Source organism: Streptomyces sp. NPDC028305 (assembly GCF_055569495.1).
In genome coordinates, this window is sequence record NZ_JBVHTN010000002.1 from 227,015 (window position 1) to 342,357 (window position 115,343).

The following is a 115,343-nucleotide window of genomic DNA, read 5'->3' on the forward strand; positions in this document are numbered from 1 at the left end:
GCGGCGGTGCGGAGCCGGCCGTCCAGCTGACGCACCAGGTCTCGCTGGAGCAGGACGACGACCAGGGCGTTGCTGCCGAGCAGGGCGACCACGAGCAGCAGCAGGGAGATCGCCAGCAGCCGCCCGCGCAGCGAGAGCCGACCCCGTAAACCGCGCATGTGCGCGGGGCTTCCGCTCACCGCCGGGGCCTGCGCAGCACATAACCGGTGCCGCGCACCGTATGGATCAGCTTCGGCTCGTCCAGGTCCACCTTGCGCCGCAGATAGCTGATGTACGAGGCGACGATGCTGTCGTCGCCCCCGAAGTCGTACTGCCAGACCAGCTCCAGGAGCTGGGACTTCGACAGCACCTGCCCGGCGTTCTCCATCAGCACGCGCAGCAGGCTGAACTCGGTCGGGGAGAGCTGCACGGGGCGGCCGCCCAGGGTCACCTGATGGCTGTCCGGGTCCAGCTCAAGTGGGCCGACGACCAGCCGGCCGTCGGCCTGCCGGCCGCTGGTGCGGCGCAGGATGGCCCGGATGCGCAGGACCAGCTCCTCCAGGTTGAACGGCTTGGTGACGTAGTCGTCACCGCCCGCTCTGAGCCCGCTGATCCTGTCCTCGGCCGCATCGCGGGCGGTGAGGAACAGCACCGGCGGATGCCCCGCCGCCGCGGCGGGATGCTGCCCGCGCAGCCGGCGGACGACCTCGAAGCCGTCGAAGTCGGGCAGCATCACATCCAGCACGATCAAGTCGGGACGCCGCTCCCGCACCGCGGCCAGCGCCTGGGCGCCGGTCGCGACCGGGACCACCGCGAATCCGGCCAGCCGCAGGCTCGCGGACAGCAACTCGCGCAGCGTCGGCTCGTCTTCCACCACCAGTAGCCGTTCCGATGCCGTCATCCGTCCCGTCCCCACCCGATCGTCCGCCGACGGTCAGTCTTCCGCTCTTCCGGGGCGGATCCGCACGAGTCTGGGTGCGCCATGTGAACCGGGAGGCCCGGCCGACGGAAACCGGCAGGTCATGGCGGCCGTCCGGCCGGAGACTCACAGAAACTCACAGAAAGCGGTGCCCGGCTCAGCAGCGGCTCGATGAACCGGGCGGCGTCCGTGACGCCTTAGGCGGCGTCCTGCACTGGGGGGCCGGGGCCGCCCGGCGGGACGGGGAGGGGTCCGCCGGGCGGCTCGGGGTCAGGCGCAGTTGGCGGGGGTCGCCCGCGACGCGTCGTCGATCAGCGCCTCGTGGGCCTCCTTGAGCCGCCGTGCATCGGGCTTGACGACCTTGCGGTCGTAGGTGAGCAGCCCGTTGAGCTCGCCCTCGACGTCCGAGATCTGGGTGTACACCGCGCCGTTGCCGCCCTTGCAGGCCAGGGCGTGCACCTCGGCCAGCTTGGCCAGGTAGTCATCGGTGTAGGTGGCCGGGTCGACGTCGACGTAGGACTGCTGTACCGACCAGGCGTGTCCGGGTACGGCCAGGCCGAGGCCGCCGTACTCGCCGCTGACCTGGGCGCGCTTGCCGTCCGGGTGCGGGGGCAGCGCGGGGCTCGGGTAGCCGTGCTCGTCCATGATGTCGCCGGTGCCGCCGTCCGCGCCGAGGTTGAGGCCCGACATGCTGTTGACCAGCCGGGTCGGGTCCCAGGCCTTGGCCTGGTCGGCGATGCGGGCCATGTCGTACTGGCCCCAGCCCTCGTTGAAGGTGACCCACATGACGACCGACGGGCTGCTGATGTGCTCGTCGATCATCTGCTTCATCTCGCGCTCGTACTCGGCGCGGGACGCCGAGTCCGGGTTGACCCCCGCGGTCATCGCGGGCATGTCCTGCCACACCAGCAGGCCCAGCCGGTCCGCCCAGTAGAACCAGCGGTCCGGTTCGACCTTGATGTGCTTGCGGACCGAGTTGAAGCCCATGTCCTTGTGCGCCCGCAGGTCGTAGGCCAGGGCCTCGTCGCTGGGCGCGGTGTGCAGGCCGTCCGGCCAGAAGCCCTGGTCGAGGGTGGCCATCATGAACACCGGCTTGCCGTTGAGGACCGTGCGCGGGGTGCCGTTCACGTTCTCGACCGCGATGGAGCGCATGCCGAAGTAGCTGCGGACGCGGTCGGAGCCGACACTCACCTTCAGGTCGTAGAGGAACGGATCGTCGGGCGACCACAGGCGCGCGTTGTGGATCTTCAGGGTGAGCGGGGCGCCGCTGCGCCCGCTGACGGTGGCGACGGCTTGCTTGCCGTCGTAGGCCGTCGCCGTGACCGGAAGACCGTCCCGCACGCCCCGCGGCTCGACCGTCACGGTGCCCGCGTCCACATCCGGGGTGAGCTTGAGCGAATCGACATGGTCGGCCGCGACCGGCTCCAGCCACACCGTCTGCCAGATGCCCGAGGACGGCGTGTACCAGATGCCGCTGGGGTCGAGGCGCTGCTTGCCGAGGGGCGGGTTCTCACCGCTCGCGGCGTCGGTCGGGTCGTAGACGCCGACGATCAGCTCCTGGGTGCGGCCCGGCTTGAGGGCATCGGTGATGTCGGCGCTGAACTTGTCGTAGCCGCCCTGGTGGTCGGCGACCTTGGCGCCGTTGACATAGACCTCCGTCCGCCAGTCGACCGCGCCGAAGTTCAGCCGCAGCTGCTTGCCGGAGCCGATCTTCCAGTCAGCCGGGACGGTGAAGGTGCGCCGGTACCACATGCGGTCCTCGTGCCGCTCGATCCCCGACAGCTGGGACTCCACGGGGTACGGGACGAGGATCCTCTCGGCGAGGTTCCTGCCCACCGGCGGCCGTTCGCCCGCCTTGGCCGCGGCGAACTGCCAGGTGCCGTTGAGGTTCCTCCAGTCGCCGCGGGTCAGCTGCGGTCTCGGGTACTCGCGGTGGGCGTTGGCCGGGGTGACGTCATCGGCCCACCGGGTGCGCAGTTCGTACGTCGAGTGGTTGGCGCCGCTGCTCCAGAAGGGCTTGACAACGTTGCCGGTCGTGCCGGTGAGGCCGCCCGTTCCGTCGTAGCGCACGTCGGCGGTGCCGCGTGCGGTGCCGGTCTTGTTGCCGACGACGGGCTCCTCGAGCGCGACCAGCAGCGACTTGGGGTCGGCCTGGTCCAGCCGGGCCTTGCCGAGCGGCCAGGTGGCGCCGCCGATCACCGCGGTCAGGTGGTCGGTGAGCCCGGCCGGGGGCGTCTGGAGCTTCTGGGTGAAGTCGAGCTTGAGCGTCCGGCCGTCCCCCAGGACCGTGGTGGCGATGGCGCCGTCGTAGTCGTAGCCCTCGGGCAGCAGGAAGGCGGACTGCGGGACGCGTGTCTTCGTGCCGCCGGGCGGTGTCCAGCGCACATGAAGGTTGGAGCCTCCGTAGTGCTCGAAGTACTCGACCTTGATGTCGTACGCCGTGTCCGCCGTCAACTCCACCGGCGCGCTGGTCTGTTCGCGGTCCCAGTCGTCGACCCAGTGGTCGATGACGAGCTTGTCGCCGACCCAGAGGCGGAAGCCGTTGTCCCCGGTGATCGAGAAGGTGGTGGGGCCGGTCTTCTCCGGCACGATCCGGCCGGTCCAGCGGACGCTGACGTCGTCCGAACGGCCGGTGGCGGAACTCAGCCGGGACTCCAGGGAGTCGAAGTCGAGCTGCGGGTCGAACCCGGTGGCCTTGAGCTCGTGGAAGTCGAAGGCGCCGGGGGCGGACTGGGTGTAGTACTCGCCCTTGAGGCCGTGAATCTCGGCGGGATCGTCCGCGGCCGTCGCGGCGGGCGCGGCGGCCAGTCCCGCGGCACCCAGCACCGCCGCGAGGAGCGGGGCGAGTCGGTTTCTCAGCGGTCTGAACGGACTTAACGATCTGATGCGCACGAATCCTCCTTGACTGAGGAAGGGTGGCGGCTCGGTGCTTCAGTCTGTACAACGTTGTCATCAGGAGCAGTTGGCATGAGAGCACGGCTTCCGGTTGTAAGTCCAGACCATGCACAGGCTCCCGGTTCAGGAGCACCCGTCGATGCCACTCGCCGGACCCCTGCCCCGAGCGGAGGCGTCCACGAACACCGGCAGGGCGAAGTTCGGCGATGTATCGGTGACGGCCCGTCCCGGCCGCCGGACGTGACCGTTTACCTCTCATTGAGAGGTAAAGTGGAGGCGTGGTCACAGAGAACTTCCCGGACTCGTTCGCCGATGTGCTGGGCGGCGTCCAGCGGCTGATCCGGCGGCGGCTGCGGGCCGGGATGACGGAGCCGCGGCTGCGGGGTGCGCAGGTGGAGCTGTTGTGGTTGGTCATGGCCCGTCCCGGGATCCGGGTGTCGGCCGCGGCCAAGGAGCTGTACCTCGCGGGCAACTCGGTCTCCACCCTGGTGAACCAGCTGGTGAAGGCGGGCTATCTGCACCGCGAGACCGATCCCGGGGACCGGCGCTCCGGACTGCTGACGGCCACCCCCGCCGCCGAGGCCCGGCTGCGGGAGTGGCGGGCGCGGCGCGGGGCGCTGGTCCGCGAGCAGGTGGCGCGGCTGTCCGAGGACGAGCGGGCGGCGCTGGCCGCGGCCGTTCCGGCGCTGCGCAAACTGGCCGAGAACCTTCATGAGGAGGTGGACGGGCTATGACCGACATCTCGGAGCGGGCCGCTCCGGTCGCGCTCGTCTGCGAGGGGCTGCGGTACGCGTTCGGGGCGACCAAGGCGGTCGACGGCCTGGAGCTGTCGGTCCGGACCGGCGAGGTCTTCGGGCTGCTCGGCCCCAACGGAGCGGGCAAGACCACCGCGATCCGCTGCATCACCACCCTGCTGCCGGTCCCGTCCGGCATGGTGCGGGTGTTCGGGCACGACGCGGCGAAGGAGCGGATGGCGGTCCGCAGGCTGCTGGGCTATGTACCGCAGCAGCTGTCCGCCGACGCCGGGCTCACCGGCCGGGAGAACGTGGAGCTGTTCGCCCGTGTCTTCGACGTCACCCGCCGGGAGCGGGCCGCCCGCGTGGCGCGGGCGCTGGAGGCGGTGGGCCTCACCTCGGCGGCCGACCGGCTCGCCAAGACGTACTCCGGTGGCATGGTCCGCCGCCTCGAACTGGCGCAGGCGCTGGTCAGCGCGCCCCGGCTGCTGATGCTGGACGAGCCGACGATCGGCCTGGACCCGATCGCCCGGACCAGCGTGTGGGAGCACATCAACGCGGTACGGGCGGCCACCGGGATGACCGTGCTGGTCACCACGCACCACATGGACGAGGCCGACCAGTACTGCGACCGCGTCGCGCTGATGCACCGCGGCCGGATCCACGCCCTCGGAACGCCCGACGAGCTCCGCTCCGCGCTGGCCGACCGCCGCCGGGCGGAGGGCGAGGCCGATCCGAGGCCGACGCTCGAGGACGTCTTCCGGGACGTCGCCGGCAGCGGCCTCGATGAGCAGGGAGGAGACTTCCGCGATGTCCGGAGCACCCGTCGCACCGCGTCCCGGGTCGGCTGAGGCCCCCGGGTTCGTACCGCACGCCCGGTCCGATCCGCTGCTGACCCCGCCGCGCCCCCGCACCGGCTGGCGGATGGTGCCCGCGCGGGTCGGCGCGATGTGCGTGGTCGAGTTGCAGAAGCTGCGACACGACCGCACCGAGCTGTACACCCGGGCCGTCCAGCCCGCCCTCTGGCTGCTGATCTTCGGCGAGACCTTCACCCGGCTCAAGGCCATCCCGACCGGCGGCATACCGTACATCGACTATCTCGCGCCCGGCATCATCGCCCAGTCCGCGATGTTCATCGCCATCTTCTACGGGATCCAGATCATCTGGGAGCGGGACGCCGGGATCCTCACCAAACTGCTGGTCACCCCGACCCCGCGAGCCGCCCTGATCACCGGCAAGGCCTTCGCCGCCGGGGTGAAGGCGCTGATCCAGGCGGTCGTGGTGATCGTCATCGCGGCACTGCTCGGGGTGGGGCTGACCTGGAATCCGCTGCGGCTGCTCGGGGTGGCCGTCGCGGTGATCCTCGGCTCGGCCTTCTTCTCCTGTCTGTCGATGACCATCGCGGGGATCGTGCTGACCCGCGACCGGCTGATGGGCATCGGGCAGGCCATCACCATGCCGCTGTTCTTCGGCTCCAACGCGCTGTATCCGCTGGCGCTCATGCCCGGCTGGCTCCAGGCCGTCAGCACCGCCAATCCGCTGAGCTATCAGGTCGACGCGTTGCGCGGACTGCTGCTCGGCACCCCGGACCATCTCGTACTCGACTTCGTCGTCCTGGTGCTGGCGGCGGGGGCCGGGATCGCGGCGGCCTCCTCGCTGCTGGGGCGGCTGGCGCGCTGACCCGATCGGCCGGCGCCGAGCAGCAGCTCCGCGGCCACCGTCGTCCCGTCGGTGCGGACCGCGCCGGCCACGGCGGTCGCTCGGGCCCGGGTCTCGGGGGCCAGGGCCGTCCTGAGCGCGGCCGACAGGGACTCGGCGGTCGGAGTCGGGCCCTCGTGCGCCGCGCCGATGCCCAGTTCGGCCACCCGGCCGGCCCAGTACGGCTGGTCCACCATCTGGGGTACGACCACCTGGGGCGCGCCCGCCCGGGCGGCCGCCGTGGTCGTGCCCGCGCCGCCGTGGTGCACAACGGCGGCCACCCGGCCGAACAGCGCCTGGAGGTTGGCCTCGCCGACGACGAAGCAGTCGTCCCGGTCGTCGACCGGGGCCAGCTCGGCCCAGCCGTGGGAGACGACCACGCGGCGGCCCTGCGCGCGGATCGCCTCGACGGCCACCCGGGCGGCGTCCTCCGGTGCGCGCATGCTGCCGAAGCCCACGTACACCGGTGGTGTGCCGGCGTCCAGGAACGCCTCCAACCCGGCCGGGAGCGGGCGTTCCTTGGGCAGGATCCACGCGCCGGTCTGCACCACATCGAGGTCCGGGGTCTCCTGCCACGGGCTCAGAGTCGGATCCGTCGCCAGCCACGGGCGGTCGGTGAAGACGTGGTCCCGGACGTTGTCCACCGGTGGCAGGCCGATCGACGCCCGGCGGGTGTTGAGCGCCGCGCCGAACAGCTCCTGGATGGCCTGGGCGTCCAGGTCCCACAGCGCCCGGTTGTCGGTCACGTCCGCCGGGAACGGCAGGCCCTCCCGCGGTGGCGGGGGGTAGTGCGGTGACGGAAGGGCGACCGGAAAGTAGCTCGCGTACACGTAGCGGATGCCCCGTTTCTCCGCCACCGACCGCGCGGCGACCTGGCTCAGACCGGCCGCCACCAGCGCATCACATCCCTCCGCCGCCGCGCCGACCACATCGAACTGCTGGGCGACCAACTCGACGCGCCGCCGGGCCAGTTCCGCCGCCGACGGGGGCGTCGCCCCGTGCATCAGCGGGCGGACCGGCCGGCCGAGCGGCACCATCGGCACGCCGACACCGGCCAGCAGCCGGGCGAACTCCTGGTCCGGGGGCGCGCACATCCGCACCTCCGCGCCGAGCGCCCGCAACCGCACCGCCAGTCCCACCATCGGTTCGACGTCCCCGCGCGATCCGTACGTCGACAGCAACACACGCATGCGGACTCCCGTCTCCTTGGGTATCCGGGCTCGGGTATCCGGGCTCGGCCCCGGCTCAGCCCTTGAGCGGGCCGCCGTTGATGGCCACCCGGCGGCCGTAGCGGGTGTGCGGGTAGTAGTCGTACGTCGCGTGGTGCTGGACGCAGCGGTTGTCCCAGAACACCAGGGTGCCGGGCGCCCAGCGCACCCGACAGGAGAGCAACGGGCGTTCCGCGACCACCTTGAAGAGCAGGTCCAGCACCGCCCGGCTCTCGTCGGCCGACAGCTGCGGGATGCGGTCGGTGTAGGCGGGGTTGACGTAGAGGACCCGGCGGTCGGTCTCCGGGTGCCGGACCACCAGCGGGTGCTCGGACTTCGGCACCACGTAGTCCGGTGGCAAGGGGTACCCCCTGAGCGACAGCCCGCCGTCGTGCACGGCGGTCAGCCCGTCCAGCAGCCCGCGCAGCGCGGGGGAGAGCATGTCGTAGGCCAGGTACATGTTGGCGAACAGAGTGTCGCCGCCGCAGCCCGGCTCGGGTGTCCGGGTGATGTGCAGCATCGAGCCGAGCGACGGCTCCGCGTCCGCGGTGCCGTCGGCGTGCCAGCCGTTTCCCGCCACGTTGCTCGCCTCGGCGCTGGTGCGGATCTCCAGCACGTACGGGTCGCCCTCCGGCGGCGGCGGGTTGACCGGACGGGGTTCGCCGAAGTGGCCGGCGAACCGCTTGTGGTCGTCCACGCCGATGTCCTGCCTGCGGAAGACCAGCACATGGTGGTCGAGGAAGGCGCGGCGGACCTCGGCCAGCTGTTCCTCGGTCAGCTCCTGGGTGAGGTCAAGACCGGAGACCTCGGCGCCGATGACCGGGGTGATCGGCGCGACCTCGATGGTCCGGTACTCGGCCCGTGGCCGGGTGGTGATCCGCTTGATGGCGTCCAGTTCGTAGTCTTCCATGGCTCTCCCTGCCGGTATGGGGCGGATGGTTCCGGGCGGCCGGTGCCGGTCGTCAGCGCCGACCGGCCACCTCGCGGTGGACGTCGTTGACCGCGGTTGTCACCGCCGCCACATGGGGTGGCCGGACCAGGCCGTAGTGGGTGGTCTCCAGCTCCTCCCAGGCGCCCGGCGCGGTCAGATGGGCCCGCCACAGCTCCCGCTGCTCGGCGGGCGAGCCGAGGGGCGGCAGGCCCTGCTCCGGGAGCCGGGCCAGCCACATCCGGGCCGGGGTGGCGGCCAGCCGCGGCAGCCGGTGCCCGGCCATGGCACGGAGGTTGGCCAGGCAGCGCCGGGTGAGGCGGTCGGCGTACTCCCGGGCCGCCTCGCCGTCCCGGCCATCGCCGCCGAGCCCCAGCTCGTGCGCGAAAAGCGCCTGCAACTCCGCCTCGCCGTACGTCCGGTAGAGCGGGCCGGAGCCGGGTGGCGGCGGGTCCAGCAGGTGGAGTGTGTCCACGGGCCGGCCGGCCGCTTCCGCTTCGGCGGCCATGCCGAGGGCCACCCAGGCGCCGAACGACCACCCGGCGAGCTGCCGGTGCCGGCCGGCGGCCGGGAAGCGCGCTTCCAGCGCCGCGTGGTAGTGGCGGGCCCGCTCGGCGATGGTCCACTCCGGGCCGCCGGGCCGGCGCAGCGCCGGGTCGGCGATCAATGCCACGGTCAGCCGCGGGTCGAGGCCCGCGACCAGCGCGCGGTACGCCTGGATGTCCCCGCCGACCGGGTGCACCAGGCACAGCACCCCGGTTCCGGTGCCCTGCTGCCACACCTCGAGCGCCACCTGCGATCCGGCCACCGGGACGGCATCGGCCGCCCCGGCCGTACCGTCGGTGTCGCGCGCCGCGGTGCGGGCCCGGTCCAGCAGGGTCAGCACCTCGTTCAGCGAGACCTGGTGGCTCAGCTCGGCCAGGTCGAGCTCCACGTCGAAATGGCGCTTCATCTCGCCGATGAGGTCCAGCAGGGTCAGCGAGTCGGCGCCCAGGTCGTAGAGCGAGGTGTCCGGGTCGAGGGCGTCAAGACCCAGCCACTCGCACAGCCGGTCGCCCAGCAGCCCGGCCGGTTCGCTCCCGCTCTCCGCGGGGCCGGGCCGCGAACCCCCGGCGTCCCGTGTGGCGGTCGTGGTGGCCGGGGCGGGGGCGGGTCCGGCGTAGAAGGCGCGGGACGCCTCCAGCTCGGTGGTGGAGACCAGCACCTGCGGCAGTTGCGCGGCCAGCGCCCGCGCGAAGGTCCGGCGGCCCTCCGCCACCGTCAACCCGACCGCCAGATGGGCCTGGTGGCGGGCGTCCGAGGCCGGGGCACGCAGCGCCATCCCGGCCTCGCGCCACACGTCCCAGCCGATGGCCAGCCGGAGCGTCGCCCCACCGCCCTCCGGCTCGTGGTGGGCGAAGGCGTCCAGCACCCCGGCCGCCGCAGCGTAGTCGAGCTGGCCGACCCCACCCAGCGTCCCGGCCATGGAGGAGCAGTAGACGGCCAGCCGCGGCCGGAACCGCTCCACCAGGCGCTCCACCAGCAGCGCACCGTGCAGCTTGGCGAGCGAACCGGCCCGCGCCACGGCGGGGTCGCGGCGCGCGATCAGCCCTCCCGCCCCCGCGCCGGCCGCGTGCACCACGGTGTCCAGCCGCCGGGTGCGGTCGGCGACGAGAGCAACGAGAGCGGCGAGTTGCTCCAGGGAGCCGGCGGCGGAATCCGCGGCCAAGTCGGCCTCGACCAGCTCGATCCGGTCGGCCCATGGCGCCAGCGCGCCCGGCAGCTCCGGCCGCCGGGCCAGCAGCAGCACCCGGCCGGCGGTCCGCTCCAGCAGCCAGCCGGCGATCGTGGCGCCGATTCCGCCGGTGCCGCCCAGCACCAGGTGGGCCGTGTCCGCCCCGGTCGGCAACACCGGTTCGACGGCGGGCGATGGCGTCGCCACCGGCACCGTGGCCCGCCGCCACCAGTAGCCGTGGCGCAGCGCCAGGTGCGCCGGCAGGGGCTCGTCGGCGCTGTCGGCGGCCAGCAGCGCCGCCAGTGGCGCCGCCCAGCCGGGCGGCGCGGCGGCCGGGAGGTCGACCCAGTGCCCGGCGGCGGCGCCCTCCTGCGGCGCCACCTCGGTGACCCCGGCGAGCAGCGCCGACTCGGGCCGCTCCACCGGACCGCCCACCGGCCGGGCCCGGTACGACAGCCACACCGGGCGCGGCGTGATGCCGGTCCGCCCGGCCGCCGCCCGGACCAGCGCGGCCGGAGCGTCCAGGCAGGCCCAGCGGGCCCGGCGCAGCCGGTCGGTGTCGACCGGGCCCGCCACGCTCAGCGGCAGCGCGTGCAGCCAGTCCACGGCGCCCAGGCCGCCCAGCGCGTCCAGCAGCGCGCCGAGCGACGCCGGGTCTGCCGGGTCCACCAGGTAGGAGTCGTCGTCGAGCCGGGCGAACCCGTCCGCGGCGGCCACCAGCACCACCCGCGGACGGACCGAGCGCAGCTCCCGTACCTGCTCCGGGTCGGCCGGGCCGTCCGTGACCAGGACCAGCGGGCGGGAAGCGGCAGCCGGGGCGGTGGCGCCCGCCCGGCGGAACCGGACCCAGTGCGGCTGGTGCAGCCACCGCTCCTCGGCCAGCCGGGCCGGCCGGCCGGCACCGGTCGGCGCCGGCCCGGCCGCCGCCCGCTCGATGTCGTACTCCGCCCGGTCGAAGGAAGGCGGGGGGAAGTCCCACGGCGGCTGCGCCGGCCCCGCCGGCCAGCCGATCCGCCGGCCGGCCAGCCAGTCGGCGACCAGCCGCGGCGCGCCGCGGTCCGCCGCCGGGACCGGCCCCGTGTCCGGACGGTCCGGCTGTACCTCGGTGGCGGTGGTGGCGGCGGTGCGCAGCCACCGCACCGCCGAGGCCGGGTCCGGGCAGACCGCCGCCATCCGCCAGCGGCGGGCCGGTCGGCCGGCCTGGAGATGGCGCAGCACCGCCGGGTACTCCTGCCGGCGCTCCGCGAGGTACGCGGCGATCCGGTCCGCGTCGGCGCGCAGCGCCGCCTCGCTGGAGGCGGAGAGCAGCAGACAGGGCGGTGGCGCGTCGGCCGGCCGCCCCGGCTCGCCCGCTTCGATCACCGCGTGCGCGTTGGCGCCCCCGATGCCGAAGCTGCTGACCGCCGCCACCCGCGGCCGGTCGGCCGGCCAGGGCAGCGCCTCGGTCGGCACATAGAACGGTGTCGGGTCGGGGCCGAGCCGCGGGTTGAGGGCGCGGAAGTCCAGCGTGGGCGGGATCAGGCCGTGGTGGACACACAGCGCCGCCCGGACCAGCCCGACCACGCCGGCCGCCGCGCCCAGGTGGCCGATCTGGCTCTTGACCGAGCTCAGCGCGGTACGGCCGGACTCCGGCACCTCGAACGCCTGGCGCAGCGCGCCGACCTCGACCGGATCGCCGAGCCGGGTGCCGGTGCCGTGCGCCTCGACATAGCCGAGGTCGGCGCCGGTACGCCCGCTGCGGCGCAGCGCGGTACGGATCACCTCGCGCTGGCCGGCGAGCGAGGGGGCGCTGTAACCGAGTTTGTCCGAACCGTCGTTGTTCACCGCCGACCCGGTGATCAGCGCGTAGACCGTGTCACCGGCGCTGCGGGCCAGCCGCAGCGGCTTGAGCACCAGCATGCCGACCCCGCTGGAGCCGACGGTGCCGGTGGCGTCGTCGCTGAAGGACCGGCAGTGGCCGTCCACCGAGTAGATGTGCTGCGGCCGGTAGCGGTAGCCGTCGCTCAGCCCGGTGTCCACCAGCACCCCGCCGGCCACCATCACATCGGCGTCGCCCTGCCGCAGCAGCCCGGCGGCCACATGCACCGCGAAGAGCGAACTGGCGCACGCCGCCTGGACGGTGAAGGCGGGGCCGGTCAGGCCGAGGTGGTAGGCGGCCTTGGTGGCCAGAAAGTCCTTCTCGTGGTGGAGCGCGAGCTGGAACCCGTCCGGCAGCCGGTCCGGGTCGGTCTCACGCAGCATGGCCTGGAAGTAGGTGTTCTCGCCCGCACCGGCCACCAGCCCGACCCGCACCGCCGAGGTGTCGGCGATGCCGGCGTGCGCCAGCGCTTCGACGCAGGTCATCAGCGTGTGCCGCTGCTGTGGGTCCATCAGCCGGGCCTCCTGCCGGCTGATGCCGAAGTGTTCCGGGTCGAAGTCGAGCAGCCCGTCCATCTGGCTGCGCGCCCCGACCAGCCCGTCCGGCGCGTCGAAGTACTCGATGCCACGGCCACCGTCGCGGATCAGCTCCCAGAAGGCCCGCAGGTCCGGGGCGCCGGCCAGCCGTACGGCCATCCCGACCACCGCGATCGGCTCCTGGTCCGCCGCGCCGGCCGAACGCGCGGCGGGGGCCGAGGGCTGGTCCGCGGCGCCCCCGCCGGAGCGGTCCGGCCCCGTGCCGTCCAGGAAACGGGCCAGCGCACGTACCGTCACCTGCTCGAACAGGTCGGTGATCTCGAACCGCAGGCCGAGCGTGGTGGTGCACCGCAGGTGGAACCGCATCAGCCCCAGGCTGGACGCACCGGCCTCGAAGAACGTCTGGTCCGGGCCGATGGGCGCACCGGTCACCGCCTCGAACGCGGCGGACAGTTCGGCCTCCCGCGCCGACAGCCGCTGTCCGTCGGCCGGGGCGCGCCGCAGCTCCCGGCCCGGGGCGCGCAGCGCCGCCCGGCGGTCCAGTTTGCCGCTCGGGGTGCGCGGCAGCGATTCCAGACGACGGAACCGGTCGATCCGTACGTGCGGCGGGAGCAGCGGCAGCAGGTGGTCGGCCAGCTCCCGGGCCGAAGGGGGTTCGTCGCGGCACTCCAGGCAGGCGGTCAGCCCGCCACTCTCCGGGACCACCACCGCGCCCGTCACCCCCGGGTGGCGCAGCAGCGCGGCCTCCACCTGGCCCAGCTCAAGACGGTGGCCGCTCAGCTTGATCTGCTGGTCGACCCGGCCGTGGTAGTGCAGCAGCCCGTCGTGGCCAAAGGCGGCCCGGTCGCCGCTGCGGTAGCACAGGCCCGCTCCGGGCAGTTCGACGAAACGCTCCCGATTCAGCGCGCCGTCGCCCGGATAGCAGCGGGACACCATGGTGCCGCCGATCAGCAGATCGCCGACGCGACCCGGTGGCAGCGGCTCGCCGGCCGGGTCCACCACCCGCAGCAGCGCTCCGGCCACCGGCACGCCGATGGCCGGCCGCTCCGGCCAGTGCGCCGGGTCGCCGTCCAGACACAGCGCGCTGACCACGTGTGTCTCGGTCGGCCCGTAGTGGTTGAACAACCGGGCGCCCGGCAGGCCGGCGAACCAGCGGCGGATGGCGTCGGTGCACACCAGTTGCTCGCCCGCGGTGACCACCTCGCGCAGCCGGGACGGGTAGCGGCCCAGATGGACGGCGTGTTCGGCCAGCAGTTGCAGCGCCACGTACGGCATGAAGATCCGCTCCACGCCGGCCGCCTCCAGCTGGTCGAGCAGCGCGGGGGCGTCCTGCCGCCAGCCGGGGCGTACGAGGTGCAGACAGCCACCGGCGCACAGGGTGGTGAAGATCTCCTGGAACGAGACGTCGAAGGACAGCATGGAGTACTGCTGGGTCACGGCCGGTGCGCCGAGCCCGCCCTCGGCCGCCTGCCAGTGCAGCAGGTTGGCCAGCGTGTGGTCGAAGACCTGGACGCCCTTGGGCACCCCGGTGGAGCCGGAGGTGAACAGCGTGTACAGCGGACGTCCGGCGTGCTGCGGCAGCGGTACGGCGGGCGGCTCGCCGTCCGCCAGGGTGACCGTCCGGCGTGCCGTGCCGCCCGGGTCCACCGCGTCGAACGCCGGCCCGCCGCCCGGCGCGAGGAGCACGCACACCGGGTCGACCTGGCGCAGGATCTGCCGCAGCAACTCGGTCGGATAGGCCGGGTCGAGCGGCACCGCCGTCCAGTTGAGCCGGGCCAGCGCCAGCAGTGCCACCACGTGCTCCACCGACGGCTCCATGAACAGCGCCACCTGCCGTGGCCGCTCGTCACCGGCGGCCAGGGGGTGACCGGCCCGCAGCTCTCCGGCGAGCGCCGCCGCCCACCGGTCAAGACGCGCGTAGCCGACCGGTCCGTCCGCGGCCACCAGGGCCGGCGCGTCCGGGGTCCGGGCCACCTGGGCGGTGATCCCCTCGGCCACCGTGGTCCAGCCGCCGGTCGGCTCGGGGCCGCGCCCGAACTCCGGCAGCCCGCGCCGGTACGGGGCCGCCAGCTCGACGGGGGTGCCGGACCGGCCGGTGGCGAGCAGGTCGAGGGCGGCCCGGAACAGCCGGTCCATGGCCTCGACCTCGGCGGCCGCGAAGTGGTCGGCCGCGTACTCCCACAGGCAGTCGAATCCGTCCGGGTGTTCCACCAGCGAGACGGTCAGCGCCACCTTGGCCTCGGCCGGTGCCCGCCACTCCGGCCGGGCGGCGATCCCCGGCAGCTCCAGCGCGCCGAAGTCGGTGTTCTCCAGGACGAACAGAATGTCGAAGGGGGACTCGTCGGCCAGGTGGCCACGGTCCTCCAGCACGTCCGCGAGCGACACGTCCTGCCACTCCAGGGTCTCGCGCACCGCCGCGCCCAGCCGTAGCAGTTCGGCGCGCAGCTCGCCGCGTGGCGCCACCGACACGGGCAACAGCACGGTGTTGGCGAACATCCCGACACTCGACTCGAACTCCTGCACAGGACGGCCCGTGACCGGCGTGGCGATCCGCGGCCGGGTCCGGCCGGTCACCGCGTACAGGCTCCAGGCGCACACGCCGAGCAGCAACTCGAAGCGGCTCAGCTCCAGTTCGCCGCAGAGCCGGTCCACCGCGGCACGGCGGTCCGCGCCCAGCGCGGTGTGCCACAGCCGGCCCTCGGGTCGGGGCCGGTGGCGGGCCGGGCGCAGCGGCTCGTCGGGCTCCTCCTCGGCGGCCCACCGCTCGCGCAGCCCGGCGCGCAGCGCCTGGTACCCCGCCCCGGCGAACCAGTCGGCCTGCCAGGCCGCGTGGTCCAGCGGGGTGGGCGCCCCGGAGACCTCCGGCAGCGCGGTGTCCGGCGACCCCAGCGCCCGGGCGTAGCAGGCCGACAGGTCGCCGAAGAGCACGGTCAACGACCAGCCGTCCACCGCGATGTGGTGCAGACGCAGCAGCAGCGTGCCGCCGTTCCGCCGCGGCAGCCAGCAGGCGGCCAGCATCCGGGGGCGCGCCAGCTCGTGCGGCTCGGCGAAGAACCGGTCGGCGAAGGCGGACATGGCCTCCTCATCGGCGAGAGCCGTGGCCTCCGGCTCGGTCCACGGGTCGTACGGCTCGCCCACCACTTGCAGCAGACCGTCCGGCGACGCCTCGAACCCGGTACGCAGGGCCGGATGCCGGGCCACCAGGCCGCACAGAGCCCGGCGCAGCGCGGCCCGGTCCACCGGCCCGTCCAGCCGCAGCGCCTGGCCCACCGTGTAGCCACGGGAGCCGGGGAAGCGCTGGTGGTGCAGCCAGAGCCGCTGCTGCTCGCTGGTGGCCGGACCGCGGGTGGCACCGGACGGCGGGGCCGGCACCGGGTGGCGCGGTCCGGCCGCCGAGCCTGCCTGATCGATCGCCTCGGCGATGGTGGCGAAGTCGGCGTGCAGCACCGCCGCTTGGCTCAGCTCGTGCCCCCAGCGGCGGCGGATCTCGAACCGAAGCCGCAGAGCCCGCAGCGAGTCGCCCCCGCTGGAGATCCATCGGTCGGTGGGGCGCAGCCCCGACGTGGCGAGCACCGCCTCGGCCAGCTCCAGCACCTCGCGCTGCCGGGCGGTGACCGGGGCGACCGGGCCCGTGTCGGCCGAGCGCTGCCACGGGCGGTCCGTACGGCGCAACAGCGCGGCCCGGTCCACCTTGCCGTTGCCGGTCAGCGGCAGCGCGTCCACCCGGTGCACCCGGTGCGGCCTCATATAGGCCGGTACGGCGGACGTCAGATGCCGGTCGAACTCCTCGAACTCCAGCTCCGGGCCGGCCACCAGATAGGCCAGCAGCTCGTGTCCGGCGGCCTCCGGATCCTCCCGGGTGCAGACATACGCCTGCCGGACCGCCGGGTGCGCCGCGATCCGCCGTTCCACCTCGGCCGGCTCGATCCGGAAGCCACGCACCTTCACCTGCCGGTCCATCCGGCCCAGATAGCTGATCACGCCGTCGGGGTCGGCCCGCACCAGGTCACCGGTGCGGTAGTGGCGCTCCCGGCCGCCGTCGTGCCAGGGCAGCCGGACGAACCGCTGGGCGGTCTCCTCGGGCAGGTTGCGGTAGCCGGTCGCCACGCCCGGCCCGGACAGCAGCAGCTCGGCCACCTCGCCCGGTTCGGCGACGCGTTCGGAGCCCGGCACCACCAGCAGCGCGCCGGTCTCCGGGATCGGCAGGCCGACCGGCACCACGTCCGCGTCGAAGTCCCGGGGGATCGGGTGAATGAGCGCGAAGGTGCATACCTCGGTGGGGCCGTAGATGTTGTGCAGCACCGTGGTGCCGCCGGCGTTGTGCTCGTACCAGCGCCGTACCACGGCCGGGTTGAGCTGCTCGCCGCCGACCATTACCTGCCGGGCACCGGCGAAGCAGGAGGGCACGGTGTCCACCACGGCGTGGAAGAGCGCGGTGGTGACGAACAGCGTGTCGATCCGCTCACGCAGCAGCGCGGCGGCGAGCCGGTGCGGCGACTGCACGTCCTCGTCCCGCAGCACCACACAGCAACCGCCGGTCAGCAGCGGTGTCCATATCTCGAAGTCGATCGCGTCGAAGGCCGGGTTGGACAGGCAGGAGAACCGTGCCCCCGCCACCGGCCGCAGCCAGCCGGGCAGCGCCATCCGCATGACGCCGGTCTCCGGCAGCTCCACGCCCTTGGGGCGGCCGGTGGTGCCGGAGGTGTAGAGGACCAGCCCGGCCGGCCGCTCCGGAAACCCGTCGAATTCTCCCGGCCCGGCCCGGTGGTCCGATACGGCGCTCAGCAGCCGGGCCGCCGACAGCGGACGCACCGTGGCCGGCGGGTCCTCGGGCCCTGTGGTGCCGTGCACCAGCACCACGCTGCCCGAGTCCGTGAGGATGTGCGCCTGTCGCTCCGGCGGGCTCTGGGTGTCCAGCGGCACCACCCGGGCGCCCAGCCGCAGCGCTCCGAGCACCACCACGACCAGTTGCCAGGAGCGGGGCAGGCCGACCGCGACCGCATCGCCGGGGCGCACTCCATGGCCGCGCAGCGCCGCGGCCACGTGAGCGCCCGCGGCGTCCAGCGCCGCGTAACTGAACCGGCGGCCCTGGTCCACGAGCGCGATCGCGTCGGGGGTGAGCCGCGTCTGGAGGTGGACGCCGTGTGCCAGACCGGTCGCCACCCTGGCCGGTATGCCGCTCGAGGTCGTCATCAGAGCCCCAGCGCCACAGTCGGCACGGACGGCACGCCCGGCACGGCCGGGCGCCCCGCCTCCGCGGCGTCCAGCCGGGCCAGTTCCGCGACGACCACCTCGGCCACCGCCGGCACCTGCGAGGCCTCCAGCAGCTCCCAGTGGCCGCAGTCGAGCGGCACCACCGCGAACCCCGCCCCGGCCCGCCGCCGCCAGAACTCATGGGTCGGGTGCGGGCCCGCCGCGCCCGGCCCGTCCGCGGCGGCCTCGATCAGGGTCAGCGGGGCGGTGGTCGGCCGCGGCTGGTGGCCGCGGGCGGTCATCCGGCTGTGGTTGTAGGTCGCGAAGTACCGGGTGAGCTGGTCGGCGTCGATGCCCGGGTACATGCCGTTGAACCGCACCAGCTTCTCGGTGAACTCCTCGTACTCCACCGGCTGGATCGCGGCCCGCTCGGCCGGGTCGTCGGAGGCCTGGGTGTCCAGCAGCACCACGCTCAGCCGGGAGTGTCCGGCCAGCGCCAGCCGTCGGCCCATCTCATGCGCGATCAGACCGCCGTACGACAGCCCGCACAGCACCAACGACTGGTCCGGGCGGGCGCCGATCAGCTCCAGGTACGCCTGCGCCATCGCCTCGACGGTGGGCAGCGGCGCCTCGTCCGGATTGAGGCCCGGGGCCTGGACGCCCCAGACCCCGATGTCCTCGGGGAGCGCGCCGGCCAGCGGCAGATAGCAGAAGGCGGTACCGCCGGCCGGATGGACGCAGATCAGCCGCCGCAGGCCGGCGCCGGCCCGGAACTCGATCAGGTTCGTGCCCGGCGGCCCGGAGGCGCCCCGGCGCAGCCGTTCGGCGAGTGCCTCGATGGTCGGATGCCGGATCACCTCGCGGATGGGCAGCGTCTCGCCGAACTCCTCGCCGATCGCGTGGGCCATCTTGATGGCCGAGATGGAGGTGCCGCCGACATCGAAGAAGTCGTCCGATATGCCGATGGCGGGGTGGAGCAGCAGCCGGGACCAGATCCGGTGCAGCGCCAGCTCCACATGGTCGCGCGGGGCCGAGATGTTGACCTGCGCCGGCAGCGCCGCCCGGGCCCGCTCCAGCAGGGCCGCCCGGTCCAGCTTGCCACTGCGGCCCAGCGGCAGATCGGGCAGCTCCACGAAGACCGCGGGGACCATATAGTCCGGCAGCCGCTCGGCCAGCGCCGCCCGCCACTCGTGCGGTTGCCGGGACGGCGCCCCGCCGCGTGCGATCCCCGCCACCAGCCGTGGTTCGCCGGCCGGGTCGCGGTCGACCACCACCGCGGCCTCCCGCACCCCCGGCAGCGCCAGCAGAGCCGCCTCGACCTCGCCCGGCTCGATCCGGAAGCCGCGCAGCTTGACCTGGTCGTCGCGGCGGCCGGCGTACTCGGCGTTGCCGTCCGGCAGCCGGCGGGCCAGATCGCCGGTGCGGTAGATCCGGCCGCCCGCGACGAACGGGTCGCTCCGGAACCGCTCGGCGGTCAGCTCCGGCTGGTTGAGATATCCGCGGGCCACGCCCGCCCCGCCGATGTACACCTCGCCCACCACGCCGGGCGGCACCGGCCGCATCCGCTCGTCGAGCAGGTAGAGCCGGGTGCCGGGCAGCGGCCGGCCGATCGGGCACGGCCGGTCCACCGGCCGCGGATCGAGGTAGGCGGTGCTGTACAGCGTGGTTTCGGTCGGTCCGTAGCCGAAGCAGATCCGCAGCCCGGGCAGGGCCGAGGCCATCCGGTGGAGCGCCGCCTCGGGCAGCGACTCCACACCGGTCAGCAACTGGCGAAGCGCCAGCCCGGCCAGCCGGCCTTCCGGGTCCTCGTCGATCCACCGCACATAGGCCGGCGGCAGGAAGGCCTGGACCACCCGGTGTTCGCGCAGCCAGCCCATCAGCGCGGCCGGGTCGCCGCGTAACCCCTCGGGCACCAGGTGCACTTCGGCGCCCGTGGTGAGCGGCAGCAGCAGTTCGTGCACCGAGGCGTCGAATCCGATGCTCGACCAGGCCGAGGTCGCCTCGCCCGGGGTGGCGCCGAACCGCGCGAGCCACTGGTCGAAGAGGTTGAGCACATTGCCGCGGGTCACCGCGACACCCTTGGGGCGGCCGGTGGAGCCGGAGGTGTACATCACATACGCCAGATGCGAGGGCGGAACGGCGATGCCCGGTGCGTCGTCCCGCGCGCCCTCGGCCTCGACGGCCGTCAGCGACTGCCAATTGTCCGGCGCGCCCCGCCGGTCGGTGAGCACCAGCGCCGGCCGTGCGTCGGCCACCATCGCGGCCAGCCGTTCGGCCGGCTGGCCCGGGTCGAGGGGAAGCCAGCCGGCGCCGGCCTTGAGGACGCCGAGCACCCCCACCACCAGCTCGGCCGACCGGCCGGCGTGCACCGCGACCACCTGGTCCGGGCGCACCCCGCGGGCGATCAGGGCGTGCGCCAGCCGGTTGGCCCGCCGGTCGAGGTCGGCGTAGGCCAGCCGACGCTCGCCGTCCACCACCGCTGTGGCCGCCGGGGCGGCCCGCACCCGCGCCTCGAACCGCTCGACCAGCCCGGCCGGTTCGGCGGCCCGCTCCGCTGTTCGAGCGGTGCCGGGCCCGGCGGCGTCCCAGTCGGCCAGCAGCTCGGCGATCTCCGCCTCGTCCAGCAGCGCGTACTCGGTGACCGGCCACCCGGGCTCCCGGGCCAGCTGCTCCAGCACCCGGACCAGATAGCGCACGTGGCGTTCGACGGTCTCCCGGTCGAAGAGCGCGGTGGCGTAGTCCAGATCGCCGACGATCCGCCCCTCCGCCTCCTCCAGCGCCAGGACCAGGTCGAACTTGGCCGGGGCGAACGGCATCGGCAACAGCCTCACCGCCACCCCCGGCAGCTCCAGCACCCCCTCCATGGGCGGGACCCAGGCGAGCATGGTCTGGAACAACGGGGTGTGCGCGGCGCTGCGCGGCGGGTTGACCAGCTCCACCACCTGCTCGAACGGCAGGTCGACGTTCTTCACCCCGGCCCGGACCGTGGCCCGTACCTGCCGCAGCAACGCGGAGCCGGTCGGCGCGTCCGCCAACTCGACCCTCAGCGCCAGCGTGTTGACGACGAAGCCCATGATGCCGCCGACATCGCCGCGCCGGCGATTGGCCGTAGGGGTGCCCACCACCAGGTCCCGCTGCCCGGACAGCCGGGACAGCACGATCGACCAGCCGGTCAGCAGGGTGGCGAAGAGCGAACCCCCGTGCTCCTCGGTGACCGCCTTGAGCGCCGTGGTCAACTCCGGGCCGATCTCCAGGCGCACCCGGTCGCCGGAGTGGTCCTGCTCGGCCGGGCGCGGCCGGTCGGTCGGCAACTCCAGCAGCGGTGGCACGCCGGCCAGCTTCCCGGCCCAGTACTCCTCCTGCGCGGCGGGCTCCCCGCCGGCCATCCACGTCCGCTGCCCGCGGGTGAAGTCGGCGTACTGCCACCGCGCCGGCGGGAGCGGATCCGGCTCGCCACGCAGCAGGGCCGCGTAGAGCGCGCCGGTCTCGCGCAGCATCATGCTCCGGGACCAGCCGTCGAACATCGCGTGATGCACGGTCAGCACGATCACATGGTGATCCGGGCCGAGCACCACCAGCCGTCCGCGGGCCAGCGGTTCGGCGGCCATGTCGAACGGCACGACGGTCTCCCGGCGCAGCAGGTCGGCCAGCCGGTCCTCGGCATCCGGGCGGCCGGTCAGATTGTCGACCGCCAGCGCGAAACCGGTGTCCGCCGGATCGACCTGCTGGTACGCCTCGCCCTCGAACGGCACCAGTCGGGTGCGTAACGCCTCATGACGGACGGTCAGGGCGTCCAGCGCCCGCCCCAGCACCGTCCGGTCCAGCGGTCCCCGCAGCCGGAAGGCCATCGGCTCGTTGTACGCGGCACTGGCACCGTCCCGCTGGGAAAGCACCCACAGCCGACGCTGGCCGTAGGAGAGCGGCGGCCGACTGTCAGGCCGCGGAACGGGTGCCGGGCCGGTTGAGGAGGCAGAACCGGACAACGATGTCATCGACAAGAGCAGCCCTTCTCACGTGTGGAGCCGGAACATGCGGAAGCCAGGTACTGCGGACCGACCAGCGCCCATGCGACGACGCGCCGGGAACCTGCTCACCGGCAGCGTGGGACCACGATCCAAGGTCATGGATCAGAGAATGCGAAGCGTGCCGGGAAGATTTTTCGGCAGCGTGATGACCATGTCAATGGCGGCCCGGAACGCAACCGGTGGGGACGCGTGGTGTCCCGGGCGGGCCGTGCCGGTCAGCCGCGGGTGACGCCGCTGATCGCGGTGCGGAGGTCGTTCTCCTCCGGGAGCAGGGGCGGGAGCGGGGTCGCGCCGGCGGGGTTGAGCGAGTCGAAGAGCAGGGCGATGAAGCGTGCCCGCGTGGAGGGCGTGGTGCCGGGGAGTGCGAGGCCGGCGATGCCCATGACGAGGAAGCGCGGGATGTCCTCCGCGGTGAGGTCGGTGCGGATCTCGCCCTGCTCCTGGGCGCGGAGCAGCAAGGGGTGGAGGGAGGTGGTGAAGCGCTGGAGGACGTCCACGGCGACATCGGCGAAGTTGCTGGCGAAGGTGACCAGTCCGCGCTCCTCGGTGATGAGGTCGAGCAGCCGGGTGGCGATGTCCAGGAGGGACTGGCGCGGGTGGCGGAGTGCCGCGGCGTCGGTGATCAGGGGGAGGAGGTCGGTCTCGAGGATGTCGTCCAGGACCGCCCGGACGAGGGCCTCGCGATTGGGGAAGTGCCGGTAGAGCGTGGCGATCCCCACGCCCGCCTCGGTGGCGATCTGCTCCAAGGAGCCCTCACCGGTGCCGAGAACGGTGCGTCCGGCCGCGATGATGCGCTCCACGCTGGACCGGGCGTCGACCCGGCGGGACCGGTGTGTACGGGGTGCGGCATTCGGCACCTTCGACTCCTCTCGCTCTGAACCGCAGATTACCCAACCCCTCAAGAAGTGATAGCTTCCTATCGCTTTGATAGTAGCCTCTCACTTAGTGAGGAGAGAGTTGTGTCCGTGCTGCTGTACCGGCTGGGGCGTTTCGCCTACGCCAGGCCCTGGTACGTCATCGCCGGCTGGCTGGCGGCGGTGTCCGCCGTGGTGGGTCTGCTCGCGATCAACCCCGTCAAGCTGAGCAACGAGGTGCGCATCGACGGCACCCCGGCGCAGAAGGTCATCGACGATCTGGCGAAGTCCCTGCCCGAGGCATCCGGTGGGCAGGGCATGCTGGTGTTCCGGGCGCAGCACGGGACCCGGGTCGACGGCGGGGACAGCCGCACCGCGCTCATCGCCGCAGTGGACGCGGTCTACCGCCACGACCACGTCATCGACGCGCGCGAGGCCCTCGCCGCGGAGCTGGCCAAGGGCGAGAAGAGTCCCCTGATACGGGCCCAGGCCGCGGTGGCCCGGGCCGTCGGGCAGCCGGCGGGAGGCGGTGCACCGACGCCGCTACAGGAGGACGGTCGGCCCGTGCCAGGGGTCCTCGTCTCGGCGGACGGAACCACCGCCCTGATGCAGTTCCAGTTCGACGAGCAGACCTATGAGCTGCCCTCCGGGACGATCGACAGCGCCGTCCGGGCCGCCGAGCGCCAGGCCGAGCGCGGCCACCTCGACGTTCTGCCGGCGGCATCGATGATGGAGATACCCGAGATCGTGGGTGTCGGCGAGATCGTCGGCGTCGTCGTGGCGGCCATCGTCCTGCTGGTCACCCTGGGGTCGGTCGTGGCGGCGGGCCTGCCGCTGGTCATCGCCCTGGTCGGCGTCACCCTGGGCGTGGGTGGCGCCTTCACCCTCTCCACCGTTTTCGAGATCCACTCGCTCACCGCCGTACTGGCCCTGATGCTGGGACTCGCCGTCGGCATCGACTACGCCCTGTTCATCGTCAACCGGCAGCGGCGGCTGATCCTGGACGACGGCCTGGACGCGCACGAGGCGGCCGGCCGGGCCATCGGTACCGCGGGCAGCGCGGTCCTGTTCGCCGGCAGCACCGTCATCATCGCCCTGACGGGGCTCCTGGTGGTCGGGATCGCCCTGCTCAACACCATGGCCCTGGTCGCCGCGGCCACGATCGCCATCGCCGTCCTGCTCGCCCTGACACTGCTGCCCGCCCTCCTGGGCCTGGTCGAGGAGCGCATCTGCTCGGCCAAGGCCCGCCGCAGGGCACAGCGGCAGGCCTCCACCGCCGCGCACACGCGGGCGAGCCGCTGGGGGTCACATCTGGTCCGGCACAGGTACTCCGCTCTCGCCGCGGCGTTCCTGATTCCCCTGATCCTCGCGCTGCCCGCCGCCTCCATGAAGCTCGGCCTGCCGTCCGGCGACGGCTACAACTCCGACACCGCGCAGCGCAAGAGCTACGAGGCGGTCAGCGACGCCTTCGGCCCCGGTTACAACGGACCCCTCATGGCCGTCGCCCGCTCCGCCGACGGCGGACGCCCTCTGACCCCCACCGCGCTCGCCGCGGTCGTCGCCGACCTGAAGGACACCCAGGGCGCCGCAACGGTCTCCCTGGCCGGCATGAACAGCTCCGGCACCACGGCTGTCCTCGGTCTCGTGCCCGGCGACGGACCGAACGACGACGGCACCAAAGCCCTCGTCACCTCCGTGCGGGACAAGAGCGGGCAGATGAGCCGGGAGCACGGCGTCGCCGTCGGAGTCACCGGCTTCACCGCCCTCGCGATCGACGTGTCGGACCGGCTCGCCGACGTCCTGCCCCTCTACGTCGCCACGGTGCTCGGGCTCTCGCTGGTCGTGCTGCTCCTGGTCTTCCGCTCCGTCGTCGTTCCGGTGATGGCCACCCTCGGTTTCGTGCTCAGCATCGCCGCCACCTTCGGGGTGACCACGGCCGTCTTCCAGTGGGGCTGGCTCCAGGCCCTGTTCGGGCTGGACGCGACCGCGCCAGTGGTGAGCCTGCTGCCCATCATCGTCACCGGTGTGCTCTACGGACTGGCCATGGACTACCAGATGTTCCTGGTCACCTCGATGCGCGAGGCCCGCATGCACGGGGCCGACCCGCTCGACGCGACCGTCTCCGGATTCGCCCACGCGAGTGCCGTTGTCGTCGCCGCGGCGACGATCATGGTCTCGGTCTTCGCCGGATTCATCTTCAACGCCCAACCCATGATCAAGCAGGCCGGGTTCGCGCTGGCCGTGGGCATCGTCATCGACGCGTTCGTCATCCGTATGACGTTCATTCCGGCCACCATGGCGCTCGCGCGCGAAAGAGCCTGGTGGATCCCCGCGTGGCTGGACCGCGTCCTGCCCGATCTCGATGTCGAAGGCGACAAGCTCACCCAGCGGATCCCGCTCCCCCTTCCCGACGCCTCCCGGCGGCACGACACAACGCTGAAGGCCGAAGCCACCGGCTGATGCCCGGTGTGGTGGGGCGTCAGGCCACCTGAGGCTGCCCCCGGCCCGGCCGAGCGCGTTGCGCAGTTCGGCCGGGCACCGCTCGTCGGCGTACGCCGCTGTGGTGAGCGACGGCGCCGGGACGTCGCCCAGCGGTCAGAGGCCGGCGAGCAGGCCGTCGAGCGGGGCGGGTACGCGATCGGGGTCGAGGGCCTCGATGAGGACGCGGCCGTAGTGGATCTTGCGCCCTTTCTTCGTACCGAGGAAGCGCCGCAACTGCTGCTGCGAGGTGCGGCCCCGCTGCGCGGGCTGGCGCAGGAAGGTCTTCAGGGCGCGCAGGTCGCCCTCCGCGCGGACGAGTTCCTCCACCCGAGTCACGCCCAGCGCGCGGATGAGTTCGTCCTCCAGATCCGCCGAGCAGACGAAAAACCCTTGCTGTAGGCCGCGGGCGTAGTAGGGACGCTCCGCCTCGTCGCACAGTCCCGTGAGGCGGAGGTCCAAGCCGGGAGGCCCGAGGAGACGGGCGAAGCGTCCGATGCTCATCGCTCCGCCCATCGGCAGAACGCAGACTCCGTCGGCCGCCAGGTCCCGGCCGCGGCTCGCGGCCAGCGCGCCGACCGCCGCGGCGTCGCTCGGCCCTTCGAGCAGGACGACCGCCCGGACGGGCAGCCGCGCGGCCAGCTCGCGCGCGGGGTCGCCGGGGCCACCGGCCGCCCACGCGGTGACCGCATCCCGGAACGCCCCCATGTCAGCCATGAGACGAGTCTCCGCCCCTTTCCGGCCGCCACGCCAGGGAATTTCCGCCGGTGTGCCGATCGGCGGTGAGAAGTGGCCCGACGGGGCGCACCCCGCCTCGTGGGCGGGCCCCCGGCGCACGTGCTTCGGTTGGTATGCAGGGCGCCGGTGGTGCCGATGTCCGTGCGCGTGACGCCGCCGCCGCCCTCGGACGGGACGCCGACGCCGACAGCATCGACGCCGTGGCCACTTCGCGCATCCGGCGCGCGGGTGTCGCGACGACGGTCAGCGGTTGAACAGTTCGAAGACGACGGCCGGTTTCCCGCCGAACCGTCCGCTCATCGCTCGGGTGTTGTCTGTCAGGAAACGGCGTACATGCGTCTCGGGGTCCTCGTCGGTGAGCGCCTCGAGGTAGGCGCGATGTTCGAGCAGCGAGCGCACTGCCTGCTCCAGACCGCGCTCCGCCGGCACCGCGTGTGTGGGGTTTCTGGAATTGGCGACAGCGACCCAGCGGACGCCATTCCACGGCCGCAAGCCTTGCTCAGTCAGCTCCGGAAAGATCCAGCGGTTCTCGGCATCCGCCGCCGCGTCGAGGACGGCATGCCCCACCGCCACGTGGTCCTGGGTGTTCCAGGCACCCGAATTCCATGTGGTGTGATGGTTCAGGGTGATCACCAGCTCGGGCCGGTGACGACGAACGGCGGCGGCGATGTCGCGGCGCAGCGAGACGCCGTACTCGATCACGCCGTCCCGGTGGTCGAGAAACTCCACCACGGACACGCCGACGACGGCGGCACTGGCACGCTGCTCCCGTTCCCGCAGCGGTCCGCACTCAGCCGGCACAACGCTGTCGATGCCCGCTTCGCCGCGCGTGGCGAGGACATAGGCGATCTCATGGCCGTCTTCGGTCCAGGAGGCGATGGCGGCCGAGCACCCGTATTCGAGGTCATCAGGGTGGGCCACCACGGCGAGAGCATGCTGCCAGTCCGAGGGCATCGGCAGCAGCTGAGCGGACGTCGAACCGGTCACCGTGCCTGCTCCTCAGCCTGCCGAGGGACGCGGGGCGCGCAGGTGGGCCCGACCACTGAGTCCTTGTCCGGCATTGGACCGCACCTCCATACGTACTCCGGGCTCACACCACTGTCTGGATGTGATGACCGAGTACCCGTGGTTCTGCGACAGATGCCGCCGCCCTCTGCCCGGAGCAACCCACGGTTGGCGTGCACACTCAGTCCAAGGCGGCTTTTACCACCTGCTGGATCATCGGGGTGCGGTCCAGCTCTGCTCTGATGTCGGCAAGAGTCTGGGCGGCCAGAGCCGTGCGCCACGCCTGTTCCGCACGACGCATGGCCATGTTGACGGCGCAAGCGTCTGTAGGAGGCGGTGAAAGTTCGCCGATCTTGCCACAGCAACGGATCTCTGTGCAGTGAAAGAGCTGTGTGCTCCCCTCGATGGCCTCGACGACGTCCAGCAGTGTGATGTCACGGAGAGGCCTCGCCAGGCGGAAACCTCCACGCGGCCCGGGGACGGAGGTCACGAGCCCCGCCCTGGCGAGTTGCTGGAGCTGCTTGTTCAGGTAGGAGGCGGAAAGGCCGTGGGCCTCGGCGAGCTGGTTGCTGCCCACGGGGCCGCCGCCTGTCATGTCCAGGTTGAGCAGTGTGTGCAGGGCCCACTCGACGCCCTTAGCCATTCGCATATCCCGGACATTACATGCCCGGGATCGCCCGCATCGCGACGGATGCGTCGACGAAATCTTGACACTGAATATCCAGGATATGTAATGTCCGGGATTGGAGGCGGTGGGACCGCAAAGAAGGAGAAGTACGTGAAGGATGTCCTGGTCATCGGCGCGGGTTTCGCGGGCGTGTGGAGCGCGGCGGGAGCGGTCCGTGCCGCCCGTGAGGCGGGGAGCGCGGGCGACGAACTGCGCGTGACGTTGGTCAGCGGCGGCGATGACCTGGTCATCCGCCCCCGCCTGTACGAGGAGGCCCCGGACGGGATGCGGGTGCCTCTGGACCGCGTCCTCGGCCCGATCGGCGTACGCCGCATCACGGCGACCGTCACCGGGATCGACACCGAGGCGCACACCGTACGCGCCGTCGGGCGGGCCGGCGAGGAACTGGACCTGGCCTACGACAAGCTGGTGCTTGCCACGGGCAGCCGGCTTGTGCGCCCGGACGTCCCCGGCTCGCAACACATTCTCGACATCGACACACTGCCCGCGGCGGCCGCGCTGGACGGCCACCTGGGGCGGCTGCCGGAGCGGGCGCCGTTCGAGGGCCGTTTCACCGCGGTCGTGGTCGGGGCCGGCTTCACCGGTCTGGAGATCGCCACCGCACTGCGTGAACGGCTTCACGCGATCGCCGACCGGCAGGGCGCCGCTGAAGACGTCCGCGTCGTTCTCGTCGACCGCGCCGACGTCGTCGGCCCGGAGCTCGGCCCAGGTCCACGCTCGACCATCGACGGCGCGCTTGACGAGCTGAAGATCGAACGGCGCCTGGGGCGCACCGTGGCAGCCGCGACCCAGCAGGACGTCACACTCTCGGACGGTGAAGTGATCCCCGCGGCAACCGTCATCTGGACGGCCGGCATGGTCGCTAGCTCGCTCACGGAGCAGATCCCGGGCGAACGTGATCGGCTGGGACGGCTGAGCGTGGACGCGTACCTCCAGGTGATCGGAGTCCCCGACGTCTATGCGGCCGGCGACACCGCACACGCCACCGCGGAAGAGGGGCACTCCACGACGCAGAGCTGCCAGCACGCCCTGCCGATGGGGAAGTTGGTCGGTCACAACGTGGCGGCCGAGCTTCTGGGGAACGCCCTGCTGCCCTTCACCCCGGACCCCTACACCACCTGCCTGGATCTCGGCCCCGCCGGCGCCGTGTTCACACAGGGCTGGGACCGGGAGGTCGTGTCGACCGGGGAGGAGGCCAAGACCCTCAAGAAGAACATCAACTCGCTGTGGATCTACCCGCCGACCGACGACCCGGAGCAGATCCTCGAGCAGGCAGTCCGCTTCTCCAACGGCTGACACCCGCGGCCCTGACCCCGGCCGGCCACCGCGTGTCCGGCGCACAGCGGCAGAACGCCGCTGTGCGCCGGGTAAATCCCCCGTTTTTCAAGCGCGGCCCCGCTTCTGACGCACCCGCCGGACAAGTTCGTCCGCGGCCTGCGGCCACTCGGTGTGGTCGAACGCGAACCCGGCCTCAAGGAGCCGACCCGGAACGACCCGGCGGCTCTTGAGCAGGAGTTCGGTGTCGGAACGCAGTGCGAACGCGCCGATCTCGGCCATCCACTTGGTGGCCGGCAGGCCCACCGGGACGCCCCACGCGGTGCGCAGCGCGCTCATGAAAGCTCGTTGAGGCAGGGGAGCGGGGGCGGCGAGATTGACCGGTCGGGTGATGTCGTCCCGGTCGATGAGGAAGGTGGCAGCGCGGACGAAATCATGGTCGTGTATCCAGGACACGTACTGGGCTCCGCCCGCGACCGGCCCGCCGAGACCGAGGCGGGCCAGCCACAGCAGGTAGTCGAACACGCCACCGCGATCGGGGCTCATCACCATCGCTGAGCGCAGGGCCACCTTGCGGGTGTGCGGCGTCCGGGCCCGTTGCTGTTCCCGCTCCCAGTTCTGTGCGATCTCGACGCTGAAGTCCCAGTAGCGGGGGACATCGGGTTCGCCGCCGCCGATCGTTCCGGTTGCCTCGTCGTTGGGTGCGTCGAAGCGGTGGGTATAGATGGTGGCGGTGCTCATCTGGAGCCAGACCCGGGGAGGCCGTCGGGCAGCCGCGATCGCCTCGCCCACGACACGCGCGGAGTCCACGCGCGAGTCCATCATGGCCCGGAGGTTCTCCTCGGTGTAGCGGCAACTCACGCTGCGGCCGGCCAGATTGATCACGACATCGCTGCCGTCGATGGTCTCCGCCCAGGGGCCGAGACTTCTGCCGTCCCACCGGAGTTCACCGCCGCGCGTCGGCCGTCTGGTGAGAACCACGACCTCATGGCCCGCGGCGGTCAGCGCCCGGTTCAGTATGCCGCCCACCTGCCCGGTTCCTCCGGGCAACACGATCTTCACGGTGTGGTTATCCCCGACCCCTCGCCCCGGGGCATGGTGACGATCCGACGGGCCCGGTGCGGGGTGATCAGGTCGCCGAGGACCGGGTCGGTGAGGAGGATCACCGGGGCTATGCGGTGTGGGGAGTCGGAGTGCCAGTGGGGCAGGGCGGTCTCGATGACCGTCCAGGACTCGTCGGTGTCGCCCTGCCGGGCGAGGGTACGGGCGAGGTCCAGGGCCTGCTGGAAGGCGGGGGATTCGGGGAGGACGGGCGGGACGAAGGCGGCGGCGCGGGCGATCCAGTCGGCGGTGTCGTCGCCCGAGCCGGGGGTGCCGAGGGCGGGGAGGACATCGCCGAGGGTCGAGATGTACCAGCCCGGGGCGCCGGTCCAGTCCTCCGCCGAGCGGCGCAGGAACAGCGGGGCGACCTCGGCACGTACCTGTTCGAGCCCGACCGCTTCGATGACGTGCGGACGGTGGAGGACGCCGCGCCGGATGTCGTGGTGCACACAGCTCCTGTCGAGGAAGGCGCCCAGGACGACTTTCAGATAGGCACCGGCCCCCGAGCCCTTCACCGCGGCCTCCTCGAACGTGGCCATCGCGGCCTCGACCTCGCCCCGCAGAGCCTGAGCGCGGCCCTTGGCCACGAGTTCCTCGGCGCCCTCGGGATGCACCCCGTGTCCTTCGTGGCCCTTGAGCTCCTCGAACGACGTGCGCTCCGCGGCGACCAGCTCGGCGAACGACGCGTGCCGGTCGCCCAGGCCCGGGTACCAGCTCGCCCAGATGTACGCGGCCCACTCCCCGTCCTCGGACACGTCCCCGGGATCCAGCAGCCAGTACTGGGCGTCGGCATCCCCGGAGATCAGAAGTGAGCGGTCCATCAGCGCGAACTCGGCGTCCAACTCCTCATCGTCGGCACCGTCCTTGATGTCGTCCGTGAAGCCGGGCATGGCATCGCGGAGCCAGTCGACGGTGTCGGCCGTCAGCAGCTCGTACATGAACGCGCTGAGGTGCCGCCACCCGTCGGACGCGCCGAGGAAGGCGCGGAAGCTGGGCGGGAGCCGGGTGCCCAGCCGGTCCTCCAGGGCCGCGACGCGGTCCTCACCGGCCCCCTCGTACCCCAGCCAGCCGGCGGCCCGCTGCTCTTCGCTGAACGCGGTCAGCTCGCTCTCGTCCGCCACCCGCAGGACGTCGGCGCTGTACTCGGCCAGATACGACCGCCACTGCTCTACCGTGCTGAGCCGCGCTGCCGCCGTCTCGGGCTTCGGGGAGACGGACGGCGACGCGCCCCGGTAGCCGATCGGGCCCTCGTTGACGCGCTGGTAGTAGCCGATGAAGCCGTCGCTTGCGGGAGCCGTGTCGGGGCCGCAAACGGCGGCCCGCAGCGACACCGAGCCGGAGTTCCCCGCCTGGTCGCGCCACGTCACCCGCTCCACCGGGGCTCCGCCGTCCTCGACGAGCAGCCGCAGCTCCCCGGAGGCGTGCCAGCCGCCGCCCCAGCCCTCCTCCGTACGGAACCGGTGCACCGTGCCGTCGTCCGTGCCCTCCGGGAAGGCCGAGCGTGCTTCGAGACGCCCGCGGTACTCGGCGGGAGAGCCGTCCGCCGCGCGGTAGTGCCCGTAGAAGTCCGTCATCGCCGACTGGAAACTGACCGCCGCCTCCGCGCCGTCCTGCCCGCGCCAGGCGAGCTGCCCCGGCGGCGAGTGCTCGCCGCGGTCGAGGTGGACGAGCAGCCGCGGGGCGGGCCGCCAGCTCGCGGACCCCACGGCGCGCCGCTCGGCCCGGAAGGCGAACACCGCCTCCCTCGCGGCCTCCTCCGCCATCGCGCGGCGCGCGCCGCCGATCGCGTGGCACGGGTCCAGGGTGATCCGGTACAGCCAGAGCATGCTGTGCGCGTCGGCGGAACTGCGCAGGCGGAGGGTATTGGTGCCGGGCACCAGCAGCTCGCCGGGCACGGCGAGGGCCGTGTCCTGAGGTATGGCGCCACCGGGAATGGTGAAGTCCGCGATCAGGACGCGGCCGTTGACGGTGACGTCGACCGGGGCGTGGCCGAGGGACTTCCCCAACAGGGACACCAGGGCGGTGACGGTCAGCGTGGCCTGCGCGGGCACGGCGCCGTCGTCCAGCGTGAAGTCGAGCTCGACGCTCCCGCCCGCATCGATCTCGAGGTGATCGCGGGCCGGATGGCAGCCCTCGTAGCGGGCCGTGCTGTTCCCCAGCCGGGCCGGATCGGTGGTGAAGTCCCCAAAGGTCGGTCGCACGCCAGCGCTCCTGATACATCGTCAACATCGGGTAGACGTCGGCCTGCTGTCGACCTCAGCACCCTCATGGCTCCATCGATGCTAGGGCGGCCCTCTGACAACGCAGGGCCTCTCGCCGCGTGCACCGGGCTGTCATCCGCGCTCGCGGAGATACGCCTCCAGCTCGGCGGCCCCGGCCAGCATCGCCCGCCCGCGGGCGGACAGCCGGCCGTGCCACTCGTGCAGCGCGGCCTCCAGCGGCTCCATCCCGCCGGCCGTCCGCACCTGGGCGATCAGCGGGGCGATCTGCTCCAGCAGATAGCCTCCCCGCCTGAGCTGGTGGGCCAGCCGGGCGTCCCGTACGTCGGCGGCGTCATAGACGCGGTACCCGGTCAGCGGGTCGCGGCGCGGGCGCACCAGCCCGGCGCGCTCCCATTTGCGCAGCGTCGCGGGCCGGATGCCGAGCTTGCCCGCCAGCGGTCCGATGAACGTGCCGCCGGCCTCGGACACCGCCGTGTCGGGTTCGGGCGCCGCGGTGGGCTCCAGGTCGCGGAGGGCGCTCTCCACGGCCTGGAGTGTCCGCCGGTCGTCGAGCAGCTGGGCATGGCTCTCGTCGATGAGGTGGAACGCCTCATCGACCGCGCCCTCGTTCACGGCGCGCATGATCGCCGTGGCCGTCTGGTGGCCGTGGCCGGGCACCAGGGCGAGAAACGCGCGCAGGGCCCCCGCGTGCAGCGAGGTATAGGTGCGGTAGCCGTGGGGTGTGCGACCGGCGGCCGGAAGGATGCCGGCCTCCTCGTAGTTCCTGATCGCCTGCGTGGACAGACCGTGCCCGCGCGCCAGATCAACGGGCCTGAGCCGTTCACCGTTTTGAAGGTTTGGTCCCATGGGATCGGACGATATCGCGGCGGCATCGCGCAAAAGTTTCAACCGATGGTTCAACGATACCGTGGAAGGCATGGCTACTGACATCAAGGACACCACCCATGCCGTCGCGGCAGCCGCCGTCATGGGCCTGCTCCCGGCCCGGCCGCGGTTGCTCGCCCTGGGCGAGCCCACCCACGGCGAGGACACTCTGCTCGACGTGCGCAACGACCTCTTCCGGCAACTCGTCGAACAGGAGGGGTACCGGACGATCGCGATCGAGAGCGACTGCCTGATGGGCCTGGTCGTGGACGACTACGTCACCTCGGGCCAGGGCACCCTCGATGAGGCCATGGAGCGTGGATTCAGCCACCCCGACCTGGGGTTGGGCACCTCTGCGGCCAACCGCGAACTCGTGCGCTGGATACGTGAGTACAACGACGGCCGGCCCGCGTCCGAGCAACTCCGCTTCGCCGGTGTCGACGGCCCGCTGGAGATCACCGGCGCCGCGAGCCCCCGGCAGGCCCTCACCGCACTCCACGGCCACCTCTCGGCCCGGGTGGACGCGGACCTGCTCCCCTGCACCGCGGAAACGCTCGACCGCCTGCTCGGGGCCGACGACCGGTGGACCAATCCCGCCGCGATGATGGACCCGGCCCAGTCCGTGGGGCGGTCGGCCGAGGCCACGGAGCTGCGGCTGTTCGCCGACGATCTGGTGGCGCTGTTCGACGAGCAGACACCCCATCTGCTCGCGGGGACCTCGCGGGACGACTGGGACCGGGCGCGGCTGTACGGGCGCACCGCCACCGGCCTGCTGCGCTACCACTACTGGATGGCCGACACCTCACCGGGCCGGATGACGCGGCTGCTGGGCCTGCGGGATTCGATGATGGCCGAGAACCTCCTCGCCCTCACCCGGCGGGGCCCGGTGCTGGTCTTCGCCCACAACAGCCACCTCCAGCGGGACAAGAGCTCGATGCGCATGTGGGACCAGCCGCCGCTGGAGTGGTGGAGCGCGGGCGCGCTCGTCAGCTCCCACCTGGGCGACGCGTATGCCTTCCTGGCCACCGCTCTCGGCACCCTCCGGCACCAGGGAGTGGACACCCCGCCGCCGGACACCGTCGAAGGACTCCTGTACGCGCTCCCGGAGGACCGCTGCGTCATCGACGCCCCCCGGCTGGCCACCGCCCTCGGCGACGCGCGGCCCGCGCCCCGCGTGTCCCCCTGGTTCGGCTACGCCCCGCTCGACCCGGCCCACCTGGCCGGAATCGACGGGCTCGTGTTCATCAAGGACGTCCCGCAGAGCTAGCGCCACCGTCAACAGGTTTGCACACGCGGCTCCTTGATTTGCAGTCAGGGGCGCGGGGCGCCGACACATTCAGGGGTCATATGACGCCAATAACGATCTCGTAAGACTCAACCGCTACTACCGGTAAGGGCTTGCTGCTCCTGGCCGAAAACAGCCTCAATATCTGCCGTGTCCATGGAAATTGGGGAGGGCGTGGATGAACGGCACGATCGACGGTTTCAGCTACGGACTGGTGACACCGGTGGCCGCCTATGTGATGGCCTGCCTGGGGTCGGCACTGGGCCTGCGCTGCGTCGTGCGCACGGTGCACCGTAGTCCCGGATGGAGACCGGGGTGGCTTGCTCTGGGAGCCGCGTCTCTGGGCTGTGGCATCTGGACGATGCACTTCATCGCCATGACCGGTTTCTCCGTGCGCCAGACGCCCGTCACCTACGACGTGCCGCTGACCGTGCTCAGTCTGATGGTCGCGATCGTGGTGGTCTCCGCGGGCGTGTTCATCGTCGGCTACCGCGGTGCCGCCCCGGCCACTCTCACCGTGGCCGGAACCATCACCGGGCTGGGCGTCGCGGCCATGCACTACCTCGGGATGTCCGCGATACGGCTCAACGGCGTCATCCGCTACGACGCGGTCACCGTGGCCCTCTCGGTGGTCATCGCCCTCGTCGCCGCGACGGCGGCGCTGTGGGCCGCGGTGTCCGTCCGTGGCTTCCTGCGCTCCCTCGGCGCCAGCCTCGTGATGGGCCTCGCCGTCTCAGGCATGCACTACACCGGCATGGCCGCCGTGAGTGTCCACCTCCACAGCGATACGGCACAGGCGGCCAGTGGCCCGTCCGGAGTCTCTCTGCTGCTGCCCATGCTGCTGGGCCCGGTCATCTTCCTGATCCTGGCCGGCGCCGTCGTCATGTTCGACCCGGTCCTGATCCTCGGTGACGGCGAATGGAACAGCCAGGCATCCCGGTCCGGCCCGGCCGGCTCCGGCCGGGGCGCGTATTCGCTGGACAGTACTCAGCCGAGAGGCGAGCCTTGGCGGAATGCAGCAGGAGAACATCTGGGACGCTGAGACCGCCCAGCGCTATGACACGCCCGGATCCGGCATGTTCGCCCCCGAGATCCTGGGACCGACCGTGGACCGCCTCGCCCGGCTCGCAGGGGAGGGCGAGGCGCTCGAGTTCGCCATCGGCACCGGCCGGGTGGCCATCCCGCTCGCCGAGCGCGGAGTCCCCGTCACCGGCATCGAGCTGTCGCGGCCGATGGTGGAGCGACTGCGTACCAAGGTGGACGAGGCGACGCTCCCCGTGATCATGGGTGACATGGCGACCACCGTCGCCCCGGGCGAGTACACCCTGGTCTACCTCGTCTACAACACCATCTCCAACCTGCTCACCCAGGCCGAGCAGGTCGAGTGTTTCCGCAACGCCGCCCGCCACCTCGCGCCCGGTGGCCGGTTCGTGGTCGAGCTCTGGGTACCCGAGCTGCGCAAACTCCCACCGGGCCAGACGGCCACCGTCTGGCACTCCGACCCCGGGTACATCGGTCTGGACACCTACGACGTGCTGAACCAGCAGGTCGTATCGCACCACTTCCGATTCGACGAGACCAGGCAGGCAGAGCTGTCCCGCAGCCCCCACCGCTACATCTGGCCGGCCGAGCTCGACCTCATGGCTCAGCTGGCCGGATTCGAGCTGGAGGCCAGGCATGCGGACTGGGACGGCGCCGAATTCACCGCCGAGTCGCGTTCTCATGTCTCCGTCTACCGAATCCCGCCGGCACACTGACGCCTGGTCGATGCCCGGGCCCGGCCGTCCGGCCGCGTCAGTCGTACGCCTTCAGGCACAGCAGCGTCGCGCCGTCGTCCACCTTCGTGGACCAGTACGTGTTCATGTCGTACTGCCCATGGCGGCAGACCTCGGTGCCGGTGCTCGCGTTCGCCCGGTAGATGTCCGTGACGACCAGGATCTCGTTGTACGCGACGGGGACCTTCCGGTCCGTGCAGTTCGGGGACGACAGCATCGCGATGCTGCTGATGTTGCTGCCCTCGTGCTTGGCGAGCAGGCAGTCACCCTGGCGGTACTGGCCGGTGAGGCACAGCGCGGTCCGCTCACCGCTGCTGGTGGAGTAGTACGACCAGGTGGCCTTGGCCACGCCGGACGGGCAGTCGTCGGCGGTGCCGGTGACCTTCACCCGCGTCCCGTAGCCGCAGGACGTCGTGTTCGGCTTCTCCTCGCTCCAGTCGTACTTGGTCAGGCCGCCGTAGCCGGTGTCGACGACGTCCAGGCAGTCCCCGGACGAGACGGCCTTGAAGGCCTCTTCGGTGGGGTCGGGCTCGGGCTCGGGGGAGGTGGTCTCCGGTTCGGGTTCGGGCTCGGTGTCATCGGAGCCGCCGCTCGACGAGCTCGACGAACTGGAGGAGCTTGAGGAGCTGTCGGTCTCGGTGTCGTCGCCGCCGAGGCCGCTGGTGCCGCCCCCGCTGCTGGAGAGGGTGAAACGCGGGGTGGGGCTGCTCGTCGGGGTGTCGTCGTCCTTCTTGTCCCAGGGCTGCCAGATCAGGGCTCCGATGATGAGCGCGACCACGAGCAGACCGCCCCAGCCTTCGGAGGAACCCGAATTCTTGGCGGGTTGCTTGGCCGCTGTCGCGCCGGTGCTCTTGTTCTTGGCGGCGGTCTCGGTCTTCTCGCGCGCTATGCGCTCGCGTTCCTTGCGCTGGCTCTCCTTCCGTTCGCGTTCCTTCTGCTCCCTCTGCTCCTTCTTCTTCCGCTCCTGTTCCTTGCGCTCCCGCTCCCTGCGTTCCGCCTCTTCCTTCCGCGCCTGTTCCCTGCGCCTGCGCTCCTCCTCTTCCTGGCGCGCGAGCTCCCGCGCCTCCGCCTCCGCCCGCTCCTCGGACTGCGCCCGCACCAAGGCGTCCCGCTGCTTGCGCAGGGCCTCCAGTTGCTCGCGCATCTCGCTGACCGCCTCGTGCGCCCCGTCCGGAGCGCCCTCGACCTTCACCTGAGTCGGCGCTTCGGCCGCCTCGAAGTCCAGGGCCCGGTCGCGCAGTTGGCGCCCCTGCTCCGCGTACTCCTCGATCAGCGCGGTCCACTCCCGCGGCAGCCACCGCTCGGCGCCCTGGTCCGCCGCGGCCCGGTCGAGGTCGGCGAGGACGTCCCGCAGCACGTCGGACGGAGCGGGGCGCCGCTCGGGGTCGAGCTCCAGCAGGGGGAGGATCAGCGGTTCCAGCTCCGTCGGCAGCCCGCTGGTGTCGAGCTCGGCGCGCTGGACGAGGGCGAGGACCCCGAAGGAGTGGTCGGTCTGCTCGTACGGCGGGCGGCCGACCGCGAGGAAGAAGAGCGTGGCGCCCAGGGAGTACATGTCGGACGCGGCGGTGGACTTCTTGCCGCACGCCTGTTCCGGCGATGTGAACGCGAAGGTGCCGATGGTCGTCGTCGAGCTGGTGTGGTCGTGGGCGTGCGAGATGCCGAAGTCGATGAGGCGGGGGCGGTCCTGGGGGAGCAGTATGTTCAGGGGTTTGATGTCCCGGTGGACGACGCCCAGACCGTGCAGCTCGACCAGCGCCCGCGCGGCCCCGGCCGCGACCCAGCGCACCGCGTCGGCGGGCAGTGTCCCGGCGCTCACGACGAGTTCGGCCAGGCTGGGCGCCGGAATGAACTCGATGGCGAGCCACGGGCGTTCCGCCTTCGCGTTGGCGTCGAGCACCGTGGCGGTGTACGTGCTGTCGACCCGCCCCGCCAGCTCCACCTCGCGGGCGAACCGCTCGCGGTCCGGCCGGCTCACCATCCCCTCCGCGAGGAGTGTCTTGACCGCGACGAGCCCGTGGTCCACCACGGTTCCGGTGGGCCCGGCCGGGCTCGCGGGGGTCCCGGGGGCCTCCTGCCGGGCGAGGTAGATACGGCCCATGCCGCCGGTGGCGATCCGCCGCAGCAGCCGGTAGGGGCCGAGCCGCCGCGGATCGTTGGATTCGAGTGAATAGAGCTTCATTCCGCCCATGCGATGTCACTTCCCATGTGCGTCCCCCGTCTGTGCTGTTGTCCGGATGCGATCCGTACGCCTGAGCGCTCGTCCGATTCTGTGATCAAACTTGTGTCAGGGTAAGGCAGTCATCGCCAACAGCACCTTCCCGAACTGCCGTTCCCCCCTCATGGGACCGAGCCGGATCCGGCCGCGCCTCGTCAGGGGATGGTGAACCGCAACTCCGGGCGTTCCCAGGCCACCCTCGGCAGCGACGGAGCGACCGTCCCCACCCGCGTGGCGCCCAGGCGCCGGTAGAACCCCTCGGCCGGGGGATGGGCAACCACGCGCACGCTCGGCAGACCGGCTTCCCTGGCCTGGCCGATCATGTGCTCGACCAGAAGGCGGCCGACGCCCGTTCCCTGCGCTTCATCCGCCACGAAGGCCAGGTCCAACTCCGGCGGCTCCACCATGAGGGCGTAGAAGCCCAGCAGCCGACCGGACGCGTCGACGGCCATGAAGACCCGGTGCCGGGCGATGTAGTCGGCGGTGACCCGATACCCGGAGATGATCGAGGCGTACTTCCCCCGGTAGGCGCTGGACTGCTGGATCAGCGTGGTGAGGCGCGCCGCGTCGTGCACGACGGCGCCCCTGATCGTCGTGGACTGCATCCATCGGAGTATAGGGGCGCAAGGGGGTAGTGGCTATTACAGTTCCAGTCCGAGGGCCGTGCGGAGGGCCGTCGGAGCGTGGCCGGGACGGGTGGCCAGTTCCTCGAACTCGGTGATGTCGTCGAGCTCGGTGCCCATCGAGACATTGGTGACGCGTTCGAGGATGACCTCGACGACCACCGGCACCCGGTGCTCGGCCATGAGCTTCTTGGCCTCGGCCAGAGCGGGCGCGATGCGGTCGGGTTCGAAGACGCGGATGGCCTTGCAGCCCAGCCCTTCGGCGACCTTGACGTGGTCGACGCCGTAGCCGCCCACCTCGGGGGCGTTGATGTTGTCGAAGGACAGCTGGACGCAGTAGTCCATGTCGAAGCCGCGCTGGGCCTGGCGGATCAGGCCGAGGTAGGCGTTGTTGACCACCACATGGAGGTAGGGGATCCGGAACTGGGCGCCGACCGCGAGTTCCTCGATCATGAACTGGAAGTCGTAGTCGCCGGAGAGGGCGACGACGGTGGCGTCCGGCTCGGCCGTCGCGACGCCCAGGGCGGCGGGGACGGTCCAGCCCAGCGGGCCGGCCTGGCCGGCGTTGATCCAGTGCCGGGGGCGGTGGACATGGAGCAGCTGCGCGGCCTGGATCTGGGAGAGACCGATCGTCGAGACGTAGCGCGTGTCGCGCCCGAACGCCTTGTTCATCTCCTCGTAGACCCGCTGCGGTTTGACCGGCACCTGGTCGAAGTGGGTCCTGCGGAGCAGGGTGCCCTTGCGCCGCCGACAGCTGTCGGCCCAGTCGCCGCGGTCCCTGAGGGCTCCCGCGGCCCGCAGTTCCCTCGCCGCCTGGACGAACAGTTCCAGCGCGGACCTGGCGTCGGAGACGATGCCCAGGTGCGGGGCGAAGACCCGGCCGATCTGGGTGGGTTCGATGTCGACGTGGACGAAGGTGCGGCCCCGGGTGTACGTGTCGAGGCCGCCGGTGTGGCGGTTGGCCCAGCGGTTGCCGATGCCGAGGACGAAGTCGGACGCGAGCAGGGTGGCGTTGCCGTAGCGGTGGGAGGTCTGGAGTCCGGCCATGCCGGCCATGAGCGGGTGGTCGTCGGGGATGGCGCCCCAGCCCATGAGCGTGGGCACCACCGGCACCCCGGTCAGCTGGGCGAACTCCACCAGCAGCTCGCTCGCGTCGGCGTTGATGACCCCGCCTCCGGCCACGATCAGCGGCCGGTCGGCGGCCTGGAGCAGTTCGACGGCCTTGTCGATCTGTGCTCGGGTGGCCGACGGCTTGTACACCGGCAGCGGCGCGTACGTCTCCGGGTCGAACTCGATCTCGGCCAGCTGGACGTCGATGGGCAGATCGATCAGCACCGGTCCGGGCCGGCCCGACCGCATCAGATGGAAGGCCTGCTGAAACGCGCCGGGCACCTGGGCGGGTTCGAGGACGGTCATCGCCATCTTGGTCAGCGGCGCCGCGATCGAGGCGATGTCGACGGCCTGGAAGTCCTCCTTGTGGAGCCTGGCCACCGGCGCCTGGCCGGTGATGCACAGGATCGGGATCGAATCGGCGCTCGCCGAGTACAGGCCGGTGATCATGTCGGTGCCCGCGGGGCCGCTGGTGCCCACGCAGACCCCGATGTTCCCGGCCCTGGCGCGGGTGTAGCCCTCGGCCATGTGCGAGGCGCCCTCGACATGCCGGGCGAGCACATGGGTCAGTCCACCGTTGGTGCGCATCGCGGAGTAGAAGGGGTTGATCGCCGCGCCGGGCAGGCCGAAGACATGGGTGGTGCCCTCGCGCTTGAGGATCTCCACCGCCGCCTGGGCCGCGGTCATGCGAGCCATGAGGATGCTCCTGTCGGTCGGTCCATCGAAGTCGGTCCGTCGAAAGACGTGGGTTCAGCGCGGGTCGCGGCCGGCCAGCCGCTCGACTCCGCGCAGCAGCGCGGAGTGGTCCAGGTCGCCGTCGCCGCAGGCGCGGGCCGAGGCGACCAGCTGGGCGACGAGGGCGCCCACGGGCAGGGGCGCGCCCACCGCGCGCGCGGCGTCGGTGACGATGCCCATGTCCTTGTGGTGCAGGTCGATCCGGAAGCCGGGCCTGAAGTCGCGGGTGAGCACCGTCTCCCGCTTGCGGGCCAGGACGGTGGAGCCGGCCAGGCCGCCGCCCAGCACCTCCAGTGCCGCGTTCAGGTCCACCCCGGCGTTCTCCAGGAACACCACGGCCTCGGCCAGCGCCTGGAGGTGGATGGCCACCATCAGCTGATTGGCGGCCTTGACCGTCTGCCCGGCCCCGTGCGGGCCCATGTGCACGATGGTGGTGCCCAGCGCCTCGAACACCGGCCACGCGTCGGCGAAGTCGTCCGGTTCGCCACCGACCATGATGGACAGGACGCCCTCGATGGCGCCCGCCTCCCCGCCGGACACCGGGGCGTCGAGCGTACGGACGCCTTTGTCGCGCGCGGCGGCCGCCACCTCCCGAGAGGTCTGCGGGGTGATGCTGCTCATGTCGATCAGCAAGGTGCCGGGCGTAGCGTGTTCCAGGACGCCGCCCTCGCCGAGGGCGACCTCTTTCACCTGCGGGTCGGCCGGGACCATGGTGATCACGACCTCGGCGTCGCGCACCGCCTCGGCGATGGTGTCGGCGCCCCGGCCACCGGCCGTGACCAGGGCGTCGACGGCCGCGCGGCCGCGGCTGTAGCCGGTGACGGTGTGTCCGGCCCGCACCAGGTTGGCGGCCATCGGGCCGCCCATGATGCCCAGGCCGATAAAGGCGATCTTCCGGGAAGTGGTACTCATCGTGGGTTCCTTCGTGTCATGCGTGTGGTCGGGTTCTTTGTATGGCCGGGGCTGTCCCGGTCGGTCAGGAGGGGCGGCCGCCGCCGCGCCGGTCGCGGGGGAGCCAGCCGAAGCTGTCCGCGCTCGGGCCCTCGGGCTTGTACTCCAGACCCACCCGGCCGGCGTAGCCCACGGCCTGGAGGTCGAGCAGCAGCCCGTCGAGGTCCAGCTGTCCCGTACCGGGCGCTCCCCGTCCGGGGGCGTCCGCGATCTGTACATGTCCGATGCGGTCGGCGTGGGCGGCGATGACACCGGACACGTCGTCGCCGTTGACGGCGAGGTGGTAGAGGTCGGCCAGAAGGCGGAGGTTTCCGGTGCCGGACTCGGCCGCCACCCGGTCGATCACGGCGAGCGCGTCCGCCGCGGTGCGCAGAGGGTACGCCGGGGCGCCGCTGACCGGCTCCAGCAGGACCGTGCCGCCGACGCGCTCCGCGGCCCTGGCCGCCAGCGCCAGGTTCTCCACCGCCAGGTCGTCCTGTTCCGCCGGGGCGACGCCGTCGATCCGGTTGCCGTACAGGGCGTTGAACGACCGGCACCCCAACTGCTCGCCGATCGCCACGGCGGCATCGATGTTGTCGCGGAACTCCGCCGCCCGGGCCGGCCAGGACACCAGGCCACGGTCGCCCCCGGGCATGTCCCCGGCGTAGAAGTTCAGCCCCGTCAGCCGCACACCGGCGTCACGCACCGCCCGGACGAATGCGTCGGCCTCGGCGTCCGTCGGCACGGCCGTCGCGTAGGGCCACCAGTACTCGACCGCGTCGAACCCCGCGGCCCTGGCGGCGCCCGGACGCTCCAGCAGTGGCAGCTCGGTGAACAGGATCGACAGATTGACGGTGCAGGGAAGTCGGTGCTTCATCAGTTCTCCCGGCCGAGGGTCGCTATGCAACTTCTGAGATGCGGATAGTATTTTCTGCATCGCGGAATAACAACCCCCCGTTCGTCCGGACGCGCAAAGCCTTGACAGGCCCTCGGGGCGGACCTATACATCTGCCAATCGAAAATTTGATTCCGCATGGCGAAAGACGGGCCCCGTCTGGTCAGTTGGCGAGGCCCTGATGCAGCGGTGTACGGCCCGGCTCAGGAGGTTCTCGACGTGAAACCCATCCATCTGCTCGGCGCGATCCCGTTCCTCGGGATCCTCGGGGGAATCTTCTTCGCGAACCGGGTGACGCCCTACGTCCTCGGTATGCCGTTCATCCTCTTCTGGCTGGTCATGTGGGTCGTTCTGATCTCGGTGACCATGGCCGTCATCTACCGTCTGGACCCGGCGAACCGGGAGGCGCGGAACTCATGATCGCCCTCGCCGTCATCTTCGCCTTCCTCCTCGCGGCCCTGGGCCTGGGGCTCCGCGCCCGCCGCGGCAGGGACATGGATCTCGAACAGTGGTCGGTGGGCGGCCGCGGCTTCGGGACGGTCTTCGTCTTCCTGCTGCTGGCCGGCGAGATCTACACGACCTTCACCTTCCTCGGCGCCTCGGGATGGGCCTACGGCAAGGGCGCACCCGCCTACTACATCCTCTGTTACGCCTCGCTCGCCTACGTCCTGTCGTACTGGCTGCTGCCGGCCGTGTGGCGCTACGCCAAGCAGCACCGGCTGATCTCGCAGTCCGACTTCTTCGTCGCCAAGTACGACAGCCCGTTGCTCGGCGCGCTGGTGGCCCTTGTTGGGGTCGTCGCGATGGTGCCCTACCTCGTCCTCCAGCTGAAGGGGCTGGGGATCATCGTGTCCGTCTCCTCCGACGGCCGTATCTCCTCCCATTGGGCCATCGTGATCGGCACGGTCGCGCTGACCCTCTATGTGACGGTCTCGGGCATCCACGGCTCGGCCTGGACCTCGGTGCTCAAGGACGTCGCCATCCTCGCGGTCGTCCTCATCCTGGGCATCTATCTGCCGTTGCACTACTACGGCGGCGTCGGGGAGATGTTCCGGGCGGTGGACGAGGCCCACCCCCAGCTCCTCACCCTGCCCTCCAGCGGCATGAGCACCTCGTGGTTCGCGTCCACCGTGCTGCTCTCGGCGGTCGGCTTCTACATGTGGCCGCACACCTTCAGCGCCTCCTACAGCGCCCAGAACGAACGTGTCTTCCGCCGCAACGCCATCTTCATGCCGCTCTACCAGCTCATCCTGCTCTTCGTCTTCTTCGTCGGCTTCACCGCCATCCTGGTCGTGCCCGGCCTCAAGGGCGCCGACGCGGATCTGTCCCTGCTGCGCATCACCACCGCCACCTTCCCCTCGTGGTTCGTCGGCATCGTCGGCGGCGCCGGGCTGCTCACCGCGCTGGTCCCAGGCTCGCTGCTGCTCATGAGCTCCGCGACCTGCCTGGCGAAGAACGTCTACCGCCTCGCCCGGCCCCACACCAGCGAGCGGCACATCGGCCGCCTCGCGCAACTGCTCGTGCCGGCCCTCGCCCTGATCTCCCTCTACTTCACCTTCAACGGCGGCAGCTCGATCGTCTCGCTGCTGCTCATGGGCTACGCCCTGGTCACTCAGCTCTTCCCCGCACTGCTGGCGAGCCTCGCGCCACGGCGGATCGTCACCAAACAGGGAGCGGCCGCGGGCATCGTCGTCGGGGTCACCACGGTCGCCGTCGTCACCCTCTCCGGCGTCACGGTGGGCAGCCTGCTGCCGGGGCTTCCCCAGGCGGTGAAGGACCTCAACGTGGGCGTCATCGCCCTCGCCTTCAACGCCGTGGTGATGGTGGCCGTCTCCGCCGCCACCCGCGCCCCGCGCGGTGCGGAACTCCCGCCGTTCCGGGGCCGCTTCGAGCGAACAGGCGCCGCGGCACCGCACAAGGGCGATCGCTGACCGGCAGACAGCCCAGCGGCGACGGCCAACGCGCCATGTCATGGAAATACGGGCAGGACCGCGAATTTCCCATCGGTTCACCCATGGCTGATGTCGTCGGATTCGTTGGCATCTACACCCGCCCCCCTCGGGCGTCCCAAGGAGCTGCTTCCATGCACAGACCTTCGCGTCGTCATCTCACGATCGCCACCGCCGCGGTCACCGCGACCGCCGCCGCCGTGGCCGTCACCGCCGCCGCCGGCGCCTCCGACGGCAAGACGCAGGCCGAGAACGCGATCAAGGGCGGAAAGGCGAAGAACGTCATCCTGCTGATCGGTGACGGCATGGGCGACTCGGAGATCACGCTCGCCCGTGACTACACGGTGGGCGCGAACGGCCGCCTGAACATGGACAAGTTCCCGCTCACCGGCGCCTACACCACGTACGCGGTGCACGCGGACGGCACCCCGGACTACGTCACCGACTCCGCCGCCAGCGGCACCGGCTGGGCGACCGGCGTGAAGACGGTCAACGGCCGCATCTCCAAGACGCCGGACACCGACAAGGCCGTCCCCACCATCCTGGAGCAGGCGCAGAAGAACGGCTACGCCACCGGCAGCGTCACCACCTCCGAGCTCACCGACGCCACCCCGGCCGTGCTCGCCTCCCATGTCACCGACCGCTCCTGCCAGGGCCCGGCCGACATGGCCAAGTGCCCCACCGACACCATCGCGAAGGGCGGCCCCGGCTCGATCGCCGAGCAGTCCGTCAGCCACAAGGTCGACGTCCTCATCGGCGGTGGCAAGCAGCGGTTCGACCAGAAGATCACCGACGGCGCCTACAAGGGCCAGACCGTCACCGAGCAGGCACAGAAGCTGGGCTACCAGGTGGTCACCGACTCCGCCGGCCTGAAGAGCGCGAAGGCGGGCAAGCCGGTGCTGGGCCTGCTCTCCTCCGGCAACGTGCCCACCGAATGGACCGGCAAGGCGGCCGCCGTCGGTGGCACGGGCCCGCAGCGGTGTGTGACCTCCAACCCCAACCGCCCGTCGACCACGCCGAGCCTGGCCGACTCCGCCACCAAGGCGATCGACCTGCTGGAGGCCAAGCAGAAGGGCTCGGGGAAGGGCTTCTTCCTCCAGATCGAGGGCGCCTCCATCGACAAGCAGGACCACGCGGCCGACCCGTGCGGCCAGATCGGCGAGACCGCCGCCTTCGACCGTGCGGTGAAGGTGGCCCGCGACTACGCCGCCAAGCACCCCGACACCCTCGTCGTCACCACCGCCGACCACGGCCACACCAGCCAGATCGTCCCGCTGGAGGCCACCCCGCCCGGCCTGTCCTCCACCCTGGTCACCGACGAGGGCCAGCAGCTCAAGGTCAACTACTCGACCAACACGCCGGGCCAGTCCCAGGAGCACACCGGCACCCAGGTCCGCATCGCCGCCCAGGGCCCGCTGGCCTACCGGGTGCTCGGCGTGACCAACCAGACCGATCTGTTCGGCACCCTCCGCGAGGCGCTGCGCCTGCGCTGACCGCACACGCCTGGAAGGGGAGGCCGATCACGGCCTCCCCTTCGTCGTGCGTTCGCCCGTGAGTTCGCCGTGGGTCAGGCCGCCTACGCGGCGAGTTCCTTGGCGATGCGGTCCAGCATGAACGCCGAGGACTCGCGCGCCCGCTCCTCCCAGGCGAAGACACACGCGGTGGCCACGCCGTCGAAGTCCAGCTCGCGCAGGGTGCCGAAGAAGGCGCCCCAGTCGACCTCGCCCTGCCCGATGTCCAGGTGCTGGTGGATCCGGGCCGTGGTGCCGGGCGGGTTGAGGATGTAGCGCAGGCCCGACGATCCCTTGTGGTTGAAGGAGTCGGCGATGTGGACGTGGCGGAGCCTGTCGCCCGCGTAGCGCATCATCGCCGCGATGTCCGCCGTCGGGTCGGCGCCGGACAGATGGAAGGAGTGCGGAGCGCAGTAGAGGTAGTTCACCCAGGGTTTGTCGATGGCGCGGACGAGATCGACCGCGGGGGTGTTCTCCTCGCAGAAGTCGTCCGGATGCGCCTCCAGGTTCAGGGCGATGCCCTCCCGCTCGAACAGCGGCAGCAGCTCGTCCAGGGAGCGCCAGAAGGCCGCCTCGCTCTCCGCGGCTCGCTCCGGGCGGCCGTTGAACTCCGAGTTCATCAGCGGACATTCCAGGTCCGCGGTGATCTCGATCATGCGCTTCCAGTAGCGGACGGCGGCCTGCCGCTCGGTCTCGTCGGGCGAGGACCACTTGTACAGCGGGAGCACGGAGGACAGCCGCACACCGTGGGTGCGCAGCGACCTCTTCAGCTCGGCGATCCGCTCGTCGTCCGCCCGCGGGTGCAGGAAGAACGGCATGAAGTCGTCGCGCGGCGACAGCTCGATGTACTCATAGCCGAGCTCGGCCACTGTGCGCACCATGTCGTCGATCGGCAGGGCGCGGAACATGTACGGGTCGAGGGCGATCTTCACGAGGTGCCTCCGTAGCAGGCCGGGCGGGGCTTCATGTCGACGGTGACGACCTGACCGCCACTCTCCAGCGAGCGGACGGCGGCGTCGGTGATGACGGTGGCGGCATAGCCGTCCCACGCGGAGGGCCCGGTGGGCTCGACACCGGCCGCGATGCCGGCGATCCACTCGCGGAACTCCGTGTCGAAGGCGTCCGCGAACCGGCCCTTCCAGTCCTGCGGGACCGCCGTGCCGTGCGCTCCGGCGGTACGGACCCCGACGGCGGCCGGGTCGGGCAGCCGGACCAGGCCCTTCTCACCGACGGTCTCGCACTGGATGTCATAGCCGTACTGGCAGTTGACGAAGACCTCCAGGTCGATACGGACGCCGTTCGCCGTCTCGAAGTACATGAGCTGAGGGTCCGCGAGGTGCTCGAACCGCATGCCCGTGGCGCGCGGTGTGATCACCTGGGCGGAGACGATCTCGTCGTCCAGCAGCCAGCGCAGCACGTCGATCTCGTGCACGGCCGTGTCCTGGGCGGCCATCGCCGAGGTGTACGACTCGGGGACCGTCGGGTTGCGGTGGGCGCAGTGCACGATCAGCGGTGTGCCCAACGAGCCGGCGGCGATGACCTCCTTCATCTGGCGGTAGCCGGCGTCGAAGCGGCGCATGAAGCCGACCTGGACGAGGCGGCGGCCGTGGGCGCGCTCGGCGTCGACGATGCGCAGACAGTCCTCGGCGGTGGTGGCGAGGGGCTTCTCGCAGAACACCGGCTTGCCGGCCGCGATCGCGTTCAGCACATGCTCGGCGTGGGTGGGGCCCCAGGAGGTGACGAGGACGGCGTCCACCTCGGGGGAGGCGATCAGTTCAGCGCCGGTGGCCGGTGCCACCGCGCCCACCCGGGCCGCGACCTCGGCGGCACGGGCCGGGTCGATGTCGGTCACGGCGGTGACGGTGGCGCCGGTGACGACGTCGGTGAGGCGCCTGATGTGGTCCTGGCCGATCATTCCGGCGCCGATGACGCCTACACGTACGGTCATGGTCTGTCCTTGGAGAGTGGGGTCAGGAGAAGCGCGTCCGGAGTTCGGCTTCGAGGGTTTCGAGGCTGTGGCCCCTGGTCTCGGGGACGTAGCGCTTGACGAAGACCAGGGAGAAGATCCCCGCCACCACGAAGAGGAAGAAGGTGTTGGAGATCCCGATGCCGGAGACCAGGGACGGGAAGACCAGGCCGATCACGAAGTTGGTCAGCCACAGCACCACGGCCGCCACCCCCATGCCGAAGCCGCGCATCCGCATCGGGAAGATCTCCGAGAGCATCAGCCAGGTCACCGGCGAGATCGCGCCCTGCTGGAAGGCGAGGAAGGTGATCGTCATGGCGAGCACGGCGTACGCCCTGCCGTCCCCGGCGGGCAGCACCAGGGAGAACACGCCGATGAGCAGCAGGGCCGCCGTCGTGCCGAGCTGCCCCGTCATCAGCATGGGGCGGCGGTCGACCCGGCCCAGCAGCCAGATGCCGACGAAGGTGGCCAGCACCGAGATCACGCCGTTGGCGATGTTGGCGGTCAGCGCGCTGTCGGAGGCGAAGCCGGCGTCGGTGAGGATCTGGGTGCCGTAGTACATGATCGTGTTGACGCCGGTGATCTGCTGCACGATGGCGATGCCGAAGCCGATGAACATCAGCTTGCGCACCCACGGCACCGACTTCACGTCCTGCCAGCCGCCGAGCTTCTCCCGCTCGTCCTTGACGGCGAGCGCGGACACCTCGGCGAGCTCCGCCTCGGCCCGCGCCTGCGAGCGCACCTGCTTGAGCACGTCCAGGGCGTCGTTGAAGCGGCTCTGGGAGGCCAGCCAGCGGGGGCTCTCCGGCATCACCAGCATGCCGAACCAGAGGACGACGGCCGGGGCGGTGGCGATCACCAGCATCCAGCGCCAGACACCGCCGCTCTCGCCACCGACGTTCGCGATGATCGCGTTGGAGGTGAAGGCCAGCAGCTGGCCACTGACGATCATGAGTTCATTGCGGGTGACCAGCGCGCCGCGCCGCTCCGCGGGGGAGACCTCGGCGAGATAGACGGGCACGGTCACCGACGCGCCACCGACGGCGAGGCCGAGCACGAACCGTGCCACGATCATCACCGCGGTGGTCGGTGCGAGGGTGGCGCCGAGCGCGCCGACGAAGAACAGCACGGCGAGGGTGAGGATCGTACGCCGTCTGCCACGCGCGTCCGACATCCGCCCGCCGACGACGGCGCCGAGGGCCGCGCCCAGCAGCAGGGAGCTGGTGACCATGCCCTCGGTGACCGGGGTGAGGCCCAGGTCGTCGGTCATATAGGGCAGGGCGCCGTTGATGACGCCGGTGTCATAGCCGAAGAGGAGTCCGCCGAAGGTGGCGATGACGGTGATCATCCGCAGCCGCCGGGAGATCGCGCGCGGGGGGTCGTCCGTGACGGTGGCGGGGGTGGGGGCCTGTGTCGTGTCGTCCCTGACGTCCATGGCCGCCTCCTACCGGTGGTGATTCGGGCGTCGGATTCCGGTCAGGCCGCAGTCGGCCAGATGCTCACGGGTGCGTACGGCGATGGGGAGCGGCACATCGGGAGCGCACGGGTACAGGTCCTGCTCGACGATCACGAACAGCTCGGCGTCGAGTTGCGAGAGCTCGGCGATCACGTCGGCCGGGTTCGGCACCCCGGCGGGCGGCGAGACGCACACCCCGCGCCTGACGGCCTCGCCGAAGGACAGATCCTCGGCGGCGACCTGGGCGAGGATCCCGGGGTCCATCTGCTTGATATGGACATAGCCGACGCGCTCGCCGAACCGGCGGATCAGGTCGAGGTTGTCCCCGCCACCGTACGCCACGTGCCCGGTGTCCAGACACAGATTCGTGTACCGGCCGTCCGACTCGCCCAGCAGCCGCTCGATCTCCGGCTGGGTCTGGAGGTGGCTGTCGGCGTGCGGGTGGATGACGAGGCGGACGTCGTACTCGTCGAGGAGCAGCCTGCCCAGCCGGTCGGCGGCGCGGCCGAAACCGGCCCACTGCTCGGGGGTCAGCTCGGGGGACTCGGTGAACGCGCCGGTCTTCTCGTCCCGGTACATGGGCGGGATCAGGACCAGGTGGTGGGCGCCCGCGGCGGCCGTCAGCGTGGCCACCTGGCGGACGTGGGCGAGCATCTCGTCCCATGCCTCGGGGCGGTGCAGCGCGCCGAAGGCCGTGCCGCCGGAGACCTTGAGGCCACGGGCTTCGAGTTCCTGCTTGAGGCGTTCCGGGTCGGTGGGGAGATAGCCGTAGGGGCCGAGCTCCAGCCAGGTGTAGCCGGCCTGTGCGAGTTCGTCGAGGAAGCGGGTGTACGACACCTGGTGCTCGTCCTCGGGGAACCAGACGCCCCAGGAGTCGGGGGCGGAGCCGAGGCACAGATTGCCCGCGGTGGTGCGGAGTGGGGATGGCGCCGTTGCCATGACGTGTCCTTTGGGGAGAGGGACGGGGGATCTTCCTGCGGTGTTCCTTGCGGGGGGAGAGAGGTGGCGGGGAGGTCAGCCGGCGGTCGGGAAGGTGAACCCGGCGGCGATCTGCTGTGCGGGCCGCGGCCAGCGGGTGGTGACGACCTTGGGGAGGGTGTAGAAGCGGATGCCCTCGCGGCCGTGGACGGGGGAGTCGCCGATGAGCGAGTCCTTCCAGCCGCCGAAGGAGTAGTACGACATCGGCACGGGCACCGGCACGTTGACGCCGATCATGCCGACCCTGACCCTGCGCTGGAAGCGGCGGGCGGCCTCGCCGGAGGCGGTGAACAGGGCGGTGCCGTTGCCGTACGGGTTGGCGTTGATCAGCTCGATCGCCTCGTCCAGGGTGTCCACGCGGACGATCGCCAGGACGGGGCCGAACAGCTCCTCCTGGTAGGCGTCCATCCCCGCGGTGACATGGTCGAGGAGGGACGGGCCGGTGAAGAAGCCCTGCTCGTGCCCGTCCACCTTCAGCCCGCGGCCGTCCACGACGACGGTGGCGCCCTGGGCGGCGGCAGTGGCCACGGCGTTCTCGACCCGCTCCTGGGCCGCCCTGGTGACCAGCGGGCCCATCTCGGTGCCCGGGGCGTCGCCGGGGCCGACCCTCACCTCCCGGGCCTTGCGCTCCAGCGCCGCCACCAGCCCGTCGGCCGCCGCGCCGACGGCGACCGCCACGGACAGGGCCATGCAGCGTTCGCCGGCCGAGCCGTAGGCGCCTGCGGTGATGTGGTTGGCGGCGAACTCCAGGTCGGCGTCCGGGAGGACGACGGCGTGGTTCTTGGCGCCGCCCAGCGCCTGGACGCGCTTGCCGTGCGCGGTGGCCCGCTCGTGGACGTACTTCGCGATCGGCGTGGAGCCGACGAAGGACACGGCCTGGATACCGGGGTGGGCGAGGATCGCGTCCACCGCGTCCTTGCCGCCGTGCACGACGTTGAACACGCCGTCCGGCAGCCCGGCCTGGCGGTACAGCTCGGCGACGAAGTTGGCGGCCGACGGGTCGCGCTCGCTGGGCTTGAGGACGAAGGTGTTGCCGGTCGCGATGGCGATCGGGTGCATCCACAGCGGCACCATGGCCGGGAAGTTGAAGGGGGTGATGCCCGCGACCACGCCGAGCGGCTGGCGGAAGTTGTGCACGTCCACGCCGCGGGAGACCTGGTCGGAAAAGCTGCCCTTGAGCACGTCGCCGAGGCCGCAGGCGAACTCCACGACCTCCCGGCCGCGCACGATCTCGCCGCGCGCGTCGTCGACGGTCTTGCCGTGCTCGGCCGAGATGATCCGGCCCAGCTCCTCCTCGTGCTCGACGAGCAACTGCCGGAAGGCGAACATCACCTGGGCGCGCTGGGTCAGCGACGACTCCGACCAGGTCTCGAAGGCCGCGGTGGCGGCCCGGACGGCGGCGTCCACGTCGGTGGCCCCGCCCAGCGCGACCCGGGCCTGCTTCTGGCCGGTGGCCGGGTTGAAGACGGGGGTGGTGGCGGGGGCGGTGGCGGCGGCCGGGGCGCCGCCGATCCAGTGCTCGATGGTCTTCACGGTGCGGGTTTCCTTTGCGGGGAAGGGATTACAGGTAGTGGCGCTGGGCCCGCTTGTGGGCGGCGTAGGTCTCGTACGCGGCGCGCGTGGAGTCGAGTGCGGAGGTCTGGCCGACCGGCACGTCCCACCAGCCGTGGCCGGGCGGGTTGGGCCCGTACAGGTCGGTCTCGACGTGCACCACGGTGGTGCGGCCTGCGGCCTTCGCCTTCTCCATCGCCGCACGGAACTCGTCAACCGACGCGGCGTGCAGGACGTCCGCGCCCAGGGAGGAGGCGTTGACGGCCAGGTCGACCGGCAGGACATCCCCGTCGAGGAGGCCCGAAGTGCCGTCGCGGAAGCGGTACTTGGTGCCGAAGCGCTGCGAGCCGAGGGCCTCCGACAGCGAGCCGATGGAGGCGAAACCGTGGTTCTGGACCAGCACGACGATGACTTTCAGACCCTCGGACACCATGGTCACGATCTCCTGGGCCATCATCAGATACGAGCCGTCCCCGACCAGGACCACGACCTCGCGCGAGGGGTCGGCCATCTTGACGCCGAGGCCGGCTGCGACCTCGTAGCCCATGCAGGAGTACGCGTACTCCACGTGGTAGGCCTTCGGGTCCCGGGCCCGCCACAGCTGTTGCAGATCGCCGGGCATGGAGCCCGCCGCGTTGATGACCACGTCCCGGTCGCCGAGGACATCGCGCAGCGCGCCGAGGATCTGCGTCTGCGCGGGCAGGCCGCCGGTGTCGCGGTCCGGGGCGAAACACTCCTCCTCGATCTCCCGGGTACGGGCGATGAGGTCGCGGACGCGCGCCCGGTGGACCGGCTCGACCTCCCAGCCCGCGAGCGCTTCCGCCAGGGCCTGGATACCGAGCCGGGCGTCGGCCACGAGCGGCTCCGCGGAGTGCTTGACGGCGTCCAGCCGGGCCACATTGAGGTTGACGAACGTGACGTCCGGGTTGCCGAAGACGGTGTGGCTGGCGGTGGTGAAGTCGCTGTAGCGGGTGCCGATGCCGAGTACGACATCGGCGTCCCCGGCCAGCTGGTTCGCCGCGTAGGAGCCGGTCGAGCCGATGCCACCGACCGCGCACGGATGGTCCCACGCCACCGCGCCCTTGCCGGCGTGTGTGTCCGCCACGGGGATGCCTGTGGCCTCGGCGAACGCACGCAGCTGGGTCTCGGCACCCGAGTAGACGGTGCCACCGCCGGCCACGATCAGCGGCCTCCTGGCGCTGCGCAGCAGCCGCGCGGCACGCTCCACGGCGGTCGGCTCCGGCACCGGGCGGCCCACGTGCCAGACCCGGCGGCGGAAGAAGGACACCGGCCAGTCGAAGCCTTCCGCCTGCACGTCCTGCGGCAGCGCGAGCGTGACGGCGCCGGTCTCCACCGGGTCGGTCAGCACCCGCATCGCCGCCAGGGCCGCGGGGATCAGCTGCTCGGGCCGGGAGACGCGGTCGAAGTACTTCGACACGGCCCGGAAGGCGTCGTTGACGGTGACGTCCCCGCCCCGGGTGTCCTCCAGCTGCTGGAGGACCGGCTCGGCGACCCGGGTGGCGAACGTGTCGCTGGGCAGCAGCAGCACCGGGATCCGGTTGGTGGTGGCGAGCGCCGCTCCCGTGATCATGTTCGTGGAGCCGGGTCCGGTCGAGGCGGTGCAGGCGAAGGTGGCCAGCCGGTCGCGCATCTTCGCGTACGCCACCGACGCGTGCACCATGCCCTGTTCGTTGCGGGCGAGGTAGTACGGCAGATCAGCCTCGCCCGTGGTGGCGGCCTGGAGGAGCGCCTGCCCGACACCGGCCACGTTGCCGTGCCCGAAGATGCCCCAGACCCCCGGGATCAGCCGCTGCTCCTGGCCGTCGCGCTCGCTGTACTGGTTGGCCAGGAAGCGGACGAGGGCCTGTGCGGTGGTGAGCCGTACGGTGTTCTCGCTGGTCACAGCAGGTTCACCGCCCGGTCCACGGCACCGGCCACATCGCCGTCCGAGGGATGGAGCAGGGATCGGCCCACGACCAGGCCCTGCGCGGTGGGGAGTTTCAGGGCCCGGCCCCAGGAGGCGAAGGCCGCGTCGGGGTCGGTGACCTCGCCGCCCAGCAGCAGCGCGGGCAGCGTCGAGGCGGCCAGCACACGCTCCATCTCGTCGACGACCGGCAGCTTCAGCCAGGTGTAGGCGGAGCGCCGGCCGAGCCCGGAGGCGATGGTGATCGACTTGATGACGGCGTCGGGGGAGAGGTCGTTGCGGATCCTGCCGTCACGCCAGTGGGAGAGGAACGGCTCGATCATCGCCACCAGACGGCGGTCGTTCAACTCGTTCACCGCACGGGCCGTGTTCTCCAGCGCGGCCGGGGTCGCCGGGTCCTCCAGGGCGATGCGGGTGAGCATCTTGCCGCCGTCGAAGCCCAGCGCGGCGATCGTCTCGGCGTCGTAGCCGGTGAAGCGATCGTCGATCTCGAACACCGACCCCGCGAGAACGGCCCGGTTCATCGACCCGAAGACGCTCTTGCCGTCGAGGACCCCGAGCAGCAGTAGATCCTCCAGGATGTCGGCGGTGGCCAGCACACCGGTCACGCCCGGCCGCTCCAGCGCGGTGCACAGCCGGTCCAGCAGCTCGAAGCGGTCGGCCATTGCGGTGGGGTCGCCACCGACCGCGTTGGCGCCACGCGCCGGATGATCGGCGGCGATGATCATCGCCTTGCCGTGCTCGCCCAGCGGCGAGGCGGCCCTCACCCGCCGTTCGGCCGCCGCCGCGATGGCTCCTGGGTCGCTGACCCGGGCCTCCACGATCCGGCTCACACTGTCGGACAGCACGTTGTCACACCTCTCGCTGAAGGTCGTCTTCGGTCGTCTCGCGCAGCTTCGCCGCCACCTCGTCCTCGGTCGGCATCGCCTCCGAGCAGGCCAGCCGGCCGGCCACGAGCGCGCCGGCGGCGTTGGCGAAGGACACCGTGCGCCGGGTGTCCCCGCCGGACAGCAGCCCGTGGCACAGCGCGCCGCCGAACGCGTCACCGGCGCCCAGGCCGTTCACCACCTCCACCGGCACCGGCGGGACCTCGACGGCCGAGCCGTCCCGGTCCATGGCCAGCACACCCTTCGGGCCCTGCTTCACCACGGCCAGCTCCACCCCGGCGGCGAGCAGCGCCTTCGCGGCGGCATACGGCTCGCGCTCGCCGGTCGCCACCTCGCACTCGTCGAGGTTGCCGACGGCCACGGTGGTGTGGCGCAGGGCCTCGGCGTAGTACGCGCGGGCGTCGCTCTTCCAGAACATGGGCCGCCAGTCCAGGTCGAACACCGTCGTCCCCGCCTTCGCCCGGTGCGCGAGCGCGGCGAGCGTCGCCGCACGGCTCGGCTCCTCGCTCAGCCCGGTGCCGGTGATCCAGAAGATCCGGGCGTCGCGCACCGCCGCCAGGTCCAGCTCCTCGGGCCGGATGTCCAGATCAGGGGCGCTGGGCAGCCGGTAGAAGTAGAGCGGGAAGTCGTCCGGCGGGAAGATCTCGCAGAAGGTCACGGGGGTCGGTGCGATCTCCGACGTACCGACGAAGCGGGCGTCGACGCCGTACCCGGCCAGGGCCGTCCGGACGAAGTCCCCGAACGGGTCCGCGCCGGTCTTGGTGATCACGGCCGAGGCGCGCCCGTACCTGGCGGCGGCGACGGCGACGTTGGTCGGGCTGCCGCCGAGGTACTTGCCGAACGAGGTGACCTCGGCCAGCCCCACGCCCGACTGGAGCGGATACACATCCACTCCGACGCGGCCCATGGTCAGTACGTCGAACGGCATCACGCTGGTTCCCTTCGCTCCGGAGATCCGGTGAATTGTCAGGGGAGTTGTCACGGGATTTCTCAGGGGATTTCTCACGGGAGAGGGGTCGCTGTCGCGCTCTACTAGCGCGCTCTAGTGCGAGTACGATGGCCCCTGTCCAAATGTCATGTCAATAGCTTGTTGCCAGAGGATTTCGCGGCTGCCCTAGGGTGGGCCCGTTGAAGGGGGTGGATTCACCGGTGGACACTGCGGGCAGGCAGCGGCCCACGATGGCCGACGTCGCCGACAAGGCGGGAGTGTCCCGCGCGCTGGTCTCGATCGTGTTCCGCAACCAGCCGGGAGCGAGCCGGGAGACCCGCGAGCGCGTGCTGCGGGTCGCCGACGAGATCGGCTACCGCCCCGACAGCGCCGCCCGGCTGCTGGCCCGTGGCCGCAGCCGCACACTCGGCGTGATGTTCACCGTGCACCAGACCTTCCACACGGACCTCATCGAAGGGATCTACCCCGAGGCCGAACGCCACGGCTACGACGTCCTGCTCTCCGCGGCGGCCGAGGGACGGAGCGAGGCCAAGGCGGTCGAGGCGCTGCTCGGCCACCGCTGCGAGGCGCTGATCCTGCTCGGCCCCGACGCGGCCCCCGCCTACCTCGATGAGCTCGGGCAGCGTGCCGTCACCGTGTCGGTCGGCCACCGGGCGCCGCGCGCCCGCGTGGACTTCGTGCACAGCGCCGAGGGCAAGGGGGTCCGGCAGGCCATGGACCACCTGGTCGGACTCGGGCACCGCGCGATTGTGCACATCGACGGCGGCCGGGGGCCCGGGTCGGCCGAGCGGCGGCGCTCCTACCGGGCCGCGATGCGCCGGTACGGACTGGAGCCGGAGATCCGGGTGATCCCCGGTGAGCACACCGAGCAGTCCGGGATCGAGACCGGCCGTCTGCTCCTGGACGAGCGCGACCGGGGCCTGCCCCTGCCGACGGCGGTCCTCGCGGGCAACGACCGCTGCGCCATGGGCGTGTGGATGGCCCTGGCGCGCGGCGGTGTCGACGTCCCACGGGACATGTCGGTCGTCGGCTACGACGACAGCCACCTCTCCCACCTCATGCCGATCGGCCTGACCACCGTCCGCCAGGACGCGGTGCTGATGGCCGAGCACGCGGTGCGGTTCGCCGTGGAACGGCTGGAGAACCCGGAACTGGAGCCGCGGGAGGCGGTGCTGGACCCGAAGCTCGTGGTGCGGGGGACCAGCGCGCCACCGCCGCGACGGGCGGACTGAACACGCCCCGCAGAGCCCGGTGGGGGACCGGACACCATGTCCGGCCCCCCGAGGGCGAAGCGTGAGCGGCCGCGGATCAGCCCGCCACCGGGTAGAGGAGGCAGTCCTCGGGCCGGATCAGCAGATTGATCTCCTGGCCCTCGTGGCGGACCGGGCTCTCGGCGTGGATGTCGAGGCCGCCGACGGCGAGTTGGTACTCGAAGCGGGCGCCCGTGCAGGAACACTGCGTGATCCTCCCGCGTCCGTACGACCTTCAAGTGCCGCCCCGTCGTGCCCAGTTCGACCCGTACGGTCCGGCCCTCCGCCGGAGCCTCGTCGACCCGGCCGTCCAGCAGATTGCACCGTCGGATGAAGCCCGCGACCTCCGGGGTGGCCGGGGTCTCGTGGATCTCGGTCGGAGTGCCTGCTGCTCCCCGCGGCCGCGCCGGCGAGTTAGGGGGAAGGCGTCGGTCGGCATTTCGAACATGGTTCGCAATACCGCAAGTTGGTGCTAGCTTCGTATTGTCATGTACTGGTACACCGAGGAGGGACGTCCGGTGGAAAGTGGCAGGATGACACGCCGCGCGGTGCTGACCGCGACGGCGGGGATGGCAGCGTTAGGTTCCGGGGTGTTCGCGGGGACAGCCGAGGCCGCGACGGGCGCGACGAAAGCGGCCGCCGCCCCGCCGACCGGGACCGTGCGAGTGTTCTGGCTCAAGCCTTCGGATGTGGCGTTCGACCAGCGGTATCCCGATGGCATCACCCGTGTGATGCAGGAGTCGCAACGCTACTACCGGCAGGAACTCGGCAAGACGTTCAAGCTGAACACCCCGGCCGTGGAGGTGGTCAACGGCGACCGCAACCGGGCCTGGTACGAGAACACGCCGAACGGCGACGACCCGTACTGGTGGGTCGTGTTCAACATGCACCAGGAGCTGCTGCGCAAGTTGTCCCTCCAGGCCCCGGACTCGCGCTGGCTGTGCGTCGGCGAGATCAGCGCCGAGGCCCAGGGCGTCTCCGGTGGCGGCGGTGGCGGCGGCTGGGTGATCCTCAGCGGCCACGACGCCGACGGTGCCGCCGGGACCAACGGCAATATGAACCGGTGGTACGGCGGCATGGTGCACGAGCTGGGCCATGCCTTCGGTCTGCCCGACTCCACGTCCACCGATGGCACACCGATGTCCGCGTCGTTCTACGACTACCCGAACTGTCACTTCAGTCAGTCCCAGAAGAACGGGATCCTGAACGGCCCGTACGGCAGCTTCCTGTCCTGAGCCATCGCCCGCGCGGAGGTGGCTGTGGTGTGCCGCAGGTCGTGCCCGCCGATCCGCGGCACACCGGCGCGCCGGGCAGTATCGGGCGCTGGGGGCGTGGTCAGCCGTCGGCGCGGACGAAAACCGGTTTGAGGTGTTTCTCCGGCAGCGTGTCGGGGAGCTGTTCCCAGTCGAGGACGTGGGAGACGACCCGTGCGGGGTCGACCGTGCCGGAGCGGGCGAGTTCGAGGGCGTCGGGGATGTGGTTGCGGACGTTGTCCCGGGCGATGCGCATCGTGACGCCGGTGAGGTACATGTCCAGCAGGGGCAGCTCGCCGGGGCGGAAGTGGTTGCCCGCCGATTCGCAGATGCCCTCCGGGGCGAGGGACTTGACGGCCAGGGCGAGCTGGCCGACGCGGCCCGTGGCCTCGACGGCGATGTCGAATCCGTGCCGGACGGGCTCGAGGGTCTCGGCGGTGGCGGCGCCGTAGCCGCGGGCGATCTCGCGGTGTCCGGGGTCGGGGTCGACGTACAGGACCTCGGAGGCGCCGAGCGCTCGGGCGATGTCGCACACGTACAGGCCGATGCTGCCGCGGGCGACGACCAGGACGCGCGCCCCCGGCCTGTCCTTGAGGTGGGGGGCGACCAGGCGCCACGACAGGGACCAGTTGTCGCCGGCCGAGGCCATGGCGACCGGGTCGAGGTCGGCGGGCAGGGGGACGAGCATGGCGTCCGCCCACACCACACGGACCAGGTCGGAGAAAAGGCCGCCCCAGCTGCCGCCGATCGGCGCGCCGTACATGGCCATGTGCGGTACGGCCGTGCAGTGCGCGGTCAGCCCGGCGCGGCAGTGGCCGCAGGTGCCGCAGTTGAGGGACCAGGGGACGACCACCAGGTCGCCGGGGGCCACGGTGGTGACGGTGTCGCCGGTCTCGACGACCCGGGCCACGCATTCGTGGCCAAGGGCGAAGGGCGGGTCGACGAAGGTGTGCCCGGCCAGGATCGCGGAGTCGACGTCGCAGGTGGTGGCGGCCACCGGGGCGACGATCGCCTCACGGTCGGAGCCCAGCCGGGGGTCGGGCGCCTCGCGCCATTCGACGGTGTGCCGGGCGACGTAGGTCAGTTCACGCATCGGCCCGCTGCTCCTTCGCGAGCGCGACCAGGTCGGCGTAGCGGATGACGGAGCCGCCCGCGCCCCAGGTGCCGTCGGGCTGCTCGTGCACCAGCACCCACACGCGCAGGGCGTCGCCCGGGTCGGCCGGGGAGAGCCCGGCGGCCGCGAGCACGGTCCTGGTGGCGTCCTCGACCAGGCCGGCCTTGCGCCGCTCGGACAGCGCCCCCTGCGGAACCGTCACCTCCACGAGGAACCGGGGCGCGTAGTCCTCAGCGGTGGTCTGCGCCCCCTCGGGCAGCTCGACGAGGTAGCTCCACGCCTGGGCGCGGAAGAACGCGGTGTCGGGTGCCCCCTCCCAGCGCAGCAGGACGGTGGCCAGGTCGCGCTGAACGGTCCCGCGGCCCTCCTCGGTCAGGGAACCGGGCGGGGCGGTGAGCCGGATCATCGGCATGGCGAAGTCTCCCTATCGTGCCGTACGCAAGATCTATGACAGTCGTTATAAGCGGGGGCCACGCTAGACTATGACAAGCGTTATATCCAGAGGGGAGCTCGGCCTTGGCCAAATCCAGCGCGCCGTCGCGCGAGCGCATCGTGGCCGGTGCGGCGGACATGATCAGCAGACGCGGTTTGAGCGCCACCAGCATCCGGGAGCTGGCCAAACACGCCAAGGCGCCGCTTGGCTCGACCTACCACTACTTCCCCGAGGGCAAGCAGCAACTGGCCACCGAGGCGGTGCGGTACGCGGGCGAGGCGGTCGCCCGCATCGTGCGCAAGGAGCTGGACGCCGGCCCGGCCGCCGGACTGCGCGCCTTCCTGGCTCTGTGGCGTGGCATCGTCGTGGAGAGCGACTTCCGCGCCGGCTGTCCGGTGCTCGCCGTCTCCGTCGAGGAGCCGGCGGCGGACGGTGAGATCCCCCCGTCCCTCGTCGCCGCGGCCGAGGCGTTCGATTCCTGGGAGCAGCTGCTCGCCGAAGCCCTACGGAAACACGGTGCCGCCCCCGACCAGGCTACGGGCCTCGCGGCCCTCATCGTGGCCTCCGTCGAGGGCGCCATCGCCATGTGCCGCGCCAAGCGGAGCATGCAGCCCCTGGACCGCGTGGCGCAGCAACTCGAAGCGCTGATTGTCAGCGCCCTCGACCACCCGGCCTGATTATGCGCGCAGTTTCCGATCGCAGATGGTCCAGGGGTAGAAGCCCATGGCGGACGCCTTGGTGTTGAAGTCCTTCACCGTGCCGGCCTTCGCGACGGCCTGCTGTTGGAGCTGCCCGTAGCGGATTCCGTCGATGGCGTAGGCAGGGGCGTAGCCGGGCTGGGCGAGGAAGGTGAAGCACTCGCCGAACAGGAACTCCTCGGTCAGGCCGGTTTGTTCGCCGGCCTGGTCGAGGAAGTCCACGAATGTGCGCCACCCCATGTTGACCTCGACGTCGCACATCGCCCGCAGGTGGCGCACCACACGCCAGATGTAGGTCTCGAACTGGGCGGCGCGGATCGCCTGGGACTGTTCAGCGGTGGTCTGCCCGTACAGATTCAGGTAGTCGCACTGTCTGCCGGTGAGGCCGGAGTGTCCGACGATGTCGGCCGCCGCGTGCGAGAAGTCCCACTCGCGCCAGAACGCCTGCCCCTCCGTGAGGGGCACCTGCATCGGCCCGGCGAGGTTGAGCAGGGGCGAGTCGGCGCGCTGGGCCGAGAGCACGAAGTTGATGCCGTGCGAGTACTCGTGGACCACGACGTTGAGCATCGTGAGCAGCGCGCTGGTTTTGTCCTCGGTGTAGTAGAGACACGACTGCGGTTTGTCCGTCAGGAAGTCGACCGCGATGTCCTGCCCGCCCGTGATCATCGGCTCCAGGTAGTGCGGCGTCGGGCTCAGCTTGAGTCCTGCGGGGACCTCGACGAGATACGCGTCGGCGAAGTTCGCGCAGATCTTCGCGGCGTCCTTGACGCGGATGGCGCCCACCGGCCACTTGCGGCCGACTTCGGCCCACACGTCGCCGACGGAGGAGCCGCGTGGCAGCCTCAGCAGGGACGCGAGCTCGGCGGCCAGGGCCTTCACGATGGTCAGGTCCTGCTCGAGCCAGGTGGTCGCGGTCGTGTCCAGGTCCGCGGCGCTGGGGACGAAGTCGTACAGGTCGGCGAGGAGCTGAGGATATCCCTCGGTGTACGTGGGTGCGCCGGTGTGTTCCCGCAGAGCGTGGATCACGGTCGGGACATCGTCCGCGTCGAGCCCCTTGATCGATCCGTCCACTGTCTGCTTGAAGTGGTCCAGTTTCTTCAGGACAGTGTCGATCTTCGCCGAGTGGTTCTTTTTGAGGATCCGCATCGTGGCTTCGCAGTAGGCGGCCGCGGTGAGGCACTGCCTACGGTGAGTGACGTCGAGCGGTATCTTGGTCAGCCGCTCCGTCTCGAAGTCGATCTTCTTGGCGGCGCTGTCGAGGAAGCCGGGAAGCCACTTCCTGGGGTCGGGGCGACCGAACGCCTTGCCGGTGAGGAGATCGATGTAGAAGGCCCCGTCGCCACAGTCCTGGACCGCCACGCCGGGCTGTGGCCAGGCGAGCTGCGTGGCGAGCAGCGTCAGCTGCCTGTCGGCGGTCGTGCGCAGGTCGGCGTCGGAGATCTCCGGCAGGCGCTTGCGGAGGGCGCCGATCTTGTCATTGGCGTCGTGCACCGCATCCGTGGTGGGGATGAAGAGGTGAGCGATGTCCTTGTTCTGTGGCCATCCGGAGGTGTACCCGGCGACTGGGAAGAGCTGCGCCCACTGGTCCGTGATGTCGTTCTCGAGCTTGGTGGCTTTCACGGTTGCTCCTTCGGTGCGCCGACGACAGAGCGGTCCGGGTAGGGGTAGTCGGGAAGCTTGTCGCTCCACCGTGCCGACTGCCACGTTGCGAGGTCGCTGTCGACCAGCTTGTCCGTCGTCCACTTCGTCGGGAGATCGTTCTGGGCGAGCAGAACGTACGGGGCACAGGCGAGCGCGGAGCCCACCTCGCCGGGCGCGGCGTACACGGCTCGGCTGACGGCGAACATCTTCGAGTAGGCCTTCTTGCGGTAGTCCGCTCCGCACATCTGGACGCTTTTCGCCACAGCCCACTCGTGCTTCAGCAGGAGGTCCTTGACCTGGTCGCCCGTGGGGAACACCGTCTTCGTTCCGTTCGTCTCGTACGGACGCGCGGGGAATTCGCCGCAGTCCTCGATGAACAGGTTGCTCTCCGTGGGGTCGTCCGCGATGGCGATCGCGATGAAGGCCCAGGCGTAGGAGGGTCCGCGTACGGTGATGCTCTTGTTGGCGCAGATGACATGGGCTCCGGGGAGGGGCGGGTGCCGTGGGACGTCAACGGTGCCGAAGAGCCGATAGGTCGCGTCGAGCAGGGGCGTGGCGTCGTAGACGTCCAAGGATTTGCTGCCGCCCCCATTGGCGGGAACGGTGAAGACCGGAGTCTTGGGGAGTTCCGCCTCCGCGAGGTGGTATCCCCAGAGGGCGCCGTTCAGCCCGCAGAACGAGGAGGCGGTGCCCATGTTGATCTGGCTGATGTTGGCGTCGGTCGCCTCGCATCGGTCGTAGGACACGATGTTCTCGGTGCCCTCGTCCAGGATGTCGGCCTCGTCGATCTTCACCGTGCCCACGGAGAGCTTCATGGTCGCGATGTATCCGGTGCCCTGCGAGGAGGGTGTGGGTGCCGGGTTGGTGCCCACGGGGTTGAGGTAGCCCATGGCGTACTCCTCCATGGGACCTATGGCGTTCCGCACCACGGACTTGATGTCGCCGGGAGTCGGGTTGTTCGGCATGTCGTTTCCCTTTCCAGCTCGGGTTCTCGACGCTGTCGTTCACCGCTTCGGGGGGAAGGTGGCCCACTGCCGGGTGGGCCGGTCGCGCAACCAGCCCGTCAACCACTCGTACTGCGGGTGTGTCGCCAGGAAGTCCTTGGCGTCGAAGGGGAGGCCGCAGGAGTTGCCCCAGCGGGCCTGGAAGGTCATGTTCGCCGCCATGTCGCTGTCCATGACCTTCCCGTCGTTGGCCCCGTGGGGGTAGAAGGGCTCCCGGCCGTGATTGCCGGCATGGCCGTCATCGAGGTCGAGATGTCCGCAGACCGACCGTGAACCGGGGCGGATGGCGTTGTCGCAGTAGACGTCGTGGTGATCCGCGATCACCTTCTGCGCCTGCTCGGCGGTCATCCGTACGGAGTTGCCGAGCAGCTGGTCGAAGCGCACGCGCCGGGCCCCGTTGCCGCGGAGGTCGGAGTAGGCGCCGGGATCGGAGGTCTCCTGATTGCGCACCCTGAGGTTCGAGGCGACGTTGTAGCAGGCGAAGTATCCGTCGGTGCGTTCCTCGGAGCCGTGTTGGGCCGAGCCCACATCGATGCGCGCGATCCTCTTCTTCGCGCTCTTGGCCTCTCCGACGAGCCATGTGTTCGCGTAGCCCCCGTTGTTGCCGTCGAGCATCCGCTGCTGCCATGTCTCGATGCTGTCGCCGTACTGGGCGGCCTTTCGGGAACGCTGGAACTCGGGGGTTTTGCCCTTGAGGAAGTGTCCGGTGAAGCTTCCGATGGTCGTTTCGCAGATCATCAGCCCCGCGTCGGTCACCACCCAGTCCGCGCCGCTGGTGATGTAGCCGGGGGCCGCTTGCATCAGCACGCGATGTCCCTTGCCCGCCGGAGGGACGATGTCGAGGATGATGTTGTAACACTCGGCGATGGCGTAACGGTCCCAGGTGTTGTGGGCCATCACGATCTTCCCGCCGTCGCTGGCCGCGCCCGTGGTGGCGAAGGCGCTGCACCGCCCCGAGGAGCTTCTGACGCGCGTGCCGACGGCCGTGTCCTGCGGCGGATCCAGCGGCCACCACGTCCCGACCAGCTCGTTGTACGCGTTCCAGGCGATCAGCACCTCTTCGGTGATGGGGACCTTTCGCCTGGGTGTGAACGCGGCCTTTCCGCCGGTGGCGCCCTTGACGATGCCCCTGATCTCGTCCAGGTATTCGTCGTCGAGGGGCCCGAACGCCTCCCCGACCAGACCGGCGAAGTACTTCAGGTTCTCACCGGTGTCCCACTCGGCCATGAAGTCGCCGACGTCGAGGGCGTCTCGTAGTTCCTTGGCCAGCGCTTTCCCGTGCTGTTCGCCGCGGTGTTTCGCGTCTCCTTCGAGACGAAGGTAGATCCAGCCCTCTTCCGGCACCGGCTCGCCCGGCGGCACAACCTTGTCGTCCATGGGATATCGCCCATTCACGAGACATTGTGTGTGTCGCCCCCGGGTCGGCCGCCTCCCCGCCCGCGCCCCCACTGGTGGCCAAACCCCCGCATATCACCATAGGGCAACTCGCGAGCCATCGCGCGACGCGGCGCGGGCCCTGCCAGCTTCCGGAGGGTGGTCAGCGGCCCGGGTCGAAGCGGCCGTGAGCTGTCCAGAACTGGTCAACGGCTCATGGAAGGCTCGATGGTTGGTTTTTCGGTGCGGCACCATGTGATTATGCCGCAGCGCGAGCAACTCAGCACCCTCCGCCGCGCAGCATGCTGACCATGGGCGCCCTATGGCGGTGGATATCTTTACGGAATTTCTCCACCCAGAGAGTTGAGTCGCTGCCGTATCGATTCTTCCTGTTGAATGAGATGTAATTCTTGGTAAATCCGCAGTGCTGCGGCCAAGTGTGCTTTGGCGGCATCGGCTCCCTGGATGCCTCCGATGATTCCAGCAATGCCCTCATGAGCGTGAGCCTCCTCGTACCGCCTGCCAAGATCCTGTGCGACTTTAAGTGCTTCGCGGTAGGTCTCTAGGGCAGTCTTGTCCTGGCCGCATTCACTCTGTATCGCTGCTGTTGCCGCCAGAATGCGTTGTCTCTGTTGCTGGTCGTCAATCTCTCGCGCTATTTCGTCGGCATGAGCTAAGTGGTTGCGGGCTTCAGTATATTGTCTCCGCGCCAGATGCGTGATGCCGAGGTTGACAAGCGAATCTGTCTGACCTGCCTTATCGCGTATGGCTCCATAATTCTCCAGTGCTTTTTGAAAGTAAGCCAGTGCCTGCGCACTGTCGCCCCCGTTGCGGCATACGTTGCCGAGGTTGTTGTAGAGGATCGCGAGCTGTTGTCTGCCGCCGAATTTTCTCACAAGAGCGAGTGATCTTTCATAGTACTCTCGTGCTTCTTCTTGGCGTCCCTGTAGGCTGTGAATTTCGCCGATATTGTTAAGCGCTTTTATCTGGCCGTGCATGTTCCCGTTACTCTGGTGTAGCTCGAGTGTGGCGCGGAATTGGCATGTTGCTTCCTCGAGATGCCCGAGATGTGCCAGTGTTATTCCTTGGTGATTGAGCGCCTCTGCCTCCCCGCTGAGGTTTGCGATCTGTCGATGTAGCGGTAGGGCTTCGTGGAAATTTTGGAGTGCTTCATGTAATCGCCCTGAGACGAGATCAACGATGCCTATTTGCTCAAGTGCTTCAGCTTGGATCCACACGTCACCCATGTTTCGGCCACGCGCCAGGGCCTCCTCTGCGTGCCGGAGGGCTTCCCTGTGAGCGCCTTGGGGGCGCAGGAGAGCAGCACGTTCGATGAGAAACTGAGCGGTCGCTGTAGCATTGTCCTGGTTGCGGGCAACCGTTAGTGCCGATGCGTTGAGGCCGGCAGCCACGTCCCACATGCCCCAGACGTGGAATGCGTGGTCGAGCACGTGGGAAAAGAATATGGCGTGCTCAGGATGCTCCGATGCGGCTAGACGGGCGGCTGCGACAAGGTTTCCGCGGTTTAAATCAAGCCATACCGACGCTGCGTCTGCTGTGCCAAATTCTGGCATCATGTGCGAGAGGAGTGCCTCTGAAACGTCAAGACGCCGACGTTGCGGGTACGCCAGGCGATCGCAGATGTCGGCCACTGCGAGGTAATGATTCAATACGCGTCGTTCGGCATCCCGGCGCTCGGACTCAGTATCATGCTGTTCACCGGTCTTCCGAGCGAAGTCACGGACCATGTCGTGAAAACGGTAGTGATCCTTTACGGGTTCTTCCAGAAGATGGGCATCGACCAGTTCGTCCACGCTTCTACGGGCTTCAGCGAGGTCTACGCCGGCGAGTTCTGCTGTGGCGTGAAGAGAAAGATCGGGACCGGGGTGCAGAGCGAGGAAGCGGAAGAATCGCTGATCCTTCTTGAGGAGTTCGGCGTAGGAGAGATCGAAGGCGGCTGCGATGCCAAGAGGAGTGTCGATCTCTTCGAGTAGATTGGCCGATTGCTTTAGCCGCTCAGCAAGATCATGTACGTCCCAGGCATCGCGATGTCGAAAACGGTTAGCAGCGAGGCGGATGGCCAGGGGGTGCCGGTCACAAAGGGCTACAATCTGCCGCACAGCAGAGCTGTCGAATTTTCGGTGGGAGCCTGCGATGCGCGTGAACATAACAGCGGCTTCCGCTGTGTCCGGAGCATCGAGAGAGAGCGACTGAGCTCCTTCTAGATCCGAAAGTCGATGGCGGCTGGTGACAAAGACTTGGCATGTTGGTGTACCGGGCAAAAGCGGTCGAATTTGCGTGGCGCTCCGCGCGTCATCGAGTAGCAGGAGCACCGAGCGGTGGGCAGTGCGTGTGCGCCATAGGGCCGCCCTCGCGTCGAGACTGGCAGGGAGCCCTTCGGCAGGTACGCCAACGGCCTGGAGCAGGATTGCGAGCGCATCCGCCGCATCGACCGGTGGTTGCCCATGATGGGCACGTAAATGGACGTAGAGGCATCCATCGGGGTAGCGAGCCCGCAGGCGGTGTGCGGCATGGGTGATCAGCGCCGTTTTGCCGACGCCGCCCATTCCATGAATGACAGTGAGCGGCAGTGCGGTTGCCTTGGTGCTGGGCGTTGCCAACAGCACAGCCAGTTCGTATCTGCGCCCGCTGAAGTCACTGATGTCACGAGGAAGATTGTCCGGAGGACCGAGGGGTTGGCGGCGAACTGGCTCGGAAGGTTGGAGTAGGAGACCGGGATCTCGCTTGAGGATGCGCTGATGGAGGTTCTCAAGTTCCGGGCTCGGATCAGCACCGAGAATTTCACCGAGACGTCGTCGCGTGTCCCGGTATACGGTGAGGGCAGCGCCGTGTCGACCGCATCGATGGAGTGCCAGCATTAGGTGCTTGGCATAGGGTTCCGGATCATGCTCATGATCTGCCAAGTTATAGAGCTCCGCCACGAGATCGGCATGGCGGCCGAGATCAAGCTCTAGGTTGATGCGTTGTTCCCTGACCTGTCGCAGACGCTCGGATAACCTCCGCCTCATAGCAGTGGCCCAGCCTCCGCTGAATTCAGCGAGCGGGTCGGAGCGCCAGAGGGACTCCGCTTGGCGTAGCAGCAGTGTTGCATGCTGGATGTCGCCCTGATGGGCTGCTTCGCGGGCCTGAAGATACAGGCGCTCGAATCGTCGGAGATCGACTGCGTCTGACGGAACATGGAGGGTGTAACTGCTGGCGCTGAATCCGATGCTGGCTTGATCACCAACGGCAGCTCGCAGCCTGGAGCGAAGGCGCGAGACATTGCTTTGCAATGTGGCCGTGCCGCTGGCAGGAGGGGAGCTATCCCAGATTCGTCTTATCAGTGTGTCAGCCGGAACGGGAGCTCCGTCCGCACATAATAGAACGGCAAGGAGATATCTCTCCTTCGTTGAACCGAGGCGTTGCTGTGAACCGTTGACCCATAGCTCCAGCGGGCCCAGTAATTGGAACTCCACCAGCGTCCCCTTCGCGCCGGTCGCTCCCGTTCATCGCCTGAGGTGGCCCAGTATGGCACGTACATGCCATAGTGGATAGAGGGTGTGTTACCGGGCGGATGCGCTGGGCATATTGATCTCGGATGCGTGCCGTTGGCGTGTAGGGGATGTGTCGCTGGTGAGGGGTGAAGCGTTCGTTCGACACGCGTATCGAACAGTGGATTGATCGCGGAGTTGTGTGTCCGATGCACGCGTCTCGGCCTGGAGGCGGCTTGAGCGAAGATGACGATGTAGGGATGCTGGGCAAGGCAGCTGGCTCCCCGGGGGCATGGCGCACGGTGGGGCACAACATCCTGGCAGGTACAGTCCACGGGCCCAGCGTGCAAGCCGCCGCGATCTACGGGGATGTATACATGGGTGCCAGTGCTGCCCACCACCCGCGGCTAATTCCGTGGCAACTCCCTCCAACGCCACGTCACTTCATTAACCGAACCGAGAGCCTTGGGATCCTCAACACGCTGCTCGAGCGTACGATGCCATCTGCGGCGATCATTACCGGCCCTGCAGGTGTTGGTAAGACATCCTTGGCCCTGCGGTGGTTGCGTGATCACAAGGAGGACTTTCCTGACGGTCAGCTGTACGTGGATCTACGCGGGCATTCCCATGGGGAGCCAATCGCTCCTAGCGCGGTCCTTGCGCAGTTCCTTCGGGCGCTAGGCGTGCCGGCCGACCAGGTTCCGGTGGAATTCGCAGAAAGAGTCGCTCTCTACCGAACTGTCACTGCTGAGCGGAACATTGCGGTTTTGTGTGACAACGCACTGTCGGCAGCGCAAGTCCGGCCGCTGATACCCGCGTCTCCGAATGCGTGCTGCTTGGTGACAAGTCGGTGGCGACTAACCCCACTGCTTCTTGACGGCGCTGAGCTTGTTTCTCTGGACCCGCTGGACCTCGACGCTGCCGTCGAATTGCTGGGTCAGATCGCAGGGTGGGACCGTGTCGCGATGGACAGCGCCGCTGCGCGGAAAATGGTGGCGTCGTGCGGATGCTTCCCACTCGCAGTATGTGTGGGCGCTGCGCTGCTGGTTTCCAGGCCGGGGTGGACCGTTGCTTCGGTGGCTGCAGAGCTCACGGCCCTTCGTTCGGCTGGACCCGATGAGGAGGTCTCCTTGACTGCCAGCCTTGATCAGTCGTACGAAGTACTGTCTGAGGGTGCTGCACGCCTGTACCGCCGCCTCAGTCTCCATCCCGGAGCCGCGTTCGGCATGGAGGTGGTCGAGGCGGTCGCCGCAACAACACCCACTATCGATCATGTGTCGGATTGTCTGATGGATCTTGTCGATGCCAATTTGCTTTCCTCACCCGAGCCTGAGCAATTGCGGTTCCACGACGTGATTCACCAGCATGCCCGAGGCCGCGCCGAGTCGGATGAAACCGGAGGCCAGCGTCGCGAGTCTATAACACGCATCATCGATTGCTACCTTTCCAGCGCAAACGCTGCCGACCACATCTTGTACCCGCAGAGACGGCGACCTCGAGTGGAGTACACATATCCAGACAGCCCTCGGGTAAATTTCACGGATACCACGTCTGCTCTCGAGTGGTTTGATCGCGAACGCGGTAATTTGCTCGCTGTCCAGCGGATGGCAGAGAATTCGGGTCTTGATACGGAGACATGGCAGCTGGCCGAGGCCATGTGGACCCTTTTCATCCATCTCCGGTATCACGATGACTGGATCTCCTCTCATGAACTAGGTGTCACTGCGGCAGTACGATGCCGCCACCCGGTGGCCGAGGCCAGGCTGCGGACCGGACTCGGTATCGCGCTACGGGATGCTGGCAGGCCGAAGGACGCCTTGCGAGAGTTCACCTCGGCGCTCTCCCTGCGCCGTGAGATTGGCGACCGTAGGGGTGAAGGGCTTGTCCTCCACAACATCGGCCTCACCCACCGGCGTCTGGGGGATTGGGGGAAGGCCCGTTCCATCCTGCAGACGGCTATTTCCGTCCGTGAAGAGGCAGGTGACACTCGCGGAACCGCCCGCGGATTCGCGGCTCTAGGTGAAGTAGAAAGCCTGACGGGGCATCATGAATCAGCTCTGGCTTACCTGACGCTGGCGCGGGAAGCGCTCATCAATACCGGGGACCCCTACGAGGCGCTCACCGAACGGCTGGTCGGTGAAGCACACCTGCGCGCTGGCGATGTTCAGGCTGCACGGCGCCACCTCACGGCGGCTCTGGAAGTGTTGCGCGAAGCCGGCGAAGCCTTTGAATCGGGTGCAATTTACGAAGCATTGGGCACACTCGCGCAGCGTGAGAACGACACGGCCTCGGCTCGACGCTTTTACACGCGAGCCGAGGCTGTTTATGCCCGGCTCAATGCTGAACGGGACGCTCGCCGGGTTGCAGATCTTCGTGGGAGTCTTGGAGCGGGAACTGATCGGTGACTCCCCCCGTTTCGCCTACCGCCATGTACCCACTCGGGTCTGCACCGGGTACACACAGCGCAGAGCTGCGAGTTCCCCGTCGGTCAGAAAGCCCTCTGCAGCAGACTCTGTACCGATTTTCCAACCAGCGAAGATCACGGCCGACTCCAGCGCCTCTACCGGCTCGCCGGAGGCGAGCCATCCGTGCAAGAAAGCGGCGAACAGTGCGTCTCCGGCGCCGTCGGTGTTGCACGCAGGCCGCGGATTCACGGCTGCGATTTCGACCAGTCTGCCATCCCTGAGGCCCATCACGCATCCCCGATCGCCTTTGCCTACTGTGGCGATGCGGCATCCTGGGTACCGCAGGAGCACGTTCGCGATCCACTCCTGTGGGGAGCAGGAGAGCCCTTCGTGACTGCGGAAGATCACGTCGGCGCACTCCAGCCATGGTTGCCGACTGATGTCATCGTGGTCCCTGGCTGCGTGCAGATCTGTTGCGATCGGCAGCTGCAGTAGCTCCTTCGCCACCCGCAGGAAGGGTTCGCCGAAGGGATTGCTGCTGATCACCGCAAGATCGGTGCCAACGGCTTGTTCGATGAAACTCTGCATTGGGTAGTCGGACGGGGTGTTGGCCCAGCCGCTGCGGGCCACGCGTCCATCAGACTCAACCAGAATCACCGTTTTCGCCGATTCCGGAACAGCGACTACACCAGGCCCGAGTAGCCCGGAGCGCTGTAGTGTTGCCCTGATGACTTGCCCTGCCGCGTCGGAGCCCACCGCTGTACACAGCCGAGGTGTATCCCCGAGGCTCAGGAGGGCACTTGCGATGTTGTACGCGCCACCTACCACCGAGCACCGCATCCATGCTGGTCGCCGGTAGGCGGTGTAGGCCAGCGGGAATCCTTCGACCGGCATGATCATCGACAGCCGAGTGACCCCCGCGATAACTAAGTGTGCCATTTTTCTTTATGTCTCCCCCTGTTGGTTTTTGCTGCTTGAGGGCCGTGGTCCGCAAGGGGTAGGGGGATCACCCGCAACGCCTCGCTGGGGCCCGCGGTTTCGAGCATGGGGGAGGCGCTTGGACGGAACGCTTGCAATGCGCATGTAGAAGTCTGTCCGGTGAGGACTGGCGCTCGGCGGTGTGGGTGTCCTGGGAGAGGTTGTTGTGTCCGCCCTCAAGTGCCGGGATGGGATGCTCTCGATGGGTCGGTTGTATTTTCAGTAGTGGCAAATGCAAACCAAGGGGGCTCCTTGATTCGATGGAGGTGGGTCGCTTTTGTGTAACATCGACCTTCGCCGCCTTGTTGCTTGTGGTGAAGGTCGATGTTGCGCCACGGTCACTTGGCCCGAGTGGGAGATGTCCTTTTATTTACCTTATACGCTAGATCATGAAGCGCAAAATGTCCATCATGATGGGGATTGCGTAAGTAGTGCTCAATGCCGCAACAGTCACCTTAAATACTGTGTGCCGTCGAGACTGACGCATGCTTCTCCTTCTGATGATAAACATGGATAAAGGGGGGCGGCGCTCGCCGTGAGTTCAGACCCTATCACTGAATGCGATCTTACGCTTACGCTCAATGGTGTTTGCGGACGCGTATTGATCCGAGTCTCCAGCCATGCGGTAGTCCGTGGATTTCTCCGGGTTCGCACAGCCGACGGGTGGTGTTCTGCTGCATCTGCAGGGCGGACGTCGCTTTGCCCGGGCCGAAGAACACGCCCGCCTCCCGTAGAAGGGTCACGACCCCGGGCGCACCCGGCATCGTGGCGCCCTCCGCGAGGGCGAGGGCCTCGTCCGTCGATCTCCCGGGAGGTCACGCTGCTGTCACCGGCCGGCACATCGATGTGCTCGCCGAGGCGACGATGGAGCTCGGCCATGACGGACTGGCAGAAGTACATGAACTCGGTGTCCGAAGGGACCTTGGGACCGACGTCGCTGGCGCACTTCCCGCCGCCGAGGCCGGTCAGGGCCTTTTTGAGGACCTGTTCGAAGCCGAGGAACTTCACGATGCCGAGGTTCGTGCCGGGACGGAGGTTAGGTGCAGTCGTCCCTCGTGCGGGCCGAGCGCGCTGCTGAACTCCACGCGTTAACGCCGGGTGACCTGCCACTTCGGCTCACACACGCGCTTCACGATGCGGGAGTTCACACACTCCGGGTAGGCGGCCGGCACCGGCGCGAGTACCTGGAGCACTTCGCGGGCCGCCTGGTGGAACTCGGGCTCTCCGGTACTGCAGCGCACGAAATCGGGGAGTACGGCGTCGAAGTGGTCGGTTGAGTTCACTGGTGTCTTCCGTCTTCAGGTGCGACGGCCGGGGTGCCGGGCAGCGGGGTGCGTGCGGGGTGGTCGTGGAAGACGTCGAGGATGTTGCCGACGGCCAGGTCCACCATGGCGGCGCGGGTGTTGTCCGTGGCCGATCCGATGTGCGGCAGCGTGACGACGTACGGCTCGGTGACCAGCGGGGAGAGGTCCTCGCCCATCGGCTCCCGCTCGAACACGTCGAGGCCCGCTGAGTGCAGTGTGCCCGCCCGGACCGCCTTGAGCAGTGCCTCCTCGTTCACCACGTCACCGCGCGAGGTGGAGACCAGGGTCGCTGTCGGCTTCATCGCGGCGAGTTCACGGTGGGAGATCAGATGCCGCGTCTCCGCCGTGAGTGGCACATGCCGATGTCCGCCTCGGCGAGCAGTGTCTCCAAGCCGACCGGAGTCGAGAGGCCGTCGTCGGCTGCGTACGGGTCGTGGTGGATCACGCGCATCGCGAAGCCCTGCGCGCGGCGGGCCACCGCGCGGCCGATCTGGCCGTAGCCGACGAGGCCGAGCGTGGCCCCGTGGACATCGAGGCCCAGGTGGTCATGCATCCGGAAGGTGTCCCAGCCGCCCCGCGCCAGGGTGGTGGCGGCGCCGAGCCGTCGGCGGGCCGCGAGGAGCAGGGCGAAGGTGAGGTCGGCGGTGGTCTCCGCGAGGACACCGGGCGTGTGGGTGACGACGATGCCGCGCTCTGCGGCGGCGGTGCGGTCCGCGTTGTCGAAGCCCATGCTCGCCAGCGCGATCACGCGCAGGGACCCGCCGGCGGCGTCCATCAGTGCGGCGTCCACGGCGTCGTTGCCCAGGGCCTAGGCTGCCGGTGCTGCCGGGGGCTAGGGGGGCGAGCTCCGCGCCGCTCGCCGAGGTCCTGCTGGACCACCCGCGCGTCCGGGTGCTCACCGATGAGATCTACGACGAGATCTGGTACGGCGAGGGGGGACAGCCGGTCCCTGGCCGCCGTCGAACCGCGCCTGACCGACCGCGTGTTCCTCACCAACGGCGTGTCCAAGACCTACGTGATGACCGGCTGGCGGCTCGGCTACGGAGCCGGCCCCGCCGACCTGGTGACCGCTATCAACACACTTCAGTCGCAGATCTCCTCCTGCCCGTCCTCCGTCAGCCAGGCGGCCGCGGCCGCCGCGTTCACCGGGCCGCAGCGGTTCGTCGCGGAGACGGTCCTGGCCTATCGGGGAAGGTGCGACGCCACGGTCCAGCTCATCAACGAGGCCCCGCTCCTGAGCTGCACCCCTCCGGACGGCGGCTTCTACCTGCTGGTCGACTGCGCCGACGCCATCGGCCTCCGCACACCGGACGGCGCGCGGATCGAGAACGACGAGCAGTTCGCCCGCCACCTCCTGGGCAGCCGGCAGGTGGCCGTGATCCACGGCTGCGCCTACGGCGCCCCCGGCTACTTCCGTATCTCCTTCGCCACCTCCACGGACGTCCTCACCGAATCGTGCGCGCGCATCGCCGCGGCCTGCGCCGCCCTGACTCCGGCCGTGCCCGCCTCAAAGGCACTCCATGATTGACCTCAGCACGACGTTCGAGCGCCCCGACCCCGGTCTCGTCGGGCGGTTGGGCGCCTTCTCCTCCGGGACGATCGACGAGGCACAGGGCCGGCTCGGCGCCCTGGACTCGACCATCAAGCCGGTCGACCACCGCATGAAGCTGTGCGGCCCGGCCTTCACGGCCGTCTGCGCCCCGCGGGACAACCTCGTGCTCCAGACGGCCATCCACTACGCCCACCCCGGCGACGTCATCGTCGTCTCGGGCGGCGCCTACGCCGAGGCCGGGTCCTTCGGGGACGTCCTGGCCAACGCCTGCCAGGCGAAGGGGTTGGGCGGCCTGATCACCGACACTGGTGTCCGTGACACGGAGGACCTGCGGGCTCTGGGGTTTCCCGTCTTCTCCCACAGCGTCAGCATCAAGGGCACGGTCAAGGAGACTATCGGTCCGCTGTGCGAGCCCGTGACCGTCGGCGGCCAGGTGATCCGCCCCGGCGATGTCGTCAAGGCCGACGCCGACGGTGCCGTGGTCGTCCGGCGCGAAAATCTCACCGAGGCCATCGCGGCCTCACGGCAGCGGGCGGACACCGAGACCGAACTCATCGCCGCCTACCGGTCCGGCAAGACGGTCGCCGAGATGTGCAACCTCATGCCGATCCTCGCTGTGAAGGGCGTCGTGGTGGGGGAGTAGCCGTCCTCACCCATCGCTTGCCTCGCGTTGCCGGAGGCGGTTACAGCAGGTGTAGCGTGAACCGGAGTCGGCCGGTCCGTCCGGCGAAGTCGTGTCCTGACGGGGGACCTTCCACCATGCGCCACCTTTCTCGCGCCGCCGCGTTCGGCGCGCTCGCCGCCTCCGCCCTCCTCGCACTCTCGGCCTGCTCCAGCGGCGGGTCGGGCGACACATCGTCCTCCACCGAGGGGAAGAGCGGGGAGAAGAGCGCGAGCAGCAGTGGTTCTCCGAGCGCGAAGGCCACGTCGTCGTCGCCGTCCGCCGCGGCGGACGGCTCGGTCGGTGGAACCGGTGCCGGCCAGACCGTCACGTCCAAGGTCGAGGTCAGCATCAAGTCGTGCCAGCTGCGCGACGCGTCCAAGCTGTACGCGATCGTCCAGCTCGACAACGTGAAGGGCGCGGCGGACTACGCCTACACCGTCAAGGTCCGCTTTCTGAACTCCGCGCACCCCGACAAGGCGGTCTACGCCACCCTCGCCAACCAGCCCGTCCTGGCCGGAGCCATGAAGAGCGCACTCGCGTCCGCCTCCTGGAAGGGCGACTCCGCCGCGATGCCGCAGACCTGCGAGGTGGCCAAGGCGACCAAGGTGGAGACGGCCGGCTGAGGCGGATCCCGGCCTGGCGGCGTGGGCATCGGCGAAAGGCGAACCCGCGCAGCGGCAGCAGCTCACTCAGCGTGGCGGGGCGACCGGGGCAGTCGGATAGTGCGGTGCCGCGCGGTCGCCTCGGCCAGAGGGGTGGTCAGCCGGCTGCCGCCGGTGCGGTGGCGGGGAGGTGGGTGGCCGACTGCTCGTGCTCGTCGGGGGCGAGGGGCGGGACGTCTTTGCCGTCGAGGACGGCCTTGGCGCGCTCCAGGTCGAAGGCTCCTTCCCACTTGGCGATGAAGATGGTGGCGACGGCGTTGCCGAGGACGGTGGTGAGGATGCGACCCTCGTTGAGGAAGCGGTCGATGCCGACGATCAGGGCGAGGGCCGCCATCGGGACGTGGCCGATGATGCTGACGCTGCCGGCGAGGACCACGAAGGCGCCGCCCGGGACGCCGGCCGCTCCCTTGCTGGTGATCATCATGATGCCGAGCATCGCCAACTGCTCGCCGAGGGACATGTGGATGTCGAGGGCCTGGGCCAGGAAGAGCGAGCTCATCGTCAGATAGATGGCGGTGCCGTCGAGGTTGAAGGAGTAGCCGGCCGGGAGGGTGAGGCCGACGACCGGGCGGGCGGCGCCCAGGTTCGTCATCTTGTCGACCATGCGCGGCAGTACGGCCTCGCTGGAGCAGGTCGCCAGGATGATCATGAGCTCTTCCTTGAGGTAGCGGCAGAGCTTGAAGAGGTTCAGGCCGGTGTAGCGCAGCAGACCGCCGAAGACGACCAGGATGAAGAGCAGGCAGGTCACGGAGAAGATCGCGATCAGGATCAGCAGCTGGTGCAGGGTGCCGATGCCGTACTTGCCCACCGTCAGCGCCAGGCCGCCGAAGGCGCCGAGCGGGGCCGTGCGCATGACCCAGCCGACGACCTTGAAGACGACCTTGGAGAGGTTCTCCACACCGCGCAACAGGCCCGCGGCGGGCTCGCCGACGGCCTTGACGCCGATGCCAAACAGCACCGAGACCAGCATGACCGGGAGGATCTCGCCCTCGGTGAAGGCGGAGAACATCGTGGCCGGGATGATCGACAGGATGAAGTCCGGCAGGTTCAGATGGGCGGTGGCGGCGCCCTCGGGCAGGTCCTCGGTGCTCAGCGACGAGGCGTCGATGTGCATGCCGGCGCCCGGCTGGAAGACATTGGCTATGACCAGACCGACCACCATGCACAGACCGGTCAGGGCGATGAAGTAGACCAGTGACTTGGCGCCGACCCGGCCGACCCGGCCGATGCTGTCGACCTTGCCCACACCCAGGACGACGGTGCAGAAGAGCACCGGCGCCACGATCATCTTCATCAGAGCGACGAAGCCGTCACTGAACGGCTGCATCTGCTCGGCGGTGCCCGGCCACACCGCGCCGACGACGATGCCTGCCGCCATGCCGATGAGAACCTGGACCCACAACTGGCGCAACCAGTACGTCATCTTTCATCTCCTTCGGAGGCTGGAAATCCATCTCTGTATACAGAGCTGCATTCATCTCTGTATAGCCCTCTGTGGACATCTCTTGGAAACATCCCCGCACCTCGATCGGAGCGTGCGGATTCGGGCATGCGAAGGTCCCGCCTGCCGCATATGGGCAGGCGGGGCCTCGGGGTGGTGCCGCGGTCAGGGAGGGGTCAGGGGGCGACCCAGTAGGCGCGGGTGTTGGTGAACTCGCGGATGCCGGCGCCGGCCAGTTCGCGTCCATAACCGCTGCGCTTCGTACCGCCGAAGGGCAGCCGCGGGTCGGAGGCGACGACGGCGTTGACGAACGCCGCTCCGCTGGTGATGCGGCGGGCCAGCGCGATGCCGCGCCCGGTGTCGGCCGTCCAGACGCTCAGGCCCAGGCCGAAGGAGGTGGCATCGGCCAGCCGTGCGGCGTCGTCGTCATCACGGGCGACGGCCAGGGCGGCCAGCGGGCCGAAGGTCTCCTCGTCGAAGGCCGCCATGCCCGGGCCGGTGTCCGTGAGGACGGTGGGCTGGAAGAAACAGCCCTCGCCGGGCAGAGGCTTTCCGCCGGTGAGAAGACGCGCGCCCGCCGCCACCGACTCCTCGACCTGGCGGGCGATCGCCTCGCGCAGATCGCCGCGGGCGAGTGGGCCGACCTGGGTGGAGCGGTCGTGCGGGTCGCCGATCCGCAACCGCTCGACACCTGCTACGAACGCCGTGGTGAAGGCGTCCATGACCGCCTCGGCCACGATGAACCGCTTGGCGCACACACAGCTCTGGCCGGAGTTGGCGAAGCGCGCCCGCACCGCGGCCGCCGCTGCCGCCCCGACGTCGGCGTCGTCGAGGACCACGAAGGCGTCCGAACCGCCCAGCTCCAGCACGGACTTCTTCGCCGCCCGCCCGGCCGCCGCGCCGACCGCGGCCCCGGCCCGGTTGCTGCCGGTGAGGGTGACCGCGGCGATGCGGTCGTCCTCGATGAGCCGTGAGGTGGTGTCGGGGACGTCGGCGTCCGCGATGACCAGGGTGGTCACCAGGTGTTCGGGGAAGCCGGCTTCGACGATGAGGTCCTGTAGGGCGAGCGCGCCGCCGGTGACGTTGGAGGCGTGTTTGAGCAGCACTCCGTTGCCCGCCAGCAGGGACGGGATGGCGAAGCGCATCACCTGCCAGACGGGGAAGTTCCACGGCATGACCGCCAGGACCAGGCCGGCGGGTTCGTATGCCACCCAGGCCTCGGCACCGTCGATGGCCACGTGTTCGTCGGCGAGGATGCCGGGCCCCCGCTCGGCGTAGTACTCGGCGGTCAGGGCGGACTTCTCGACCTCGGCCTCCGCCTCCCCGACGGGCTTGCCCATCTCCGTGACGGCCAGGTGGGCGAGCCGGTCCTTGTGTTCGCGCAGGGTACGGGCCAGGTGGGCGACGCGTGCGGCCCGCTCGGCGACCGGGACCAGGGCCCAGGCGCGCGAGGCGGCATGGGCACGCTCCACGGCGGCCTCGATCCGTGCGGTGTCCCAGGTGTCGTACGAGGCCAGCGGCTGTCCGGTGGCGGGGTTGACCGTCCGTATGGCGGCGCTCATGAGGTGGGGGCACCGCCCTTGTCGCTCGCGGAGAGATGCTCGAAGGTCTCGCCGGTGGCGGTGATGGTGCGGGTGACGTCCCGGCCGCCGTAGACCCAGTAGATCCGCATGACGCCCGCGCCGCGGTTGAAGAACCGGTGCGGGACGCCGGCCGGGACCCAGGTGGCCTGGCCGACCTCCAGGTCGAAGAGGTCGCCGTCGATCTCCGCGGTCGCCTCGCCTTCGAGGATCAGGACGGACTCCTCGACGTTGTGGCTGTGCAGGGGCAGGCCGGTGCCGGGCTGGAAGACGGTCTGGCCGGTGGTGATGACGGCCGCCTCCGAGTTCCACTTGCCGACGTACGGGACGGTGGCCACCCCGCCGCCGCGGTCGAAGCGTTCGATTTCGTCGGGGTGGATGAGCAGATTCGGTTCCGCAGGGCGGTTGGCGCACATGGCGGCGGCTCCGTTCAGGAGTGGTGGAAAAGACGGCGGGAGAGCGTGTTGACCTGGCTGCCGGGGACGACGTACTTCGCCGCCGCCTCGCGCCAGACCTTGAAGTGGGGCGCGGCGCGATGGGCCTCGACGGCTGCCTCGTCTTCGTAGATCTCGTGGAAGACGAAGTGGTGGTCGTCGGCCAGGTCGCAGACGACGTCGAAGTACTGGCAGCCGGGCTCGTCGGTGAAGGAGCGCTCGGCGTTCTCCTCGATGGCCTTGAGGAATTCGTCACGACAGCCCGGGACGACCTGGAGGGAGACGGTCAGCGCGATCATGCGGGGAGCTCCTGGGAGTTGAGGGGAAGGGGCAGGGGTACGGCGGTGGCCTCGGCGATGTGCGCGAGTGAGGCCCAGGTGTCGTCGACGAGCGTGATGCCCTCGGTGCGCAGACGCTCGGCGGTGCGGGCCTCCGGCTCGCCGGGGACCAGGATCTCGGCCGTGCCCGGGGCGGTGGGGGTGGACTTGGTCTCCCCGATCAGGGCCTCCACCCGCGCCTCGAACAGGGCCGGGTCGGCCATCGAGCGGACGTCGATGCAGATCAGCAGGTGGCCGACGCCGCTGCGGCCGGAGGGGTGGTACGGGCCGACGACCGCCGAGCCGAAGGCGCTGCCGGTCAGCACGCCCGCCAGCACGTCGAACATGAAGGAGATGGCGTAGCCCTTGTGGCCGGCCATGGGCAGGATCAGGCCCTCGACGGCGCGGCGCGGGTCGGTGGTCGGCACGCCGTCCGCGTCGGCCGCCCAGCCCTCCGGGATCGGCACGCCGCGCTCCCTGGCGTAGTAGATCTTGCCGCGCGCGACCGCGGTGTTGGCGATGTCCATCACGACCGTGCCGTGGCGGCCGCCGGGGGCCGCGATCGACCACGGGTTGGTGCCGACCCGCTTCTCCCGGCCGCCCCAGGGCGCCATCGCCGGGCTGGCGTTGGTGACCAACAGCGCCACGCAGCCACGCTCGGCGGCCTTGCGGGTGTAGTACGCGGCGGTGCCGAAGTGGCCGGAGTCGCGGACCGCTACCGCGCTGATGCCATGTCGGCGGGCCCGCTCGACGCCCCAGCCCACCGCACGGTCGGTGATCACCTGCCCGAGGCCGTCGTGGCCGTCGACGACGAGGACGGCGCCGTTGTCGCTCACGATCTCGGGGGCGGCCACGGCGGCCGTCGCCCCGCTCTCGATACGCCTGAGGTACCAGGGCAGGCGCAGCATCCCGTGCGACGGGTGTCCCCACAGCTCCGCGGTCACCAGGGTGTCCGCGAGCAGACGGGCGTCCGCGGGCGGGACGCCATGGGCTTCGGTGGTGGCGGCGGCGAACCCCAGCAGGTCGGCGGCGCCGACGGTATGCGGCATTGGACAGCCCCTCGTGTAGATCGTAGAGCCGAGTATGTATCCACTCCTGTATACATCACTGGGCTCAAGGAAACCACAGGGCCGGAGAGCGCGGGCTCGGGCGAGTGGGGCCGGGGGAGTAGGGCCCGGGGCGTGGGGCCGGGGGCGTGGGGCCGGGGCGTGGGGTCAGCCCACCACGTCCAGCTGAACGTCCGTGCCGAGCGCCAGGTCCTGGCCGGTGAGGCTGTCGATGAGCGCCTGGAGGGTCTGCGCGAGGTGGTGCCGGCACGCCGCCTCCGCCGCCTGGGCGTCCCCCCGCGTGATCGCCTTCAGCATCGCGCGGTGCTCGTCCAGCGAGGTCAGCATGCGGCGCGGGCCGCTGTGCGAGAGATGGCGCAGGCGTACGGTCTCGCTGCGCAGGTCGCGGATCGTGCGGGCCAGGTACTGGTTGCGGCAGGCCGCGATGACCGACTGGTCGAAGTCCTCGGTGATCTCGTAGAACTCCTGGTACGAGCGCGCCTGCGCGGCCGCGTCCCGCGCGCGGAAGGACTCGTCGAACTCCTCCAGCCGCTCCAGCAGCTCACGGAAGGGGAGCAGCGCGCGCTCGTCGGCCGCGCCCGCCGTCGCGACCGACAAGGCGGCCCGGGGCTCCAGCAGCATCCGGAACTCGAACAGGGCGCGGACGCCGCCCAGAGAGATCGGGGCGACCCGGGCCACCTCGCCCGGCACGAAGTCCACCAGTCCCTCCCGGGCCAGCCGCCGGATGGCCTCCCGCACGGGCGTCCGCGAGGCCCCCAGTTCCTCACCCAGCTGGACCTCGCCGAGCTTGGCCCCGGGCCGCAGCCGCAGCGACTCGATGTCGCTCTTCAGCCGCTCATAGACCGCTTCGCTCTTGCCAGTCGCCCGGGCCATGGAACTCCTCGTCGATACCAACCAGTCTGTATACAGACTAGTGTGCCACTAGCCCCCGGTGGCGGCGGTGGGGGTGAAGGTGACGGGCAGCGACTCCAGGGAGCGGTACCAGAAGGGGTCCGACCACCTCAGCTCGTCGGGGGCGACCGCAAGCGTCAGGTCCGGCACGCGGTCCAACAGCACCTCGATCGCCGTCTCCGCGATGATCCTGGCCGTCTCGGGGCCGCCCACCGGGCAGCCGTACTCCCCGACGCTGAAGGCGACATGGGAGTGGTTCCCGCCGTAGCCGACGGGGGCGGCGGGCCACAGCAGCGGGTCGGCGTTGGCCGCGGCCAGGCCGAGGACGACGAGGTCGCCGGTGCGGATGAGCCGGCCACCGAGGGCGGTGTCGCGGGTGGCGTACCGCCCGATGAGGTTCTGGACCGGGGAGTCCGCCCACAGCACCTCGTTCATGGCCTCGCCGGTGCTGCGGCGGTTGCCCGTCAGGGACGCGGCGAAGCGCGCGTCGGTGAGCATCAGCCGGAGGGTGTTGCCGATCCAGTACGCGGTGGTCGGCAGCGCCGCCGCCATCAGCAACATCACGTCCGCGACATGCTGCTCCTCGGTGAGGTCCGGGGTGCTCAGGATGAACCGCGAGGTGAGGTCGGGGCCCGGCGCCTCGCGCTTGGCCTTCACCAGCTCCGTCACGTGGGCGGCGGCCCGCTGCTGGCCGGCGATGGCGTCCTCGCCGGAGACGAACGAACTGGTCAGCCCCTCCGCCAGGGCCGCCAGCCCGGCCTCGTCGTCGGAGAGGCCGAACACCTCGGCCATGGCGAGGGCGGGCACCGAGTGGATGTAGTCGAACACCAGGTCCGCCTTGCCGATCGTGGCGAACTTGTCGATCAGCTGGTCGGCGAACCTCTCGCAGCTCCCGCGCAGCATGAAGGGGTCGATCGTGGCGAGGACATCGCTGACGGCCGTCGCGCGCAGGTGGTGCTCCTCGCCCTCGGTGAAGGACATCATCGGGCTGTACGCCACCCACGGCATGAGGGGCCAGTCCGGCGGCACGCTGTCCCAGCCGTTCCAGCGGCGCGGGTCCCGGCCGAAGGTCTCGACGTCGGACAGCACGTGGCGTATCTCGCGGTAGCCGAGGACGAACCAGGCGGTGATGTCGCCTTCGAGCAGCACGGGGGCGACCTGTCCGTGGTCGCGCCGTATCCGCTGGTAGGTCTCGGTCGGCTGCCGCCGGAAATCCGGCCCGTACAGCCGTGCGGCGTGGGCGGGGCAGCCCGGGGGAGGCGTTTGGGTGTCCTGGGGGTTCGTCACTGCGTCGACTTCCTCGGAGCGGGGCGTTTCTGCGGGGATGCCGGGAGGCTAACGAACCGATCGGTTCAGGCCAACTCCAGAACGATCACAATCCCAACGCATCCGCGGCGCCACGGCGGGGAGAGGTCAGGAAGACGCGCGCACCACAAGGCGTGGCACGATCACCGTCTCGCGCGCCGCGACTCCGGTCATCTGCGCGGCGATCCGCTGCACCGCGGACCGGCCGAGGAGTTCCTTGTCGACCAGCAGGGTCGTCAGCGGCGGGTCCGCCAGCCGACTGAGGGTCAGCCCGTTCGCAGCCCACGAAGGCGCAGTCCGCCGGGACGCGCACGCCGCGGTCGCGGGCGCGGCGCAGGGCGCCGATGGCGATCAGGTCGTTGTACGCGAGCACGGCCGTCGCCCCGAAGCCGGTGTCCAACACATCGTCCATGGCCGCCGCCCCGCCGTCGAGGGAGTTGACCGCCGGGAACACCCAACCCGCGTCGGCGGGCAGCCCGAGTTCCGCGGCGGCCCGGAGGAACAGCGAGTGCCGGGTGCCGCGTTCGCCCGCGTCCGGGCGCCCGCGGTCGTCCAGCATCGCGATGCGACGGTGGCCGCGCTCCACGAGGTGGCCGACCGCCTGCCGCATGCCGGCGGCGAAGTCGATCCGCCCCCCGCTCACCGCCGGTGGCCGGTGTTCGTTGTCGCAGCACAAAAGGCATGCCGGAGCGGTGGATCAGCTCGATGGCGCCGGGGTCGAGCAGAAAGGCGACACACGCGTCCACATGGTCCACCACGGTCCGGGCCACCGCGGCCTCGCGTTCCAGGGCGGACCCGGTGCTGTAGACGGCGACCTGCCAGCCGCGCTCGTCGGCCGCCGCCAGCACGCCCGAGACCACCTCGGGGAAGAAGGGATCGAGCACATCCGCGATGACCAGGCCCAGCGTGGTGATCCGCGGGCCCACCATGCCGCGGGCGAACCGGCTGGGCCGGTAGCCCATGGCCTGGGCCACCCGCAGCACCCGCTGCCGTGTGGCCGGGTCGATCTCCGGTTTGTCGTTGACCGCGCGGGAGACGGTCACGTGACCGCTCACGCCTCGGTCATCACCGCGACGGCGACGGGCGTCAATGGATCGTATCCGCGTAACATCCCGCCGTTTCACACGTATTGACGCGGCGGTCGGGTGGGCCGGACAGTGCTCCGTGAACGCTCACGGTGACGTTCACGGAGGACAGGACATGCCCACGTTGAGGATCCCGCTCCGCCCCGCCCGCGCCCTCCTTGCCATCCGAGCCACCCGCGCCGCCCGCTCCCGGTGGCGCGCTCTGTGCGCGGCCCTCGTACTCGCCCTGACCTTCGGCCTCCTCGCCGCCCCAGCGGCCGAGGCCGAGGTCCAGCACCCGCGACAGGAGTGGCTGCGCCAGTCCACCGCCGGACTCTTCCTGCACTGGGGCATGTTCACCCACCCCCGCCACCTCGACTGCGCCGACTGGGAGCGCGATGTCACCGAGGGTGGCTGGAGCGCCGACACGGGAGCGTAGCTCCGCAGCCTCTGGCCTGCGGAGCTGGCCAACGCTACGCAGAATGCGGTAGTTTGCTACTCCCATGCGGGAGTCTCCGAAGGCACAGATCCGGTTTTGCCGGTGGACCCGGTTTCACACGGGACGACGGGCATCACCGGCTGCGGGCCCTGCTCTGGGGCCGAGAAGGTGCGCAACATCGGCGACAGCGAGCAGGCGGCGGTGCTCTTCCCCGACGTCGTCGTCCCCGACGGCGGGGAGCGCACCCTCTACCTCGACTACACGGTCTACGGCACCCGCTCGTTCCATGTGAGCGTCAACGGCGGCCCGCCGACCGTGGTGACGGTGACCGACATCGGAAACACCACCCCGCGCACCACCTCCCTCCCCGTCACCCTGAATCCCGGCGCCAACACCATCGAAATCTCCAACGACACCGAGTCCGCCCCGGAGCTCGACCGGATCTCCCTCGGCTAGCCCGTGTGGCGACCTCCGACCCGCCCTCGACGACGCCAAGGAGTGTTCAGGCCATGCACCCGAGACCTTCCCGCCGCTCCGCGCTGCGCACCGGCGGTCTGCTGGCGGCAGGCGCGCTGCTCCCCCAACTGCCCGCGGGGCCCGCGTACGCGGCCGCCCCGTACACCGGGGCGTGGCGCCCGGTGCCGAAGATCCTGGCCCGGATCAGGCCGCCCGACTTCCCCCGCCGGACCTTCACGATCACCGACTACGGCGCGGTCGGCGACGGACGGACCATGAACACCGAGGCGTTCCGGGCCGCCATCGCCGCCTGCCACCGCGCGGGCGGCGGCCATGTGATCGTCCCCGAAGGCCGCTACCTCACCGGCGCGATCCACCTGCGCAGCGCCGTGGACCTGCACGTCACCGCGGGCGCCACCATCGCCTTCAGCCCCGACCCGCGCGACTTCCTGCCGGTGGTGTTCACCCGCTGGGAGGGCACCGAGTGCTACAACTACTCGCCCTTCATCTACGCGTACGGCGAGCGGGACGTCGCGGTCACCGGCCCCGGCACGCTCGACGGGCAGGCGCGGCTCGGGCCCTGGGAGAGCTGGTACCGCGACAGCGGACCGCAGGGCCCCGACCAGAGCCTGCTGCGCAGGATGGGCTCGACCGGAGTGCCGGTGGCCGAGCGCGTCTTCGGCGACGGACACCACCTGCGGCCGCAGCTGGTGCAGTTCTACCGCTGCCGCAACGTCCTGGTCAGCGGTCTTACCATCGTCGACCCGCCGATGTGGACCGTGCACCCGGTGCTGTCGGCCAACGTCACCGTGCGCGATGTCACCGTGGACAGCACGCTCTACAACACCGACGGTTGCGACCCGGAGTGCTGCTCCGACGTGCTCATCACCGGCTGCCGGTTCAACACCAACGACGACTGCGTGGCCGTCAAGTCCGGCCGGGACGAGGACGGTCACCGCGTCGCCGTGCCGAGCAGAAACATCGTGGTGCGCGACTGCCTGTTCTCCGGCCGCTGGGGCGGGATGACGGTCGGCAGCGAGATGTCCGGCGGGGTGCGTGACGTCTTCGCCGAGAACTGCGAGATCAACCCGCCGGACTTCCCTGGGCGCTACCCCGTCAAGCACGCCCTGTACGTCAAGGCGAGCAAGAAACGCGGCGGCTGTATCGACGGCGTGCACATCCGGAATTTCACCGGGCGGGGCCTGGAGCGCGACATCGCGTTCGTGACCATGAACTACAACGGTGGCGAGGGCGGGACACTGCCGGTGTCCGTCCGGAACATCCACATGGACCGGATGGAGATCGACGGCGCCCGCGCCGTGCTGCAACTGGTCGGCCTGGAGACCGACCACCTGCGCGGGGTCCACCTCTCCCGCTCCACGTTCACCGGCGTCCGCAACCCCGACAGCGTCGTCTGCACCGACGAACTGACCTTCCGGCGGGTCTTCGTCAACGGCCAGGAGATGCCGTACCGCTGAGGCTGTTGGGCCGCATGTCCGCCCACGGGTCAGGCATTGGCGGGCGTCCACCGGATCCGCGTGGCGCACAGGGACACCACGACCGCCGACGCGGCCACGACGCCCAGGCCCCACACCAGACCGCTGGAGTTCGCCACGAAGCCGATGACCGGGGGACCGGCCAGCAGGCCCGTCGTTCCCATGGCGGCGACCAGGGCCAGTGCCTCCGGACCCTGCTTCGCCGCGGCGACATAGACGCAGGGGGTCACGGCCGCGATGCCGAGGCCCACGCAGGAGAACCCGATCAGGGCAGGCACCACACCGCCGCTCAGCAGGGCCAGGGCCAGCCCCGCCCCGGCCACGGCGCTTCCGACGATGACGACGCGCCCGTCGCCCCAGCGGCCGCGCCACCCGTCGGCGAAGAGCCGGGCCAGCACCATCATGCCCGAGACGACGGCGATCCCCAGGGGCGCCAGCTCCGCCGAGGCCTTGACGACGTCCGTCATATAGAGGGCGGACCAGTCGTTGATGGCGCCCTCGGTGACGGTGCCGAAGACCATGGCGCAGCACATCCACAGCGTCATGCGGGTCGGCAGGGACCTTCCGCCACGGTTCTTCTTCTCGCTCCGCTTCTCCTCGGCGGCCTCGTCCTCTCCCAGGAGCCCGGTGCGCGCGCAGACGAGCAGGAGGAGCAGGACGACGGCGGCCATGCCGAAGTGCACGGCGACCGACGAGGTCACCGTGTTCACGCAGGAGGCGAGGAGGGCGGCGAGGAGCGAGCCGCCGCTGAACGTCGCGTGCAGTTTGGCCATGGCGTTGCGCTTGTGCCGGAGTTCGAGCGCGGCTCCCTGCGCGTTCATGGCGACGTTCAGACACCCCACGAGCACTCCGTCGCAGCACACGACCGCCAGGGCGACGGGGTAGTCCGGTGCCGCGGCCAGGGCGATGAGCAGCAGGGTCAGTCCCAGGGCCGACAGCAGCGCGAGACGCTGTGAGCCGAGGCGTCTCATCAACACCGACACCAGCGGGAACGACACGCTCGCGCCGATCCCCGCGGCCATCAGGAGGAAGCCCACCTCGGCCGCCGTCAGGCCGAGATCGGCCTTGATGGCGGGGATGCGCGAGGCCCAGGTGGCGTACTGGAAACCGAGGGAGCAGAACAGCGCGGCGATCGCCAGTTGGCTCCGGTAGAAGGGATCCCGTATCCGCGGCATGTGCTTCAACCCAGTTCCTCCCGCGATGACGAGCCGCACGGCGACACCCCGGCCGGCTCCGGCTCCGGTGTTCCCGCCCCGCGGGACGGCACCGCTCTCGACATGTAGACGACGTCCGGGCCATAGCCGTCCGGGCGTACGACCTCCTGGTGGGCGGTGAAGCCGCGCGCCGACCAGTACGTCGCGCTGCCCCCGACGGCGACCAGCGAGATCCGCTCGTATCCGCGTGCTCTGGCCGACGTGGTGAGGTGGCGCAGGAGAAGCCGCCCCAGCCCCCTGCGCCGGAAGCTCTCCGCGATGACCAGGTCGTGCAGATGCAGATTGCTGGACGGGAACGCGACCTGCTCAGGCCGCGCCAGGTCCGGGTACCGGTACATCGGATAGGGCAGCGCCAGCACATAGCCCACGAGCCTGGGGCCCACCTCCAGCGCGCGGCAGGTGCCCGGCGACACGCGCGCCCGGGACTGGAGCGCCACCCGTCCCTCGGACAGGCCGAGGCCGGTGTAGGCGCGGGACTCCAGCGCCGCGATCCCGTCCCAGTCGCGCTCGCAGATGCGGCGTATGCGCACCTCGTCGTTCATCCGCCACGCGCCTTCCCGGCCCCGCCCGCGCCGCCGCCGTCGACGCAGGTGTACGGCAGCGGGCCGAAGCCGTTGAAGCCCTGGGTCATATAGCTGGTGGCGTACGCGCCACAGGACAGCACCCAGACCGGGTCGCCCGACGCCAGCGCCTCCGGCACCTGGACCAGGCCGTGCTCGGGGGAGTAGGCGTCGTCGCTGTCGCAGGTGGGCCCGGCCACGACGGCGGGCACACGCCGGACACCGGGCCCGCCGTGGGTGGGGAAGACGAGCGGGTACTGCAACTCGTCCATCTCGTACAGGCCGTTGAACTTTCCGCAGCTCAGATACAGCCAGTACTGGCGCCGGCCGTCGCGGCCCCGGCGCGCGGAGAGCCGGGACACATGGGCCCGGATGGCGCCTTGGCCGGCGACGAGGTAGCGGCCCGGCTCCACGACGAAGCCGAGACGGTGTCCGCCGACGCCGCCGAGGTACGCCATCCCGTCCCGGATCGCGGCGAACAGCTTGTCGATCGGGGGATCGAGCGGTCTGCCGTGTCGGTCGAGACACCCCGGGACGGGCAGGCCACCGCCGAGGTTGACGTGGTCCAGGGCGATCCCGCGGCCGTCGAGGGCCGTCAGGACCTCCGCGAGGCGTTCGAAGGCGCCGTGCCAGGCCTCGACCGTCATCTGCTGAGAGCCGACGTGCACGGAGAGGCCCGAGGGGGTCAGGCCCAGCTCCCGCGCCGTTTCCAGGACGGTCACCGCGTCGGCCGTCGAGCAACCGTACTTGTCGCTCAGCCCCCAGAGCGCTCCCCGCGTGTCGATGGCCAGTCGGCAGAACACCCGGGCGCCGGGGGCGTGTTCGGCGATCGCCGCCACGTCCCCCAGGCTGTCGGTTGCGAAGTCCCTGATGCCGAGGCGGTGGGCGTCGGCGATGTTCCGGTCGGACTTCACCGTGTTGCCGTAGTGGATTCCGCCGATCGGCACACCCGCGCGCACCGCCTGTTCCATCTCCGGGATGCTCGCCGCGTCGACCCCGGCGCCCGCCTCGGCCAGACGGGCCAGCACCTCGTCGACCGGGCACGCCTTCATGGCGAAGCGGACGGTGACTCCGGGCAGCTCCCGGAGCAGGGAGGCGTAGCGCTCCTCGATCCCCGCGAGGTCGAAGAAGAGCCTGTCCTCGGCGGTGGCCGCGAGAGCGGCCGACAGGGGTATGTCCTGGTGCGTCATCGTGGCCGTCGACCCGGGCCTTCCAGCGCCGGCGCCAGGGCGGTGTCGCGGGCCGCCCGCACCAGCGAGCCCCACGCCTCGACCAGCAGGGCGAAGTCGGCGATGTCGCTCTGCGCCTCGTCGAGGAGGTGCTCGCGGCGCGACGCCAGGAGGGCGGCGAACGTCTCGTATCGGCCGCCCAGCTTCCGGTAGGCGGCCTCGATGGTGTCGAGGCGCCGGACGTTCTCCGCCCGGTCGAGCAGGGTGCTCCTCCTGGCCAGCTCGGCGATCACGGAAGCCCGCACCTGACCCCGGGCGTCGAGGAGCGAGTCACCGGCCTCGGCCATCTCGGCGTAGAGGAAGTTGAAGTAGAGCATCGACAGGAAGAACTTGGCGAACCGTAACTGGTAGGCCATGAACCCCGGGTCGGTGCGGCGCTCCCCGGTGTGGAAGTTCTCGATGTGGCGGTTGTGCAGCACACCGGGCAGCGCGGCGGCCTCGACCAGGTGGATGAGGAAGTAGTCGCTGCCGATGGTGTCGGTGGCGGGCGGCAGCGGCACCCGCTCGTGCACCTGGTGGAAGCCGATGTTGCACATGTCCACCCGCATGGGGTCGACGACGGCCAGGGTGGTCCGGTCGCCGGTGAACGCGCCGGTCCCGGGCCCTTGGAAGGACTCGTCGACCAGTGCCCGCTTCTGCTCCTCCGACCAGTCGCCGGGCGCCCACAGGCTGACCACGTCGTAGTAGACGTCCGGGTCGAGCCGGCGGATCTCGTCGATGTCCACGGACGGCTCGCCCACGAAGGAGGCGCCCACCATCGCCACCCGCTTGTGGGTGTCCTTCGGAGCGAGCGCCGTCTCACCGACGTCGTGCGCCGCGTCGGCCGCACGCCTGCCGAGCGACATCAGCTCATGGTGGACGGGGAAGGCGGTCTCGCCGCGCAGCACCTGGTAGCGGCTGTCGGAGTCCCTGCGGTGGACGGACTCGCACCCGAGCGCCACGGCGATCAGAAACGCGCGGTTGGTGCAGGCACCGTAGGAGAGCCCGGCCGGAAGCATCAGGTCGAGCAGCAGCTCGGGCTTGGTGGGGTCGGTCCGGTGGATCACCCGGCGCAGGAAGTCGCGCTGCTCCGCCTCGCCGAGGTGGTGCACGACGACGCGCGGCACCTCGCGCGCGGCGCCCAGGGCTCGCGCGTGTTCCGCGAACGCGTCGGAGGAGTCCAGGATCAGCAGGTGCACCTCGACGTCAAAGTGCCCGGCGGCGTAGGCGGCCTCCTCGCCGATGGCGGTGACCATCGCGGGGCACGTCCGGTTGGTGGGAAGTGTCAGACAGATGCGTCGCACGCCGCTTCTCCGCCGCTCCGGTCGAATTCCGTCCCGTCCCACGAAGTGCTGCCGAGCAGCCTGGCGCCCAGGTCGTTCAGCGTGGCGGTGCCGTATCTGAGGGCCTCGGGCTTGTCGGCGTCGCCGAGAAGGGTGGCGTTCCAGGTCGGAGTGGTGAGGTGGCGCCACGAGTCGATCCGGGAACGCCGCAGCTCGTGGTGCGATTCGAGGGCGGGCATCATCGAGAGGTACTGGACCGCCCGCACACCGTTCTCCGAGGTGTTGGGCGCCACTCCGTGGGCCAGCAGGCCGTTCCAGATGAGCAGGTCCCCGGCCTCGAGTTCCGGTCGTACGACGGGCATTTCGCCCCGGTCGATCCTCGGCCGGACCGGATCGCGGTCGTCCGGCTGGAGCACCCGCCACTGGTCGAACCGGTGGAACAGCTCGGGGCAGCACTGGAAGCCGCCCAGCTCCGGCTCGGTGTCATGAAGGGCGATGATGCCCTGGACCCGCTGCGGCAGCACACTGAGCGTCGTGTCGACGTCCCAGTGGAGTTCGATGTCGAACCCCTTCTCCGTGGGGGCGATCAGGGCCCGGTCGCGGTTCCCGACGTTGGGCGGGTTCAGGTTGAGCCGGTCCAGGGTGACCCAGAGCTCCTCGCAGTCCCACACGTCCACGAACGCGTCGTAGACCCGGCGCGTCTGGCGGCTGTCCCAGATGAGCTGGTGGTGGTACGCCTCGACGAACCCGTAGATGTGCAGCTCCCGGTCCAGGTCGGACCGGTACTCGCGGTCCTGGTACCAGGTGTCCGGGCGGCCGGGGTCGAGCGCCTGGAAGTCCCAGGTGAAGTCGAGCAGTTCGCGCGCCGCCGAGGCCGGGATGGCCTGCTTCACCACGACGTAGCCGTAGTTCTGCCAGAAGGCGAAGTCCTCCTCGGACAACACTCTCAGCTGCCGGGTCTTGGTGAGGTTCCGCAGCTGGGTCTGTGCCAGGTACGTCTCGCCGTCCGAGCTGAAGTACGGGACGTCCGAGGGGGACCGGTGCAGGTAATGATCGGGCTTTGGCATGCAGTGCTCCACAACTGAAAACTCTCGGTAGCTCCCGGGCCCTGCCGTCAGGCGCCGGAGCGTAGTGTCGGCTCCGCTCCGTGGTGTACTGACGGCTCCACAAAAATGGACTAGACCAAATACGTTGTCAACATCTGATTTCCCTAGTCCTGTTGGCCGAAGCTCCGGTGGCCCCCCTCCTTGACACTGCTGATTCGACTGGGCGAGTATCCGTTGGTCTGGACCAGAGATCGCCGATGTCATCGGTGTGTCGGCGCTACCCGAGCTATCCGAAAGGCGTGGTCGATGTCCTCCAGCAAGCCCGGCAGGGACCTGCGAAGGCTCGCGCTCTCCGTCCTTCAGCCGGGGTTCGTGGGCACCGAGGCGCCGGAGTGGATCCTGCGGGAGATCGGCGAGGGCCTGGCCTCCGTCGTGCTCTTCTCGCGCAACATCGAATCCCCCGACCAGCTCGCCCGGCTGACCGGGCAACTGCGCGCCGAGAACCCGGCACTGATCGTCGCGATCGACGAGGAGGCCGGGGACGTCACCCGGATCGAGTCCGCCACCGGCTCCACCCGCCCTGGCAACCTCGCCCTCGGGGCGGTGGACGACACCGAGCTCACCGAGTCCGTCGCCGCCGACCTCGGCCGCCAGCTGCGCGCCGCGGGCATCAGCCTCAACTACGCGCCGACCGTGGACGTCAACTCCAACCCGGACAACCCCATCATCGGGGTCAGGTCCTTCGGGGCCGACGCCAAAGCGGTGTCCCGGCACGCCGCAGCGTGGATCAAGGGACTCCAGTCGGCCGGGGTCGCCGCCTGCGCCAAACACTTCCCCGGCCACGGGGACGTCGCCGTCGACTCCCACCACGGGCTGCCCAGTTACGACGCCGACCTCGACCGGATCGCCGCACAGGCCCTGCCGCCGTTCCGCGCCGCCCTGGACGCGGGGGTCCGCGCGGTCATGAGCGGCCACCTCCTGGTGCCCGCGTACGACCCCCGGCTGCCCGCCACCCTCAGCCGCCGCATCCTCGACGGCCTGCTGCGCCAGGAGCTCGGCTTCGACGGAATGATCGTCACCGACGCCATCGAAATGGGGGCCGTCGCCGACCGCTACGGGATCGACGGGGCCGCGGTGCGCGCCGTCGCCGCCGGGGCCGACGCCATCTGCGTCGGCGGGGAGAACGCAGAGGAGGCCACCGCCCAACTGCTCGCCGGTGCCCTCGTCGAGGCCGTGGCCGCCGGAGGCCTCACCGAGGAGCGGCTCGCGGAGGCGGCGCACCGTGTCCGGGCGTTCGCCGAGTGGTCGACGGAGCTGGGCCGGGCCGCCCCGGCCGGCACGGCCGGTGGCGGCATCGGCTTCGTCGCCGCCCGCCGGGCCCTCCGCATGACCGGCTCCGTACGGGACTCGCTGCCCCTGGCCGCGCCCCCGCATGTGGTGGAGCTGGTGCCCGCCACCAACCTGGCCATCGGCAAGGAGACCCCGTGGGGCGTCGCCGCCCCGCTGAGCGAGCGGCTCCCCGGCACCACCTCCGTCCGGATACACCCGCAGCAGCTGCGGACGCCGGCCGCCACCCTGGAGGCGTCCGCGCTGACCCCCGCCACCGGACGGCCCCTGGTCGTCGTGGTCAGGGACGCCTCCCGCCACTCGTGGATGGGCGGCGCCCTGGCCGACCTCGTCACGGCGCGCCCGGACGCGATCGTCGTGGAGATGGGCCTCCCGGGCGCCACCGCCCCCGGCGCGGTGCACATCTCCACCCACGGGGCGACCGCAGCGTCCGGGGTGGCCGCGGCGGAGGTCCTGGTGGGGACGGCCCAGGGGGTGTCCGAAGGGCCCTGATGCGGCTCCGCCGCGCCGGAGGGGGGAACGCCCGGCGTCACCTGTGTGACTCAGGTGGCGCCGGGCGTCGCATGGTCGAAGCGGTGTCGATGTCTGTTCCCGAGTGAGTCATCCGTGCGATCGTCTGATGAATCGTCTGAAGCGTCAGGCGCCCGGGTGAACGATGGCGGGTTGCGCCGCGCCTGGGTGCTGTACCCCAGGTGTCCCATCACCCCCAGGGAGTGCAACTCATGTCCTTCGCACGGCAGACGAACGCACAACAGGCGAACGCACAACAGGCGAACTCACCGCAGACGAACTCACGACAGACGAACGACTACACCCGCCGCGGTGTTCTGCGGACCGGCGCCGGTGTCGCCGTCGGCGCGGTGGCCGCCGGGACGGTGGCCCCCGGCGAGGCGGCCGCCGCCGACCGGCGTGACCGGGCGCGGCCGGAGCCATGGCGGCTGTGGTACCGCGGACCGGCCCAGGAGTGGCTGGAGGCGCTGCCGGTGGGCTGCGGCCGACTGGGCGCCATGGTGTTCGGCGGTGTCGCCGTCGAGCGCCTCCAGCTGAACGAGGACAGCGTGTGGGGCGGCGGCCCGCACGACTACGACCCGCCGGGCGCGCTGGAGGCCCTGCCGGAGATCAGACGGCTGGTCTTCGCCGACGAGTGGGGCGCGGCGCAGCGGCTGGCGGACTCCTCGTTCATGGGCGTCCCGAGCGAGCAGGCGCCCTATCAGCCGGTGGGCGACCTGCGGCTGGAGTTTCCGGGCGCGGGGGAGTACACGGACTACCGCCGGGAGCTGGACCTCACCACGGCGATCACCTCGGTGACCTACGTCAGCGACGGGGTGCGGCACACCCGTGAGGTGTTCGCCGGCCTGCCCGACCAGGTCATCGTGGTGCGACTGAGCGCCGACCGGCGCGGCTCGGTCTCGTTCGAGGCGGAGTTCTCCAGCCCGCAGGACAGCACCACGGGATCTGCGGGCGGCGCCACGATCCGGCTCGACGGCATCAGCACCGCCTGGCAGGGACGTCCGGGCGAGGTGCGCTTCCAGGCCCTGGCCCGGGCCGAGGCCGACGGCGGAACGGTGCGTACCGACGGGGGCCGGCTGATCGTCGACAGCGCCGACGCCGTCACCCTCCTGATCTCCATGGGCACGAGTTACCGCCGCTACCACGACGTGGACGGCGACCCCGGCACCGCCGCCGGACGCCATCTCCAGCACGCCTCGGCCCGGCCGTACCGCGTGCTGCGCGAGGCGCACACCAAGGACTACGGGGCGCTCTTCCGCCGGGTCGACCTCGACCTCGGCACATCCGAGGCCGCGTCGCTGCCGACCGACGAACGCATCGCCCGGCGGCAGCTGGACACCGATCCGCAGCTGGCCGCCCTGTACTTCCAGTACGGCCGCTATCTGCTGATCTCCAGCTCGCGAACCCCGGGGCACGCCGCGAATCTCCAGGGCATCTGGAACGACGGCCTCACTCCGGCCTGGGAGTCCAAGTACACGCTCAACATCAACTGCGAGATGAACTACTGGCCCGCCGGGCCGACCAACCTCGTGGAGTGCTGGGATCCGCTCTTCGACCTGATCCAGGACCTGTCCGAGACCGGGGCGCGCACGGCACGCGAGATGTACGGCGCCGGAGGGTGGGTGGCGCACCACAACACCGACGGCTGGCGCGGCACCGCGCCGGTCGACTTCGCCTTCTACGGTGTGTGGCCCACGGGTGGCGCCTGGCTGGCGGGCATCATCTGGGAGCGCTACCTCTACACCGGCGACAGACACGCGCTGCGACGGCACTACCCGCTGATGAGAGGTGCCGTCGAGTTCTTCCTCGACACGCTCCAGGAAGACCCCGGGACCGGATATCTGGTGACCAACCCCTCGCACTCGCCCGAGGTGGGCCACCACGAGGTCGACGGCGAGAACGTCAGCATGTGCGCCGGGCCGACCATGGACATGCAGATCCTGCGGCAGCTCTTCACCGCGTTCGAGGGCGCGTCCCAGGTGCTGGGCGAGGACCCGAAGACGCGCCGCGCCGCCGTCGCCGCCCGCGGGCGGCTCGCCCCGACCCAAGTCGGCTACCTCGGCCAGATCCAGGAGTGGCTGGAGGACTACGAGGGGGACGCCGCCCTCTCGCGCAGCCGGCACATCTCGCATCTGTGGGGTCTCTTCCCCGGTGAGGAGATCAATCCGCGGACCAGTCCGCAGCTCGCCGCGGCGGCCCGGCGCACGCTCGAACTGCGCGGTGAGGCCGGTGCGGGCTGGTCCCTCGCCTGGAAGATCAACTTCTGGGCGCGGCTGCTCGACGCCCCCGAGGCGTACAAGCGGCTGACCAACCTGCTGGTCCCGGCCCGTACCGCGCCCAACATGTTCGATCTGCACCCGCCGTTCCAGATCGACGGCAACTTCGGCGGGACCTCGGGCATCACCGAGATGCTGCTCCAGAGCCACTCCGGAGAGGTCGCGCTGCTGCCCGCCCTTCCCGCGGCCTGGCCCGACGGCGAGGTGCGGGGGCTGCTGGCCCGTGGCGGGTTCACGGTCGACCTCGCATGGCGCGATCAGGCCCTGCACCAAGCCGAAATCCGGTCCACCGGCGGCCATGAACTCCGGCTGCGCACACCCTCGTCCGTGACCGTCACCTCAGGGGGAAGGGCGGTGCGCGTCGACCGTCCCGAGGAGGGCGTCATCGTCTTCGCCACCCGCCGCGGCGCCACCTACGACATCCGGCCCGCCACCACCTGAGCGTTGCCGAAAACCTGGGAGGTCACCATGGAAGACCTGGCCAGACGTCGACTGCTCGGGCTCGGAGCCCTGCTGACCTGCGGGATACCACTGCTGAGCAGTACACCGAGCCAGGCCGCCGACCGTACGGAGGGACAGGGCGCGCCCGACCGGCAACCCGCCCCGGGCGACCGGGAGGCGGCCGAGCGCGCAAGGAGGATCAGCGAGAGCGTCACCGTACCGACCTTCCCCGACGCATGGTTTCCGATCACCGCACACGGAGCCGTCGGCGACGGGGTGACCGACTGCACCGGGGCCATCGACCGGGCGATCAAGGACTGCCATGCGGCCGGCGGCGGCCATGTCCTGGTGCCCGAGGGGCGGTGGGCCACCGGGGCCATCCATCTGCTCAGCGGCGTCGACCTGCATGTCGCCCGGGGCGCGACCCTGCTCTTCAGCACCGACCCGGCCGCCTATCTGCCCGTGGTCCGCACCCGATGGCAGGGCGTCGAACTCTTCAACTACTCGCCCCTGATCTACGCCGACGGGCAGCATGACATCGCGGTGACGGGCCGGGGCGTCCTCGACGCACAGGGCGACAACGGGCACTGGTGGTTCTGGGTGGGCTCCGGGCAGTACGGATGGCAGCCGGGGATGCCCAACCAGCGGGCGGACTGGGCGGCCCTGGAGCGCATGGGCGTGGAAGGAGTCCCGGTCGAGGAGCGGGTCTTCGGCGCCGGCCACTACCTCCGGCCCAGCTTCATCCAGCCACGCTCCTGCCGGAACGTCCTCATCGAAGGCGTCACGCTGCGCCGCTCGCCGATGTGGAACATCCACCCCGTGCTGTGCCGCGAGGTGACCGTGCGGGACGTCGTCGTGGAGAGCGTGGGGCCCAACGGCGACGGCTGCGACCCCGACTCCTGCGAGAACGTGGTCATCAGGCGGGTCACCTTCGCCACCCACGACGACTGCGTGGCCATCAAATCCGGCCGGGACCAGGACGGTTGGCGCGTCGGTGTCCCGTCGAGGAACGTCCTGATCGAGGACTGCCGCTATCTCGGCGGCGGTGGTGCGGTGGCCGTCGGCAGCGAGATGAGCGGGGGAGTGGAGAACGTGGTCGCCCGCCGGCTGTGGATCCCGTACGACAGCTCGCTCGACGAGGCCAGTGTCGCCTGGATCCTCTCCGTCAAATCGACCTCGACGCGCGGCGGCTACATCAGAGACGTGCACATCGCCGATGTGGCCTGCCCCGCGTGGACCTATGTGCCCTTCGAGGTCACCTTCCAGTACATGGGGGGAACCGGCGGCGATCGTTACCCGGAGGTGTCGCGGCTGACGGCGCGCAACTGGTCCGTCGGCGGCCCCTGCGAAATCCCCTTCCGGATCCGCGCCGTCCCCGCGGCCCCGGTGGAGACGGTGCGCCTGGAGAAGCTGTCCTTCGCGCGGGCCGCGAAGGATCCGGTGATGGAGAACGCGACCGGTGTCACCGTACGCGAGGTACTGATCGGGGGCAGCCCGTACCCCACGGACACAGCACGGACCACACAGGCAGGGCAACTGAGGGAGGCAGGATGAAGAAGCGACGATACGGCCTGGTCGGCACGGGGATGCGGGCCCGCCTCTACACCGACGCCATCACCGGCCCGCACCGGGACGTCGCCGAGCTTGTCGCGCTCTGCGACACCAACGAAGGGCGGATGCGGCACTACGGGGACCGCGTCGCCGCCGCCGGGGGCGGTGACCCGGCCCGGTACCACCCCGACGACCTGGCCCGGCTGATCGGCGAGGAGGGCGTGGAGCGCATCGTGGTCACCTCGCCCGATCACACCCACGCCGACATCGTGGTCGGCGCTCTGGAGGCAGGCGCCGACGTCATCGTCGAAAAGCCGCTGGCCATCGACGCGGACGGGGCCCGGGCCATCGCGCGCGCCGCCGAGCGCACCGGCCGCCGCGTGACCGTGACCCACAACTACCGCTACTCGCCCCGTAACAGCGCGCTCAAGCGGCTGGTGCACTCGGGCGCCATCGGCACGCCCACCTCGGCCCACTTCGAGTGGGTGCTCGACACCCGGCACGGCGCCGACTACTTCCGGCGCTGGCACCGCGAGAAGGACCGCTCCGGAGGGCTGCTGGTACACAAGGCCTCCCACCACTTCGACCTCGTCAACTGGTGGCTCGGCGACACCCCGGTCCGGGTGTACGCCGGCGGCGGGCTGTTCTTCTACGGCGCCGACAACGCCCGTGACCGGGGCCTCGGCCCCCGGCCCGCGCGCGGCAGCGCCGAGGCGGCCGCAGGCGATCCCTGGTGCCTGGACCTGCGCGGCGACCCGGCGCTGAAGTCGCTGTACCTCGACCAGGAGCACCGCGACGGCTATCTGCGCGACCGCGACGTCTTCGACGAGGGCATCTCCATCGAGGACAATCTGTGCGCCGTCGTCCACTACGCGGGTGGCCCCACCCTCTCCTACTCCCTCAACGCCCACGCTCCGTGGGAGGGCTACCGCGTCTGCGTCAACGGCACGGAGGGCAGGGCCGAGCTGTCCGTCGTCGAGCGGGGCGCGGTCCGCCCGGTGTCGGGCGCGGTGGACCCCAGCGCGGTCGACGAGCGTGGCGGGGGCGCCGTCGCGGTGCGCCCGCCCGGTGAGCGGCTGGTGGTGCAGCGCCACTGGGAGGACGCCCGCGAGGTGACGATTCCGCGAGGCGAGGGGGCCCACGGCGGCGGTGACATCCGGATGCTCCGGGAGATCTTCGTCGGCCCGGACGGTGCGGATCCGCTCCGTCATCAGGCGGGGTACGCCGACGGGCTGCGGTCCGTCGCGGTGGGCATCGCGGGCAATGTCTCGCTCGCGGAGCGGCGGGCGGTGGACATCGCGGAGCTGCGGCTGGGCATCGAGGCCGGGCCGAACGTCGGGGTCGGCCCGTCGGCTGATCGATCGTCGTAACGTCAGCCGCAGACAACTTCCCTCTGTCTCCGGGGTTTTCAGCGCGTGGGTGGTGTGCTTCCATGCCTGGTATGCCACAGGTATGCCGGAGGGGGCAGGGTCCATGAGAGCGTTCCGTCGGTTCGTATCCCGGGTCCGTTTCCGGTCGCTCCGCCGGCGGAAACGCCTTGCGGCGCTCGTGGCCGTGCTGCTGTCACTGGCCGCCGCCCCGTCCGTCGCCGTCCCGTCCGCCGGTGCTCGCGCCCCGGCGGACGGGCGCCCCGCGGTCGCGCTGGAACCGCGGGGGCTGGGCCGAGCCGTGTGCTCGGACACCTCGCTCCGGTTCACCTTCGGGACCGCCGTACGGCTGGGCACCGAAGGACGGCTGAGCGTATACCGGGCGGACGGTGTCCTCGCCGATGTCGTCGATCTCGCCGATCCGGCGACGTACCAGCGCTCCATCGGCGGCGCGCGGTCCGACTACGGCGAGGTGCACCGCTGGACCTATGAACCGGTGATGGTGGACGGCCGTACGGCCACCGTCCACCCGCACCGGCGACTGGCCCCCGGCCAGGAGTACTACGTGACGGTGGATCCCGGCTTCTTCGAGGGCCACCCGGGCATCGAGTCCCCCGGCACCTGGCGCTTCCGCACCCGGCGCGACCCGGCGCCCGGCACCTCCCGGCTGACCGTGAACGGGCGGGGCGGCGGGGACTTCTGCACGGTGCAGGGCGCGGTCGACTTCGTCCCGGAGGGCAACACCCGCCCGGTGCGGATCGACGTGGCCCCGGGGTTCTACCGGGAGATCGTGTACGTCGCCCAGTCCCGGCCACATCTGACCGTGCGCGGGGCGGGGGCGCGCCGCACCGTCATCGGCTACCCGAACAACAGCGTCCTCAACGGCGACGCGGCGATGGCCGATGTGCCGCCCGAGCAGAGCTACTGCCCGCGCCGGGTGCTTCCGCATCCCGACCGCCACAACTGCTGGCGCGCGGCCTTCGGAGTGGACGCGGACGACTTCCGGCTCCAGGACGCCACCGTCCACAACCTCACCCCGGAGGGCGGCTCCCAGGCCGAGGCGTTCCGGGGCAACGGCGACCGGATCGTGCTCGACCGGGTCCGTGTCCTCAGCTACCAGGACAGTCTGCGCCTCCAGGGGCGGGCCTTCGTGACCGACAGCTATGTCGAGGGCGATGTCGACTTCGTCTGGGGGACCGGAGGGGTCTTCATCCAGGACTCCGAGCTCAAGGCGCTGGACCTGGGCTACCTCAGCCAGGTCCGCAACGGCGAGGACGGCCCCGGCAACGTGTTCGTGAACACCCGGCTGACCCGCGCCGCCGGGGTGCCCGACGGGAGTGTGCTGCTGAGCCGCATCGACAGCCGCTTTCCCGCCAGCCAGGCGGTGTTCATCGACACCCGGATGGACTCCCATGTGGCGCCCGTGGGCTGGGGGCTGACCGGGTTCGACTGCTCGTCGGGCCAGAAGCTGAGGTTCCAGGAGTACGGCAGCGAGGACCTGGCGGGCCGGCCCGTCGACACCGCCGGGCGGCTGGCCTGCTCCCGTCAGCTCACCGCGGCGGAGGCCGAACGGTGGCGGGATCCTGCTGCGCTGCTGGACGGCTGGGACCCGCGTGGCGCGAGCGATCGACGAGAGGGAAGGTGAGGGACCGGCATGTTGCCCATGCGCCGGAGGAATGTCCTGGGAGGTGTCCTGGGGGCAGCCGGCTCGCTGGCCGCGTTCGGCACCCCGAGTGCGGCGTTCGCGGCCGACGCGGCGGACGCGGCGGACGCGGGGGACGCGGGGGACGCGGGAGACGCGCCACGCGGAGGCCGGGACCGGCCGCGCCCGGTGGCGCCCGTCAACCAGGAGGTGGCGGCCGCCCACAGCCTGGCGTACAAGTCGCTGCCGCAGGACGCCGTCGGCGTCGACACCGAGGCGCTGATGACGGTGCACACGCCGGAGGACATCGCGCGCCTGCGGACCGCCCTCGTCGCCGAGGTGTGGAAGTCCGCCGACGGGCGGCTGCCCGACGCGCTGCCCGAGGTGGAGCGCCGGGTCACGGCCCCGGAGCTGCCGGAGTTCACCGGCGTCCGCCGGATCGACCGGCTCACCGTACGTCTGCCGTACGGACTGTCCTCCGTCGTGTTCCTGCTGCTGCCGCGCCGTACGGCACACGGCCGCTTCGCGCTCTACCACAACGGCCACGGTGAGTTGCCCGACACCATGCGGCGCACCGCCCAGGCGCTGCTGGACGCCGGGTACGGTGTTCTGCTGTTCGCCATGCCGCTCTACCACTGGAACCCCAAGGAGCTGAGGGATCCCGCCGACCCCGGCACACCGGTCGTCGTGGAGTCGCACAACGATCTGGGGCCCTGGGAGAGCGGGGACTTCTCCACCCTGCGCTTCTTCCTGGAGCCGCTCGCGGTGGCCGTGAACCATGTGCGGCGGGTGTACGAGCCGCCGTCGCTCCAGATGATCGGGTTTTCCGGAGGAGGCTGGGCGACCACCGTGTACCCGGCGCTCGACCCACGGATCACCCGGAGCTATCCGACGGCCGGGTCCCTGCCGTTCTTCCTGCGCTCGGCGCCGCCCAGCCCGAGGCCGACCACGGGCGACTGGGAGCAGCGGCGGGACCGGCATCCCATCTTCTACGGGATCTGTGACTTCCCGGACCTGTACGCCCTGGCGTCGATCGGTGAGCACCGCCGCCAGATGCAGATCCTCAACCGGTTCGACTCATGTTGCTTCAACGGTGTCGGACACCGCGCGTACGAACCCGTGGTGCGCCAGCGCGTCCAGGTCATCGGCGGCGGCCACTGGGAGCTGCTGGAGGACGCCACCCACGGTGACCACACCATCAGCCCCTTCGCCCTCTCCGTCATTCTCTGGGATCTCGACGTCAACTGCGCCCGGGAGCCCTGACCGGTCGCGAGGAGCCCGGGCCGCTCACGAGGGGAGGTGGCCGCGGCGGTAACGGGAGGCCTCGCCCGCCGCGTGGGCGGCGAACAGGGCCGCGGTCTCGTCCGGATCGCCGTCGCGCAGCGCGGCGAGCAGCTCCGCGTGGAGCTCGGCCATCGCCCGCCAGTCCCCCCGGTAGCGGGGGTTGCCCAGCACATGCAGCCCCCACATGCTCGGCTCGATGATCCGCCACAGCCGCACCAGCGCCGCGTTGCCGCCCGCCGCGCACACCGTGCGGTGAAACGACATGTCGGCGTCCCGGAAGTCACCGATGTCCCCGTCGTCGGCCGCGCGGCGCATGGCGTCGATGTCCTCGGACAGGCGCCGCAGACACTCGGCGTCGAGGCGGCCGGTCGCCCTCCGGGCCGCGTACATCTCGAACATGACGCGGATCTCGCGCACATCCCGCGCCTGCCGGTCGGACACCTGGGTCACATAAGTGCCCTGGCGCGGCTGGGAGTTCACCAGCCCTTCGTGGGCCAGCCGTTTGATGGCCTCGCGGGCCGGAGCCTGGCTGGTGCCCATCCGGCGGGCGATCTCCGACTCGACCAGGCGCTGGCCCGGTACGAGCTCGCCGGAGACGATCCAGTCGCGCAGCCGCGCGTAGACGTGGTCGGACAGCAGCTGGCGGGGGAGCGGGGCGTCGGGGGCCGGCCGCGCAACGCGGGCCGTGTACGCGGGCTGCCCAGCCTCCGCAGGTGACGCCTCCGCATGTGGCGCCTCGGTACGTGGTGGCTCCGGATGCCGGCGGGTCTGCTCCTGCCGGATGCGGGCGACCGTTGACTGGGACAGGCCGAGTTCCTCGGACAGGGCCCGGGTCGACGGCACGGGCTCGCCCTCGCGCGCCAGGTCCAGCACGGCCGCGACGCGGCGCTCCGCGTCCTGGCGCCCCGGGTTGCGCGGGCGCCCGGAGCGGCGGGCGTCGGACAGCCCTGCCGGGCCCCGCTCCAGGAAACGCTGCCGCCACTTGGCCACCGTGGCCGGGCTGACGCCCAGCCGCTGCGCGACCTGACGGGTGGAGTGTCCCTCGGCACAGGCGAGCACGATGCGGCTGCGGAGGCGCATCGCGCCGGAGCCCCGCGCCGACCACTGGAGCAGGGTGTCACGGTCCGCCGCGCTCAGCCGGGGCGCCTGCGGCGCCTTGGACTCCTCAGGCGCGACCATGAGCCGTCCTCCCCTTCTCGTGCGGCAGGGACTTATGGGTCATGACATGTACCTGCAACATTTAGGCCATCAATTTTTGGCTGTGCGCACCGACTTGACCATCCTGTCACAACGCACTTATGAAGTAATCGTTGCTCGATAACTGACCCAATAAAAGCCTGGAGCCCCGAAGAGCCGCTGAGCCTGAGCCCTCCTGGAGGACCGATGCGCCGACGACGGACACGACGGAAGACGGGCGCCGCGATGGTGTTGCTGGCCCTGGGGCTCACGGCCTGCGGAGGTGGTGGTTTCTCCGACGGCGGCTCCGGTGGCGGCGGACGGGACAAGACCCTCCGGGTCCTGGTCAACATCACGCCCAACCTCACCCAGGAGTTCTGGAACGACCTCGTCGAGCCCTTCGAGAAGGCTCACGACGGGGTGAACGTCAAGATCGAGGCGCCGACCGGCACCGGAGTGGCCGACACCCTCCAGCAGCAGCTGGCCGCCGGTGACGCCCCCGACATCGTGGAAACACTGGTCGCCGACGAGACGCTGGCGCCCAAGATGCTGGACCTCACCGACCAGACCTGGGTCGCGGACACCCCGCTGGCCAAGGAGGCCATGCTGGACGGGAAGGCCTACACCGTCGGAGTGGGTGAGCAGGCACAGTCGCTCGTCTTCTACAACAAGGAAGCCTTCGCCGAGGCCGGGATCACCCGGCCGCCCAGCACACTCGACGAGCTGACCGCGGCCATGGGCAAGCTGAAGAAGGCGGGCCGCCTGCCGCTGCGGACCGCGGGCGACTTCGTCACCGGGCTCCAGTTGCTCCAGCTCTCCAACCCCTCCCTCGCCCAGAGCCGCCCCGGCTGGTACGGACAGGTGCGCGACGAGAAGCTCACGGTGGGGCAGGTCATGCTCCCGTATCTGCGGCTCTACAAGACCTGGCTGGACCGCGGATACCTCGACAAGAACGCGCTGGGGCTCAAGTACGCCGACGCGGAGACGGACTTCCTCGCCGGCAGGTCCGCGATGTACGTCATGGGCAGCTGGTTCACCGCGGCGGAGGCCGAGGCCGACAAGGACTTCGAGGTGGGCGTGTTCCCCGCCCCGGTGGAGAAGGGGCAGCGCCACCCCGGCCCGCAGGGGACCACGATGTCCATGCCGTACATGATCCTCAAGGACAGCGGGCAGCGGAAACTCGCCCTCGAACTCGTCAAGTGGCTGGTCACCGACAAGAAGGCCGTCGACACCCAGCTGCGACAGGACGGCAACTTCCGCCGTGGCTCCGAGCGGACCTTCAGCACGCTGGAGCGCGAGGTGCAGAAGATCCTCGACGAGGCCCCCGCGAGCGTCGCACAGGGCGAGGGCTACGGCGAGGACACCCTGCCCCGGGGCTTCAACGCCGCCTGGAACACCGCCGTGCAGAGCCTGTACACCAGGCGCTCGCCCGACGATGCGGCGAAGGCCGTCGACCGCTGGGTCCGCGACCGGTCCTGAACAGCACCTTCTTCAGGCTCGGCCCGCCAGGGGCCGGGCAACCCTCCTCCTGAGCCACACCATCGCCGCGAGCGCACAGGAAGGGACACCATGCGCTTCGATCGGGAGACCGGCGGGCCGCGCCGGCGCACCGCCACCCCGGGCCGGCACGCCCGCCCCCCGGGCCGTGGCCGGCGGCCCGGCGTACGAGGGGGCGGGCTGGCCACCGCGATCATGGTCCTCCCCGCCACCGTGCTCTACACCGGGCTGCTCGCCGTACCGGTGGCGCTGGCCGGCTATCTCAGCCTCACCGACTGGGACGGCTTCAGCGCCAACCCCTCGGTCGTCGGCACCGCCAACTACATCGCCCTGCTGGACGATCCGGACCTGCGCCACTCGATCACCGTCACCCTGCTGCTGGCCGGGCTCGGCACCGTGGGCCTGAATGTGCTCGGCCTCGGCTTCGCGCTGCTGCTGAACGGCTCCTCGCGCGTCAACGCCTTCTTCCGGATGGTCCTCTTCTACCCCCATGTCCTCAGCGCGCTGGTCATCGGGTTTCTGTGGAGCGCCATCCTCGGCACCACGGGAGCCGTCAACTCCCTGATCACCTCGCGCGGAGGCGAGGTGCTGCCGTTTCTCGCCGACCCCGACTGGGCGCTGGCCACCCTGGTGTGCCTGGTGGTGTGGTCGGCGTTCGGTGTGAACGTGGTCCTGTACCTCGCCGGGCTCCAGGCGGTGCCCCGCTCCCTCACCGAGGCGGCCCGCATCGACGGCGCGACGAAATGGCAGGTGTTCCGGCATGTCACGCTGCCCGCGCTCGGGCCGTCGGTGACCGTGAACATCGTTCTGTCCCTGGTGACTCTGCTCAAGACCTACGACCTGGTGGTGTCGCTGACCGCGGGCGGACCGGCCGGGCAGACCCGCACGATCGCCTACCTCATCCTCTGGAACTCCTTCCACGACGGCCGCCTCGGACTCGGCTCCGCGCAGTCCGTGGTCCTCATGGCCGTCACGGCCACGCTCGCCCTCCTCGTGACCCGGCTGCGGCGGCGGTCGGAGATGGCGGTGTACTCATGAGCCCTCGTCGTGAAACGACCCCCGCCCGAAGGTGGAGACCGAGCAGCGCGCCCAGACTGGTGTTCCTCGGCGCCGTCAGCCTGCTGATGCTGGTGCCGCTGTACGTCCTGGTCGTCAACGCCTTCAAGTCCCAGCAGCAGATCCTGACCGATCCGTTCGGCCTGCCGGACGGCGGCGGCTCCCTCCAGTACCTCGGGCGGGCCCTGGACAGCGAGCGGTTCGACATGGTGCGGGGCTACGCGGTGACCCTGCTGTTCGTCGCCTGCGTCAACGTCCTGTCCCTCGTGCTGGCCGGGCCGGCCGCCTACGTCATCGCCCGCAGCCCGCGCCGCCGCTACCGGGCGCTGATGCTGTTCTTCCTGTCCGGGACGTTCATCCCCGGACAGGTGCTGGTGATCCCCGTCGTCTACGTCCTCAAGACCCTCGGCCTGATGGGCACCCTCCGCGGCTTCGTCCTCTTCGAGACGGTCCTGACGCTGCCGTTCTCGGTGTTCCTGTACGCCGGGTACATCGCCACCATCCCCCGCGAACTCGACCAGGCGGCGGCTGTCGACGGCGCCGGGCGCATCCGCACCTTCTGGCGGATCGTCTTCCCGCTGATGCGGCCCGTGGTCGCCACCATGGTCATCCTCAACACCTTCTCGGTGTGGAACGACTTCGTGAACCCGCAGATCATCCTCGGCCCGGGCAGTGGCCTGTACACGGTCACCACCGGCGTGTACGCGGCGGTCAGCCAGTACCAGACCGACTACACCGTCGTCTTTCCCACCCTCCTGCTGGCCATCGCACCCCTGCTGGTCTTCTTCGTGTTCATGCAGCGGCACATCATCAGCGGCCTCACGGCCGGGGCGACAAGGGGCTGACCCATGACGCACACCATCCGGGTGACCGCCACCGTCCCGCTCGGCGCACCGCCGGAGTGGGCCGTGCTGGAGCGCAGGCTGTTCGATGTGCTCGACGAGGCGTGGCGGGCCTTCGCCCACCGCTACTGCGAGCCCGACGGCCGGCTGCGCTACCGCGGACCGGTGGCCGACCGCGACGGCGGCGACGACTTCTACGAGGCGTTCTTCAACTGGCCCGTCCTGTACCAACTGGGCGGCGCCGACGACCTGCTGGACGCCTGCAAACACCACTGGACCGGAGTCACCGCCCAACTCACCGAACTCGGCCTGGCCGTGGACGAGTTCGAGCGCGGATACGACTGGTTCCACCTGGGCGAGTCGATGCTGCTGTTCTACGGCATCTGCGCCGCCGACCCGGCCGACCAGGAGTTCCGAGCCCGCGCCCGCCGCTTCGCCGACCTGTATCTCCCCGGCTCCCCGGCGGGCAACTACGACCCGGCGACGCACACCATCCGGGCCCCGCACAACGGCGCGGCGGGCCCCCGCTACGGATTGCAGAAGGAGTGGGCGTCCTACGGCGCGGACCTGGCCGTGATGCGCCCCTACGGCCTGCCACTGAGCGATCTCGACTCCATCAACACCTGGGAGGACCTGGCCGACCCGGACCACGCCCGCCGCATGGGCCAGGCCATGAACGCCCGCCTCGGCCGCGGCGACACCGCGGTCAACCTCGCCGCCACCAGCCTCGCGGTCAACGCCTGGCTGTACGACCACGACGACCGCCACCGCGACTGGGCCCTCGACTACCTCACCGCCTGGCAGCACCGGGCACAGGCGCACGGCGGTTTCCTGCCCGACAACGTCGGCCCCTCGGGGAAGGTGGGCGAGGACCACGGCGGCCGGTGGTACGGCGGCCTGTACGGCTGGACGTGGCCGCACGGCCTCTACAGCGTCGGCAACGCCGCCGTGATCGCCGCCGTCAACTCCGTACTCCTCACCGGCGCCACCGATCTGCTCCCCCTCGGCCGCGCCCCGCTCGATACGGTCCTCGGCCACGGGATCGAGGGCACGGTCACGGGCACCGAGATGAGCACCTCCGACCGCTGGCTCGCCGAACTCGGCGAGGACGCCGACCGTCCCACCCTCCTGGTCCCCAACCGGTACGACGACGGCGGCTGGTTCGACTACCAGCCGCCCCAGATCGCCCTGCCCCTGTGGTTATGGCACGCCTCGCTCGCCGACGAGGACCTCGACCGCCTCCGGCGCCTCCGCGAGGTCTCCGGCTACGACTGGCGCACCGTCCGGGCGTTCCGCAACAAGGAGGAGGGCGGCCACGAAGCCCCCTGGCTGGCCTACCTGAGCGGCGACAACCCCGGATACCCGGCGGCGATCCTGCGCACCGCCCTCGGCCAGGCCGCCCGCCGCATCGCGCTGATCGACGCGGACACCACCGACCCGGCCGAGCTGCACATCCACCACTGGCAGCGCCTCAACCCGGTCCTCACCGAGGCCCTGCTCCAGCTGGCCACCGGCACCCCGCAGGTGCTCTACAACGGCGGACTGCTGCCCACCCGCCTCGCCTATTACGACCTGGAGCGCGGCCGCCCCGGGCTGCCTCCCGACGTGGCGGCCCTCGTGGACACCGTCACCGCCGACCGGGTCCGCGTCGAACTCGTCCACACCGGCCTGTCCGGTGCCCGCACGCTGGTCGTCCAGGCTGGTGGCTTCGGCGAGCACCGCATCGACCGCGCGCTGGTCGACGCGGCGGCGCCCGGCTACCCCGGCGACCCCCGCTCGTACACCGCCCCCGACCCCGCCACCAGCACCGTCGACCTGCCGGTCGGCGGGCCGCGCCTCGAGGTGGAGCTGCCCCCGGGACACCGGGTCCGGCTCGATCTGCGGCTCACCCCCCGGGCCTACCCGCCCGCCCACCAGACCGGTCCGACAGCGACTCGACAGTGATCCGACAGTGAGGAGACCGTTCGTGGACGACGAACCCGTGTGGGATCTGCCGGTGCGCGGGGACGCCCCCGGCCCCGCGGACCCCCAGGTCCTGACCCGGCTCGCCGAGGTGTCCGCCGCCACCGCCTGCGCCAAACTGCACGCGCAGGGCATCCGCCGCACCTTCGTGTGCGGCCCGCGGCCGCTCGCCCCCGGTCTGAAGATCGCCGGCCGGATCCGCACCCTTCAGTTCATGCCGCAGCGCGAGGACATCGCCTCCGGTCTCGGCCAGGAGTACGTGGAGCGGCACACCGCCCTGTGGGCCGTCCTGGAGACCATCGAACCCGGGGACGTCCTCGTCGTCCAGGCCTACGGCTCCCCGTACACCGGCTGCTTCGGCGACATGCTGGTGCGCTACTTCCGGCAGAAGGGCGGCGCCGGGATCGTCGTCGACGGCCGTATCCGTGACGCGCCCCGGGTGCTCGAGACCGGTGTGCCCGTCTGGGCCACCGGCGTCACCCCCCACTACGCCTCCCAGGCCGAGCTCTTCCCCTGGGCCTACGACACGCCGGTGGCCTGCGGCGGAGTGCTCGCGCTGCCCGGCGACCTGCTGGTGGCCGACGACGACGGCCCCGTGGTGGTGCCCCGGCGCACCGCACCCGCCGTGATCGCCGCCGCGCGCGAGCACGAGCAGTGGGAGCGCTTCAGCCGCGCCCGCATCGAGGAGGGAGGAGCCCTCACCGACTACTACCCGCTGACGGCCGCCACCCGCGCCGAGTACGAGCGATGGCGCGACCAGAACCAGGCCTGACACAAACCCACACAAGGAGGACCAGGACCGTGTTGCGCACCATCCGAAGACCACAGCTCAGGCTTCCCCTGGTGGTGGCCGGCGCGCTGCTGCTGATCGGCGGCGCGGCGCTGCCCGGCCACAGCGCGGACGCGGCCGCCGCCGGCTGCCGGCCCACGCAGCTCTTCGTCGCACCGGACGGCCGGGATGGAGCCAAGGGCAGCAAGGACGCCCCGTGGCGGACCATCGAGCAGGCCCGCGACCACATCCGCGCCAAGGGCCTCAACCGGCCGGGGAAGATGCGCTGCGACATCGTGGTCAATCTGCGCGCGGGCGACTACCCGGTCAGCCGCACCATCGAGTTGGACGACCGCGACTCCGGGAGCGGCGGCCACCGCGTCGTCTACCGCTCGTACGACGGGCCCGGCAAGGCGCGTGTGCTGGGCGCCGAGCCCGTCACGGACTGGACCGAGTACAAGGACGGCATCTACCGCACCGACGTCGGCACCGACCGGCGCTTCTACACCCTGTTCGAGGACGGGAAGCGGGCCACCACCGCCCGCTACCCCAACCGCGGGTCCGACGACACCTGGGCCCCGTACATGTTCTCCGTGCTCAAGGAGCCGGAGAAGGAGGCCGTGCACCAGTGGCTCTACTCCAAGCCCGGTGAATGGGACGCCTCCTGGGACCTCAGCAACGCGCAGGCGGTCGTCTGGTCCGGCGGCAGCTGGAGCTGGTTCACCGACACCGTGCCCATCCGGGACTGGAACCCCGCCAAGAACCAGATGACACTGTCCCACTGGACCCGCTACGCGCTGATGAACTCCCGCAGCGGCTCCCGCTACTTTCTCCAGAACTCCCTGGACTTCCTCGACCAGGCCGGGGAGTACTACCTCGACTACGGCAAGGGGCAGCTCTACTACAAGCCCCGCGGCGACATCGACGACGTGACCGTCATGCGCCCCACGGTCAAGACACTGTTCAAGATCGCGGGAGCGGCCCCCGACCGGCGGGTGGCGGACATCTCCCTGGACGGCCTCGCCCTCCAGTACACCGACTTCGTCGACTGGTACCGCTACGGCTGGATCAGCGACGGTGACTCCGGCGACGTCCACAAGTATCCCGTGTACGACCGCCAGATCGAGATGAACCGCAACCGCTTCGGCGCCGTCACCGTGACCAACAGCAGCGGCATCACCCTCCAGCGGATGCGGATCTCCGACACCGGCTTCACCGCCGTCTACGCGCTGTTCGCCAACGACCGCCTCACCGTGCGCGACAGCCTGCTGGAGAACCTCGGCGGCGACGGCATCAAGGTCGAAGGCGGGTATCCGGGTGAGGGCGACATCTCCGGCCACCACCTGTTCACCGACAACTACATCACGCACTACGGAGAGCTGGTGCCCGGCGACGCGGCCGGGGTCGAACTCCTCAACACGGGTTCCAATGAGGTGAGTTACAGCTACTTCGAGCACAGCGCCCGCTACGGCGTCACCCTGGAGGTGATGCCCGAGGTGGGGCCCGGCGACTCCTACGCGCGCAACAACACCTTCAAGTACCTGCGCATCGAGAAGGCCGGTCTGGACAGCGGTGACATGGGCGCCTTCTACACCTACGGCGTGGACAACACCGAGCCGCACACCAGCAACAACAGCGTCTCGCAGGTCGTCATCGGCGATGTCATACCGGACGGCTCCATGCCCGACAGCGGCACCCGAGGGGTGCACATGGACGCGGGCGGCTGCGGCTTCTCCTTCACCGACGTCGAGGTCGGCAAGGTCACCGACGACAAGTACCAGAGCTACCGGTGCAACACGGTGGAGAACGCCAACTGGCAGGACGGCTTCGATCCCTCCCGCATGGAGTACGACAAGATCGGCGTCAAGCCCTCCTTCCCCTATCCGCTGCCCGGCGCGGACGGCTGAGCGCACAGGCGCACCCGCGTGGGCCCTCGCCGGGCCGCCACTCCCATGCGTGCGGCCCGGCGAGCCCCGGCCCATGCCCGTCAGGAGATGACATGGACATCATTCCGACCAGCTCGCCGCCCGCCGTGACGGACGAGCTGCGCGGACTCACCTGGGACCACCCGCGCGGCTACGCGCCGCTGGAGGAACTGGCCCGGCTGGACGCCGCCGTCCCGCCCGGCTGCGAGACCGTCGGTCTGCCGCTGCGCTGGGACCGGCAGCCACCGGCCGCCTTCGAGACGGCGCCGATCGACGGCCTCGCCTCCGACTACGACCTCCTGGTCGTCGAGCACATCGGCCTCGGCGCCGCGGTGGAGGCCGGGTGCCTGGTGGCGATGGACGACCTGTTCCCGGCGGCCCAGCTGGAACACTGGCGCCGGCGCACCGTCGGCGCCTGCTACGACAGCCATGTGCTGGACGGCCGGGTCTGGGCGCTGCCGCTGGACGCCGCGGCCCAGGTCGCCGCGGCCCGCCCCGACCTGATGGCCGGCCACCCGATGCCGCGGACCTGGGACGAGGTGCTGGCGCTGCCCGTCCCGCCGGCCCTCTGCATGGGCGGCCCGCACGCCCTGCTCACCTTCTGCGCGCTGTGCGTGGCGCTGGGGGAGGAGCCTGGCCGCGGCCCGGAGTTCGTCTCGCGGGAGACGGGCGGGGCGGCCCTGGAGACCATGGCCCGGCTGCTGGCGCGCGGCGACCCACGGCTGTGGCGGCTCGGCCCGGCGGGGCTGCTGGCGGCGATGGCCTCCGCCGAGGGGCCCGCCTACTGCCCCCTGGTGTACGGCTACGCCCCCGCCACGCAGTCCGGACCGTACCCGCTCACCTTCGCCGACGCCCCGGCCAGCCACCCCGGAGGGCGGCCGGGCAGTGTGCTCGGCGGCGCCGGGCTCGCCGTCTCGCACCGCCGGACCGACGACCCGCTGGTGCGCGAGGCCATCCGGGACCACCTGCGGCGGCTGCTCGCCGAGCCGGTGCAGTGCGAGCTCTTTCCGGTGACCGGCGGCCAGCCGTCCGACCGGGCCGCCTGGCTGGACCCCCGCACCAACAGCCGCTGGGGCGGCTTCTACCGCGCCACCCTCGCCACCGTCGAACACGCCTGGGTGCGTCCGCGGGCCGCCGGCTTTCCGGACTTCCAGCGGTCCGCCTCCCGGCTGCTGCGCGAGGGGCTCGCCGACGGGCGGCCGCCCGCCCGGCTGCTGGCCGAACTCGACGAGGGCTTCCGCCACCGGGCACGGCGCCCCGACCACTTGCTGCGACGAGAGGGAAACGGGACATGAGCGAAGGAAACAGACGGGAGGCGCCACGGGACGGGGCGCGACCGCTGGCCCGGCGGGCGTTCGTGGCCGGCACCGGCGCGCTGCTGGGCGCCGCGGCTCTGTGGACACCGTCGGCGCGGGCGGACGACAAGCTCGCCGCTGCCGCGGACGCCGTGGACGGCGTGTTGGCCTTCCCCGGAGCCGAGGGCGGCGGCAGATACGCCAGCGGTGGCCGCGGTGGCGAGGTCTACGAGGTCACCACGCTCGCCGACTCCGGACCGGGCTCCCTGCGCGAGGCGGTGTCCGGCAGCGACCGCACCATCGTCTTCCGGGTCTCCGGCACCATCGAGCTGGGGGGCGGTCTGGACATCACCGGGTCCAACCTCACCATCGCCGGCCAGACCGCGCCCGGCGACGGCATCTGCGTCGTCGGCAACGAAACCAAGATCAAAGACGTCCGCAACATCATCCTGCGCCATCTGCGGTTCCGGGGCACGGACGCCCTCGGGACCCCGATCGACACCTTCGGCATGGAGCGCTGCGAGAACGTCATCATCGACCACTGCTCCTTCAGCTGGGCGGTCGACGAGGTGTGCTCGCCGTACGGCAACGAGAACGTGACGATGCAGTGGTGCGTCATCGCCGAGGGGCTCACCATGTCCGCGCACGAGAAGGGCCGGCACGGCTACGGCGGGCTGTGGGGCGGCGACAACGTCACCTACCACCACAACCTGCTGGTCCACAACGGCGGCCGCAACCCGCGGTTCAGCTTCGTCGAGGACATGGCGCTCAAGGCCGACCACCGCAACAACGTGATCTACAACTACGGCTACACCTCCGCCTACGGAGGCGAGTGGTCCGACGGCATCAACATCGTCGGCAACTACTACAAGCCGGGCCCGAACACCGTGGCCGAGATCGCGCCCGTCATCATCGCCCCCAACCGCGGCGGCATCTGGCACGTCGACGGCAATCTCATCGAGGGACACCGCAAGGTCACCGCCGACAACCGGCTCGGCGTCCGCTTCCCGCTCGGCGGCGCCACCCTGCGGGACGAGCCCGTGGCCTTCCCCAGCCCCATCGAGGAGCAGTCCCCGAAACAGGCGTACAAGGCGGTCCTCGCGGGCGCCGGTGCCACCCTGCCGCGCCGGGACGCGATCGACGCGCGGCTGGTCAACGATGTGCGCAAGGGCACAGGACGCAGCATCAACTCGCAGAAGGAGGTGGGTGGCCCGGTGCCGCTGGCCTCCGCCGACCCTCCCAAGGACAGCGACCACGACGGCATCCCCGACGACTGGGAGCGCGCACACGGCCTCGACCCCGACGACCCGGCGGACGGCCGTGCCGTCGACCCGGACACCGGCTACAGCAATCTGGAGCTCTATCTCAACTCCATCGGGCCCACCGGCGCCCCGAACCCGGCCGTCGCCCTCACCGCCCCGGCCATCGACCAGATCTTCGCCCATGACAGCGGCACCGGCGACCTCACCATCCGCGCCACCGCCACCGCGGCCGACGGCGCGACCATCGCCTCCGTCGTGTTCTACGCCGACGACAAGAAGCTCGGCGAAACCACCGCCGCCCCGCACGAGATCGTGTGGCGGGGCGCGCCCGCGGGCACCCATCACCTCACCGCCCGCGCCACCGACACCACCGGCACCGCCACCACGTCGAGCATGGTGCCCGTCCACGTCAACCGCTCCACCTCGCTGTCCACCTGGACCGCGGCCGACATCGGCGCGGTGCCCATCGCGGGGGCCGCCGCACTGGACGGCGCGGTGTTCACCCTGCGCGGCTCCGGAAAGATCAAGGGCCGTGAGGACTCCTGCCACTTCGTGTACCGGGCCATCGACGCCCCCGACGACGAGGTCGTCGAGGTCGTCGCACGCCTGGACTCGATCAGCGCGGTGTACCAGGACGTCCTCGCCGGAATCATGATCCGCGAGAACCTCACCCCCGACTCCCCGTTCTGCCTCATGGGCATCTATGTCGCGAACGGCGGGATCAAGGCCACCGCCAAGCGCATGCACTCCCACGGCACCGAGATGAACGTCGGCAACTACCCGTGGGAGGAGGACGAGATGCTGGGCAACAAGCCGTACTGGCTGCGCATCACCCTGCGCGGGGACGAGTTCACGGCCGAGGTCTCACCGGACTCCCTCCAGTGGACACGCGTCGGCTACGAGCGCGTCCCCATGGGGCCACGGGTCTACGCCGGGCTGGTGGTGGAAGGCAACAAGGAGGCGAACGCCGTCGCGCACTACACGACGGCGAAGTTCAGCAAGGTCCGCATCAACAACTGAGTCAGCAGCCGACCGCGCCGCTCTCCTCCAGCGGCACCCACACCCGCATCGCGCCGTCACCGCGGTTGTCCCACTGGAAGTACGGCACCGCGGTGGCGGTGGTGGGCCGCCGCGTGTCCACGGCGCCGAGGGTGCGGTACGGCAGCCCCGCCTGGTGCGGGCCGGTGACGGCGAGCGCCTCCGCCTCGATCATCACCGTACGGCCGAGACCCGGCACGTCCGCCAGGTCCCGCACCCGCAGCGCGGTGTCCGCGCGCAGCGCCAGCTCGTCGACCGGAGTGTCCGCGGGCTGGTCCAGCTGCTCGAAGCAGTACACCAGCGGCCCCCGCTCGATCGCCGCACAGCCGCGCACCGCGTCGATCCTCGGATGCGGCACGGTGAGCCGCGGCGCCATGTCCAGCTCCAGTACGACGCGGTCCCCGGCCCGCCAGCGCCGCCTGACCACCACCCGCCCCTGCGCGTCGCCCGCCACCGGCTGTCGCGCGCCACCCGGCTCCGTCAGCCACGTCCGCGTGCTCCACGGTGGCACCCGCAGCCCCAGCGCCCATGCGCCGGCCGGCGCGCGGTCCACGGTGACGGTGACCGTTCCGTCCCACGGGTAGTCGGTGTCGATCCGCAGCGCCACCGTGCCGCCCGCGTGGGCGCAGGACAGGGCCATCGACGCGTACAGATGGAGAAAGAGCGTGTCCCCCGCGGTGGTCGCGGCGTAGTGCGGGAGCGAGGCCACCAGCCGGGTGACCGACGGCGGGCAGCAGGCAGAGTAGAACCACTCGTCCCGGCTGCGCGGATCGCCCACCGCCTCCGCGTGGTCGGGGCGCCGCTGAAGCGGATTGCCCTTGTAGTACC

General features: G+C 70.5%; 84 protein-coding genes and 3 pseudogenes (2 of these 87 running past the window's edge). 35 read left to right on the forward strand and 52 right to left on the reverse strand.

The window, feature by feature from the left end:
- From ACZ4WQ_RS07895 to ACZ4WQ_RS07905, 3 genes are all read right to left on the reverse strand, one after another.
- On the reverse strand, positions 1 to 158 hold the beginning of the coding sequence (locus tag ACZ4WQ_RS07895; RefSeq protein WP_398374129.1) for a sensor histidine kinase. 1,312 nt of this gene lie to the left of the window's left edge; only the first 158 of its 1,470 coding nucleotides appear in the window; it begins with the start codon at positions 156 to 158; its stop codon lies beyond the left edge, outside the window.
- A gap of 17 nt (positions 159 to 175) precedes the next feature.
- Complete coding sequence (locus ACZ4WQ_RS07900; RefSeq protein ID WP_352127275.1) at positions 176 to 880, reverse strand: response regulator transcription factor; 705 nt, start codon at positions 878 to 880, stop codon at positions 176 to 178.
- A 288-nt stretch (positions 881 to 1,168) separates the two neighbouring features.
- Positions 1,169 to 3,724 (reverse strand): PA14 domain-containing protein, encoded by a 2,556-nt coding sequence (locus ACZ4WQ_RS07905; protein WP_398374130.1) that lies wholly within the window; start codon positions 3,722 to 3,724, stop codon positions 1,169 to 1,171.
- A gap of 347 nt (positions 3,725 to 4,071) precedes the next feature.
- Between ACZ4WQ_RS07905 and ACZ4WQ_RS07910 the strand changes: the two genes are divergently transcribed.
- The 3 genes from ACZ4WQ_RS07910 to ACZ4WQ_RS07920 are packed head-to-tail and all read left to right on the forward strand — an operon-like array spanning position 4,072 to position 6,207.
- Positions 4,072 to 4,527: a MarR family winged helix-turn-helix transcriptional regulator gene (locus ACZ4WQ_RS07910; protein ID WP_398374131.1), complete on the forward strand. Its 456-nt coding sequence runs from the start codon at positions 4,072 to 4,074 to the stop codon at positions 4,525 to 4,527.
- Positions 4,524 to 5,378: an ABC transporter ATP-binding protein gene (locus ACZ4WQ_RS07915; RefSeq protein ID WP_398374132.1), complete on the forward strand. Its 855-nt coding sequence runs from the start codon at positions 4,524 to 4,526 to the stop codon at positions 5,376 to 5,378. The genes ACZ4WQ_RS07910 and ACZ4WQ_RS07915 overlap by 4 nt, the downstream gene beginning before the upstream one ends.
- Positions 5,338 to 6,207, forward strand: coding sequence for an ABC transporter permease (locus ACZ4WQ_RS07920; RefSeq protein WP_311722041.1), 870 nt, complete (start codon positions 5,338 to 5,340; stop codon positions 6,205 to 6,207). Before ACZ4WQ_RS07915 ends, ACZ4WQ_RS07920 begins: the two co-directional genes overlap by 41 nt.
- A gap of 11 nt (positions 6,208 to 6,218) precedes the next feature.
- Here the strand turns inward: ACZ4WQ_RS07920 and ACZ4WQ_RS07925 are convergent.
- The 5 genes and pseudogenes from ACZ4WQ_RS07925 to ACZ4WQ_RS07945 form a co-directional block, all read right to left on the reverse strand.
- Positions 6,219 to 7,415: pseudogene (locus ACZ4WQ_RS07925) on the reverse strand (glycosyltransferase); the annotation flags it as partial.
- Between the two features lie 55 nt (positions 7,416 to 7,470).
- A complete protein-coding gene (locus ACZ4WQ_RS07930) occupies positions 7,471 to 8,343 on the reverse strand; it encodes a TauD/TfdA dioxygenase family protein (protein ID WP_398374133.1) in 873 nt (290 codons plus the stop codon).
- 52 nt (positions 8,344 to 8,395) lie between these two features.
- Entirely contained in the window at positions 8,396 to 17,662 is a 9,267-nt protein-coding gene (locus ACZ4WQ_RS07935) for an amino acid adenylation domain-containing protein (protein WP_468022110.1), read from the reverse strand.
- Positions 17,662 to 21,654: an amino acid adenylation domain-containing protein gene (locus ACZ4WQ_RS07940; protein WP_398374135.1), complete on the reverse strand. Its 3,993-nt coding sequence runs from the start codon at positions 21,652 to 21,654 to the stop codon at positions 17,662 to 17,664. The genes ACZ4WQ_RS07935 and ACZ4WQ_RS07940 overlap by 1 nt, the downstream gene beginning before the upstream one ends.
- Before the next feature lie 248 nt (positions 21,655 to 21,902).
- Positions 21,903 to 22,544, reverse strand: a complete 642-nt coding sequence (locus ACZ4WQ_RS07945; protein ID WP_385340094.1) for a TetR/AcrR family transcriptional regulator — start codon at positions 22,542 to 22,544, stop codon at positions 21,903 to 21,905.
- Between the two features lie 102 nt (positions 22,545 to 22,646).
- On the opposite strand from ACZ4WQ_RS07945, the gene ACZ4WQ_RS07950 reads away from it, so the two are divergent.
- The gene (locus ACZ4WQ_RS07950) at positions 22,647 to 25,001 is read left to right on the forward strand and encodes an MMPL family transporter (protein ID WP_398374136.1); all 2,355 of its coding nucleotides are present in this window, start codon (positions 22,647 to 22,649) and stop codon (positions 24,999 to 25,001) included.
- A gap of 135 nt (positions 25,002 to 25,136) precedes the next feature.
- Here the strand turns inward: ACZ4WQ_RS07950 and ACZ4WQ_RS07955 are convergent, their stop codons facing one another.
- The 3 genes from ACZ4WQ_RS07955 to ACZ4WQ_RS07965 all read right to left on the reverse strand — a co-directional run bounded on the left by ACZ4WQ_RS07955 (position 25,137) and on the right by ACZ4WQ_RS07965 (position 27,411).
- Positions 25,137 to 25,736, reverse strand: coding sequence for a TOPRIM nucleotidyl transferase/hydrolase domain-containing protein (locus tag ACZ4WQ_RS07955; RefSeq protein WP_398374137.1), 600 nt, complete (start codon positions 25,734 to 25,736; stop codon positions 25,137 to 25,139).
- A gap of 264 nt (positions 25,737 to 26,000) precedes the next feature.
- Positions 26,001 to 26,711 (reverse strand): PIG-L deacetylase family protein, encoded by a 711-nt coding sequence (locus ACZ4WQ_RS07960; protein WP_385340221.1) that lies wholly within the window; start codon positions 26,709 to 26,711, stop codon positions 26,001 to 26,003.
- A 232-nt stretch (positions 26,712 to 26,943) separates the two neighbouring features.
- On the reverse strand, positions 26,944 to 27,411 hold the full coding sequence (locus ACZ4WQ_RS07965; protein ID WP_398374138.1) for an Rrf2 family transcriptional regulator: 468 nt from the start codon (positions 27,409 to 27,411) through the stop codon (positions 26,944 to 26,946).
- Positions 27,412 to 27,540: 129 nt separating this feature from the next.
- Here ACZ4WQ_RS07965 and ACZ4WQ_RS07970 point away from each other — a divergent pair, with 129 nt between their 5' ends.
- Positions 27,541 to 28,746, forward strand: a complete 1,206-nt coding sequence (locus tag ACZ4WQ_RS07970) for an NAD(P)/FAD-dependent oxidoreductase (RefSeq protein WP_468022111.1) — start codon at positions 27,541 to 27,543, stop codon at positions 28,744 to 28,746.
- Between the two features lie 87 nt (positions 28,747 to 28,833).
- Here the strand turns inward: ACZ4WQ_RS07970 and ACZ4WQ_RS07975 are convergent, their stop codons facing one another.
- The 3 genes from ACZ4WQ_RS07975 to ACZ4WQ_RS07985 all read right to left on the reverse strand — a co-directional run bounded on the left by ACZ4WQ_RS07975 (position 28,834) and on the right by ACZ4WQ_RS07985 (position 32,894).
- Positions 28,834 to 29,787, reverse strand: coding sequence for a TIGR01777 family oxidoreductase (locus tag ACZ4WQ_RS07975; protein ID WP_468022112.1), 954 nt, complete (start codon positions 29,785 to 29,787; stop codon positions 28,834 to 28,836).
- Positions 29,784 to 32,027, reverse strand: a complete 2,244-nt coding sequence (locus tag ACZ4WQ_RS07980) for an SMI1/KNR4 family protein (protein WP_468022113.1) — start codon at positions 32,025 to 32,027, stop codon at positions 29,784 to 29,786. Before ACZ4WQ_RS07980 ends, ACZ4WQ_RS07975 begins: the two co-directional genes overlap by 4 nt.
- A 132-nt stretch (positions 32,028 to 32,159) precedes the next feature.
- A complete protein-coding gene (locus tag ACZ4WQ_RS07985; RefSeq protein ID WP_311722049.1) occupies positions 32,160 to 32,894 on the reverse strand; it encodes a TioE family transcriptional regulator in 735 nt (244 codons plus the stop codon).
- 70 nt (positions 32,895 to 32,964) lie between these two features.
- Between ACZ4WQ_RS07985 and ACZ4WQ_RS07990 the strand changes: the two genes are divergently transcribed.
- The 3 genes from ACZ4WQ_RS07990 (at position 32,965) to ACZ4WQ_RS08000 (ending at position 35,954) form a co-directional block, all read left to right on the forward strand.
- Complete coding sequence (locus ACZ4WQ_RS07990; RefSeq protein ID WP_468022114.1) at positions 32,965 to 34,179, forward strand: erythromycin esterase family protein; 1,215 nt, start codon at positions 32,965 to 32,967, stop codon at positions 34,177 to 34,179.
- A gap of 196 nt (positions 34,180 to 34,375) precedes the next feature.
- Entirely contained in the window at positions 34,376 to 35,239 is an 864-nt protein-coding gene (locus ACZ4WQ_RS07995; RefSeq protein ID WP_311722052.1) for an MHYT domain-containing protein, read from the forward strand.
- Entirely contained in the window at positions 35,211 to 35,954 is a 744-nt protein-coding gene (locus ACZ4WQ_RS08000) for a class I SAM-dependent DNA methyltransferase (protein ID WP_311722053.1), read from the forward strand. Before ACZ4WQ_RS07995 ends, ACZ4WQ_RS08000 begins: the two co-directional genes overlap by 29 nt.
- A gap of 37 nt (positions 35,955 to 35,991) precedes the next feature.
- On the opposite strand, the gene ACZ4WQ_RS08005 is transcribed toward ACZ4WQ_RS08000, so the two are convergent.
- From ACZ4WQ_RS08005 to ACZ4WQ_RS08025, 5 genes are all read right to left on the reverse strand, one after another.
- Positions 35,992 to 38,151 carry a protein kinase domain-containing protein gene (locus ACZ4WQ_RS08005; protein ID WP_468022115.1) on the reverse strand — a complete coding sequence of 720 codons (2,160 nt, stop codon included), beginning with the start codon at positions 38,149 to 38,151 and terminating at the stop codon, positions 35,992 to 35,994.
- Between the two features lie 191 nt (positions 38,152 to 38,342).
- Positions 38,343 to 38,792 (reverse strand): GNAT family N-acetyltransferase, encoded by a 450-nt coding sequence (locus ACZ4WQ_RS08010; protein ID WP_468022116.1) that lies wholly within the window; start codon positions 38,790 to 38,792, stop codon positions 38,343 to 38,345.
- 36 nt (positions 38,793 to 38,828) lie between these two features.
- Positions 38,829 to 40,616 carry a glyoxylate carboligase gene (gene gcl, locus ACZ4WQ_RS08015; protein ID WP_398374145.1) on the reverse strand — a complete coding sequence of 596 codons (1,788 nt, stop codon included), beginning with the start codon at positions 40,614 to 40,616 and terminating at the stop codon, positions 38,829 to 38,831.
- Between the two features lie 54 nt (positions 40,617 to 40,670).
- Positions 40,671 to 41,567 (reverse strand): 2-hydroxy-3-oxopropionate reductase, encoded by an 897-nt coding sequence (locus ACZ4WQ_RS08020; RefSeq protein WP_398374146.1) that lies wholly within the window; start codon positions 41,565 to 41,567, stop codon positions 40,671 to 40,673.
- Between the two features lie 64 nt (positions 41,568 to 41,631).
- Positions 41,632 to 42,462, reverse strand: coding sequence for a hydroxypyruvate isomerase family protein (locus tag ACZ4WQ_RS08025; protein ID WP_398374147.1), 831 nt, complete (start codon positions 42,460 to 42,462; stop codon positions 41,632 to 41,634).
- 237 nt (positions 42,463 to 42,699) lie between these two features.
- Between ACZ4WQ_RS08025 and ACZ4WQ_RS08030 the strand changes: the two genes are divergently transcribed.
- The 3 genes from ACZ4WQ_RS08030 to ACZ4WQ_RS08040 all read left to right on the forward strand — a co-directional run bounded on the left by ACZ4WQ_RS08030 (position 42,700) and on the right by ACZ4WQ_RS08040 (position 45,922).
- Positions 42,700 to 42,900 (forward strand): DUF3311 domain-containing protein, encoded by a 201-nt coding sequence (locus ACZ4WQ_RS08030; protein WP_398374148.1) that lies wholly within the window; start codon positions 42,700 to 42,702, stop codon positions 42,898 to 42,900.
- Positions 42,897 to 44,411, forward strand: coding sequence for a sodium:solute symporter family protein (locus ACZ4WQ_RS08035; protein ID WP_311722060.1), 1,515 nt, complete (start codon positions 42,897 to 42,899; stop codon positions 44,409 to 44,411). Before ACZ4WQ_RS08030 ends, ACZ4WQ_RS08035 begins: the two co-directional genes overlap by 4 nt.
- A 152-nt stretch (positions 44,412 to 44,563) precedes the next feature.
- The gene (locus ACZ4WQ_RS08040) at positions 44,564 to 45,922 is read left to right on the forward strand and encodes an alkaline phosphatase (protein WP_398374150.1); all 1,359 of its coding nucleotides are present in this window, start codon (positions 44,564 to 44,566) and stop codon (positions 45,920 to 45,922) included.
- 83 nt (positions 45,923 to 46,005) lie between these two features.
- On the opposite strand, the gene ACZ4WQ_RS08045 is transcribed toward ACZ4WQ_RS08040, so the two are convergent.
- The 8 genes from ACZ4WQ_RS08045 to iolC form a co-directional block, all read right to left on the reverse strand.
- The gene (locus tag ACZ4WQ_RS08045) at positions 46,006 to 46,872 is read right to left on the reverse strand and encodes a sugar phosphate isomerase/epimerase family protein (RefSeq protein ID WP_358845102.1); all 867 of its coding nucleotides are present in this window, start codon (positions 46,870 to 46,872) and stop codon (positions 46,006 to 46,008) included.
- On the reverse strand, positions 46,869 to 47,888 hold the full coding sequence (locus tag ACZ4WQ_RS08050) for a Gfo/Idh/MocA family oxidoreductase (RefSeq protein WP_311722063.1): 1,020 nt from the start codon (positions 47,886 to 47,888) through the stop codon (positions 46,869 to 46,871). Before ACZ4WQ_RS08050 ends, ACZ4WQ_RS08045 begins: the two co-directional genes overlap by 4 nt.
- A 22-nt stretch (positions 47,889 to 47,910) precedes the next feature.
- Positions 47,911 to 49,341: a sugar porter family MFS transporter gene (locus ACZ4WQ_RS08055; protein ID WP_398374153.1), complete on the reverse strand. Its 1,431-nt coding sequence runs from the start codon at positions 49,339 to 49,341 to the stop codon at positions 47,911 to 47,913.
- Between the two features lie 9 nt (positions 49,342 to 49,350).
- Entirely contained in the window at positions 49,351 to 50,301 is a 951-nt protein-coding gene (locus tag ACZ4WQ_RS08060; RefSeq protein ID WP_311722066.1) for a TIM barrel protein, read from the reverse strand.
- Between the two features lie 75 nt (positions 50,302 to 50,376).
- Positions 50,377 to 51,873, reverse strand: coding sequence for a CoA-acylating methylmalonate-semialdehyde dehydrogenase (locus ACZ4WQ_RS08065; protein WP_398374155.1), 1,497 nt, complete (start codon positions 51,871 to 51,873; stop codon positions 50,377 to 50,379).
- A 28-nt stretch (positions 51,874 to 51,901) separates the two neighbouring features.
- Positions 51,902 to 53,794, reverse strand: a complete 1,893-nt coding sequence (gene iolD, locus ACZ4WQ_RS08070; protein ID WP_398374157.1) for a 3D-(3,5/4)-trihydroxycyclohexane-1,2-dione acylhydrolase (decyclizing) — start codon at positions 53,792 to 53,794, stop codon at positions 51,902 to 51,904.
- Entirely contained in the window at positions 53,791 to 54,663 is an 873-nt protein-coding gene (locus tag ACZ4WQ_RS08075; protein ID WP_398374159.1) for a Cgl0159 family (beta/alpha)8-fold protein, read from the reverse strand. Before ACZ4WQ_RS08075 ends, iolD begins: the two co-directional genes overlap by 4 nt.
- 4 nt (positions 54,664 to 54,667) lie before the next feature.
- Complete coding sequence (iolC, locus tag ACZ4WQ_RS08080; RefSeq protein WP_398374161.1) at positions 54,668 to 55,630, reverse strand: 5-dehydro-2-deoxygluconokinase; 963 nt, start codon at positions 55,628 to 55,630, stop codon at positions 54,668 to 54,670.
- 251 nt (positions 55,631 to 55,881) lie between these two features.
- Between iolC and ACZ4WQ_RS08085 the strand changes: the two genes are divergently transcribed.
- Both ACZ4WQ_RS08085 and ACZ4WQ_RS08090 read left to right on the forward strand, forming a co-directional pair.
- A complete protein-coding gene (locus ACZ4WQ_RS08085) occupies positions 55,882 to 56,883 on the forward strand; it encodes a LacI family DNA-binding transcriptional regulator (RefSeq protein ID WP_311722350.1) in 1,002 nt (333 codons plus the stop codon).
- 551 nt (positions 56,884 to 57,434) lie between these two features.
- Positions 57,435 to 58,136 (forward strand): hypothetical protein, encoded by a 702-nt coding sequence (locus ACZ4WQ_RS08090; protein ID WP_398374163.1) that lies wholly within the window; start codon positions 57,435 to 57,437, stop codon positions 58,134 to 58,136.
- 100 nt (positions 58,137 to 58,236) lie between these two features.
- Here ACZ4WQ_RS08090 and ACZ4WQ_RS08095 read toward each other — a convergent pair whose 3' ends face one another.
- Both ACZ4WQ_RS08095 and ACZ4WQ_RS08100 read right to left on the reverse strand, forming a co-directional pair.
- A complete protein-coding gene (locus ACZ4WQ_RS08095) occupies positions 58,237 to 59,247 on the reverse strand; it encodes a zinc-binding dehydrogenase (RefSeq protein ID WP_398374165.1) in 1,011 nt (336 codons plus the stop codon).
- Positions 59,240 to 59,680: a 4-oxalocrotonate tautomerase family protein gene (locus ACZ4WQ_RS08100; protein WP_398374166.1), complete on the reverse strand. Its 441-nt coding sequence runs from the start codon at positions 59,678 to 59,680 to the stop codon at positions 59,240 to 59,242. The genes ACZ4WQ_RS08095 and ACZ4WQ_RS08100 overlap by 8 nt, the downstream gene beginning before the upstream one ends.
- Before the next feature lie 104 nt (positions 59,681 to 59,784).
- Between ACZ4WQ_RS08100 and ACZ4WQ_RS08105 the strand changes: the two genes are divergently transcribed.
- Positions 59,785 to 60,378: a TetR/AcrR family transcriptional regulator gene (locus tag ACZ4WQ_RS08105; RefSeq protein WP_311722074.1), complete on the forward strand. Its 594-nt coding sequence runs from the start codon at positions 59,785 to 59,787 to the stop codon at positions 60,376 to 60,378.
- Here ACZ4WQ_RS08105 and ACZ4WQ_RS08110 read toward each other — a convergent pair whose 3' ends face one another.
- The 4 genes from ACZ4WQ_RS08110 to ACZ4WQ_RS08125 all read right to left on the reverse strand — a co-directional run bounded on the left by ACZ4WQ_RS08110 (position 60,379) and on the right by ACZ4WQ_RS08125 (position 67,894).
- The gene (locus ACZ4WQ_RS08110; RefSeq protein ID WP_385340045.1) at positions 60,379 to 62,019 is read right to left on the reverse strand and encodes a hypothetical protein; all 1,641 of its coding nucleotides are present in this window, start codon (positions 62,017 to 62,019) and stop codon (positions 60,379 to 60,381) included.
- The gene (locus ACZ4WQ_RS08115) at positions 62,016 to 63,005 is read right to left on the reverse strand and encodes a histidine decarboxylase, pyruvoyl type (RefSeq protein WP_385340043.1); all 990 of its coding nucleotides are present in this window, start codon (positions 63,003 to 63,005) and stop codon (positions 62,016 to 62,018) included. The genes ACZ4WQ_RS08110 and ACZ4WQ_RS08115 overlap by 4 nt, the downstream gene beginning before the upstream one ends.
- Positions 63,006 to 63,044: 39 nt before the next feature.
- Positions 63,045 to 64,421, reverse strand: coding sequence for a C45 family autoproteolytic acyltransferase/hydolase (locus tag ACZ4WQ_RS08120; RefSeq protein WP_398374168.1), 1,377 nt, complete (start codon positions 64,419 to 64,421; stop codon positions 63,045 to 63,047).
- A gap of 335 nt (positions 64,422 to 64,756) precedes the next feature.
- Entirely contained in the window at positions 64,757 to 67,894 is a 3,138-nt protein-coding gene (locus tag ACZ4WQ_RS08125; RefSeq protein WP_398374169.1) for an AfsR/SARP family transcriptional regulator, read from the reverse strand.
- Between the two features lie 1,145 nt (positions 67,895 to 69,039).
- Between ACZ4WQ_RS08125 and ACZ4WQ_RS08130 the strand changes: the two genes are divergently transcribed.
- A complete protein-coding gene (locus tag ACZ4WQ_RS08130) occupies positions 69,040 to 70,314 on the forward strand; it encodes a tetratricopeptide repeat protein (RefSeq protein ID WP_398374171.1) in 1,275 nt (424 codons plus the stop codon).
- Between the two features lie 15 nt (positions 70,315 to 70,329).
- Here the strand turns inward: ACZ4WQ_RS08130 and ACZ4WQ_RS08135 are convergent, their stop codons facing one another.
- The 3 genes and pseudogenes from ACZ4WQ_RS08135 to ACZ4WQ_RS08145 form a co-directional block, all read right to left on the reverse strand.
- A complete protein-coding gene (locus ACZ4WQ_RS08135; protein WP_398374172.1) occupies positions 70,330 to 71,253 on the reverse strand; it encodes a carbohydrate kinase family protein in 924 nt (307 codons plus the stop codon).
- A 489-nt stretch (positions 71,254 to 71,742) separates the two neighbouring features.
- The gene (locus tag ACZ4WQ_RS08140) at positions 71,743 to 72,402 is read right to left on the reverse strand and encodes a Glu/Leu/Phe/Val dehydrogenase dimerization domain-containing protein (protein WP_398374174.1); all 660 of its coding nucleotides are present in this window, start codon (positions 72,400 to 72,402) and stop codon (positions 71,743 to 71,745) included.
- Between the two features lie 169 nt (positions 72,403 to 72,571).
- Positions 72,572 to 73,371: pseudogene (locus ACZ4WQ_RS08145) on the reverse strand (NAD(P)-dependent oxidoreductase).
- A 126-nt stretch (positions 73,372 to 73,497) separates the two neighbouring features.
- On the opposite strand from ACZ4WQ_RS08145, the gene ACZ4WQ_RS08150 reads away from it, so the two are divergent.
- The 3 genes from ACZ4WQ_RS08150 (at position 73,498) to ACZ4WQ_RS08160 (ending at position 75,435) form a co-directional block, all read left to right on the forward strand.
- Entirely contained in the window at positions 73,498 to 74,124 is a 627-nt protein-coding gene (locus ACZ4WQ_RS08150; protein ID WP_398374176.1) for an aminotransferase class I/II-fold pyridoxal phosphate-dependent enzyme, read from the forward strand.
- Positions 74,117 to 74,791, forward strand: coding sequence for a 4-carboxy-4-hydroxy-2-oxoadipate aldolase/oxaloacetate decarboxylase (locus ACZ4WQ_RS08155; RefSeq protein ID WP_398374178.1), 675 nt, complete (start codon positions 74,117 to 74,119; stop codon positions 74,789 to 74,791). The genes ACZ4WQ_RS08150 and ACZ4WQ_RS08155 overlap by 8 nt, the downstream gene beginning before the upstream one ends.
- A 116-nt stretch (positions 74,792 to 74,907) precedes the next feature.
- Positions 74,908 to 75,435, forward strand: coding sequence for a hypothetical protein (locus ACZ4WQ_RS08160; protein WP_358845052.1), 528 nt, complete (start codon positions 74,908 to 74,910; stop codon positions 75,433 to 75,435).
- Between the two features lie 136 nt (positions 75,436 to 75,571).
- On the opposite strand, the gene dctA is transcribed toward ACZ4WQ_RS08160, so the two are convergent.
- The 9 genes and pseudogenes from dctA to ACZ4WQ_RS08205 form a co-directional block, all read right to left on the reverse strand.
- A complete protein-coding gene (gene dctA / locus ACZ4WQ_RS08165; protein ID WP_311722080.1) occupies positions 75,572 to 76,897 on the reverse strand; it encodes a C4-dicarboxylate transporter DctA in 1,326 nt (441 codons plus the stop codon).
- Between the two features lie 194 nt (positions 76,898 to 77,091).
- Complete coding sequence (locus tag ACZ4WQ_RS08170; RefSeq protein WP_361182275.1) at positions 77,092 to 78,477, reverse strand: aldehyde dehydrogenase family protein; 1,386 nt, start codon at positions 78,475 to 78,477, stop codon at positions 77,092 to 77,094.
- On the reverse strand, positions 78,474 to 78,911 hold the full coding sequence (locus ACZ4WQ_RS08175; RefSeq protein ID WP_311722082.1) for a cupin domain-containing protein: 438 nt from the start codon (positions 78,909 to 78,911) through the stop codon (positions 78,474 to 78,476). Before ACZ4WQ_RS08175 ends, ACZ4WQ_RS08170 begins: the two co-directional genes overlap by 4 nt.
- 14 nt (positions 78,912 to 78,925) lie before the next feature.
- Complete coding sequence (locus ACZ4WQ_RS08180) at positions 78,926 to 79,228, reverse strand: putative quinol monooxygenase (protein WP_311722083.1); 303 nt, start codon at positions 79,226 to 79,228, stop codon at positions 78,926 to 78,928.
- A complete protein-coding gene (locus tag ACZ4WQ_RS08185) occupies positions 79,225 to 80,295 on the reverse strand; it encodes an Ldh family oxidoreductase (RefSeq protein ID WP_398374180.1) in 1,071 nt (356 codons plus the stop codon). The genes ACZ4WQ_RS08180 and ACZ4WQ_RS08185 overlap by 4 nt, the downstream gene beginning before the upstream one ends.
- A 165-nt stretch (positions 80,296 to 80,460) precedes the next feature.
- Complete coding sequence (locus ACZ4WQ_RS08190) at positions 80,461 to 81,186, reverse strand: GntR family transcriptional regulator (RefSeq protein ID WP_311722087.1); 726 nt, start codon at positions 81,184 to 81,186, stop codon at positions 80,461 to 80,463.
- Between the two features lie 48 nt (positions 81,187 to 81,234).
- A complete protein-coding gene (locus tag ACZ4WQ_RS08195; protein ID WP_385340033.1) occupies positions 81,235 to 82,491 on the reverse strand; it encodes a cytochrome P450 in 1,257 nt (418 codons plus the stop codon).
- A gap of 85 nt (positions 82,492 to 82,576) precedes the next feature.
- Positions 82,577 to 83,152, reverse strand: coding sequence for a substrate-binding domain-containing protein (locus tag ACZ4WQ_RS08200; protein WP_468022117.1), 576 nt, complete (start codon positions 83,150 to 83,152; stop codon positions 82,577 to 82,579).
- 349 nt (positions 83,153 to 83,501) lie between these two features.
- Positions 83,502 to 83,633, reverse strand: a pseudogene (locus tag ACZ4WQ_RS08205) (hypothetical protein); the annotation flags it as partial.
- A 76-nt stretch (positions 83,634 to 83,709) separates the two neighbouring features.
- Here ACZ4WQ_RS08205 and ACZ4WQ_RS08210 point away from each other — a divergent pair.
- The 3 genes from ACZ4WQ_RS08210 (at position 83,710) to ACZ4WQ_RS08220 (ending at position 85,946) form a co-directional block, all read left to right on the forward strand.
- A complete protein-coding gene (locus tag ACZ4WQ_RS08210) occupies positions 83,710 to 84,012 on the forward strand; it encodes a hypothetical protein (protein WP_311722090.1) in 303 nt (100 codons plus the stop codon).
- A gap of 102 nt (positions 84,013 to 84,114) precedes the next feature.
- Entirely contained in the window at positions 84,115 to 84,468 is a 354-nt protein-coding gene (locus ACZ4WQ_RS08215; RefSeq protein WP_398374182.1) for a hypothetical protein, read from the forward strand.
- A 53-nt stretch (positions 84,469 to 84,521) separates the two neighbouring features.
- The gene (locus ACZ4WQ_RS08220) at positions 84,522 to 85,946 is read left to right on the forward strand and encodes a glycoside hydrolase family 28 protein (RefSeq protein WP_398374184.1); all 1,425 of its coding nucleotides are present in this window, start codon (positions 84,522 to 84,524) and stop codon (positions 85,944 to 85,946) included.
- Positions 85,947 to 85,975: 29 nt separating this feature from the next.
- Here ACZ4WQ_RS08220 and ACZ4WQ_RS08225 read toward each other — a convergent pair whose 3' ends face one another.
- Genes ACZ4WQ_RS08225 through ACZ4WQ_RS08245 form a run of 5 tightly spaced genes read right to left on the reverse strand, consistent with a single transcriptional unit; the run spans position 85,976 to position 91,296 of the window.
- Positions 85,976 to 87,139 carry an MFS transporter gene (locus ACZ4WQ_RS08225; protein ID WP_358845101.1) on the reverse strand — a complete coding sequence of 388 codons (1,164 nt, stop codon included), beginning with the start codon at positions 87,137 to 87,139 and terminating at the stop codon, positions 85,976 to 85,978.
- Between the two features lie 5 nt (positions 87,140 to 87,144).
- Positions 87,145 to 87,720: a GNAT family N-acetyltransferase gene (locus ACZ4WQ_RS08230; RefSeq protein ID WP_468022118.1), complete on the reverse strand. Its 576-nt coding sequence runs from the start codon at positions 87,718 to 87,720 to the stop codon at positions 87,145 to 87,147.
- Positions 87,717 to 88,928, reverse strand: a complete 1,212-nt coding sequence (locus tag ACZ4WQ_RS08235; RefSeq protein WP_468022119.1) for a type III PLP-dependent enzyme — start codon at positions 88,926 to 88,928, stop codon at positions 87,717 to 87,719. The genes ACZ4WQ_RS08230 and ACZ4WQ_RS08235 overlap by 4 nt, the downstream gene beginning before the upstream one ends.
- Positions 88,925 to 90,250 carry a DUF6271 family protein gene (locus ACZ4WQ_RS08240; RefSeq protein WP_468022120.1) on the reverse strand — a complete coding sequence of 442 codons (1,326 nt, stop codon included), beginning with the start codon at positions 90,248 to 90,250 and terminating at the stop codon, positions 88,925 to 88,927. The genes ACZ4WQ_RS08235 and ACZ4WQ_RS08240 overlap by 4 nt, the downstream gene beginning before the upstream one ends.
- Positions 90,232 to 91,296 (reverse strand): phytanoyl-CoA dioxygenase family protein, encoded by a 1,065-nt coding sequence (locus ACZ4WQ_RS08245; RefSeq protein ID WP_385340022.1) that lies wholly within the window; start codon positions 91,294 to 91,296, stop codon positions 90,232 to 90,234. Before ACZ4WQ_RS08245 ends, ACZ4WQ_RS08240 begins: the two co-directional genes overlap by 19 nt.
- A 285-nt stretch (positions 91,297 to 91,581) precedes the next feature.
- Here ACZ4WQ_RS08245 and ACZ4WQ_RS08250 point away from each other — a divergent pair, with 285 nt between their 5' ends.
- From ACZ4WQ_RS08250 to ACZ4WQ_RS08275, 6 genes are all read left to right on the forward strand, one after another.
- Positions 91,582 to 93,114: a glycoside hydrolase family 3 protein gene (locus ACZ4WQ_RS08250; protein WP_398374192.1), complete on the forward strand. Its 1,533-nt coding sequence runs from the start codon at positions 91,582 to 91,584 to the stop codon at positions 93,112 to 93,114.
- A gap of 230 nt (positions 93,115 to 93,344) precedes the next feature.
- Positions 93,345 to 95,849 carry a glycoside hydrolase family 95 protein gene (locus ACZ4WQ_RS08255; RefSeq protein ID WP_398374194.1) on the forward strand — a complete coding sequence of 835 codons (2,505 nt, stop codon included), beginning with the start codon at positions 93,345 to 93,347 and terminating at the stop codon, positions 95,847 to 95,849.
- A gap of 27 nt (positions 95,850 to 95,876) precedes the next feature.
- Entirely contained in the window at positions 95,877 to 97,403 is a 1,527-nt protein-coding gene (locus ACZ4WQ_RS08260; RefSeq protein ID WP_398374196.1) for a glycoside hydrolase family 28 protein, read from the forward strand.
- A complete protein-coding gene (locus ACZ4WQ_RS08265; protein WP_398374198.1) occupies positions 97,400 to 98,770 on the forward strand; it encodes a Gfo/Idh/MocA family protein in 1,371 nt (456 codons plus the stop codon). The genes ACZ4WQ_RS08260 and ACZ4WQ_RS08265 overlap by 4 nt, the downstream gene beginning before the upstream one ends.
- Before the next feature lie 184 nt (positions 98,771 to 98,954).
- On the forward strand, positions 98,955 to 100,412 hold the full coding sequence (locus ACZ4WQ_RS08270; RefSeq protein ID WP_468022121.1) for a pectinesterase family protein: 1,458 nt from the start codon (positions 98,955 to 98,957) through the stop codon (positions 100,410 to 100,412).
- Between the two features lie 9 nt (positions 100,413 to 100,421).
- Positions 100,422 to 101,672, forward strand: a complete 1,251-nt coding sequence (locus tag ACZ4WQ_RS08275; RefSeq protein WP_398374201.1) for a hypothetical protein — start codon at positions 100,422 to 100,424, stop codon at positions 101,670 to 101,672.
- 24 nt (positions 101,673 to 101,696) lie between these two features.
- Here ACZ4WQ_RS08275 and ACZ4WQ_RS08280 read toward each other — a convergent pair whose 3' ends face one another.
- Positions 101,697 to 102,872: a GntR family transcriptional regulator gene (locus tag ACZ4WQ_RS08280; RefSeq protein ID WP_398374203.1), complete on the reverse strand. Its 1,176-nt coding sequence runs from the start codon at positions 102,870 to 102,872 to the stop codon at positions 101,697 to 101,699.
- Between the two features lie 204 nt (positions 102,873 to 103,076).
- Between ACZ4WQ_RS08280 and ACZ4WQ_RS08285 the strand changes: the two genes are divergently transcribed.
- From ACZ4WQ_RS08285 to ACZ4WQ_RS08320, 8 genes are all read left to right on the forward strand, one after another.
- Positions 103,077 to 104,348 carry an ABC transporter substrate-binding protein gene (locus tag ACZ4WQ_RS08285; protein WP_398374205.1) on the forward strand — a complete coding sequence of 424 codons (1,272 nt, stop codon included), beginning with the start codon at positions 103,077 to 103,079 and terminating at the stop codon, positions 104,346 to 104,348.
- 90 nt (positions 104,349 to 104,438) lie between these two features.
- Positions 104,439 to 105,404, forward strand: a complete 966-nt coding sequence (locus ACZ4WQ_RS08290; protein ID WP_311722107.1) for a carbohydrate ABC transporter permease — start codon at positions 104,439 to 104,441, stop codon at positions 105,402 to 105,404.
- A 59-nt stretch (positions 105,405 to 105,463) separates the two neighbouring features.
- Positions 105,464 to 106,267, forward strand: coding sequence for a carbohydrate ABC transporter permease (locus ACZ4WQ_RS08295; RefSeq protein WP_398374208.1), 804 nt, complete (start codon positions 105,464 to 105,466; stop codon positions 106,265 to 106,267).
- A 3-nt stretch (positions 106,268 to 106,270) separates the two neighbouring features.
- Complete coding sequence (locus ACZ4WQ_RS08300) at positions 106,271 to 108,208, forward strand: DUF8034 domain-containing protein (RefSeq protein WP_398374210.1); 1,938 nt, start codon at positions 106,271 to 106,273, stop codon at positions 108,206 to 108,208.
- Positions 108,209 to 108,230: 22 nt separating this feature from the next.
- The gene (locus ACZ4WQ_RS08305) at positions 108,231 to 108,998 is read left to right on the forward strand and encodes an RraA family protein (RefSeq protein WP_398374211.1); all 768 of its coding nucleotides are present in this window, start codon (positions 108,231 to 108,233) and stop codon (positions 108,996 to 108,998) included.
- A 29-nt stretch (positions 108,999 to 109,027) separates the two neighbouring features.
- Positions 109,028 to 110,902 carry a right-handed parallel beta-helix repeat-containing protein gene (locus ACZ4WQ_RS08310; protein WP_398374213.1) on the forward strand — a complete coding sequence of 625 codons (1,875 nt, stop codon included), beginning with the start codon at positions 109,028 to 109,030 and terminating at the stop codon, positions 110,900 to 110,902.
- 92 nt (positions 110,903 to 110,994) lie between these two features.
- Positions 110,995 to 112,215: a carbohydrate ABC transporter substrate-binding protein gene (locus ACZ4WQ_RS08315; protein WP_398374214.1), complete on the forward strand. Its 1,221-nt coding sequence runs from the start codon at positions 110,995 to 110,997 to the stop codon at positions 112,213 to 112,215.
- The gene (locus ACZ4WQ_RS08320; RefSeq protein ID WP_361182239.1) at positions 112,212 to 114,497 is read left to right on the forward strand and encodes a pectate lyase family protein; all 2,286 of its coding nucleotides are present in this window, start codon (positions 112,212 to 112,214) and stop codon (positions 114,495 to 114,497) included. Before ACZ4WQ_RS08315 ends, ACZ4WQ_RS08320 begins: the two co-directional genes overlap by 4 nt.
- A gap of 1 nt (position 114,498) precedes the next feature.
- Here ACZ4WQ_RS08320 and ACZ4WQ_RS08325 read toward each other — a convergent pair whose 3' ends face one another.
- Positions 114,499 to 115,343, reverse strand: the 3' portion of a protein-coding gene (locus tag ACZ4WQ_RS08325) for a glycoside hydrolase family 127 protein (RefSeq protein ID WP_398374217.1). 1,084 nt of this gene lie beyond the right edge of the window; 845 of the gene's 1,929 nt are visible here — the last part of the coding sequence; the start codon falls outside the window, past its right edge; it ends in the stop codon at positions 114,499 to 114,501.

Excerpts from the sequence above, each read along its gene's own strand:
- ACZ4WQ_RS07900 (WP_352127275.1), bottom strand. The coding sequence starts at position 880 with ATGACGGCATCGGAACGGCTACTGGTGGTGGAAGACGAGCCGACGCTG.
- ACZ4WQ_RS07915 (WP_398374132.1), top strand. The coding sequence starts at position 4,524 with ATGACCGACATCTCGGAGCGGGCCGCTCCGGTCGCGCTCGTCTGCGAG.
- ACZ4WQ_RS07920 (WP_311722041.1), top strand. The coding sequence starts at position 5,338 with ATGTCCGGAGCACCCGTCGCACCGCGTCCCGGGTCGGCTGAGGCCCCC.
- ACZ4WQ_RS07930 (WP_398374133.1), bottom strand. The coding sequence starts at position 8,343 with ATGGAAGACTACGAACTGGACGCCATCAAGCGGATCACCACCCGGCCA.
- ACZ4WQ_RS07935 (WP_468022110.1), bottom strand. The coding sequence starts at position 17,662 with ATGACGACCTCGAGCGGCATACCGGCCAGGGTGGCGACCGGTCTGGCA.
- ACZ4WQ_RS07940 (WP_398374135.1), bottom strand. The coding sequence starts at position 21,654 with ATGACATCGTTGTCCGGTTCTGCCTCCTCAACCGGCCCGGCACCCGTT.
- ACZ4WQ_RS07955 (WP_398374137.1), bottom strand. The coding sequence starts at position 25,736 with ATGGCTGACATGGGGGCGTTCCGGGATGCGGTCACCGCGTGGGCGGCC.
- ACZ4WQ_RS07960 (WP_385340221.1), bottom strand. The coding sequence starts at position 26,711 with ATGCCCTCGGACTGGCAGCATGCTCTCGCCGTGGTGGCCCACCCTGAT.
- ACZ4WQ_RS07965 (WP_398374138.1), bottom strand. The coding sequence starts at position 27,411 with ATGCGAATGGCTAAGGGCGTCGAGTGGGCCCTGCACACACTGCTCAAC.
- ACZ4WQ_RS07985 (WP_311722049.1), bottom strand. The coding sequence starts at position 32,894 with ATGGGACCAAACCTTCAAAACGGTGAACGGCTCAGGCCCGTTGATCTG.
- ACZ4WQ_RS07990 (WP_468022114.1), top strand. The coding sequence starts at position 32,965 with ATGGCTACTGACATCAAGGACACCACCCATGCCGTCGCGGCAGCCGCC.
- ACZ4WQ_RS07995 (WP_311722052.1), top strand. The coding sequence starts at position 34,376 with ATGAACGGCACGATCGACGGTTTCAGCTACGGACTGGTGACACCGGTG.
- ACZ4WQ_RS08000 (WP_311722053.1), top strand. The coding sequence starts at position 35,211 with ATGCAGCAGGAGAACATCTGGGACGCTGAGACCGCCCAGCGCTATGAC.
- ACZ4WQ_RS08005 (WP_468022115.1), bottom strand. The coding sequence starts at position 38,151 with ATGAAGCTCTATTCACTCGAATCCAACGATCCGCGGCGGCTCGGCCCC.
- ACZ4WQ_RS08010 (WP_468022116.1), bottom strand. The coding sequence starts at position 38,792 with ATGCAGTCCACGACGATCAGGGGCGCCGTCGTGCACGACGCGGCGCGC.
- gcl (WP_398374145.1), bottom strand. The coding sequence starts at position 40,616 with ATGGCTCGCATGACCGCGGCCCAGGCGGCGGTGGAGATCCTCAAGCGC.
- ACZ4WQ_RS08020 (WP_398374146.1), bottom strand. The coding sequence starts at position 41,567 with ATGAGTACCACTTCCCGGAAGATCGCCTTTATCGGCCTGGGCATCATG.
- ACZ4WQ_RS08025 (WP_398374147.1), bottom strand. The coding sequence starts at position 42,462 with ATGAAGCACCGACTTCCCTGCACCGTCAATCTGTCGATCCTGTTCACC.
- ACZ4WQ_RS08035 (WP_311722060.1), top strand. The coding sequence starts at position 42,897 with ATGATCGCCCTCGCCGTCATCTTCGCCTTCCTCCTCGCGGCCCTGGGC.
- ACZ4WQ_RS08040 (WP_398374150.1), top strand. The coding sequence starts at position 44,564 with ATGCACAGACCTTCGCGTCGTCATCTCACGATCGCCACCGCCGCGGTC.
- ACZ4WQ_RS08050 (WP_311722063.1), bottom strand. The coding sequence starts at position 47,888 with ATGACCGTACGTGTAGGCGTCATCGGCGCCGGAATGATCGGCCAGGAC.
- ACZ4WQ_RS08055 (WP_398374153.1), bottom strand. The coding sequence starts at position 49,341 with ATGGACGTCAGGGACGACACGACACAGGCCCCCACCCCCGCCACCGTC.
- ACZ4WQ_RS08060 (WP_311722066.1), bottom strand. The coding sequence starts at position 50,301 with ATGGCAACGGCGCCATCCCCACTCCGCACCACCGCGGGCAATCTGTGC.
- iolC (WP_398374161.1), bottom strand. The coding sequence starts at position 55,630 with ATGCCGTTCGACGTACTGACCATGGGCCGCGTCGGAGTGGATGTGTAT.
- ACZ4WQ_RS08085 (WP_311722350.1), top strand. The coding sequence starts at position 55,882 with ATGGCCGACGTCGCCGACAAGGCGGGAGTGTCCCGCGCGCTGGTCTCG.
- ACZ4WQ_RS08090 (WP_398374163.1), top strand. The coding sequence starts at position 57,435 with ATGACACGCCGCGCGGTGCTGACCGCGACGGCGGGGATGGCAGCGTTA.
- ACZ4WQ_RS08095 (WP_398374165.1), bottom strand. The coding sequence starts at position 59,247 with ATGCGTGAACTGACCTACGTCGCCCGGCACACCGTCGAATGGCGCGAG.
- ACZ4WQ_RS08100 (WP_398374166.1), bottom strand. The coding sequence starts at position 59,680 with ATGCCGATGATCCGGCTCACCGCCCCGCCCGGTTCCCTGACCGAGGAG.
- ACZ4WQ_RS08115 (WP_385340043.1), bottom strand. The coding sequence starts at position 63,005 with ATGCCGAACAACCCGACTCCCGGCGACATCAAGTCCGTGGTGCGGAAC.
- ACZ4WQ_RS08120 (WP_398374168.1), bottom strand. The coding sequence starts at position 64,421 with ATGGACGACAAGGTTGTGCCGCCGGGCGAGCCGGTGCCGGAAGAGGGC.
- ACZ4WQ_RS08135 (WP_398374172.1), bottom strand. The coding sequence starts at position 71,253 with ATGGCACACTTAGTTATCGCGGGGGTCACTCGGCTGTCGATGATCATG.
- ACZ4WQ_RS08150 (WP_398374176.1), top strand. The coding sequence starts at position 73,498 with ATGAGATCTACGACGAGATCTGGTACGGCGAGGGGGGACAGCCGGTCC.
- ACZ4WQ_RS08155 (WP_398374178.1), top strand. The coding sequence starts at position 74,117 with ATGATTGACCTCAGCACGACGTTCGAGCGCCCCGACCCCGGTCTCGTC.
- ACZ4WQ_RS08160 (WP_358845052.1), top strand. The coding sequence starts at position 74,908 with ATGCGCCACCTTTCTCGCGCCGCCGCGTTCGGCGCGCTCGCCGCCTCC.
- dctA (WP_311722080.1), bottom strand. The coding sequence starts at position 76,897 with ATGACGTACTGGTTGCGCCAGTTGTGGGTCCAGGTTCTCATCGGCATG.
- ACZ4WQ_RS08170 (WP_361182275.1), bottom strand. The coding sequence starts at position 78,477 with ATGAGCGCCGCCATACGGACGGTCAACCCCGCCACCGGACAGCCGCTG.
- ACZ4WQ_RS08175 (WP_311722082.1), bottom strand. The coding sequence starts at position 78,911 with ATGTGCGCCAACCGCCCTGCGGAACCGAATCTGCTCATCCACCCCGAC.
- ACZ4WQ_RS08180 (WP_311722083.1), bottom strand. The coding sequence starts at position 79,228 with ATGATCGCGCTGACCGTCTCCCTCCAGGTCGTCCCGGGCTGTCGTGAC.
- ACZ4WQ_RS08185 (WP_398374180.1), bottom strand. The coding sequence starts at position 80,295 with ATGCCGCATACCGTCGGCGCCGCCGACCTGCTGGGGTTCGCCGCCGCC.
- ACZ4WQ_RS08190 (WP_311722087.1), bottom strand. The coding sequence starts at position 81,186 with ATGGCCCGGGCGACTGGCAAGAGCGAAGCGGTCTATGAGCGGCTGAAG.
- ACZ4WQ_RS08210 (WP_311722090.1), top strand. The coding sequence starts at position 83,710 with ATGCCCACGTTGAGGATCCCGCTCCGCCCCGCCCGCGCCCTCCTTGCC.
- ACZ4WQ_RS08220 (WP_398374184.1), top strand. The coding sequence starts at position 84,522 with ATGCACCCGAGACCTTCCCGCCGCTCCGCGCTGCGCACCGGCGGTCTG.
- ACZ4WQ_RS08225 (WP_358845101.1), bottom strand. The coding sequence starts at position 87,139 with ATGCCGCGGATACGGGATCCCTTCTACCGGAGCCAACTGGCGATCGCC.
- ACZ4WQ_RS08230 (WP_468022118.1), bottom strand. The coding sequence starts at position 87,720 with ATGAACGACGAGGTGCGCATACGCCGCATCTGCGAGCGCGACTGGGAC.
- ACZ4WQ_RS08235 (WP_468022119.1), bottom strand. The coding sequence starts at position 88,928 with ATGACGCACCAGGACATACCCCTGTCGGCCGCTCTCGCGGCCACCGCC.
- ACZ4WQ_RS08245 (WP_385340022.1), bottom strand. The coding sequence starts at position 91,296 with ATGCCAAAGCCCGATCATTACCTGCACCGGTCCCCCTCGGACGTCCCG.
- ACZ4WQ_RS08250 (WP_398374192.1), top strand. The coding sequence starts at position 91,582 with ATGTCCTCCAGCAAGCCCGGCAGGGACCTGCGAAGGCTCGCGCTCTCC.
- ACZ4WQ_RS08255 (WP_398374194.1), top strand. The coding sequence starts at position 93,345 with ATGTCCTTCGCACGGCAGACGAACGCACAACAGGCGAACGCACAACAG.
- ACZ4WQ_RS08260 (WP_398374196.1), top strand. The coding sequence starts at position 95,877 with ATGGAAGACCTGGCCAGACGTCGACTGCTCGGGCTCGGAGCCCTGCTG.
- ACZ4WQ_RS08265 (WP_398374198.1), top strand. The coding sequence starts at position 97,400 with ATGAAGAAGCGACGATACGGCCTGGTCGGCACGGGGATGCGGGCCCGC.
- ACZ4WQ_RS08275 (WP_398374201.1), top strand. The coding sequence starts at position 100,422 with ATGTTGCCCATGCGCCGGAGGAATGTCCTGGGAGGTGTCCTGGGGGCA.
- ACZ4WQ_RS08280 (WP_398374203.1), bottom strand. The coding sequence starts at position 102,872 with ATGGTCGCGCCTGAGGAGTCCAAGGCGCCGCAGGCGCCCCGGCTGAGC.
- ACZ4WQ_RS08285 (WP_398374205.1), top strand. The coding sequence starts at position 103,077 with ATGCGCCGACGACGGACACGACGGAAGACGGGCGCCGCGATGGTGTTG.
- ACZ4WQ_RS08290 (WP_311722107.1), top strand. The coding sequence starts at position 104,439 with ATGCGCTTCGATCGGGAGACCGGCGGGCCGCGCCGGCGCACCGCCACC.
- ACZ4WQ_RS08300 (WP_398374210.1), top strand. The coding sequence starts at position 106,271 with ATGACGCACACCATCCGGGTGACCGCCACCGTCCCGCTCGGCGCACCG.
- ACZ4WQ_RS08315 (WP_398374214.1), top strand. The coding sequence starts at position 110,995 with ATGGACATCATTCCGACCAGCTCGCCGCCCGCCGTGACGGACGAGCTG.
- ACZ4WQ_RS08320 (WP_361182239.1), top strand. The coding sequence starts at position 112,212 with ATGAGCGAAGGAAACAGACGGGAGGCGCCACGGGACGGGGCGCGACCG.